This is a genomic window from Janthinobacterium sp. TND4EL3 (assembly GCF_900156175.1).
GTDB lineage: Bacteria > Pseudomonadota > Gammaproteobacteria > Burkholderiales > Burkholderiaceae_D > Janthinobacterium.
The window spans coordinates 512926-626612 of record NZ_FTMV01000001.1 but is presented as its reverse complement, the minus strand read 5'-3'; the positions used below and the strand labels follow the sequence as shown (position 1 = coordinate 626612).

The 113687-nt window shown below is 61.5% G+C and carries 108 protein-coding genes, 1 tRNA gene and 1 pseudogene (2 of these 110 only partly in view); 20 read left to right on the top strand and 90 right to left on the bottom strand.

Translation table 11 applies throughout. The features are described from left to right. From BXA07_RS02835 to BXA07_RS02810, 6 genes are all read right to left on the bottom strand, one after another. A protein-coding gene (locus tag BXA07_RS02835; protein WP_076565370.1) for an RNA polymerase sigma factor crosses the window boundary here: on the bottom strand, nucleotides 1–279 show its beginning. 963 nt of this gene lie to the left of the window's left edge; 279 of the gene's 1242 nt are visible here — the first part of the coding sequence; its start codon is at nucleotides 277–279; its stop codon lies off the left edge, out of view. A 2-nt stretch (nucleotides 280–281) separates the two neighbouring features. After that, on the bottom strand, nucleotides 282–626 hold the full coding sequence (locus BXA07_RS02830) for a YciI family protein (RefSeq protein WP_076565368.1): 345 nt from the start codon (nucleotides 624–626) through the stop codon (nucleotides 282–284). A gap of 96 nt (nucleotides 627–722) precedes the next feature. Then, on the bottom strand, nucleotides 723–1175 hold the full coding sequence (locus tag BXA07_RS02825) for a gamma-butyrobetaine hydroxylase family protein (RefSeq protein ID WP_076565367.1): 453 nt from the start codon (nucleotides 1173–1175) through the stop codon (nucleotides 723–725). A gap of 9 nt (nucleotides 1176–1184) precedes the next feature. Next, nucleotides 1185–1628, bottom strand: a complete 444-nt coding sequence (locus BXA07_RS02820; RefSeq protein WP_076565365.1) for an HIT family protein — start codon at nucleotides 1626–1628, stop codon at nucleotides 1185–1187. Further along, nucleotides 1625–5665 carry a DUF3683 domain-containing protein gene (locus tag BXA07_RS02815; RefSeq protein WP_076565364.1) on the bottom strand — a complete coding sequence of 1347 codons (4041 nt, stop codon included), beginning with the start codon at nucleotides 5663–5665 and terminating at the stop codon, nucleotides 1625–1627. Before BXA07_RS02815 ends, BXA07_RS02820 begins: the two co-directional genes overlap by 4 nt. Before the next feature lie 259 nt (nucleotides 5666–5924). Beyond that, nucleotides 5925–6416: a YqaA family protein gene (locus BXA07_RS02810; protein ID WP_076565362.1), complete on the bottom strand. Its 492-nt coding sequence runs from the start codon at nucleotides 6414–6416 to the stop codon at nucleotides 5925–5927. 200 nt (nucleotides 6417–6616) lie between these two features. Between BXA07_RS02810 and ilvA the strand changes: the two genes are divergently transcribed. The 5 genes from ilvA to rapZ all read left to right on the top strand — a co-directional run bounded on the left by ilvA (nucleotide 6617) and on the right by rapZ (nucleotide 11894). Then, on the top strand, nucleotides 6617–8152 hold the full coding sequence (gene ilvA / locus BXA07_RS02805) for a threonine ammonia-lyase, biosynthetic (protein WP_076565361.1): 1536 nt from the start codon (nucleotides 6617–6619) through the stop codon (nucleotides 8150–8152). A gap of 79 nt (nucleotides 8153–8231) precedes the next feature. Continuing rightward, nucleotides 8232–9074 (top strand): NADPH-dependent 7-cyano-7-deazaguanine reductase QueF, encoded by an 843-nt coding sequence (queF, locus tag BXA07_RS02800; RefSeq protein WP_076565359.1) that lies wholly within the window; start codon nucleotides 8232–8234, stop codon nucleotides 9072–9074. A gap of 335 nt (nucleotides 9075–9409) precedes the next feature. Beyond that, nucleotides 9410–9892, top strand: coding sequence for a PTS sugar transporter subunit IIA (locus tag BXA07_RS02795; RefSeq protein ID WP_071079718.1), 483 nt, complete (start codon nucleotides 9410–9412; stop codon nucleotides 9890–9892). A 36-nt stretch (nucleotides 9893–9928) separates the two neighbouring features. After that, nucleotides 9929–10864 (top strand): HPr(Ser) kinase/phosphatase, encoded by a 936-nt coding sequence (gene hprK, locus BXA07_RS02790; protein ID WP_034753337.1) that lies wholly within the window; start codon nucleotides 9929–9931, stop codon nucleotides 10862–10864. Between the two features lie 166 nt (nucleotides 10865–11030). Continuing rightward, complete coding sequence (gene rapZ, locus BXA07_RS02785) at nucleotides 11031–11894, top strand: RNase adapter RapZ (RefSeq protein WP_076565357.1); 864 nt, start codon at nucleotides 11031–11033, stop codon at nucleotides 11892–11894. Here the strand turns inward: rapZ and BXA07_RS02780 are convergent, their stop codons facing one another. The 8 genes from BXA07_RS02780 to BXA07_RS02745 all read right to left on the bottom strand — a co-directional run bounded on the left by BXA07_RS02780 (nucleotide 11895) and on the right by BXA07_RS02745 (nucleotide 18586). Continuing rightward, the gene (locus BXA07_RS02780; protein ID WP_076565356.1) at nucleotides 11895–12980 is read right to left on the bottom strand and encodes an enoyl-CoA hydratase/isomerase family protein; all 1086 of its coding nucleotides are present in this window, start codon (nucleotides 12978–12980) and stop codon (nucleotides 11895–11897) included. Between the two features lie 127 nt (nucleotides 12981–13107). After that, on the bottom strand, nucleotides 13108–13470 hold the full coding sequence (raiA, locus tag BXA07_RS02775; RefSeq protein ID WP_035824124.1) for a ribosome hibernation-promoting factor, HPF/YfiA family: 363 nt from the start codon (nucleotides 13468–13470) through the stop codon (nucleotides 13108–13110). Between the two features lie 70 nt (nucleotides 13471–13540). Continuing rightward, nucleotides 13541–15019 (bottom strand): RNA polymerase factor sigma-54, encoded by a 1479-nt coding sequence (locus BXA07_RS02770; protein WP_076565354.1) that lies wholly within the window; start codon nucleotides 15017–15019, stop codon nucleotides 13541–13543. A 4-nt stretch (nucleotides 15020–15023) separates the two neighbouring features. Further along, entirely contained in the window at nucleotides 15024–15779 is a 756-nt protein-coding gene (gene lptB / locus BXA07_RS02765) for an LPS export ABC transporter ATP-binding protein (protein WP_076565353.1), read from the bottom strand. Continuing rightward, on the bottom strand, nucleotides 15779–16360 hold the full coding sequence (lptA, locus tag BXA07_RS02760; protein WP_076565351.1) for a lipopolysaccharide transport periplasmic protein LptA: 582 nt from the start codon (nucleotides 16358–16360) through the stop codon (nucleotides 15779–15781). Before lptA ends, lptB begins: the two co-directional genes overlap by 1 nt. Before the next feature lie 25 nt (nucleotides 16361–16385). Continuing rightward, the gene (gene lptC, locus BXA07_RS02755) at nucleotides 16386–16997 is read right to left on the bottom strand and encodes an LPS export ABC transporter periplasmic protein LptC (RefSeq protein WP_076565350.1); all 612 of its coding nucleotides are present in this window, start codon (nucleotides 16995–16997) and stop codon (nucleotides 16386–16388) included. A 45-nt stretch (nucleotides 16998–17042) separates the two neighbouring features. Beyond that, nucleotides 17043–17576, bottom strand: coding sequence for a KdsC family phosphatase (locus BXA07_RS02750; protein WP_076565348.1), 534 nt, complete (start codon nucleotides 17574–17576; stop codon nucleotides 17043–17045). Then, nucleotides 17576–18586, bottom strand: a complete 1011-nt coding sequence (locus BXA07_RS02745) for a KpsF/GutQ family sugar-phosphate isomerase (protein ID WP_139335408.1) — start codon at nucleotides 18584–18586, stop codon at nucleotides 17576–17578. The genes BXA07_RS02750 and BXA07_RS02745 overlap by 1 nt, the downstream gene beginning before the upstream one ends. A gap of 108 nt (nucleotides 18587–18694) precedes the next feature. On the opposite strand from BXA07_RS02745, the gene BXA07_RS02740 reads away from it, so the two are divergent. Continuing rightward, on the top strand, nucleotides 18695–20674 hold the full coding sequence (locus tag BXA07_RS02740; RefSeq protein ID WP_076565346.1) for a monovalent cation:proton antiporter family protein: 1980 nt from the start codon (nucleotides 18695–18697) through the stop codon (nucleotides 20672–20674). Here the strand turns inward: BXA07_RS02740 and BXA07_RS02735 are convergent, their stop codons facing one another. From BXA07_RS02735 to BXA07_RS02725, 3 genes are all read right to left on the bottom strand, one after another. Continuing rightward, nucleotides 20675–21763: a GGDEF domain-containing protein gene (locus tag BXA07_RS02735; RefSeq protein WP_244556164.1), complete on the bottom strand. Its 1089-nt coding sequence runs from the start codon at nucleotides 21761–21763 to the stop codon at nucleotides 20675–20677. Nucleotides 21764–21905: 142 nt separating this feature from the next. After that, on the bottom strand, nucleotides 21906–22757 hold the full coding sequence (locus BXA07_RS02730; RefSeq protein WP_076565343.1) for an MOSC domain-containing protein: 852 nt from the start codon (nucleotides 22755–22757) through the stop codon (nucleotides 21906–21908). A gap of 120 nt (nucleotides 22758–22877) precedes the next feature. After that, on the bottom strand, nucleotides 22878–23972 hold the full coding sequence (locus BXA07_RS02725; RefSeq protein ID WP_076565341.1) for a type II asparaginase: 1095 nt from the start codon (nucleotides 23970–23972) through the stop codon (nucleotides 22878–22880). A 132-nt stretch (nucleotides 23973–24104) separates the two neighbouring features. Between BXA07_RS02725 and BXA07_RS02720 the strand changes: the two genes are divergently transcribed. Further along, entirely contained in the window at nucleotides 24105–24599 is a 495-nt protein-coding gene (locus BXA07_RS02720) for a hypothetical protein (RefSeq protein ID WP_076565339.1), read from the top strand. A 93-nt stretch (nucleotides 24600–24692) separates the two neighbouring features. After that, nucleotides 24693–25130, top strand: a complete 438-nt coding sequence (locus BXA07_RS02715; RefSeq protein ID WP_139335407.1) for a DUF2057 domain-containing protein — start codon at nucleotides 24693–24695, stop codon at nucleotides 25128–25130. On the opposite strand, the gene BXA07_RS02710 is transcribed toward BXA07_RS02715, so the two are convergent. The 9 genes from BXA07_RS02710 to BXA07_RS02670 form a co-directional block, all read right to left on the bottom strand. Then, a complete protein-coding gene (locus BXA07_RS02710; RefSeq protein ID WP_076565336.1) occupies nucleotides 25127–27574 on the bottom strand; it encodes a TonB-dependent receptor in 2448 nt (815 codons plus the stop codon). The genes BXA07_RS02715 and BXA07_RS02710 overlap by 4 nt on opposite strands. A gap of 104 nt (nucleotides 27575–27678) precedes the next feature. Next, nucleotides 27679–28662 (bottom strand): siderophore ABC transporter substrate-binding protein, encoded by a 984-nt coding sequence (locus tag BXA07_RS02705; protein WP_076565334.1) that lies wholly within the window; start codon nucleotides 28660–28662, stop codon nucleotides 27679–27681. A 1-nt stretch (nucleotide 28663) separates the two neighbouring features. Beyond that, a complete protein-coding gene (locus BXA07_RS02700) occupies nucleotides 28664–29434 on the bottom strand; it encodes an iron ABC transporter ATP-binding protein (protein WP_076565333.1) in 771 nt (256 codons plus the stop codon). Next, nucleotides 29431–30381, bottom strand: a complete 951-nt coding sequence (locus tag BXA07_RS02695) for an iron chelate uptake ABC transporter family permease subunit (RefSeq protein ID WP_076565331.1) — start codon at nucleotides 30379–30381, stop codon at nucleotides 29431–29433. Before BXA07_RS02695 ends, BXA07_RS02700 begins: the two co-directional genes overlap by 4 nt. Continuing rightward, nucleotides 30378–31343, bottom strand: a complete 966-nt coding sequence (locus BXA07_RS02690; RefSeq protein WP_076565329.1) for an ABC transporter permease — start codon at nucleotides 31341–31343, stop codon at nucleotides 30378–30380. Before BXA07_RS02690 ends, BXA07_RS02695 begins: the two co-directional genes overlap by 4 nt. A 13-nt stretch (nucleotides 31344–31356) precedes the next feature. Then, a complete protein-coding gene (locus tag BXA07_RS02685; protein WP_076565327.1) occupies nucleotides 31357–33123 on the bottom strand; it encodes an ABC transporter ATP-binding protein in 1767 nt (588 codons plus the stop codon). Next, entirely contained in the window at nucleotides 33117–34901 is a 1785-nt protein-coding gene (locus tag BXA07_RS02680) for an ABC transporter ATP-binding protein (RefSeq protein WP_076565325.1), read from the bottom strand. Before BXA07_RS02680 ends, BXA07_RS02685 begins: the two co-directional genes overlap by 7 nt. A 95-nt stretch (nucleotides 34902–34996) precedes the next feature. Further along, a complete protein-coding gene (locus tag BXA07_RS02675) occupies nucleotides 34997–35959 on the bottom strand; it encodes a FecR domain-containing protein (RefSeq protein ID WP_076565324.1) in 963 nt (320 codons plus the stop codon). 3 nt (nucleotides 35960–35962) lie between these two features. Continuing rightward, on the bottom strand, nucleotides 35963–36481 hold the full coding sequence (locus tag BXA07_RS02670; protein WP_076565322.1) for a sigma-70 family RNA polymerase sigma factor: 519 nt from the start codon (nucleotides 36479–36481) through the stop codon (nucleotides 35963–35965). A gap of 277 nt (nucleotides 36482–36758) precedes the next feature. Between BXA07_RS02670 and BXA07_RS02665 the strand changes: the two genes are divergently transcribed. Beyond that, nucleotides 36759–37394: a hypothetical protein gene (locus BXA07_RS02665; protein WP_139335406.1), complete on the top strand. Its 636-nt coding sequence runs from the start codon at nucleotides 36759–36761 to the stop codon at nucleotides 37392–37394. A 315-nt stretch (nucleotides 37395–37709) separates the two neighbouring features. Here the strand turns inward: BXA07_RS02665 and BXA07_RS02655 are convergent, their stop codons facing one another. The 8 genes from BXA07_RS02655 to BXA07_RS31045 all read right to left on the bottom strand — a co-directional run bounded on the left by BXA07_RS02655 (nucleotide 37710) and on the right by BXA07_RS31045 (nucleotide 41995). Next, on the bottom strand, nucleotides 37710–38066 hold the full coding sequence (locus tag BXA07_RS02655) for a hypothetical protein (RefSeq protein WP_076565312.1): 357 nt from the start codon (nucleotides 38064–38066) through the stop codon (nucleotides 37710–37712). A 290-nt stretch (nucleotides 38067–38356) separates the two neighbouring features. Further along, nucleotides 38357–39538, bottom strand: a complete 1182-nt coding sequence (locus BXA07_RS02650) for an AAA family ATPase (protein ID WP_244556151.1) — start codon at nucleotides 39536–39538, stop codon at nucleotides 38357–38359. Next, nucleotides 39535–39852, bottom strand: coding sequence for a hypothetical protein (locus BXA07_RS02645; RefSeq protein ID WP_076565309.1), 318 nt, complete (start codon nucleotides 39850–39852; stop codon nucleotides 39535–39537). Before BXA07_RS02645 ends, BXA07_RS02650 begins: the two co-directional genes overlap by 4 nt. Next, the gene (locus BXA07_RS02640) at nucleotides 39849–40304 is read right to left on the bottom strand and encodes a hypothetical protein (protein ID WP_076565306.1); all 456 of its coding nucleotides are present in this window, start codon (nucleotides 40302–40304) and stop codon (nucleotides 39849–39851) included. Before BXA07_RS02640 ends, BXA07_RS02645 begins: the two co-directional genes overlap by 4 nt. Then, the gene (locus tag BXA07_RS02635) at nucleotides 40301–40567 is read right to left on the bottom strand and encodes a hypothetical protein (RefSeq protein ID WP_076565303.1); all 267 of its coding nucleotides are present in this window, start codon (nucleotides 40565–40567) and stop codon (nucleotides 40301–40303) included. Before BXA07_RS02635 ends, BXA07_RS02640 begins: the two co-directional genes overlap by 4 nt. Next, nucleotides 40564–40941 (bottom strand): hypothetical protein, encoded by a 378-nt coding sequence (locus BXA07_RS02630; RefSeq protein ID WP_076565301.1) that lies wholly within the window; start codon nucleotides 40939–40941, stop codon nucleotides 40564–40566. Before BXA07_RS02630 ends, BXA07_RS02635 begins: the two co-directional genes overlap by 4 nt. Then, nucleotides 40938–41435 (bottom strand): hypothetical protein, encoded by a 498-nt coding sequence (locus BXA07_RS02625; protein WP_139335405.1) that lies wholly within the window; start codon nucleotides 41433–41435, stop codon nucleotides 40938–40940. Before BXA07_RS02625 ends, BXA07_RS02630 begins: the two co-directional genes overlap by 4 nt. A 5-nt stretch (nucleotides 41436–41440) precedes the next feature. Further along, a complete protein-coding gene (locus BXA07_RS31045) occupies nucleotides 41441–41995 on the bottom strand; it encodes a hypothetical protein (protein WP_212592258.1) in 555 nt (184 codons plus the stop codon). A 170-nt stretch (nucleotides 41996–42165) separates the two neighbouring features. Between BXA07_RS31045 and BXA07_RS29925 the strand changes: the two genes are divergently transcribed. Both BXA07_RS29925 and BXA07_RS29920 read left to right on the top strand, forming a co-directional pair. Then, complete coding sequence (locus BXA07_RS29925) at nucleotides 42166–43125, top strand: hypothetical protein (protein WP_139335404.1); 960 nt, start codon at nucleotides 42166–42168, stop codon at nucleotides 43123–43125. Nucleotides 43126–43134: 9 nt separating this feature from the next. Continuing rightward, on the top strand, nucleotides 43135–43737 hold the full coding sequence (locus BXA07_RS29920) for a hypothetical protein (RefSeq protein ID WP_139335403.1): 603 nt from the start codon (nucleotides 43135–43137) through the stop codon (nucleotides 43735–43737). Between the two features lie 742 nt (nucleotides 43738–44479). Here BXA07_RS29920 and BXA07_RS02610 read toward each other — a convergent pair. The 17 genes from BXA07_RS02610 to BXA07_RS02535 form a co-directional block, all read right to left on the bottom strand. Continuing rightward, a complete protein-coding gene (locus BXA07_RS02610; protein ID WP_076565293.1) occupies nucleotides 44480–44677 on the bottom strand; it encodes a hypothetical protein in 198 nt (65 codons plus the stop codon). A gap of 1986 nt (nucleotides 44678–46663) precedes the next feature. Beyond that, nucleotides 46664–46870 (bottom strand): hypothetical protein, encoded by a 207-nt coding sequence (locus BXA07_RS29915; protein WP_139335402.1) that lies wholly within the window; start codon nucleotides 46868–46870, stop codon nucleotides 46664–46666. Nucleotides 46871–46948: 78 nt separating this feature from the next. Continuing rightward, nucleotides 46949–47443, bottom strand: coding sequence for a hypothetical protein (locus BXA07_RS02605; RefSeq protein WP_139335401.1), 495 nt, complete (start codon nucleotides 47441–47443; stop codon nucleotides 46949–46951). A 2277-nt stretch (nucleotides 47444–49720) separates the two neighbouring features. After that, nucleotides 49721–52777 carry a plasmid recombination protein gene (locus BXA07_RS02600; protein WP_076565288.1) on the bottom strand — a complete coding sequence of 1019 codons (3057 nt, stop codon included), beginning with the start codon at nucleotides 52775–52777 and terminating at the stop codon, nucleotides 49721–49723. Nucleotides 52778–52886: 109 nt separating this feature from the next. Next, on the bottom strand, nucleotides 52887–53276 hold the full coding sequence (locus tag BXA07_RS02595) for a hypothetical protein (RefSeq protein WP_076565285.1): 390 nt from the start codon (nucleotides 53274–53276) through the stop codon (nucleotides 52887–52889). Next, nucleotides 53276–53494, bottom strand: a complete 219-nt coding sequence (locus BXA07_RS02590) for a helix-turn-helix transcriptional regulator (RefSeq protein ID WP_076565283.1) — start codon at nucleotides 53492–53494, stop codon at nucleotides 53276–53278. Before BXA07_RS02590 ends, BXA07_RS02595 begins: the two co-directional genes overlap by 1 nt. Continuing rightward, nucleotides 53491–53745, bottom strand: coding sequence for a hypothetical protein (locus BXA07_RS02585; protein ID WP_076565280.1), 255 nt, complete (start codon nucleotides 53743–53745; stop codon nucleotides 53491–53493). Before BXA07_RS02585 ends, BXA07_RS02590 begins: the two co-directional genes overlap by 4 nt. 73 nt (nucleotides 53746–53818) lie before the next feature. Continuing rightward, nucleotides 53819–54556 carry a hypothetical protein gene (locus BXA07_RS02580; protein WP_076565277.1) on the bottom strand — a complete coding sequence of 246 codons (738 nt, stop codon included), beginning with the start codon at nucleotides 54554–54556 and terminating at the stop codon, nucleotides 53819–53821. 109 nt (nucleotides 54557–54665) lie between these two features. Then, nucleotides 54666–55931, bottom strand: coding sequence for a tyrosine-type recombinase/integrase (locus BXA07_RS02575; protein WP_076565274.1), 1266 nt, complete (start codon nucleotides 55929–55931; stop codon nucleotides 54666–54668). A 191-nt stretch (nucleotides 55932–56122) separates the two neighbouring features. Next, nucleotides 56123–57214, bottom strand: a complete 1092-nt coding sequence (gene ychF, locus BXA07_RS02570; RefSeq protein WP_076565271.1) for a redox-regulated ATPase YchF — start codon at nucleotides 57212–57214, stop codon at nucleotides 56123–56125. Between the two features lie 202 nt (nucleotides 57215–57416). Beyond that, nucleotides 57417–58001, bottom strand: coding sequence for an aminoacyl-tRNA hydrolase (gene pth / locus BXA07_RS02565; protein ID WP_076565268.1), 585 nt, complete (start codon nucleotides 57999–58001; stop codon nucleotides 57417–57419). A gap of 115 nt (nucleotides 58002–58116) precedes the next feature. Then, entirely contained in the window at nucleotides 58117–58725 is a 609-nt protein-coding gene (locus BXA07_RS02560) for a 50S ribosomal protein L25/general stress protein Ctc (RefSeq protein WP_076565265.1), read from the bottom strand. A gap of 167 nt (nucleotides 58726–58892) precedes the next feature. Further along, on the bottom strand, nucleotides 58893–59843 hold the full coding sequence (locus BXA07_RS02555; protein ID WP_034753270.1) for a ribose-phosphate pyrophosphokinase: 951 nt from the start codon (nucleotides 59841–59843) through the stop codon (nucleotides 58893–58895). Nucleotides 59844–59992: 149 nt separating this feature from the next. Then, a tRNA-Gln gene (locus BXA07_RS02550) sits at nucleotides 59993–60069 on the bottom strand. Between the two features lie 78 nt (nucleotides 60070–60147). Further along, the gene (ispE, locus tag BXA07_RS02545) at nucleotides 60148–61032 is read right to left on the bottom strand and encodes a 4-(cytidine 5'-diphospho)-2-C-methyl-D-erythritol kinase (RefSeq protein WP_076565262.1); all 885 of its coding nucleotides are present in this window, start codon (nucleotides 61030–61032) and stop codon (nucleotides 60148–60150) included. Further along, nucleotides 61029–61667: an outer membrane lipoprotein LolB gene (locus BXA07_RS02540; RefSeq protein ID WP_076565678.1), complete on the bottom strand. Its 639-nt coding sequence runs from the start codon at nucleotides 61665–61667 to the stop codon at nucleotides 61029–61031. The genes ispE and BXA07_RS02540 overlap by 4 nt, the downstream gene beginning before the upstream one ends. Nucleotides 61668–61728: 61 nt before the next feature. Next, entirely contained in the window at nucleotides 61729–63519 is a 1791-nt protein-coding gene (locus BXA07_RS02535) for a tetratricopeptide repeat protein (RefSeq protein ID WP_076565259.1), read from the bottom strand. Between the two features lie 167 nt (nucleotides 63520–63686). On the opposite strand from BXA07_RS02535, the gene mutM reads away from it, so the two are divergent. Genes mutM through BXA07_RS02510 form a run of 5 tightly spaced genes read left to right on the top strand, consistent with a single transcriptional unit; the run spans nucleotide 63687 to nucleotide 70057 of the window. After that, nucleotides 63687–64523, top strand: a complete 837-nt coding sequence (mutM, locus tag BXA07_RS02530; RefSeq protein WP_076565256.1) for a bifunctional DNA-formamidopyrimidine glycosylase/DNA-(apurinic or apyrimidinic site) lyase — start codon at nucleotides 63687–63689, stop codon at nucleotides 64521–64523. 22 nt (nucleotides 64524–64545) lie between these two features. Continuing rightward, the gene (locus BXA07_RS02525) at nucleotides 64546–66447 is read left to right on the top strand and encodes a dynamin family protein (protein WP_076565254.1); all 1902 of its coding nucleotides are present in this window, start codon (nucleotides 64546–64548) and stop codon (nucleotides 66445–66447) included. A 33-nt stretch (nucleotides 66448–66480) separates the two neighbouring features. Next, nucleotides 66481–67644: an A/G-specific adenine glycosylase gene (mutY, locus tag BXA07_RS02520; protein ID WP_076565251.1), complete on the top strand. Its 1164-nt coding sequence runs from the start codon at nucleotides 66481–66483 to the stop codon at nucleotides 67642–67644. Further along, nucleotides 67644–69446 (top strand): sensor histidine kinase, encoded by a 1803-nt coding sequence (locus tag BXA07_RS02515; protein ID WP_083708000.1) that lies wholly within the window; start codon nucleotides 67644–67646, stop codon nucleotides 69444–69446. Before mutY ends, BXA07_RS02515 begins: the two co-directional genes overlap by 1 nt. Further along, the gene (locus tag BXA07_RS02510; RefSeq protein ID WP_076565249.1) at nucleotides 69443–70057 is read left to right on the top strand and encodes a response regulator transcription factor; all 615 of its coding nucleotides are present in this window, start codon (nucleotides 69443–69445) and stop codon (nucleotides 70055–70057) included. Before BXA07_RS02515 ends, BXA07_RS02510 begins: the two co-directional genes overlap by 4 nt. Here the strand turns inward: BXA07_RS02510 and BXA07_RS02505 are convergent. From BXA07_RS02505 to pilM, 10 genes and pseudogenes are all read right to left on the bottom strand, one after another. Beyond that, nucleotides 70054–73275, bottom strand: coding sequence for a molybdopterin dinucleotide binding domain-containing protein (locus BXA07_RS02505; protein ID WP_076565247.1), 3222 nt, complete (start codon nucleotides 73273–73275; stop codon nucleotides 70054–70056). The two genes, BXA07_RS02510 and BXA07_RS02505, sit on opposite strands and share 4 nt — an antisense overlap. A 10-nt stretch (nucleotides 73276–73285) precedes the next feature. Then, nucleotides 73286–74398, bottom strand: a complete 1113-nt coding sequence (nrfD, locus tag BXA07_RS02500; RefSeq protein ID WP_076565244.1) for an NrfD/PsrC family molybdoenzyme membrane anchor subunit — start codon at nucleotides 74396–74398, stop codon at nucleotides 73286–73288. Nucleotides 74399–74401: 3 nt separating this feature from the next. Next, nucleotides 74402–75112, bottom strand: a complete 711-nt coding sequence (dsrO, locus tag BXA07_RS02495; RefSeq protein ID WP_076565241.1) for a sulfate reduction electron transfer complex DsrMKJOP subunit DsrO — start codon at nucleotides 75110–75112, stop codon at nucleotides 74402–74404. Nucleotides 75113–75490: 378 nt separating this feature from the next. Further along, nucleotides 75491–76642 (bottom strand): deoxyguanosinetriphosphate triphosphohydrolase, encoded by a 1152-nt coding sequence (locus BXA07_RS02490; RefSeq protein WP_076565239.1) that lies wholly within the window; start codon nucleotides 76640–76642, stop codon nucleotides 75491–75493. Nucleotides 76643–76644: 2 nt separating this feature from the next. Continuing rightward, nucleotides 76645–78315, bottom strand: a complete 1671-nt coding sequence (gene aroKB, locus BXA07_RS02485) for a bifunctional shikimate kinase/3-dehydroquinate synthase AroKB (RefSeq protein ID WP_076565237.1) — start codon at nucleotides 78313–78315, stop codon at nucleotides 76645–76647. 48 nt (nucleotides 78316–78363) lie between these two features. Then, nucleotides 78364–80541 carry an Ig-like domain-containing protein gene (locus BXA07_RS02480; protein ID WP_139335400.1) on the bottom strand — a complete coding sequence of 726 codons (2178 nt, stop codon included), beginning with the start codon at nucleotides 80539–80541 and terminating at the stop codon, nucleotides 78364–78366. A 121-nt stretch (nucleotides 80542–80662) separates the two neighbouring features. After that, nucleotides 80663–81994: pseudogene (locus BXA07_RS02475) on the bottom strand (type IV pilus secretin PilQ family protein); the annotation flags it as partial. An 86-nt stretch (nucleotides 81995–82080) separates the two neighbouring features. Continuing rightward, nucleotides 82081–83109, bottom strand: a complete 1029-nt coding sequence (locus BXA07_RS02470; protein WP_076565229.1) for a pilus assembly protein PilP — start codon at nucleotides 83107–83109, stop codon at nucleotides 82081–82083. A gap of 2 nt (nucleotides 83110–83111) precedes the next feature. After that, nucleotides 83112–83696 (bottom strand): PilN domain-containing protein, encoded by a 585-nt coding sequence (locus tag BXA07_RS02465; protein WP_076565227.1) that lies wholly within the window; start codon nucleotides 83694–83696, stop codon nucleotides 83112–83114. After that, nucleotides 83693–84295: a pilus assembly protein PilM gene (gene pilM, locus BXA07_RS02460; protein ID WP_076565224.1), complete on the bottom strand. Its 603-nt coding sequence runs from the start codon at nucleotides 84293–84295 to the stop codon at nucleotides 83693–83695. Before pilM ends, BXA07_RS02465 begins: the two co-directional genes overlap by 4 nt. Before the next feature lie 331 nt (nucleotides 84296–84626). On the opposite strand from pilM, the gene BXA07_RS02455 reads away from it, so the two are divergent. Continuing rightward, nucleotides 84627–86972 carry a penicillin-binding protein 1A gene (locus BXA07_RS02455; protein ID WP_076565223.1) on the top strand — a complete coding sequence of 782 codons (2346 nt, stop codon included), beginning with the start codon at nucleotides 84627–84629 and terminating at the stop codon, nucleotides 86970–86972. Nucleotides 86973–87110: 138 nt separating this feature from the next. On the opposite strand, the gene cyaY is transcribed toward BXA07_RS02455, so the two are convergent. Next, nucleotides 87111–87440 carry an iron donor protein CyaY gene (gene cyaY, locus BXA07_RS02450; protein ID WP_076565221.1) on the bottom strand — a complete coding sequence of 110 codons (330 nt, stop codon included), beginning with the start codon at nucleotides 87438–87440 and terminating at the stop codon, nucleotides 87111–87113. Nucleotides 87441–87480: 40 nt separating this feature from the next. Here cyaY and BXA07_RS02445 point away from each other — a divergent pair, with 40 nt between their 5' ends. Then, the gene (locus BXA07_RS02445) at nucleotides 87481–87663 is read left to right on the top strand and encodes an LPS translocon maturation chaperone LptM (protein ID WP_034778304.1); all 183 of its coding nucleotides are present in this window, start codon (nucleotides 87481–87483) and stop codon (nucleotides 87661–87663) included. Here the strand turns inward: BXA07_RS02445 and BXA07_RS02440 are convergent. From BXA07_RS02440 to BXA07_RS02420, 5 genes are all read right to left on the bottom strand, one after another. Continuing rightward, nucleotides 87660–88313 carry a protein-methionine-sulfoxide reductase heme-binding subunit MsrQ gene (locus BXA07_RS02440; RefSeq protein WP_076565219.1) on the bottom strand — a complete coding sequence of 218 codons (654 nt, stop codon included), beginning with the start codon at nucleotides 88311–88313 and terminating at the stop codon, nucleotides 87660–87662. The genes BXA07_RS02445 and BXA07_RS02440 overlap by 4 nt on opposite strands. A gap of 9 nt (nucleotides 88314–88322) precedes the next feature. Further along, nucleotides 88323–89300, bottom strand: coding sequence for a protein-methionine-sulfoxide reductase catalytic subunit MsrP (msrP, locus tag BXA07_RS02435; protein WP_076565217.1), 978 nt, complete (start codon nucleotides 89298–89300; stop codon nucleotides 88323–88325). Nucleotides 89301–89481: 181 nt separating this feature from the next. Next, a complete protein-coding gene (gene ccsB, locus BXA07_RS02430; RefSeq protein WP_076565674.1) occupies nucleotides 89482–90633 on the bottom strand; it encodes a c-type cytochrome biogenesis protein CcsB in 1152 nt (383 codons plus the stop codon). Nucleotides 90634–90682: 49 nt separating this feature from the next. Further along, nucleotides 90683–92779 (bottom strand): cytochrome c biogenesis protein ResB, encoded by a 2097-nt coding sequence (locus BXA07_RS02425; RefSeq protein ID WP_076565215.1) that lies wholly within the window; start codon nucleotides 92777–92779, stop codon nucleotides 90683–90685. Between the two features lie 184 nt (nucleotides 92780–92963). Continuing rightward, nucleotides 92964–93653: a c-type cytochrome gene (locus tag BXA07_RS02420; RefSeq protein ID WP_076565214.1), complete on the bottom strand. Its 690-nt coding sequence runs from the start codon at nucleotides 93651–93653 to the stop codon at nucleotides 92964–92966. A gap of 186 nt (nucleotides 93654–93839) precedes the next feature. Here BXA07_RS02420 and yihA point away from each other — a divergent pair, with 186 nt between their 5' ends. Next, nucleotides 93840–94577: a ribosome biogenesis GTP-binding protein YihA/YsxC gene (yihA, locus tag BXA07_RS02415; RefSeq protein ID WP_076565212.1), complete on the top strand. Its 738-nt coding sequence runs from the start codon at nucleotides 93840–93842 to the stop codon at nucleotides 94575–94577. A gap of 76 nt (nucleotides 94578–94653) precedes the next feature. Here the strand turns inward: yihA and BXA07_RS02410 are convergent, their stop codons facing one another. The 5 genes from BXA07_RS02410 to BXA07_RS02390 all read right to left on the bottom strand — a co-directional run bounded on the left by BXA07_RS02410 (nucleotide 94654) and on the right by BXA07_RS02390 (nucleotide 102263). After that, nucleotides 94654–95541 (bottom strand): hypothetical protein, encoded by an 888-nt coding sequence (locus BXA07_RS02410; RefSeq protein WP_244556150.1) that lies wholly within the window; start codon nucleotides 95539–95541, stop codon nucleotides 94654–94656. Nucleotides 95542–95813: 272 nt separating this feature from the next. Continuing rightward, a complete protein-coding gene (locus BXA07_RS02405) occupies nucleotides 95814–98924 on the bottom strand; it encodes an efflux RND transporter permease subunit (RefSeq protein ID WP_076565209.1) in 3111 nt (1036 codons plus the stop codon). Beyond that, entirely contained in the window at nucleotides 98921–100093 is a 1173-nt protein-coding gene (locus BXA07_RS02400; RefSeq protein ID WP_076565207.1) for an efflux RND transporter periplasmic adaptor subunit, read from the bottom strand. Before BXA07_RS02400 ends, BXA07_RS02405 begins: the two co-directional genes overlap by 4 nt. Before the next feature lie 86 nt (nucleotides 100094–100179). After that, nucleotides 100180–101538 carry an ATP-binding protein gene (locus BXA07_RS02395; protein WP_076565205.1) on the bottom strand — a complete coding sequence of 453 codons (1359 nt, stop codon included), beginning with the start codon at nucleotides 101536–101538 and terminating at the stop codon, nucleotides 100180–100182. Further along, nucleotides 101535–102263, bottom strand: a complete 729-nt coding sequence (locus tag BXA07_RS02390; protein ID WP_034753223.1) for a response regulator — start codon at nucleotides 102261–102263, stop codon at nucleotides 101535–101537. The genes BXA07_RS02395 and BXA07_RS02390 overlap by 4 nt, the downstream gene beginning before the upstream one ends. Nucleotides 102264–102450: 187 nt before the next feature. Here BXA07_RS02390 and BXA07_RS02385 point away from each other — a divergent pair, with 187 nt between their 5' ends. Continuing rightward, a complete protein-coding gene (locus tag BXA07_RS02385) occupies nucleotides 102451–102984 on the top strand; it encodes a Spy/CpxP family protein refolding chaperone (protein WP_244556149.1) in 534 nt (177 codons plus the stop codon). A 70-nt stretch (nucleotides 102985–103054) separates the two neighbouring features. Here the strand turns inward: BXA07_RS02385 and dsbD are convergent, their stop codons facing one another. The 18 genes from dsbD to rplX form a co-directional block, all read right to left on the bottom strand. After that, nucleotides 103055–105004 carry a protein-disulfide reductase DsbD gene (gene dsbD / locus BXA07_RS02380; RefSeq protein WP_083707997.1) on the bottom strand — a complete coding sequence of 650 codons (1950 nt, stop codon included), beginning with the start codon at nucleotides 105002–105004 and terminating at the stop codon, nucleotides 103055–103057. A 158-nt stretch (nucleotides 105005–105162) separates the two neighbouring features. Beyond that, nucleotides 105163–105555: a 50S ribosomal protein L17 gene (gene rplQ / locus BXA07_RS02375; RefSeq protein WP_034753219.1), complete on the bottom strand. Its 393-nt coding sequence runs from the start codon at nucleotides 105553–105555 to the stop codon at nucleotides 105163–105165. 138 nt (nucleotides 105556–105693) lie between these two features. Further along, nucleotides 105694–106671: a DNA-directed RNA polymerase subunit alpha gene (rpoA, locus tag BXA07_RS02370; RefSeq protein ID WP_008444343.1), complete on the bottom strand. Its 978-nt coding sequence runs from the start codon at nucleotides 106669–106671 to the stop codon at nucleotides 105694–105696. A gap of 102 nt (nucleotides 106672–106773) precedes the next feature. Then, the gene (rpsD, locus tag BXA07_RS02365; RefSeq protein WP_038496998.1) at nucleotides 106774–107397 is read right to left on the bottom strand and encodes a 30S ribosomal protein S4; all 624 of its coding nucleotides are present in this window, start codon (nucleotides 107395–107397) and stop codon (nucleotides 106774–106776) included. Nucleotides 107398–107655: 258 nt separating this feature from the next. After that, nucleotides 107656–108060 carry a 30S ribosomal protein S11 gene (gene rpsK, locus BXA07_RS02360; RefSeq protein WP_010394475.1) on the bottom strand — a complete coding sequence of 135 codons (405 nt, stop codon included), beginning with the start codon at nucleotides 108058–108060 and terminating at the stop codon, nucleotides 107656–107658. Nucleotides 108061–108077: 17 nt separating this feature from the next. Continuing rightward, nucleotides 108078–108443 carry a 30S ribosomal protein S13 gene (rpsM, locus tag BXA07_RS02355; protein WP_046681666.1) on the bottom strand — a complete coding sequence of 122 codons (366 nt, stop codon included), beginning with the start codon at nucleotides 108441–108443 and terminating at the stop codon, nucleotides 108078–108080. A 14-nt stretch (nucleotides 108444–108457) separates the two neighbouring features. Continuing rightward, nucleotides 108458–108571, bottom strand: coding sequence for a 50S ribosomal protein L36 (rpmJ, locus tag BXA07_RS02350; protein ID WP_010394471.1), 114 nt, complete (start codon nucleotides 108569–108571; stop codon nucleotides 108458–108460). A 42-nt stretch (nucleotides 108572–108613) separates the two neighbouring features. Then, nucleotides 108614–108832, bottom strand: coding sequence for a translation initiation factor IF-1 (infA, locus tag BXA07_RS02345; protein WP_005663428.1), 219 nt, complete (start codon nucleotides 108830–108832; stop codon nucleotides 108614–108616). A gap of 18 nt (nucleotides 108833–108850) precedes the next feature. After that, the gene (gene secY / locus BXA07_RS02340) at nucleotides 108851–110185 is read right to left on the bottom strand and encodes a preprotein translocase subunit SecY (protein WP_071325660.1); all 1335 of its coding nucleotides are present in this window, start codon (nucleotides 110183–110185) and stop codon (nucleotides 108851–108853) included. A gap of 32 nt (nucleotides 110186–110217) precedes the next feature. Continuing rightward, nucleotides 110218–110649: a 50S ribosomal protein L15 gene (gene rplO / locus BXA07_RS02335; protein ID WP_034753211.1), complete on the bottom strand. Its 432-nt coding sequence runs from the start codon at nucleotides 110647–110649 to the stop codon at nucleotides 110218–110220. 30 nt (nucleotides 110650–110679) lie between these two features. Further along, nucleotides 110680–110859, bottom strand: coding sequence for a 50S ribosomal protein L30 (gene rpmD, locus BXA07_RS02330; RefSeq protein WP_010394435.1), 180 nt, complete (start codon nucleotides 110857–110859; stop codon nucleotides 110680–110682). A 10-nt stretch (nucleotides 110860–110869) separates the two neighbouring features. Beyond that, nucleotides 110870–111388: a 30S ribosomal protein S5 gene (gene rpsE, locus BXA07_RS02325; RefSeq protein ID WP_010394433.1), complete on the bottom strand. Its 519-nt coding sequence runs from the start codon at nucleotides 111386–111388 to the stop codon at nucleotides 110870–110872. Between the two features lie 9 nt (nucleotides 111389–111397). Further along, nucleotides 111398–111760, bottom strand: a complete 363-nt coding sequence (rplR, locus tag BXA07_RS02320; RefSeq protein ID WP_010394431.1) for a 50S ribosomal protein L18 — start codon at nucleotides 111758–111760, stop codon at nucleotides 111398–111400. A 13-nt stretch (nucleotides 111761–111773) separates the two neighbouring features. Next, a complete protein-coding gene (rplF, locus tag BXA07_RS02315) occupies nucleotides 111774–112307 on the bottom strand; it encodes a 50S ribosomal protein L6 (RefSeq protein ID WP_076565202.1) in 534 nt (177 codons plus the stop codon). A gap of 10 nt (nucleotides 112308–112317) precedes the next feature. Then, the gene (gene rpsH / locus BXA07_RS02310; RefSeq protein WP_071325662.1) at nucleotides 112318–112713 is read right to left on the bottom strand and encodes a 30S ribosomal protein S8; all 396 of its coding nucleotides are present in this window, start codon (nucleotides 112711–112713) and stop codon (nucleotides 112318–112320) included. Nucleotides 112714–112727: 14 nt separating this feature from the next. After that, nucleotides 112728–113033: a 30S ribosomal protein S14 gene (gene rpsN, locus BXA07_RS02305; RefSeq protein ID WP_010394423.1), complete on the bottom strand. Its 306-nt coding sequence runs from the start codon at nucleotides 113031–113033 to the stop codon at nucleotides 112728–112730. A 2-nt stretch (nucleotides 113034–113035) separates the two neighbouring features. Continuing rightward, nucleotides 113036–113575 (bottom strand): 50S ribosomal protein L5, encoded by a 540-nt coding sequence (gene rplE / locus BXA07_RS02300; protein ID WP_010394421.1) that lies wholly within the window; start codon nucleotides 113573–113575, stop codon nucleotides 113036–113038. Between the two features lie 6 nt (nucleotides 113576–113581). Then, nucleotides 113582–113687, bottom strand: partial view of a 50S ribosomal protein L24 gene (gene rplX / locus BXA07_RS02295; protein ID WP_034753204.1) — the final stretch only. The gene runs 209 nt beyond the window's last position; only the last 106 of its 315 coding nucleotides appear in the window; its start codon lies beyond the right edge, outside the window; its stop codon occupies nucleotides 113582–113584.

The window sequence follows — 113687 nt, the reverse complement described above, 5'->3', positions numbered from 1 at the left end:
CGCAGTCAGGCAGGATAACTGGGCCTCGGCATCGCCGACGCTCCTGCCCGCCCGGCGCACGTGGTCGAGGCCCGCGTTACGCGCCACGGCACTGAGCCAGGCGGCAGGATTGTCGGGGATGCCCGCCTGCGGCCACAGTTCCAGTGCCTTGCGGCACGCTTCCTGCAGCACATCTTCCGCCAGGCCCAGGTCGCCGAAGCGCCGCATCAGGCCGGCCAGCACCCTGCCCTTTTCCTGGCGAAAGACGTATTCGACGGCCGCGATGGCGTCGCCGGCCATGGTTATGCCGTGACAGGCCGCACTTCGATGGTGCCCAGCAAGGCCGCCGGACAACGCCCGGCCCAGGCCAGCGCCTCGTCCAGGTTGGCGCAATCGAGCAGATAGTAGCCGCCCAGCTGCTCCTTGGTTTCCGCGAACGGCCCGTCCGTGATGACAGGCTTGCCATTGCGCACGCGCACGCAGGTGGCGCTGCCCACGGGCGCCAGCTCGGCCCCGCCGCGCAGCACGCCGGCCGCTTCCAGCGCCTGCGTGTAGCTGGCAAAGTCGGCCATCAGGCTGGCCATCTGGCCCTCTGTCATGGCTTCGTAGTGCGCCTCGTCGGCGTAGATCAGGATCAGGTATTCCATAGTCTCTTCTCCAAAAGAAAAATGCCCGCAAGCGCGGGCATTCATACGACGAATGGATATGCGGCAATCCGACAAGCTTAGCGCATTATTTTTAACTCAATGTTTATGTCCGCAGCTGGGTCCATGGACGTGGCCACCGGACGATTGCTTGACCGTCATGTCGGCCTTGGCGTCGCGGCCGCTGTCGCCGGGGTAGCCGGCTGCCGCCAGCTGGTCCAGGTAGGCTTGCCACAGTTTGTCCTTTTCCACGCCCAGCTTGTACAGATAAGCCCAGGTGTACAGGCCGGAGTTGTGGCCATCGCTGAAGGTCGGCTGCACGGCGTAGTTGCCGACGGGCTCGATGCCCGTGATGCCGACCAGGCGCTTTCCTAATTGCAAAGTTTCCTGGCCCTTGCCATGGCCCTGCACTTCGGCCGACGGCGAATACACGCGCAGGTATTCGAACGGCAACGCAAATGTGCTGCCATCATCGAAAGCCACGTCGAGCACGCGCGACTGGTTGTGCACGGTCAAGCCGGTGGGTTGGGGTGTTGCTGCTTTTTCAGTCATGACAATACTTTATGCGGATAAACGTTGAATGATGGCGTCACGCAAGGCCGGCAACAGGGCGCGGCGCGCGGCCAGCACCTCGGACGCCGTCTCGCGCTGCACGACAGCCCAGCTGGGGTTCGGGAAATGCGCGTCGTCGCGGTAGCGGGGAATCACGTGCCAGTGCACGTGCGGCGTCATGTTGCCGAAACTGGCCACGTTGACCTTTTCCGGCTGCATCACTTCACGCACGGCCAGCTCGACTTGCCACACGACTTCCATCACGTAATTGCGCTCGCCTGGCGTCAAATCCGTCATTTCCTTCACGTGTTTGTTCCAGATCACGCGGCAAAAGCCGGGATATGCAGGGTCGTCGACGGCCACCACGGACAGGCGTTCGCTGCGCCACAGCAAGGTCTCCAGACCCTGCTTGTGGGCGTAGCCGTCCAGCAAGCTGCACAGATCGCAGGTCACACGAGCACCCGTTCGATGCCGCCGTCATTGGCGCGTTTCACGTAATCCGGCATCCAGTTTTCTCCCAGCAAGTGTTTGGCGATCTCGACGACGATGTAGTCGGCCGTCGTGCCCGAATCGTCATTGTAGCGCGACAAGCCTTGCAGGCACGACGGGCAGCTGGTGAGGATTTTGACGTCGCCCGTAAAACCGTCGCCGCGCAGCTTGTCGGCGCCCTTGACCATCTCTTCTTCCTTACGGAAACGCACTTGCGTGGAAATGTCGGGACGCGTGACGGCCAAGGAACCCGATTCGCCGCAGCAACGGTCATTCTTCTCGATCTTCACGTTGTCTACCGTGCTGATCAGGGAATTGATGGTCTTGCCCGATTCCTGCAGCTTCATCGGATTGTGGCATGGCTCGTGGTACATATAGCGCGTGCCGTTGACGCCTTCCAGCTTGACGTTTTTCTCCAGCAAATACTCATGGATATCCATGATGCGGCAGCCGGGGAAAATCTTCTCGAACTGATACGTTGCCAGCTGGTCATAGCAGGTGCCGCAGGACACCAGCACCGTCTTGATGTCCAGGTAATTGAGCGTGTTGGCCATGCGGTGGAACAGGACGCGGTTGTCCGTCATCATCTTCTCGGCCTTGTCGAACTCGCCCGCGCCCCGCTGCGGATAACCGCAGCACAGGTAGCCAGGCGGCAAGACCGTCTGCACGCCTACTTCCCACAGCATCGCCTGCGTGGCCAGACCCACTTGCGAGAACAAACGCTCCGAGCCGCAGCCGGGGAAGTAGAACACGGCTTCCGTATCGGCCGTGGTCGTCTTCGGATTGCGGATGATCGGAATGACCTTGTCGTCTTCGATATCGAGCAGCGCGCGCGCCGATTTCTTCGGCAGGTTGCCCGGCATCTTCTTGTTGATGAAGTGGATCACCTGCGCCTTGACGGGCGGCTTGCCCGTCGATGGTGGCGGCGCCTTGGTTTGCTTTTTCGCAAACTTCTTCAGCAGATCGTGACCCAGGCGCTGCGCCTTGTAACCCCAGCCGATCATGACCTTGCGCGTGGCGTTGATGGTCACGGGATCGGTGGCGTTGAGGAACATCATCGTGGCCTTGGTGCCCGGATTAAAGCTCTTCTTGTCCATCTTGCGCAGCAAATTGCGCATGTTCATCGACACGTCGCCGAAGTCGATGTTCACGGGGCAAGGCGTGACGCATTTATGGCAGACCGTGCAGTGGTCGGCCACGTCCTCGAACTCTTCCCAATGCTTAATGGAAATACCGCGGCGCGTCTGTTCTTCGTACAGGAAGGCTTCGATCAGGGACGAGGTCGCCAGGATCTTGTCGCGCGGCGAATACAGCAAGTTGGCGCGCGGCACGTGAGTCGAGCACACGGGTTTGCACTTGCCGCAACGCAAGCAATCCTTGACGCTGTCGGCGATGGCGCCGATGTCGCTTTGCTGCATGATCAGCGATTCGTGGCCCATCAGGCCGAACGATGGCGTGTAGGCATTGCGCAAGTCGGCGCCCATGCCCGGCAGGTTCAGCAGCTTGCCCTTGTTGAAACGGCCTTCCGGATCGATGCGCTGCTTGTAGCTGCGGAAGTCGCCGATCTCTTCTTCCGTCAAAAATTCCAGCTTGGTGATGCCGATACCGTGTTCGCCGGAAATGACGCCATTGAGCGAACGGGCCAAAATCATGATGCGGCCCACGGCTTCGTGGGCGTCCTGCAGCATTTCGTAGTTGTCCGAGTTGACGGGCAAGTTCGTGTGCACGTTGCCGTCGCCCGCATGCATGTGCAGGGCGACAAACACGCGGCTACGCAAAATGCGCGCGTGAATGGCGGTGGCCTCGTCGAGGATCAGCTTGAAGGCGGCACCATTGAAGATCTGGCGCAGCTGGGCGCGAATCTCTTGCTTCCAGGTAATACGCACGGTACGGTCCTGCACCACGTCGAACAGGGTGGCGTGCGGCTGCGTTTCCAGGCGCGCATCGAAGACGGGCAACAGGCGCTCCATGCCCAGTTCGGCCAGTTCGCCCTGCACGTCCGCCAGCGGACGGTCCAGCTGGGCCAGCAGATAGGTCCAGCGTGCCGTCACTTGCGCCAGCAACTGCTGCGCCTGCTCGGCGCGGTCGCCCAGCATTTCCGCATCGTCCACGCGGTCGTCCGATGCATCGTCGCTCTTGCCTACTGGCAAATTACCCTTGGCAAAGAATTCGCTGAGGGCGTCCGCCAGTTGCAGTTTATTCTTGATCGACAGTTCGATATTGATGCGTTCGATGCCATCCGTGTATTCGCCCATGCGGTTGAGCGGGATCACGACGTCTTCATTGATTTTAAAGGCGTTGGTGTGCTTGGCGATCGCCGCCGTGCGGGCGCGGTCCAGCCAGAATTTCTTGCGCGCTTCCGGGCTGACGGCGACAAAGCCTTCGCCCACGCGGGTGTTGGCGATGCGCACCACTTCCGACGCCGCTTGCGCGACGGCGTTTTCATCGTCGCCGACGATGTCGCCGAACAGGGCCATCTTGGGCAGCACGCCACGCTTCGACTTGGTGGCGTAGCCGACGGCGCGCAAATAGCGCTCGTCCAGGTGTTCCAGGCCCGCCAGGCGGATGCTCGTGTATTGCTCGCCCTTGGCCGGCAAACCATCGAGGTAATCCTTGATTTCCACGATAGACGGAATCGCGTCGCGCGCCTGGCCAAAGAATTCCAGGCAGACGGTACGGGCGAATTTCGGCATCTTGTGCAGGATCCAGCGCGCCGACGTGATCAGGCCGTCGCAGCCTTCTTTCTGGATGCCCGGCAAGCCGGCGAGGAATTTATCGGTGACGTCCTTGCCCAGGCCTTCCTTGCGGAACTTGCGGCCAGGAATTTCCAGGATTTCCGTCTTGAATGGCGCATTCGGTTTTGTCGCGTCGCGCGTGCTCGGGTGGCGCCATTCCAGCTGGAAACGTGCCAGCGCGATATCGTGGATCTTGCCCAGGTTATGGTCGAGGCGCGTGACGTCGAGCCAGTCGCCATTCGGGTCGACCATGCGCCACGACGCCAGGTTGTCGAGCGCCGTGCCCCACAGCACGGCTTTCTTGCCGCCCGCATTCATGGCGACGTTGCCGCCGATGCAAGAAGCATGCGCCGAGGTCGGGTCGACGGCAAACACGAACCCGGCCTTCTCCGCCGCTTCCGACACCTTGTTCGTGATCACGCCCGCGCCCGAATGGATGGTCGCGTATTCGTGCGTGAGGCCCGGCAAGACCGTCATTTCGACGGCGCCCAGGGTGATGAGTTTTTCCGTGTTGATGACGGCCGACATCGGCGTCAATGGAATCGCGCCACCCGTGTAACCGGTGCCGCCGCCGCGCGGGATGATGGTCAGCCCCAGTTCGATACAGCCCTTGACCAGGCCGGCCATTTCCTCTTCCGTGTCGGGCGTGAGCACGACGAACGGGTATTCCACGCGCCAGTCGGTGGCGTCCGTCACGTGCGACACGCGCGTCATGCCGTCGAAGCGCACATTGTGCTTTTCCGTGTAGCGGCCCAGCACCTTGACCGTGCGCTTGCGCAAATCATAGGTCTTGCGGAATTCGTCGCCAAAATCGGCCACGGCCTTGCTGGCTGCCTTGAGCAGCAGTTCGACGTTATGGCTGCGCGCCTGCGCCACTTCCGGTGCTTCGCCACTGGCGGCAACGTCGCCGCCGGCCGCATCGATGGACAGGCGGCGCTTGTCGACTTCGGCCAGGCGGTGATGCAGGGCATCGATCAAGCCCTGGCGGCGCTTCGGATTGTCGAGCAGGTCATCCTGCAGATACGGATTGCGGCGCACGACCCAGATATCGCCCAGCACCTCGTACAGCATGCGGGCGGAACGGCCCGTCTGGCGGGCGCCGCGCAGCTCGTCGAGCAGGCGCCAGGAGTCCTCCCCCAACAGGCGTATGACGATCTCGCGATCGGAAAACGACGTGTAGTTATACGGGATTTCACGCAGGCGGCTTGCTGCGGGACCATTCGGCGTTTCTGCCAGTAAAGCTTGGATTTGTGCGGGAGCGTTCATGGAGTGTGGTGACGATGTGGACTGGACCCTAAAGAGCCATTTTATCTTATTGCGCCGCACCATGCGGGAACAGCCTTATGCCGGCCAAGGTTTAAGCGGGGTGATCTCTGCCATAGCAAATATGGCCCACTCGCATTTTTCATGAATAAAAAATCAGCGCATCTGCATTTTTTACATAAAAATGCCAAGAATCGGACCCGTCTGCAAACTATCAGCCTGCCTGAAAATGCGGCAAACAGGCGTTGCAGGCAGCCCCCATTCAGGACAGCATCTGGCCGATCCGGTGCCAGAAACCGTCGGGCACGTACAGCAGCAGGGTCGTCATGGTCAGATAGCGCGCGCACTTGCCGACGGCCATGTAGGCCACGCTGGGCCAGAACGGCAGTTTGAGCCAGCCGGCCAGCGTGCACAGCGGGTCGCCCACGACGGGCAGCCAGGCCAGCAGCATGGTCTTGGCGCCATAGCGGGCCAGCCAGCGGAACCAGCGCGTGTCGCGTTCCTTGGCGAACGCCTGCTTGGCGCGGTAGCCAAGCCAGTAATCGACGACGCCGCCCAGGGTGTTGCCCAGGGTGGCAACAAAAATAACGGACCAGAACAGGGCGGGATTGGCCTTGATGACGGCAAACACGGCCGGCTCCGAGCCCAGCGGCAAGAGGGTGGCGGAAATAAAGCTGATCAGAAAGACCGATGTCAGCCCGACTTCCGGCGCTGCGATCAGCTGCAGCAGCCAGGCGATTGCGGATTCGATCATGGAACACTTCGCGATGCGGTAAGGCTCTCCATTATAATGAAGAGCAGCCTGGGCGCCACACACATCGCGCCAACCGGCAAGGGCCCACCGGCCCATAGTTCCACAGAGCATTATTGTTGCCTGGCTATCCGCCCCACGCAGCCGCTATCGACCGACACGCTCCAGACCCTTTCTGGCCCAGAATCACTTGCTTGCAGACTATGAACATCGACTACCTCAAGAAAATCCTGACCGCCCGCGTCTATGACGTTGCTTCCGAAACGCCGCTGGAACTGGCCCCTGCCCTGTCGCAGCGCCTGAACAACCAGATTTATTTCAAGCGCGAAGACATGCAAAGCGTGTTCAGCTTCAAGATTCGCGGCGCCTACAACAAGATGGCCCAGCTCAGCGATGCGGAACGCAAGCGCGGCGTGATTTGCGCCTCGGCCGGCAACCATGCCCAGGGCGTGGCCCTGTCGGCCGCCCGCATGGGCTGCCGCGCCGTCATCGTCATGCCGACCACCACGCCTCCCGTCAAGATCGACGCCGTCAAGGCGCGCGGCGGCGTACATGTGGAAATCGTGCTGCACGGCGAGTCGTACACGGATGCCTACAACCATGCGCTGACCTTGGAAAAGCAGCAGAAGCTGACCTTCGTGCACCCGTTCGACGACCCGGACGTCATCGCCGGCCAGGGCACGATCGGCATGGAAATCCTGCGCCAGCACGCCGGCCCCATCCACGCCATCTTCGTGGCCATCGGTGGCGGCGGCCTGATCGCCGGCGTGGCCGCCTATGTGAAGCAGATTCGCCCCGACATCAAGATCATCGGCGTGCAAACCGTCGATTCGGACGCCATGGCCCGCTCGCTGAAGGCCGGCGAACGCGTGACCCTGCCCGACGTGGGCCTGTTTTCGGACGGCACGGCCGTGCGCCTGGTGGGCGAGGAAACCTTCCGTCTGGCGCAGCAATATGTCGATGAAGTCATCATCGTCGACACGGATGCCATCTGCGCCGCCATCAAGGATGTGTTTACGGATACGCGCAGCATCCTGGAGCCGGCCGGCGCGCTGGCCATTGCCGGCGCCAAGGCCTATGTGGAGCGGGCCAGCCTGAGCAAGCACCCGGTCGTCAATCAGACGCTGGTGACCATCGCCTGCGGCGCGAACATGAATTTCGACCGTTTGCGTTTTGTGGCGGAACGGGCCGAGCTGGGCGAATTCCGCGAAGCCGTGTTTGCCGTCACGATGCGCGAACAGCGCGGCAGCTTCAAGCGCTTCTGTTCGCTCATCGGCGCGCGCAACGTGACGGAATTCAATTACCGCATCAGCGATGAAAAAGCGGCGCACGTGTTCGTCGGCATTCAAATTGCCGACCGGCATGAATCCAGCGTGCTGGCGAAAACCTTCGAGGAACACGAATTCAAGACCCTGGACCTGACCCACGACGAACTGGCCAAGTCGCACATCCGCCACCTGGTGGGCGGCAAGAGCCGTCTGGCCCAGGACGAGCTGCTGTACCGCTTCGAATTCCCCGAACGCCCGGGTGCACTGATGCGCTTCCTCGACAGCATGGCGCCGAACTGGAATATTTCCTTGTGTCATTACCGCAGCCAGGGCGGCGACGTGGGCCGCATCCTGATCGGCCTGCAAGTGCCGCCCGATGAGATGGGAGAATTCGCCCGCTTCCTCGATACCCTGGGGTATCGTTACTGGGACGAGAGCAGCAATCCCGTCTATAAACTGTTCCTGGGTTAAATGACGAATTCACCCCGGTATTGGCACCGGGGTGAAATAGGCTACCATGCGTGCTTGACTGAATTCACGCCACACGACCATGACCACCACCAACGACCTCGCCGAACAATCTCCCCTGGGCAAAAGCTCCGCCTACCGCACCGATTACGCGCCGGAACTGCTGTTCCCCATCCCGCGCCAGGGCAAGCGCGACGAACTGGAACTGCACGGTACATTACCGTTCTTCGGCCTCGACATTTGGAACGCCTATGAACTGTCGTGGCTGAACCAGCGCGGCAAGCCGCAGGTGGCCATCGCCAGGGTCAGCGCACCGGCCGATTCGCCCAACATCATCGAATCGAAATCGTTCAAGCTGTACCTGAACTCCTTCAACCAGACCAAGCTGGACAGCCCGGAAGCCCTGTTGACCTTGCTCAAGCAGGATTTGTCGAACGGCTTTGGCGCCCCCGTGCAGGTGGAACTGACCTTGCAGGAAGACTTCGGCAAGCTGAAAATGGGCGAGTTCGACGGCGTGCTGCTGGACCGCCTGGACCTGGAAATCACGCAATACACGCCCTCGCCCCTGCTGTTGAAGGCGGCGCTCGATGAAGCGCCCGTGGAAGAAAAACTCGTTTCGCACCTGTTGAAATCGAATTGCCTGGTGACGGGCCAGCCCGACTGGGGCAGCGTGCAGATCGAGTACGCGGGACCGCAAATCGACCAGGAAAGCCTGCTGCGCTACCTGATCGGTTTCCGCGAGCACAATGAATTCCACGAACAATGCGTGGAGCGCATCTTTGTCGACATCTTGCGTCAGTGCAAACCACAGAAGCTGTCCGTGTATGCGCGCTATACGCGCCGCGGCGGACTCGACATCAACCCGTGGCGCAGCAACTACAGCACGGGCGTGAAACCGGGCAACCTGCGCAATGCGCGCCAGTAAACCCCGCGCAGTTGCAAAAAAACGATGCCGATGAGCATGGTCACTGTGTTTTAAAACAACATTACCATCATGCTTTGCAGCATCATGAAAGCGCTGAAAAGTCGGAAAATCGGCATTTTGCGACGGAAAAACCGGCGCACGCCGCCTTTTTAATCACGAAATAGCCGACATACGCCAGTGTTGGTTTTTTGTTAAAATGAGGATGACGCGGGGCGTAGCGCGCACGGCGTTCGCAGCGGGCGTATACTGTTGAGAATTGGCGTTACAGGCCGCGAAAACAGGCCTATAATTCGGCTCGCAAGCCCTCTGCGCATTGCACCATCTCATTGAGTGTCATGACTAATCTTAGCAAAATTTTATCCCTCGAAAACGTCCTTCTGGACCTGGAAGTCTCCAGCAAGAAGCGCGCTTTCGAGCAAGCCGGCCTGATCTTCGAAAACAACTACGGCATCGCCCGCTCCACCGTTTCGGACAATCTGTTTGCCCGCGAACGCCTGGGTTCGACTGGCCTGGGCCATGGCGTGGCCGTGCCGCATGGCAGGGTCAAGGGCAGCAAGACCCTGAAAGCGCCGCTGGGCGCCTTCGTGCGCCTGGCCGAGCCGATCCCGTTCGAGTCGCCCGACGGCAAGCCCGTCAACCTGCTGTTTTTCCTGCTGATTCCAGATCATGTCACACAGCAACATCTGGAAATCCTGTCGGAAATCGCCGAAATGTTTTCCGATGACGCCTTCCGCACGGCCCTGGCCACGGATCCGGAACCGAAATCCGTGCATTCGCGCATCGTCAATTGGCAACCCAGTCTGCAAGCGGCGGGTTAAACTTCAGGTATTCCTCCACTCCTGAAGAAGACTGCCATGTTGCAAACGCCGCTGACGATACAACGCCTGTACGACGATAATCGTGAAAGTCTGCAACTGGGCTGGTTCGCCGGCTTCCCCGGCGGCGAACGCCTGATCTCGGGCGACGTCTCTTCGGCCGCCGACCAGGTGGGCCACTTGAACCTGATCCATCCGGGCCGCATCCAGGTCTTCGGCCACCAGGAAATCAATTACTACCAGCGCCTGAAGGTCAATACGCGCACCCACGTGATCGGCGAACTGATCGCCGGCGGTCCGCCCGCGCTGATCATCGCGCAAGGGCTGGAAACGCCGCCCGACATCCTCGCCATCTGCGACGAGCAAAACATTCCCCTGTTCTCCACCCCGCTGCCGGCCGCGCAGGTGATCGACTTCCTGCGCGTCTACCTGTCGAAAAAGCTGGCGCAGCGCATTATCATGCATGGCGTGTTCATGGACGTGCTGGGCGTCGGCGTGCTGATCACGGGCGACTCTGGCCTGGGCAAGAGCGAGCTGGGACTGGAATTGATTTCGCGCAGCCACGGCCTGGTGGCCGATGACGCCGTCGAATTCTCGCGCATCGCGCCCAACATGATCGAAGGCCGCTGCCCGCCCCTGCTGCAAAACCTGCTGGAAGTGCGGGGCCTGGGTTTGCTCGATATCAAGGCCATCTTTGGCGAAACGGCCGTGCGCCGCAAGATGCGCTTGAAACTGATCGTCCACCTGGTGCGCCGCAACGCACTGGAAGAGGAAGTCGAGCGCCTGCCCTTCCTGTTCCCCACGGAAGATGTGCTGGGCTTGCCCGTGCGCAAAGTCGTCATCCCCGTCGCCGCCGGCCGCAATATCGCCGTGCTGCTGGAAGCGGCCGTGCGCAATACCATTTTGCAACTGCGCGGCATCGATACCTTGCAGGAATTCATGGAGCGGCAACGACTCGCCATGAGTGGCGATTAACAACGTAGGTCGGATTAGCGGGGCCGCCGAGGTGGGGCAAGGCCCCGCGTAATCCGACAGCATTGTTGGCGCGTGCAGCAAAGAAATACCACGGTCCAAATTGCATTAATTTGTAAAGACAATTCCCTCGGGAGCGCAGTGCCGGTCTTTATTGTATGATCGGGCTATGCATATCGTCCTTATCACCGGAATATCCGGCTCCGGCAAATCCGTCGCGCTCAATGTGCTGGAAGATACCGGTTACTACTGTGTCGACAACCTGCCGCCGGCCTTGCTGCCCAGCCTGGTGCAAACCCTGCTTGACGAAGGCACGCCGCAACTGGCCGTGGCCGTCGATGCGCGCAGCGCCGAGTCGCTCGTCAGCTTGCCGCACAATGTCACGCTGCTGCGCGACCAGGGACATGACGTCAAGGTCATGTTCTTGACGGCGACCACGCACTCGCTGGTGGCGCGCTTCTCGGAAACGCGGCGCAGCCACCCCTTGTCGCACGAATTACGTCCCAACCACAATCCAGCCAGCCGCCGCACCCTGATCGAATGCATTACGGAAGAACGCGAACGCCTGTCGGCCATCGAGCAGCTGGGCCATGTAATCGATACGTCGGAGCTGAGCGCCAACAAGCTGCGCGCCTGGATCAAGGATATCGTCGCCTCCGAACGCGCGCCGCTGACCCTGTTCTTCGAATCGTTCGCCTTCAAGCTGGGCGTGCCGCTGGACGCCGATTTCGTCTTCGACGTGCGGGCCCTGCCGAATCCGTACTACGACCTGGCCCTGCGTCCGCTCGATGGACGCGACGCGCCCGTGATCGCCTTCCTCGATGCGCAGCCGAGCGCGCTGGAGCTGCTGGCCGACATCCGCGCCTTCATCGAGAAATGGTTGCCGTCATTCAAGTCCGACAACCGCAGCTACCTGACGGTTGCCCTGGGCTGCACGGGCGGCCAGCACCGCTCCGTGTACATGGCGGAACGGCTGGCGCAATACTTCGGCCCCAACGAAAGAGTCGTGCTGCGCCACCGCGAACGCTCCTAATCAGTCGAGGTGGCGCAGCGGGTGCGCCAGCGCCGGCCAGGCGGGGGCAAAGAAGCGCGCCACCATGGCCGCATCGACCTCGTCCAGGCTGGATGGGTTCCAGCGCGGCGCATTGTCCTTGTCGACCACCAGCGCGCGCACGCCTTCGAGCACCTCGCCATGCGTAAAATTGTGGCGCACCACGGTGCGTTCCATGCGCAGGCAGTCGGCCACGCCCAGGTGGGCGCCCCGCTGCAGCAATTCCAGCGTTACCGACATCATCAGCGGCGAGCGCAGGCGCATGGCCGCCAGGGCCTTGGCCGCGAACGCGCTGTCGTCCTGCGCCAGCGAGGCCATGATGGCGGCCACGGAGCCGGCGCTGAAGTGGCGGTCCAGCGCTGCGCGCGCCGTGGCAAGTGCGGATGTGCCCGCCTGGCCCTGGAAGGGCGCCGCCAGCGCCTTGACGGCCACCGGCAAGGCTTCGCCCGGCGTCGATTCGAACAGGGCCAGCAATGCTCCCATTTCCGCTTCCGGCAGGTAGACATCGGCCAGGCCCGTGTACAGGGCGTCGGCCGCGCCGATGGTCAGCCCCGTCAGCCCCAGGTACAGGCCCAGCCGGCCCGCCAGGCGCGACAGGAAATAACTGCCGCCCACGTCCGGGAACAGGCCGATATTGACTTCCGGCATGGCCATGCGCGTGCGGCCCGTGACGATGCGCAACTGGTTGCCGGGCCCCGCTTGCGCCACGCCCATGCCGCCGCCCATCACCACGCCATCCATCACGGCGATATACGGTTTTGGATAGAAGTGAATGAGATGATTTAAGGCATATTCTTCTGTAAAGAAATCTTCCAGCAATGCACTGCCACCCTGGGGCGTGGTCAGGCCCGCATCGTAAAAGAAACGGATGTCGCCACCGGCGCACAGGGCTTTTTCGCTGCTGGAGCGGATGACGACGGCATCGACCTGCGGGTCGTCGCGCCAGGCCAGCAGGGCCGCGCTCAGGGCGCGCACCATCTCCAGCGACAGGGAATTCAAGGCTTTCGGGCGGTCGAGCACGATGTGGCCCGTGCGGTGGCGGATGGTGGTCTGGACGAAATCGCTCATGGCAGGATGGAAAGAAGTGAGGATGGCGCATTCTAGCGCTTTCACCACGGATATTGCGTTCCGCAGGACGCAAAAAAGGGCGCAATGTGCGCCCTTAGTTGATCACAACTGGGGGAAGCCGGTGGCCTTAGACGGCGACGACGGCGTCTTCCTCTGAGTTGTCTGGCAGATGCTTGATCGCCTCTTTACCGTGCCCTTGCACTTTGGTTTTGTACTTCATCACTTGCCTGTCGAGCTTGTCGATCAGGGTATCGATCGCGGCATACAGGTCGTGCGCCAGGCTTTCCACATAGACGGTCTTGCCACTCAGGCGCAAGTTGACTTCGGCCTTTTGACGTTTTTCTTTCTCTTTGAGGTTGTCCACGGTCAGAATCACGGCGATATCGATGACTTGATCGAAATGACGTTTCACGCGTTCCAGCTTCGTTTGTACGTATTCACGGATGGCTGGTGTCACTTCGAGATGATGTCCGCTGATGGTGAGATTCATACACACTCCTAAAGATGATTCGGGTTCGTGCGGTCCATCGTATCCGGCCCGCAGAGGAACCGAAAAAAACTTACAAACACTTACGCAGGCTCACTGGCGGAATTTTCAATGCTTCCCGGTATTTGGCAACAGTACGTCGCGCAATCACCATGCCTTGTTCCCCCAGCATGTCCGCAATCTTACTGTCGGATAAAGGATTTTTAGGGTCTTCTGCTCCTGTCAGTTGCACGATCAATGCCCGTATCGCCGTCGATGACGCTTCGCCCCCCGCTTCGGTGGCGACGTGGCTACCAAAGAAATATTTCAACTCGAACATGCCGTGCGGGGTCAGCATGTACTTTTGAGTTGTTACCCGCGAGATAGTACTCTCGTGTAAACCCAGTGTATCAGCTATTTCACGGAGCACAAGGGGGCGCATGGCAACGGCCCCATGCGAGAAAAAGTTCTTTTGTCTTTCTACTATCGCCTGCGCCACGCGCAAGATGGTATCGAAGCGCTGGCGCATGTTCTTGATCAGCCACTTGGCTTCCTGCAACTGGGCACCCATGGCGCCCTCACCCTTGCCCTGCTTCAACAAGTTGGCGTACATGGCGTTGACGCGCAGGCGCGGCATGACGTCGTTGTTCAACGTCACCTGCCAGCCATTGCGCGCGCGCTTGACAACCACGTCGGGCACCACGTAATCGGACACGTCGGAGGCGAACACGGCGCCCGGGTGCGGGTTGCACAGGCGGATTACCGTCTGCGCCTCGCGCAAGTCTTCATCATCGCAATCGAGGGCTTTTTTCAGCTTGTTGAAATCGCGCTGGGCAAACCAGGCCAGGTGCTTTTCCACGATGACGAGGGCCATGCGCCGCGTCACCAGGGCGATGTGCGGCAAGCGCTTGATCTGCAGCGCCAGGCATTCGGACGCATTGCGCGCGCCCACGCCGGGCGGATCGAAACTTTGCAGCAGGGACAAGGCCGTGCGCAGCTCGTCGGCGTCGATTTCCAACTCTTCCGGCAGGCGCGCCAGGATGTCGTCGAGCGACTCTTCCAGGTAGCCATTATCGTCGAGGGCGTCAATGATCAGCTCGACCAGCGCGCGGTCGCGCAATTCGAGCACCGTCACGCGCATCTGCTCCATCAGGTGCTCGCGCAGGGTGCAGTGGTGGGCTTCAAGTTGTGGGCGGGAATCTTCGTCGTCGGGCGCCTTGCCGCGGCTCGCCTCGCTCCAGTCGCTGTCGCCGCCGTCCGCGGCGGCCGGGCTGTCGCCCGCCTCGCCGTCAAAGCCGTCCGCTTCGGCCGGCGCGGCGGGCACCTCCTGGCCAGGCGGCTGGGGCGGCGCTTCGGCCGGCGCGGCCGTGGAACTCAAGGCGCCGTCGGACAACAGGCGCAGCGAACGGTCGAGCGGGTCGTCGAGGCGTTCGAGCAAAGGATTGTCCGTCAGCAACTGCTCCAGTTCCTGATGCAGTTCCAGGGTCGATAACTGCAGCAGGCGTATCGATTGCTGCAACTGCGGCGTCAGTGCCAGGTGCTGCGACGTGCGCAGCTGCAATGATTGTTTCATTGGCTCACATGCGGAAGTGTTCGCCCAGATAGACCCGGCGTACCGACTCGTTCGCGATGATGTCGTCGGGGCGTCCCGACGCCAGCACCGAGCCCTGGTTGATGATGTAGGCACGGTCGCAAATACCGAGCGTCTCGCGTACATTATGATCGGTAATCAGCACGCCGATATTGCGCTCCTTCAAGAAACGCACGATGCGCTGGATTTCGATCACGGCGATCGGGTCGACACCGGCGAACGGCTCGTCGAGCAGCACGAAACGGGGGTCGGTGGCCAGCGCGCGGGCGATCTCCACGCGGCGGCGCTCGCCGCCCGACAGGGACAGGGCCTGGTTCTCGCGCAGCTTTTCGATCTGCAGGTCGGCCAGCAATTTATCCAGGCGCTCCTCGATCTCGACCTTCTTCAGCGGGCGGCCTTCGACGGTCTGGATTTCCAGCACGGCGCGGATATTGTCTTCCACCGTCAGCTTGCGGAACACGGATGCTTCCTGCGGCAGGTAGGACAGGCCCATCTGCGCCCGCCGGTGGATGGGCAGGCTGGAAATATCCACGCCGCTGATATCGATGCTGCCGCCGTCGGAGGGCACCAGGCCAACGATCATGTAGAACGAGGTGGTCTTGCCGGCGCCGTTCGGGCCCAGCAGGCCCACTACTTCGCCGCATTCGACTTGCAGCGACACGTCATGCACGACTTGCCGCTTGCCATAGGTTTTCTGCAGCCCGCGAACGATCAGGGTACTGCCGCAACGTGTATTGTCCATTATTTCTTTCCTGGCGCGGGCGTCGCCGGCGCTTTCTCCGCCGCAGGCGCCTTGGTCTTCGGCTGGATCACCATGCGCACGCTGCCGCCGCCGGGGGCGTTGGTGCCGCTGTCGGAGTTTTCCATCGTAAACACTTCATTGCGGCTGTCATACGAGATGAAGGCGCCGTTGGCCACGTCCGTCGGCTTCGTGCCTTCCAGACGCGTCAGCTTGGCCTTGGAAAACAGCTTCACGACTTCCGTCTTGTTGTTGTATTCCACGCGCTCCGCTTCGCCTTCCACCCACAGGTCGCCCGCGCCGTCGCGCTTCTGGCGGAAAGTGGCCAGCTTGCCGGGATCGGCCCAGAACGTGATGAACTGGTAGCCCTGCGGATCTTCCGTGATCAGGGCGCGGCCCGCCTTCATGGTCAGCGTGCCTTTCACCAGCACCACGTCGCCCGTCAGCGTGCGCGTCTGCTTGACGTCGTCGACCAGCCCGCGCTGGGCCGTGATGACGGCTTCCTTCTCGGAATCGGCCTTCTCGGCATGCGCCGTGCCCATCACGGCCAGCGAAAATAAGGTCAACAGCAGGATGTTCTTCATAGTATGGTTTCCTTGTTTCATTCTGTCATTTTGCCGCCGCGGCCGGGCGCGGTTTCGGCGGGAGGACGATGCGCAGCGCCTGCTGCACTTCCACTACGCCGGTGGCGTTATTGGCTTTCATGCCCACGCCGTTGATGCGCGAGGTGCCCATCAGGATATCGACAGGCACGTCCGTTTCCATCCTTTCCTCATCCGGAAACACCGTCAGCGCCTCCGTCTTCACCGTCAGGTTCTGCGCCTTCGGGCTGGCCACGCGGTCGACCACCACCTTGCGATGCAGTTGCAGCCGGGTATTGTCCTGGTCGATATGCGCCAGTTCCGCATTCATGTTCATCGGCGGCATGTCGGGCGTGAGCTTGCGCACGAAAGGCTGGTCGATATCGGACGAATCGTCGGCCGGGTAATGCGTGAGCTTGGTGCCGGACACGATATAGCTGGGTTTGCCCGTCAAATCCATGCGCACCAGGCTGAAATTGGTGATGAAGTAGTCGGGTTCATTCAAATGCTTGCTGGCGGTAATGTCCTGGGCATTCTTGTTCATCACTTCGAGCAGCCAGAAACTGCCCAGCGCGACGACGACCGCCCCCAGCACGGTAAAACTCATGCGCCAGCGATGGGCGCCTCCTGGCTTACGCATATTGCTTCACTCTTTCAAATGTCACTGGCGGCGAGGCACGGCACCTCACTCCAGGAACGGCGCCATGACGCGCGCATAGTTATCCTGTGCACGCAACAGGAATTCGCAGATCTCGCGCACCGCGCCGCGGCCGCCGCCGGCCTGCGTCACATGGTGCGCCAGGCCCTGCGCTTCCGCACGCCCGCCCGGCACGCTGACGGCAAAGCCCACGCGGCGCAGAAGGGGCGCATCGATGACGTCGTCGCCGATATAGCCGCATTGCTCTTCCGTCAAGCCCGTCAGCGCCAGCAATTCGAGGAACGGCGTCAGTTTGTCGTGACCGCCCTGGTGCACATGGGTAATACCCAGGTCTTGCGCGCGGCGCGCCGTGATGGCCGAGCGGCGCGCGCTGATGATGGCCGTCTGCACGCCCGATTCCTGCAGCAGCTTGATGCCCAGGCCATCATACACATTAAACGTTTTCATCATTTCGCCATCGGGGCCGAAATGCAGGCTGCCGTCGGTGAGCACGCCATCGACGTCAAAGATCATCAGTTTGACCTTGGCCGCGCGCGCCAGGTTGTCCGCTACGCTGTCCATCAGATCACCTTCGCTTGCGTCAGATCATGGATATGCAGCGCGCCCACCAGCTTGCCGTCGGCATCGACGACCAGCATCTGGTTGATGCGGAACTGCTCCATCACGGCCACGGCATCGACGGCCAGGCGTTCGGGCGCGATGCTGCGCGGCTGCGCATGCATGACGTCGCGGATGGCCACTTGCGTGAAATCCTGCACGCGCTCGAACATGCGGCGCAAGTCGCCATCGGTAAACACGCCTACGGGACGGTTCTCCGCATCGACGACGGCCGTCATGCCCATGCCCTTCTTCGTCATTTCTTCCAGCGCCTGCAGCAGCGAGGCTTCCACGGGCACCTTGGGCACCCGTTCGCCGCTGCGCATGACGTCATGCACGTGCGTGAGCAGGCGGCGGCCCAGGGCGCCGCCCGGATGCGAGCGGGCAAAATCTTCTTCCTTGAAGCCGCGCAAGTCGAGCAAGGCCACGGCAAGGGCGTCGCCCAGGGCCAGGGTAACGGTGGTGCTGGCCGTCGGGGCCAGGTTCAGCGGACAGGCTTCTTTCTCAACAGAAATATCCAGATGCACGTCGGCCAGCTGGGCCAGGCTGGAGTTCGGCTTGCCCGTCATGGAAATGAGCACGCCGCCCATGCGCTTGACGACAGGCATGATGGCCATCAGTTCGGACGACTCGCCCGAATACGATATGGCAATAAAAGCATCGTCCGACGTGACCATGCCCAGGTCGCCATGGGCCGCTTCGGCCGGATGCACGAACATGGCCGGCGTGCCGGTGGACGCGAGGGTGGCGGCGATCTTGCGCGCGATGTGGCCGGACTTGCCGATGCCGGAGACGACGACACGCCCCTTGCACTGCAGCAACAGCGCCACGGCGCGGCCGACACTGTCGTCCGTGGCCAGGCGCGCATGCAGGGCGTTGATGGCGTCGGACTCGATCTGCAGGGTGGTGCGGGCCAGCGCGACGGCGCGCTCGGTGGTCGCTTGCATGTCAATTCGATCAAAAGCTTTCAGCATTGTTTTTTCATGGGTTACACTCATGCCCAAAGTATAAACGAATTAGGAAAGCAAAAAACTTGCCAGTCACAACAAACAACGATTTCCACTGAGCTCCCCGGGCAACCCATGTTTTCCTCGCTTGAACTGACCCTGATGTTACTCGGCAGCGCCGTGCTGGGCGTGGTCGCTTTCAGAATGCTGCACTTGCCGCCCATGCTAGGCTACCTGGCCGTCGGCATCGTCATCGGCCCCCATGCGCTGGGCCTGGCGGCCGAAAACGAAGCGAGCCATACCCTGGCCGAATTCGGCGTCGTCTTCCTGATGTTTTCCATCGGACTCGAATTCTCGCTTCCCAAGTTTCTTGCCATGCGGCGCATCGTCTTCGGGCTGGGCATGGCGCAGGTGGTTACCACCATCGTCGCCACCGTCGTCTTCGGCTGGTTCGTCGCCCGCTACCTGTCCGCCTACATCCACCTGAGCTGGCAAGCCGCGTTCGCCCTCGGCGGCGCACTGGCCATGTCGTCGACGGCCATCGTCTCGAAAATGCTCACGGAGCGGCTGGAGCTCGAAAGCGAGCACGGCCGCAAGATCATCGGCATCCTGCTGTTCCAGGACCTGGCCGTGGTGCCCCTGCTGATCCTCATTCCCGCCCTCACCCGCGATTCGGACAACCTGGCCGAAACCCTCGCCTGGGCCGGCGGCAAGGCCCTGGTCGTCCTCATTTTGCTCTTGTTCATCGGCCAGAAGATGGTGCGCGGCTGGCTGACCATCGTCGCCAAGCGCCGTTCGCAGGAGTTGTTCATGCTCAACCTGCTGCTGATCACCCTGGGCGCGGCGTGGATCACGGAGCGGGCCGGGCTGTCGCTGGCCCTGGGGGCGTTTGTTGCCGGCATGCTCATTTCCGAGACGGAATTCAAGCACCAGGTGGAGGAAGACATCAAGCCGTTCCGCGACGTGCTGCTGGGCCTGTTCTTCATCACCGTCGGCATGCTGCTCAATATCCGCGTCGTGCTCGACAACTGGTGGCTCGTCCTGCTCTTGCTGTGCGGCCCCGTGCTGCTGAAATTCGCCCTGATCGCGGGCCTGGCCCGGCTGTTCGGCTCGTCGACGGGCGTGTCATTGCGCACGGGCCTGGCGCTGGCGCAGGCCGGCGAATTCGGCTTCGTGCTGCTGAACCTGGCCGGCGGCATCAAGCTGATGGACCCCTTCGTCGTGCAAGTGGTGCTGGCCTCGATGGTGCTGTCGATGCTGGTGGCGCCCTTCCTCATCGCCAAGTCGGACGCTATCGTCATGAAACTGGCCGCCAACGACTGGATGATGCAGTCGCTGGCCCTGACGAAGATCGCCACGCGCACCATGGCCGCGCAAAAACACGTGCTGATCGCCGGCTTTGGCCGCAGCGGGCAAAGCCTGGCCACCCTGCTGGCGGAAGAAAAGATCGAATACCACGCGCTGGACCTGGACCCGGAACGGGTGCAGGAAGCGCAGCTGGCGGGCGCCCACGTCTCGTATGGCGACGCGGGCCGGCGCGAAAGCCTGGTCGCGGCCGGCATCTACAGGGCCAGCGCCGTCGTGATCACGTATGCGAATACCGCGTCGGCACTGAAGTTATTGCATTTACTCAAAGAAATGGCGCCGACACTGCCCGTCATCGTGCGCAGCCACGACGATAGCGACCTCGACCAGCTTAAGAAGGCGGGCGCGGCCGAAGTGGTGCCGGAATTGATGGAAGGCAGCCTGATGCTCGCTTCGCACGCGCTGATCATGATGGGCGTGCCCCTGCGCCGCGTGGTGCACCGCGTGCAGGCGGCGCGCGAAGAACGCTATGCCTCGCTGCGCGGCTATTTCCACGGCAGCAGCGATGCGGGCGACGATGCCGAGCTGGAACGCCTGCATACGGTCACCGTCAGCGAGGATGCGCACTGCGTGGACTTGCCCTTGAGTGCGATCGACGTGGCCGGCTGCGGCGCCTTTGTCACGGCCATCCGCCGCGGCCGCGGCAGCCTCGATGTCAGCCCCGAGACGCAGCTGGCCAGCGGCGACGTGGTGGTGCTGCGCGGCACGGCCGACGCCGTAGCCAAGGCGGAAACATTGCTATTGAAATAATTATTCGATCTGCGCCTGCCAGCTGACGACCTTGTTGCGCCCGCCCGCCTTGGCCTGGTACAGGGCCTGGTCGGCGTGCGCCACCAGCTGTTGCGCCACGGCTTCGATCGGCAGCAGCGCCGCGTCCGCGCCCAGGCTGGCCACGCCGATCGACACGCTGACCCACGTCTGCGTACTGCCCGGCAAGTCGAACATGGTATCGGCAATGCTGGCGCGGATGCGTTCGGCCACGAACGTGGCGCTGTCGAGGTCCGCATCGATCAGCAGGACGACAAATTCCTCGCCGCCGAAGCGCCCCAGCGCATCGGAACGGCGCAATTCCGTGCGGATGCGCGTGGCCACTTCGCGCAGCACTTCATCGCCGCCCTGGTGGCCATGCGTGTCATTGACCGACTTGAAATGGTCGATGTCGATATACATGCATGAAATGCAATAATTCTGGCGCCGCGCGCGCGCGATTTCTTCCAGCAGGCGGCGGTCGATATAGCGCCGGTTGTAGACGCCCGTCAGGGAGTCGGTCAAGCCGATGTATTTCAACATTTCATTGCTGATCACGTTTTCCAGGCAAATGGCGATGATGGAGGCCATATGCTTGATGAAATCCGTGCCCAGCACGGGCGTAAAACGGGTCACGTCGCTGCTGGCCAGGTTCAGGCTGCCAATCAGGCGCTTGTTGCGCAGCAAGGGCACCAGGGCGACGCTGCGCAGGGGCGCGTCGATGCCCGGAAAACGGGGGCCATGCACGGCCGCATCGAACGGCCCCAGCAGCGGCAGCGGCGGCATGCACGCCTCCCTTTCCGTCACGGGCGCTTGCGGCGCAAAGCCTAGTTGCTCCACGGCATGCACGAACAGCAGCTGCGGAAAAGCGCTGAAATCGACGCCCAGCTTTTCCATCACGAGCACGATATCGTCATCCTCGTCGAGCAGGCTCAGGGTGACGCCGTCGAGGTCGGAAATCACGGGCAAGGTACGGAAGATGGTGCCGATCAGCTCGGGAAAGGTGGACGCACCGACGATTTCCAGGTCAAACGCCTGGTGGCGGCACATGATGTCATGGTTGCGCTCGACCTGTTCCAGCAGAAAGGCCATGCGCGCGCGCAAGGCCTGATTCTCGGCTTCGAGGCTGGCAATGCGCTGGGCCGGTGCGGCGGCATCGCTCCCCGGCTGGCCCGGCTCTGGCGGTATTGCTTGATTCATAGAAACCTTAAACCCTTCTGTGCGGGCGCCGCGCTTAAAATGCCAGTTCGAAACCGATTTCCTGCCCCACCACAATACGCTCATCGCCGCCATCCGTGACAATCGCATTCATGCCGAAGCAGATGGCGCCGTCGAGCTCGGGCTTGGCGCGGTAAGCTTGCATGACGTCGAGCGGGTCCGGTCCCGGCACGCCCGTGGCCTGGTCCACCGACGGAATCGGGCAGCGCGAGCACGGCTTGACGGGTTTCAAGGTCGTCGCGCCCAATTGCAGGAACTCCGCATAGTCTTCCTCAAAGGCGCCGATCTCGCCGATGACGAGGTTCGGACGGAAACGGTTCATCGGCAACGCTTCGCGGCCGGCTGCGCGCAGCTTGTCATTGACGTCGGCCAGCGAGGCGCTGCCGGCGATCAGCACCGGGTAGCCATCGGCAAACATGGTCGATGCGGCAATTCCTGCCGTCCACTTGCTGCTGGTGGCGCGCACCACGTCCGGATGAAAGCGCACCAGGCGGCATGGCACGCCGATGGCCTGACTGAACCAGGTCGCCGTGACCTCGTCGCAGTCGTAGGCGCGCACGGTATCGTCCCACACTTGCACGTCCAGCAGGGGCGCATGCTGCGGATGCGGCAAGCCCAGCTCGATTTCCAGGCGCAGCATGCCCGGTGCGCGCAATTCCAGCGTGGTGGCCTTGATACGCGGCACGATCAGCGCCATGCGCGGATGTTCGCGCTGGGTCAGGAAGCGGCCTTGTTCGTCCACCACCATCCATTCGCGGTCGAATACGTGCTCGCTCATCAGCCCTGAACGCGTCAGGACCGCCTCGCGCAGGTGGATGCCGGCGCAGGATTTGATGGGATACAGAATGATGTCGGACAGGATAGCCATGGGCCGGGGCAGTATTGCTACTTCTGCCAGGAAGTTATTCAGAAACGAAGTATGGCAGCAAAGCGGGCAAGCGTAAATCCGCCAAGCCCAGCCGCAGTGGCCGGGCCGGCGTGGCGACGATCAATACGTGTAGAAAATACGCTGGATTTCTTGCGTGCTATTGGTTTTGGTCAAGGCCAGCATCAGCAGGATGCGGGCTTTTTGCGGGTTCAGGGTGTCGGACACGACACTGTCGAGCTCATCGTCGTTGGCTTCGCCATTGCGCGCCACGATGCCCTGGCCCACGCGGCTCGAACGCACGATCAGCACGCCCTTCTGGCGCGCTTCGACCAGGGCCGGCTTCATTTGCGCGGCCACGCTGCCGTCGCCCACGCCCGCGTGGATGATGCCCTTCGCGCCAGCGGCGATGAAGGCGTCCATGCCGACACGGTTCATGTTGGCATAACCATAGACGATGTCCACTTGTGGCAAGGCGTCGAGCTTGCTGATGTCAAATTCCGACTCCAGCGTGTGCTTGCGCGTCGACTGGCGGTAGAAGAAGGGCTTGCTGCCCTGGATGTAGCCGAGCATGCCCAGTTCCGGCGACTTGAAGGTGTCCGTGGTCGAGGTGTTCGTCTTGGTGACTTCGCGCGCCGCGTTGATCTGGTCGTTCAAGGCCACCAGCACGCCCTTGCCGACGGCTTCCTTGCTGCCAGCCAACAACACGGCGTTGTACAGGTTGATGGGGCCGTCGGCGGAGATGGCCGTCGACGGGCGCATGGCGCCCACCACCACGACCGGCTTGTGGCTTTTCACGGTGAGGTTCAGGAAATACGCCGTTTCCTCGATGGTGTCGGTGCCGTGCGTGATGACCACGCCGTCGACGTCGGCGGAGGCCAGCAGCACGTTGATGCGCTTGGCCAGGGTCAGCCAGTGGCTGTTGCCCATGCTTTCGCTGGCGATCTGGAATACTTGCTCGCCTTTCACGTTGGCCACTTTCTTGAGTTCCGGCACGGCGGCGATCAGGCGCTCGACGCCCACGGTGGCCGAGGTGTAGCCGACGGTGGTCGTGCTGTCGGCGCCGCTGCCGGCGATGGTGCCGCCCGTGGCCAGGATCACCACATTCGGCAGTTTGACGGCCGCGTCCTGCGCGCGCGCCGGGGAGGCGGCGACAAAGCCCATCAGCAAGGTGGCCAGCATCAGCTGTGCACAGGAATGGAATTTACGTGAAAACATGGTGCTCCTGTCGGTGATATGTCAAAGATAACAAAGTCGTGTACAAATTATATGTCATCAGTGCCGCACCAATCCCCCAATTCATGTGTCCAGCGCAAACGTGCGCGCCCTTCTCTGCGCTACAGTGGCGCCATGTCCACACTGCTGCCCTTGCGCTCCTGCCTCGCCCTGCCGCTGATCTTGATCGCGCTCAATGCCTGCTCCACGCAAATCGAACTGCGCACGGCGGCGCAGCAGGAGCAATTCGCGCGCGAAGCGGCCAGCCAGGGCAACTGGGCGCGGGCCATGCGCAACTACGCGGCCGCGGCCGCGAATGTCGAACTGGGCCATGGCGATATCGCCTGGCAAGCCAGGCTGCAGCACCAGGCGGGACGCGCCGCCAGCGCCGCCTGCCGTTACGATGCTGCCGAATTCCATTTCCGCGAAGCCATCGCCCTCGCGCAGCGCAGCGGGCAATCGAGCGCCCTCGGCTGCATGGCACTGATAGACCTGTATCGACGCCAGGGCAGGCAGGCGGAAGCGCTGGCCGTGCGCAATGAACTTGACCGGCATCTATCGCGCGCGCCCGCTGCGCTCGCCGATACCGAGCCGCTGCCGGTTGGCAAACCCTGTCAGGCATCACCGTGATCCGGCACAAAAACAATTGCATCAAGGAAAAAGTTATAGATAATGGCAAGCTTGGCCAGTGCGGCACCCGCCGCACGCCAGCACACCGATTCTATGCCTGCCCGCAAACTCATACCCATCATCCTGCTCGCCGCGCTGTTGCCAGCCTGCCGCAGCATGCCGCCCTACGCGGGGCCGCGCGGCCCCGGCACGCCCGCCGTCATCGAAGCCTATGCGTCGCCGCTGAGTTTTTGCGGCTTGCTCACGCCGGGCGTCTGCCATGCCGATATCTTGCTGATCGATAAAAGCAAACTGGCCAGCGACGCGCCCGAAATCGCGCTCGACGGCGGCTCCCACCGCCTCGTCGTGCGCTGCCTGAGCAATATGACCCTGGCCACGGGCGGCAATGAAACGTCGATCCACACTTTCCGCATGGATTTCCAGCCCGGCGCCCGCTACCGCTTCGACGCCAGGGTCGTCGACAACCGCTGCCAGCTGGCCATCGCCGACAAGGCCAGCGGCCAGCGCAGCGAAGCGGTGGAAACCTATTAAAACTCCGTCGTGGCCGACAGCATGACCGTGCGCGGCGCGCCCAGGCCCAGGCTGGTCCATTGCGGCAACGCCCAATACGCCTTGTTGCCCACGTTGCTCACGCTGGCGCGTACGGTCAAGGGACGGCCGGCGGCGCGGGTGGCGTAGCGCGCGCCCAGGTCAAACACGGTGCGCCCCGGCACGGACAGGGAGTTGTCCTCGTTGATGTATTGCTTCGATGCCGCCGTCACGTTTGCCGTCAGGCTCAGGCCCGGCAGCTGCGGCGCATCCCACTCCCCGCCCAGCTTGGCCTGCAGTCTGGGCACGCCCGCCGCCTGCTTGCCCTGGTTGACGCCGTTCTTCGTCCTGGCCAGGGTCGGGTCCACATAGGCGATGCCCCCCATCAGGCGCACGTCGCGCACGGGCGAGCCAAAGAAGCCCCAGTCGACGCCGCGGTTGCGCTGCTCGCCGCCAAAGGAAAAGACATTGCTGACAGGATCGACATAGCTGCTGGGCCGCTTGATTTCGTACACGCTGACCGTATGGGCGAATTCGCCCAGGTCAACCTTGACGCCAGCCTCCATCTGCTTCGATTTATACGGGGCAAAGACCTCTCCCGCGTTGGCCGCCGTCATGGGCGCCGTCGCGCCCTGGCTCAGGCCTTCGATGTAATTGGCGTACAGCGCAACGTTCCTGGCTGCCTTGACCAGCAGGGCGACGGCCGGCGTCGTGGCAGCGGCGTCGTAGCGGGAACTGCGCGCGCCCGTCCTGACGTTGAAGCTGTCGCTGAGCACTTCCTGGTGCCGCAAGCCCACCGTCAGCTGCACTTGATCCTGCGCAAACGACACGGTATCGACCAGGCCATAGCTGGCCAGGCGCAGTGCCGTCTTCGAAATTTGCGGCGCCTCGAAGCGCGTGGCCGGTCCCCAGACGGGATTGTAGATATTCGTGATCCAGTCTTGCGCCAAGGTATTCCTGCGGCCGAATTGCTGGTCCGTATGGTGGTAGTACGTGGCGTTGGCCGCCCACTGGTGGCCGACGTCGGCCGTGCGGAACTTGCCCTTCACGCCCACTTCCGCCGACTGTTTTTCAAGGTTAAAGCCGAGGTCGGCCAGGTTGGTGCGGTAGTCGCCGGCTGTATTGAACACCTGGATCAGGTAGGCGCCCGTCGACTGGTAATCGGCCTTGCCGGCGCCAATGGCGGCATACGCCATCAGCTGTGCGTTCACGTCATATTCGCCGCGCAGCAGCGCGCCCTTGTCCTGCGTGTCATAGAAGGCCCAGCTTGGGTTGAGCAGGGTTTCCGGTTTCGGCGGACGCGGCACGGGCAGGCCGGCGGCCAGGTTGACGCCCCGGTTCAAGCCCCGCGCGCGGTCTTCGCTGCTGTACAGGTCGGCGGACAGGCGCGCGCCTGCGCCGCGCCAGTCCAGTCCCACGGACGCGAGCCGGGTCTTCTTTTCCTGGTGGTTAATGGCGCCGTCGCCATCGCGGTAGACGCCGTTGATGCGGATGCCGAACTGCTTGTTTTCGCCAAAACGCTGACCCAGATCAATATGCCCACCCCATTGCGCATCGGACATATACGACGCCGTCACGCGCGCCAGCGGCGTCTCGGCCGCGCGCTTGGGCACGAGGTTGATGCTGCCGCCCACCGAGCCGCCCGGCGGCATGCCGTTGAGCAAGGCCGACGGCCCCTTCAGCACTTCGATGCGCTCGAACATTTCGGGCGAGGTGCGGTACACGGGCGAAACGCCGAACAGTCCGCCGAACGCGACGTCGCTGGTGGCGGAGCTGAAACCCCGTATCGAATAGTTTTCGCCGATGATGCCCGTCATGCCGCTGCTGAAGACGGTGGGATCGGTGGCCGAGATCACATCGGTGATGTCGCGCGCCTGCCGGTCTTCGATGAATGTATCCGTATAGCTGATGGTGTTGAACGGGGTTTCCATGAAATCCTTGTCGCCAAGAAATCCAACACGGCCGCCGGCAGCCACCTGGCCGCCCGCGTAGACCGCCGTCACGGTATCGCCTTTACCCCAGACCGTCACGGCTGGCATGGTTGCGGCCGCTTCTGCCGCAGCGCTGTGCGCCGGTTCGCGGCGCAGCGTATAGCTGCCATTGCCCTCGCGCACGGCCTGCAAGCCGTGGCCGCGCAGCAATTCATAAAAACCTTCGGGCACGCTGTAGCTGCCGGACAACCCAGCGCTGTGCTTGCCTTGCAGCAGGCTGGCCTCGGCCGTCAGCTCGATGCCGGCCGCCGCCGCGAAGCTGTTGAGCGCCAGGCCCAGTGCACCGGCCGGCACGCTGAACGCCTGACGCACCTGCGCCGCTTGCGCATACGCTGACGGGGCCGCAACGCCCAGCGCCCCGACGGTCAAGCCCGTGATGAGCGCCAATTGCACGGCGGTGGTGATACGGCTCAGGTTCAAGGCGGGAAGGTGGCGCGTCGCCATGCGTTTTGTCATAAAAAATCCTTTTCAGATGGGAAGATTGCTTGTTCTCACCCTATCTCCCGAACGAAAAGGCAAAATCCTCAATGCAAATACGAATCATTACAAAATAAGCTATCTTATTGATAGCCCTTGAGCACGTCGTCGATCACCCGTTTCAGCGACGTCACGCTGGCCGCCGTGATGTACCAGGCATCGGCATCGACGAAGACAAGGCGGCCGTTCTTCCAGGCATTGGTCTGGCGCAACAGCGGATTGCCCATCTGCTCGGCCGTCATGACGGGACGGTGTTCCATCACGGCCGTGCGGTCGATGACGTAGATGATGTCGGGATTGGCTTGCTGGATGAACTCGCTGGAGATGGGCTGGCCGTGCAAGCCCGCCTCGACGGCCGTGCTGGCCGGTTTCACGCCCAGCGCATCGAAAACAAAACCGTAGCGCGACTGCACGCCGAATGCACTGAAGGCGCCGTTGTTGTGCAGCACGATCAGCGCCTTCTCGGGACGCTCCTGCGTCACCTTGCGGGCCTCCGCCACCTTGTCGTCCAGTTCCTGCGCTTTCTGACGAGCAATATCCTCCTTGCCGAAGATGCGCCCCAGGGTCAGCAAGTGCTGCTTCACTACGTCGATGTGCTTGCTCTCGCTGTTCTGGTAGTCCACGTCGAAATGCACCGTGGGCGCGATCTGGCTCAAGTCCTTGTAATGGCTGGCCTGGATCGACGTCATCAGCACCAGGTCGGGCTGGAGCGCGTGGATGTGCTCGAGATTGGGCTGCACGATGGCGCCCAGGTCGCGGATGCCCTGATCGTCCCTGTAGCGCGCGAGAAAGTGCGGCACGTAATCCTTCACCATGCCGGCCACGGGCACCCCCAACTGGTCGAGAAAATCGACTTCGTTCATGTCGAGCACGGCCACCCTCTGCGGACGCTGCGCAATCACCGTCGTGCCCAGTTTATGGACGATGGTGACGGGCGCAAACGCCGGCTGCGAGGCGGCAGCGGCAGGGGCCGGCGGCATTGTCGCTGTCTTGTCGCTGCAGCCTTGCAGGGTGGCCGCGGCGGCAAGCAGCATGGCCAGCGCCAGGCGGGGTTGGTTGCAGATCATGTCAAGCTCCTGTGGGGGTGAAGTAATTGCAGACACAGCCGCGTTCGTCGCGCACGATGTGAAAATCGATGTCGTACAGGGCGCGCAAGCGTTCCTCGGTGACGACCTCGTGCGCGGGGCCGGAAAAGCGCACGGCGCCGCCCTGCATGGCGACGATATGGTCCGAATAGTTGGCGGCGAAATTGATATCGTGGATCACCAGGATCACGGTGCGCCCCTGCTCGTCGCACAGGCGGCGCAGCGCGCGCATGATCTGCACGGCGTGCTTCATGTCGAGGTTGTTGAGTGGCTCGTCGAGCAGCAAGATGTCCGTCTGCTGGGCAATCGTCATGGCCAGGAAGGCCATCTGGCGCTGGCCGCCGCTCAGCTCGTCGACGTAGGCGGTGCGCAGAGATTCCAGCGATAAGAAGGCGATGGCGTCATCGATCGCCTGCCGGTCCTGCGGCGTCAGGTTACCTCGGCTGTAGGGAAAGCGGCCGAAGGCGACCAGTTCCTCCACCGTCAGGCGCAAATGAAAATCGGGCGCCTGGCGCAGCGTAGCCACCTGCCGCGCATAGTCGCCGATGCGGATATCGGCGATGCGGCGCCCGTCTATCGTCATCTCGCCGCCATTCGCATCCTGCAGGCGCGCGATGAGCATCAGCAAGGTCGTCTTGCCAGCACCGTTGGGGCCGATCAAGGACGTCACTTTGCCCTTCGGAAACTGCACGCTGACGTTGTCGAGCACGCGCTTGCTGCCGTAGCTTTTTTCAATCTGTTTGACGTGGATCATGCGGTGCCCCGGGTGCGGACCATGAGCACGAGGAAATACGCGCCACACACCAGATTGACGAGGATGCCGACGGTGGTCCGGTAATTGAAAACGTGCTCGACCAGCAACTGGGCGGCAAGGAAGATGGCGATGGCGATGGCGCAGCCCAGCGGCAAGGTGACGCGGTGGCGCGCCGTGCGGGCCAGGGCATATGTCGTGTTCGCCACAAAGATGCCCATGAAGGCAGTGGGGCCCAGCAAGCTCGTCGACACCGCCACCAGCACGGCGATCAGCGCCAGCTGCAGCCGCACCATGCGTCGGTAGTCGACACCGAGCGAGATCGCCTGTTCGCGCCCCAGCGCCAGCACGTCGAGCGCCGGCAAGGTTGTCAGCACGGCCATGCAGGCGGCGCCCGCCAGCAGGGCCGCGTACAGCAACTGCCCGGGCTGCGCCTTGTTGAACGAGGCCTGGCTGAAACCTTGCAAAATGGCAAATTCGCCGGGACTGATGCGCAGCTGGATGAATTGGGTGAACGTGCCGATCACCATCGTCAGCACGAATCCCAGCAGCAAGAGGAAATACACGTTGTTCTTGCCATCACGAAACAGCCAGTAATGGATGGCCCAGGAATACGCGAGCATCAGCGCAATCGACACGGCGAAATTGCCGTCCTGCCCCAGCAGCACGACGCTGTGCACGCCCATGACGAGGACCAGCAGCGACTGCAGCAGCAGGTACACGGCTTCGTAACCCATGACGGCCGGCGTCAATATCCGGTTGCCGGCGATGGTCTGGAAAACAATCGAAGACACGGCCACGCAGACGCCGCCGATGGCGATGGCGGCCAGCCGCGCCAGGCGCTTGGGGAGGATGTAATCGACATCGAAGTTTGCGCCAGCGCAAAGAAAAATCAGCGCCAGGATGGCGACGGCCAGCCACAGCGTCCGCAGATTAAATAGCCGCCTCATCGCCGCCCCCGAACGATCAACACGAGGAACAGCAGGCCGCCCACGCCGCCCGCCGTCAGGCCGATGGGCACTTCAAATGGATAGATCAGCAGGCGCCCGGCGATGTCGCAGGCCAGCAGCAGCGAAGCGCCGCCCAGCGCGACGAGGGGCAGGGTGCGGCCCAGGTTGTCGCCGTAGCGCAAGGCCACCAGGTTCGGGATGGCCAGCCCGACAAACGGAATCGCTCCCACCGTGATCACCGTGGCGGCCACGGTGACGGCCACCAGCATCAGGCCCAGCGCCACCGTAGCGCCATAATTGAGTCCCAGGCTGGTGGCCATGCCCTCCCCCATGCCCAGCACCGTAAAACGCTGCGCGTACAGATACGTGAGGGCAACGATGGGCAGGATCAGATAAATGATTTCATAGTTGCCCTGGACGATTTTCGAAAAATCGCCGAGCAGCCAGCCCTGCATGCTTTGCAGGATGTTGTTGCGGTAGGCATAGAATTCGGCCACGGCGCTGAGCACGCCGCCATACACGAGACCGATGACGGGCACCAGAATCGTGTTCTTGAAACGGATGCGGCGGATCAGGGCCACATACACGAAGCTGGCGGCAAGGCAGAAGGCCAGCGCGAACGCCATCTTGCCCGCCGTGCCCGCTGCGGGAAATACCGTCAGCGACACGAGAATGCCCAGCTTGGCCGCGTCGAGGCCGCCCGAAGTGGCCGGTTCGACGAATTTGTTGCGCACGATGTGTTGCAGGATGACGCCGCAGACGGACAGGCCCACCCCCGTCAGCACCAGCGCCGCCAGGCGGGGCAGCCGGCTGGCCGTCAGGGTCAGCCACGTGTCATCTGACAGCGCGCCGGAAGACAACGATGGCGACAGCAGCTGTGCCCACTCCATCTGCCTGGCGCCGACCAGCAGCGAGGCGCCGCACAGCAGGAAGAACAGGCAAAACAGATATGCGCGGGTCAAATCGTCATCCCGTTCATTTCTGCGCCGCCGCGGAGGCGATGCGCCAGCCCTTGGCCGCCTGGCGCTGGGCCAGGAAATGCGCATACAGGCCGTCCTGTGCGCGCAAGGTGGCTGGCGCGCCATGCTCGCGCACTACGCCGCCATCGAGCACGACGATCCGGTCGGCCATGGCCACCGTCGACAGCTGGTGGGCGATGACGATCACCGTGCGCTTGCCGCGCAGCCGCGCCAGCGCCTCGGCGATGGCGGCCTGGTTTTCCGCGTCGAGCGCGGCCGTCGCTTCATCGACCAGCAAAATCGCTGCATCCTTGACCAGCGCGCGGGCAATCGCGATGCGCTGGCGTTCGCCGCCGGACAGGCGCGCGCCGCCCTCGCCCACGGGCGTGTCGAGGCCCTGCGGCAGACGGGCGATGATCTCGGCCACGCCCGCCTGGCGCGCCGCGTCCAGCACCTCGGCATCGGTGGCGCCGGGCTTGCCGAGGCGGATGTTGTCTGCGATGCTGCCCTGGAACAGATAGCTGTCCTGGAAGATCTGGCTGATCTGACCCGCCAATTGTTCGCTGGACATGTGCCGCACGTCGACGCCGCCCACCAGCACGCTACCCTGGCTGGCGTCGAAGAAGCGCGCGATCAGCCGTACTAACGTCGTCTTGCCGGAACCGGAAGCGCCGATCAGCGCCGTCATGCTGCCGGGCGCAATCTGCAGATTGATATCCGTCAATACGTCAGGCTGATCCTGTGCATAGCGGAAATGTACGCCACGCAGCTCGACCGCGCCATCGCGCGGCGCTTGCGGCTCGCGTGTTTCCGGCAGGGGCTGCACGGCGAAAATATCGCGCGCGGCGTCGAGCGGCCCCCGTGCGCCGCGCAGCACTTCGCCGTAGCTGGCCACTTCCTGCAGCGGATCGACGAAACGCACCACCAGCAGCAAGGCCACGATGACGGCGATGGCTTCTGCCGTTTCAAGCGCACCGCCAAGGCGGCTATCGAGCCACAGCGCGGCGGCGGCCAGCAAGGCGGCGAAGATGGCTTGCACGGCCCAGGCGTTGAGCACCGACGACAGGGCCGACAGGTAAATGAGCCGCGTGCCCGCGTGGCGCTGCCCGTCGATGGCTTGCTGCAGGAAACGCGTGCCGTCGCCGCCGCCGTCACCACTGAAGGCGCGCAAGACGGATTGCGCTTGCGCAAACTCAACCAGCCGCTGGCTGGTCCGGGCAAAATGGTGGTGATAAACGTCGTCGGTGCGCTGGCCCAGGTGCGCCGTGAGCCGCAAGGCGCCCGCCAGGAGGGGCAGCGCCAGCAGCGCCATCACGCCCAGCTGCCAGTGCAGCGCAAACAGCGCGGCGAGCAGCACCACGGGCGTGACGGCGCCGCAGATCACGGGCGTGAGCACGTGGGCGGGCAGTTGCGCCACGTTCATCATGCCCTGCGTGATGAGGTGGCCCAGTTTCGCCGTGTTGTCCGGCGTAAACCAGCCGACGGGCAGGCGCGCCACGTGGTCGCCCAGGCGCTGGCGCGCCCCTTGCAGCACCGTCACGCCCACGCGCACACCGGCTTTTTCCACCCGGCGCCGCCAAGCCCAGCAAGCGACCAGCCCGGCCAGCAGCACCAGCAGCCACAGGGCCGCGCCGCCTGCGTCGCCGCCCAGCAAGCGGCCCAGGGCCAGCACCAGCGCCGTGATCGTCAAGCCGCTCAGCACGCCGTACGCGAGCGCCATGGCACAGTAGCGGCGGAACACGGGCGCATCGTCGCCCAGCAGTTGAATGAATGTCTTCAGCATGGCAGCACCGTTTCTTCCGGGGAATCCTGATAGCCGCCCAGCGCCCACAGTCGCGCATAGCGGCCCTTGTCGGCGAGCAAGCCGGCATGGCTGCCCTGCTCGGCGATAGCGCCGTTGTCAAATACGACGATGTGGTCGGCGTGCATGATGGTGTCGAGCCGGTGCGCGATCACCAGCAGGGTGCGGCCGCGGGCAAAGCGCGACAGCGCGTCCTGGATCGCCACTTCGTTTTCCGCATCGGCCGCCGCCGTCGCTTCGTCGAGCACCAGCACCGCCGGGTCGAGCAGTACGGCGCGGGCGATGCTCACGCGCTGCAGCTCGCCGCCGGACAGCTGCGCATCCTCGCCGATGATGGAATCGTAGCCACGTGGCAAGGCCAGGATGCGCTCGTGGATGTTCGCCAGGCGCGCCGCCTCTTCAATTTCCTGCAAGCTGGCCGATGGCCGGCCCAGCCCGATGTTTTCGCGCACGCTGGCGTGGATCAGCCGCACTTCCTGCAGCACGAAGCCGATACGGCGGTACAGCTCGGGCGTGGCGATATGCCGCAAATCGACGCCGCCGAGCGTGATGCGCCCTTCGGTCGGATCGAAAAAGCGCAGCAGCAGCCGCGCCAGCGTCGACTTGCCGGAGCCGGAAGCGCCGACGATGGCCGTCACCGTGCCGGGGCGCAAGGTCAAATTAATGCCGGACAACACCTTGTTCTGTCCATCGTAGGCATAGCCCACGCCTTCCATGCGGATCTCCGTGCCGTTGGGCAACTGCTGCTGGCCGGACGCCGGCTGCGCCAGCACGGGCGTATCGAGCAAGGCCAGCACGCGCTGGGCCGCGCCGGTGGCGTTGTTGAGGTCGTGCGTCAGATAATGGAGCAGCAGCATGGGTGCGGAAATGCCGGGCGCCACGAGGGCGAACGGCAACACGTCCACGGGCGCCATCGCTCCCAGCGCAACGAACACGGTACCGGCAAGCACCACCACGCCCAACACGGCGACGGGCGCGATCAGCGCATTGGCATTGGCCATCGAACCGACCAGCGGGCGCGTAAACGCGGAAAACGCGTCGGCAAACGCATCGACAGCCGCGCGGTAGCTGCCGTGCGCGCGTCCCGTGGCGCCGAAGGCCTTGACCACGGGAATGCCGTTGACGAACTCCACCACGGCATTGTTGATGCGTCCCATGCCGGCGACGAATTGCGCCATATTGCCGCTGCTGGCCTTCATGGCGCGGCCGAAGAACAGGAAAAAGCCGGGAAACGGCAAGATCGCGATGAGGGCCAGGCGCCAGTCCATGGCGAACAGGTAAATCACGGAAATGGCGATGGCGCCCACGGCGCGCCCCGTCGTCGTATAAAAATGCGCGGTGAGGCTGTGCAGGGTGTTGATATCGTCCTGCATCGCCTGCTTGACTTCGCCCGAGGCCCGGCTGGTGAACCAGCCCAGCGGCACTTGCCCCAGGCGCTGCATGGCTTGCAGGCGCAATTGATGGGTGAGGCGGTTGTCGGCCAGGTGCGCGGCCAGCTCGCCCAGCGACATCAGCGCCATGCCGAGGAACAGGCAAGCGACGCTGGCGATGATGGTGGGCCAGAGATCACCTTGCGCCAGCGCAGGGTCCAGCGCGATGCTGGCGACGTGCGCGATGCCCGCCAACGGCACCAGCGTCAGCATGGAACCGGTGCCGGCCAGCACGGCGGCGGCGATCAGGCGCCCGCGGATGGGCTGCAGTATCCGGCTGATGGGGCCAGGCTGTTTGGTTTCGGCCGGGGCCGCGTCATGGGTGCTCATGAAAAAAGGACAGGCATGGTGTCAGAAGAAAAGAGTGGCTCTCACCCTATATCCCGAACGAGATGACAAAACCCTCAATCGGGCCCGCAATATTGTCAGGCAGCCGCTTGCACCGTGACCCAAAAGCGCGTGCGCGCAACGATTTGCACGGGCAAGGCCAGCGCCAGGTTGTGCAGCGCGCGGTCCGTGTCGCGCAGCGAAAACACCCCGTTGACGCTCAAGCCGGCCACGGCCGGATCGCAGCGCAGCAGGCCGGGCCGGTAGCGGCCCAGTTCCGCGACCAGGGCATCGAGGCGCATGTTATCGGCCACCAGCACGCCCTTGCTCCAGGCCGCCGCGCTGGCCGGCACGGGTGCGGCAGACTGCACGATGTCGGCCGAAAAGACGGCGCCGTAGCCCGTGGCGACGCGCACGGGCCGCTCGGGCGCATGCGCGAGGCGCACTTCGACGGCACCCTCGAACACGGCCACGCGCGACGTGTGTTCGTCTTGCCGCAAAGTAAAACGCGTACCGAGCGCCCGCACCGTGCCGTGGCGGCCCTGGACGCGGAACGGCCGCTGCGCCGGATCGTGCGCCGTGGTGACGAGGATTTCGCCGCTGCGCAGGATCAGCAGGCGCGAGCTGGCGTCGAAGCGCACGTCGATGGCGGAGGCCGAGGCCAGCATCACCCGCGTGCCGTCAGGCAAGGTCATCTCGCGGACCTCGCCCGTGGCTGTGCCATGGCCGGCCGTGGCGACTTGCCAGGCGTCCGTGCCGCGCGCCGCATACAGCATGCCGCCCACGGGCAGCAGCACGGCCAGCAGTTTCAGGGCGCGGCGGCGGTGCAGGTAGGCGGCGGGCGCCGGTTCGCGCAGCGCGTGGCGGGCCACGTCGCGCGGCACGCTGTGCAGCTTGCCTTCGAACGCCTGCAGGCGCTGCCAGGCGAGGTCGTGGTGCGGATGGGCCGCGCGCCAGCGGGCGCAATCGGCCCGGTCTTCGTCGCTGGCGTCATCGGACCACAGGCGCGCCATCCACCGGGCCGCCTGCTGGACGATGGCGGGCGCAATCACCACTTCCACGGTTCAGGCACCCTGCCCGTGCAGGGCCTGGTAGCAGGCCAGCAAGCCGGCGGCGATGTATTTTTCCACGGAAGAAACAGATACTTGCAGTTCGGCGGCGATGTCGCGGTAGCTGAGGCCATCCAGCTTGCACAGTAGCAAGGCGGTGCGCGCCTTGGCGGGCAGCCGCTGCAGCACGGCGTCGATTTCCGTCAGCGCCTCGATGACCAGCGCGCGCTCTTCCTCGGACGGCGCCAGCGCTTCGGGCACCAGGGCCAGCACTTCGAGGTAGGCCATCTCGATCTGGCGGCGGCGGTACAGGTCGATGACCATGCCGTTGGCAATCTGCGTCAGGTGGCGCCGCGACTCCCCGGCCGGCGGCACGCGCCCCGTCTTCATCAGGTGCAGGTATACGTCGTGTGCCATGTCGGCCGCATCGAAGGCATTGCCCAGCTTGCGGCGCAGCAAACCCCGCAGCCAGCCATGGTGGTCGGTGTACAGACTGCTGACTTGCTGCTGAAGCGCTGACTCGGCGGTGCTCACGATACCCTTCCTGTGGCCGATGGCCAGCCAGGCGGCGGGCGCATCAATATAAATGAGAATTATTCTCATTGTATAGGAAAAAGCAAGACAGGCGCAACCATCCCGGCCGGAACGCGCGGCATGAGCAGGCGACGGGATCAAATAACTGGGCAATAAAAAACCCTGCAAATCAATGACTTGCAGGGTTCATGCTGGCCCCGAACGGGGCCGGACGGGAATTTAGACGTTGAACAGGAAGTACCACCATCCAAGCCTCACAGCTACGTCGGAATGCGCATTGAAATCTATTTTTATACCCGGTTTCATACCCGGTTTTGCTCATCTCTGCGGTTTTACTGGCCAAAAGCACTACCGCATGATGGGTGGCGCCTCAAGCTGCCTCACCGGCGCCTACTTACGTTACACTTACAAAGTTGCCAACAGCCAACCTCACACCGCCACCATGAATGTCCATCGCAAACTACTTATCTTGGGAATCAATCAACTCTTAGAAAAAGGGCTGATACGCTTTGAATATACCGAAGAGGAATCGCGTGGCGCAGGCGGCTACATCACCACAGTGATTGCCGGCGAAACTTCCATAGTCAACTGGGACCCTGTAGGTTCAGGGGAACTGCGCATTTCCGTTTGGTGGAAGTTCAATATAGACAACCATCCGCAGGCCAATCTCAACGGCGCTCAACAAGAAAAATTCCTCACCTCCAGTCCTTTAGCGAAATCGCAGCACTATCCTAAATTTGTAGGGGCAACCGCTAGTGGCTGGCTTGAGCGAGAAAGAGGTCGTTATCTTATGGGGAAAGGCTCCGAGAGCATTTTCGAGAAATATTTGCGGAAGGGTGAGAAGCAGGTATTGGAGATGGTTCCGACACCAGCGCCCAACGGCTATAAGGCCGAAGGCAAATTTATCTTCTAAGAACTGTGACATCAGCGCCGCACTTGACATCCGCTCAAGCCATTGATACTTAGCTTTCTCCATCAACATTCAGGAGAAATCATGTCCTCTTCAAATTACAAGTATCGTAGTCTTCAGATTGAGGTGAGTCTTAGCTCCTACGGCAGGGGCTGGCTGGCTGAGTACTCGATTGGTGGCGGCCCGTTCCAGCGGTGCGATGGTCGACCGCACAGGAACCAAGAACTTGCGATGAACGAGGGGAAGTCGGCGGCGCAGGCGCGTGTCGATTCCATGCTGGCGCTAACTCCCCCGCTGTCCGTATAATCAAATGTTGCGTCAGTCGTCGTGCATCTTTTGGGCGTCATACCGGCACTGCTGGCACTTGAAGTCGTCATCGATGTATGACAACAGCAGACTCTCATCGTCGATAATCGAGTCGTTCATACAGGAATCGTTACCGTCTTCCACCAGGCCAATCACTCCCTCGCAACGCACATTTTCGATTAGCGGCCGAACTGCGGTGTTAAAAAGGAATGCCTGCTTTATCGACAAGATGGTCATATCGCCTTTCTGTGCAGAAACAAGTTTCGCAATTCCCACCGAGGCGGCCGCATCAACCTTTTTATAGGCAGCGAGCGCCTCTATACGCTCTACATCGTTGTGGATAAGATGATTCAGAACTTCAAGGTTCATTTTTGTCTCCGGCGCGTTACGGGAAGGAAATTATATGCCGGAATTACAACCATCCATAAATGTTTACGGCTTTCCTGCGGGTGAATGCAAAAGCAAGCTTGGAGCGCCTCATTCTCAGTAAGGAGCGCACGAAGGGAGCGAAGGGAGCGCAGAAAAAACAGTGCTCCCTTCGCTCCCTTCGGCGTCCCCTTCATGTCATGGCATCCAGTCCAGGCGCTCGAAGAAACCATGAAGAAACCGAAGAAACCGCACTAATTTCTGTGGTTTCTTCGGTTTCTTCGGCGGTTTCTTCAAGGTGCGGGCGTGGGTAGATACCAAGTCCAGCCGCCTTTCGTAGTCCCCTTTTCCTTCGCCGACTCTATTCCCGCCCGCTCCTTCGCGCGATTGGCTGCCGTCCACGAATAGCCAGCGTCGCTCACCTCGGCCTTGACCTGCTTCGCTGGCATGGTTCCGCCATTCTCCGTCAACAGGTCAATCAGCAGGCGCTGCAGGTCGGCCGGCGCAGTGCTATCCCCGCCGCTCTCGTCATGCTCCACCTCGCCCAGAATCTCCCGGGCAGTGCCCTCAATGACGCCTTCCCATACCGCATGCGTCGCCTCGATGCCGCCGGCAATGGTCACCAAGTCGAGAGAGTAGGCCACGCCGCCATCGTCCGGCGCAATATTCGATTTCGCCCGTGCCATCACCCGGCGGTTGCTGCCTTCCTCCTTTGCCGTCACCAGCACCATGCGCGCCAGGGCGCCGAATGCCTGCGAACCGATAACCCGGTCCTGCGGGGCTTTCCCTGCGCCGCCCTTGGCGAAGTGCGTGATGCCGATGACAGCGCAGCCGTGGGCGTCGGCGAAGTCCACCACCGCCTGCAGGCTGCGGCGCACGTCGTTGGCCCGGTGCATGTCGCCGGCGACGGCCGACACAATCGGGTCTATCAGCAGCAGGCTCACGCCGCCGATGGCGTCGACCGCGCGGCGAAGGTCGGCAATATCCTGTGAAGGGTCGAACGGCACGCTTTCCCCGTCCTGCGCGATACCCTCAATGAAGTGGCAGCGCGCCAGGTCGGCGCCGGAGGCAATCAGCCGCGGCACTAGCGTGTCGTCGGCGACATCCTCGCTCGACCATATCAGCACGTTTCCCATCTGCTTGCACTCGCTACCGTCTGGCCAGCGTCCGCCGGCTGTCAGCACGGCGGCCAGCGCCAGGGCGAGCGTGGTCTTGCCGGTACCGGCGGCGCCGGCCAGGATGGTCAACTTCCCGGCCGGCACCCAGCCAGGCCACAGCCAGGTGATGGGCAATGGCTTGATGTCGGCACCGCACCGGATTTTTACCACCCGTTCGCCGCGCTGCATGGAACGGTCGAACGGGCGCGCTGTCTCGCCGGCCTGCGCCAGCTGGATGCGCGCCAAGCGTGCCGCTTCGTCTTCCTTGCTCAAGGTAAAGCCGCCCATCTGGTCCCCGATATGATTGTCCGCCATCATGCTTTCGCCAACTTCAAAAACGCCGTGCGATTATGGTCACTGTCGACCAGGAGCAAGCGCTGGGGCCGTGCTTGATACAGCCGGTCGGCCAGCGTGCGCAGCGCGCCGTACCTGGTCAACGTGCCAGGAAACAGCAGCACTACGTCCAGGCCGGCCACCGCGCGACATTCCAGCGGCGTCGGCAAGTTGGCCGGGTCGATTTCGATGGCGTTGCGCTTGGGCGGCAACATACCCATGCCCAGCCACAGGACGCCGCCCACCGGCGCCAGGCCATACTCGGCGCGGATGCGCGCCAGTTCCGCCAAGGTGCTCATGCTGCACCGCCGGGCATGTCAAAGTGATAGGGCAGCACCAGCAGGATGCGACTACGGCCGGGCTCGGCAAAGTGGTCGATGTAGCGCAGCGCCTGCTCTAGCGTCAGGCTCACTAGGCCAGCAGGCGCGCGCGCTTGAATCGTCACCTTGCTGGCGTCCTCAAGGCCAAGAGTTCCACCGCCATAAACAAGCGCCGGCGGCGGCCCGACTTCCGGCGGCTCGGGGAGCTGGTACCGGCTGGCTGCTTGCCGCTCGCTCTGGTGGCGAATACGCACCGAGCGGATGGATATCTCGCGGTAGGCGGGGCAATCCGCCGAGGCCCGATGCTCGCCGGCCAGCTGGTGCGCGGCATCAAGCGTCAGGTCCATGGCCAGGACTTCGCCGCTTTCGGTGAGAACGTCGTACAGTGGTTCTGCGGTATCGCCGTTTGGCGGCATGTATGCGGCGCTCATTTTGGTCCCCGGTCTTCGTTGTCAGCAACCAGGCGGATGCTGGCCGGCGCGGTGGTTGGCTTTTCCAGCGGGTACATTTTGGCGACCATGTTGGCAAAGTCCACAATATCGTCGCGCCACTTCGGGGCCGTCGCGCGGTAGCGGTCAATCATCAGTTGCTCTTCGCGGCTGAGCGTCGCCGGCACCAGCGTGACCGGCGGCCGCAACAGCACGGGCCTGGCGACCTTGCGGGTCCTTGGTGGTTTCGGTGGCGTGGCGCTCATGCTGCACCTCCTTCCGATGCGTTGACGGTCGCTCTGTGCTCATTGAGCCACTCAATGTGCTTCTCGGCATGGGTGGCCAGCAGATGCGCCGCTGCTGCGGCCGGGCGCATGATGCGGTCAGTGTCGGTTACATCGAGCAGCGGCAAGTCTTCCTCGCCGGCGTCCGCGTCCAGATTCATCGCTCGGGCGAGTGTGCTGCTATTCGCCATTTCCAAGCAAACCTTGACGCCTTGGGCGATGTCCATGGCAACAGCGACAAACTGCGCGCCTGGGTCGTACTGCAGGCTGCTATGCAAAAACGAGAACGGCTGATGTGCGGCGGAGGTCGGTGGCAACTTGGCAAGCACTGCAGGGCGTTGAATAGGCGAGCTCATGCTGCACCGCCTTCCGCGACCAGGGCGGCAATGTTGGCTTGGCCCTCACGGATGAGGGCGGCATTGCGCAGTGCACAGGTGGCGAAGCAGTTGATGGCGGCGACGGCATCAGCGGCGGCCGGCGCCAGGTCGGCCAGCGCGTCCAGCTTGTCGAACAGGGCCGCCAGCAGTATCTCGATATCACCGGCTTGCGCCTCGATGTCGCCGGCGAGCTGGCCGATGATACGCAGGCCGCCCACATAGTCGCCGTCCGCTGTCACCGGCTGGCCGCTGGCGCGGCGCCAGATGGCGTGCCCCTCTGCGATGCCAGATGCGAAGGCGTCAGCCGCTGCGGTGCCGACCTGGTAGGGCTGGCCGATGCGCGCGCCCTCGATGCGGTAGGCAAGCGCTGCCCGGGCGCCGTCCATGTATTCGCCTGAGCGCGGGTCGCGGCTGGCGTTGAACGCTGCAGAGAAGAGCCGGTCGACGGTGATGGCCACTGCCTGGCTGTTCACGGCGCTCATGCTGCACCGCCAATCTTTGCTGCAGCAGTGCGCCAGATGGTTTTGCCTTCCTCGATGCCGGCAAAGAAAGCATCGGCGGCGGCCGTGCCTACCTGGTAGGGCATGTCGAAGTCTTTGCGCTCGATGCGATGCTCAAGTGCCATGCGGGCGCCGGCCTTGTATTCCTGGCTACGTGGGGTGCGGCCGTTATAGAACGCGGTTTGGTAGAGCTGGTCGACGGACAGAGCACCGGCGAATGATGGGGATTGTTGGGGTTGGGACGTACGGGCAGAATTAGCCATGGTGTGCTCCTTGTGATTGATTTGAAAATCAACCATCCCGACGCCAATCGGGGTGGAAGACCGTGCAAGGTTGGCGTGCTGGCCACAAGTAACCAGTGGGCATTGCTGCCCCCTCACACGGCCCTCCATAGGAGAAAAGCCAATGCGTTGCGCGAAAAAAAAGCCATCAATGTTTGAAGGCTTCGCGCCTTGTAGTTGCAGGACGCCAATCCCGGTTCCCTCTTTTTCGGGAACGTTTTTAGGATAGACGGTCGAATGGCAAGGCGTCAAGGCTTTTCGTCGGCCGCCATTTTAGCATCCATTAGATAAAATTGCATTATTGATATTTTTACCTCATTCTGTCTTGGCACTTGGGATGTGTGACAATTGGAGTGTTTTGTCGAGGGCAACATGTTTATAATCTGACATACATATAACTATTTTGTCCAAGACACGAATACATGAAATCGAATACTCGTACAGTGAAATATTTTGATTGCCAAGTCAGCGCCCATGCTAATGACAAAAATTTAGGCGCAATCGATTTGCCGCCGCGCTCTATGGCGGATTTGCTGGCTAATATGAAGGCGCACCTCATAGTAGACCCATGCCACCGTAGAAATAGGACAAAAACAGAAACTTTTCACATTGCAGATATTCAAATAGATACAACTAGGAATAAAGCTATTATTCTTATAAATCGTTCGGATACGCTTGCTGCGGACCAAGCAATATCAGACCCAAGCTCGGCACACTTTAATGTTTCGCCAAAACAAGGCAATGAAGGGAATGCCTCATCCGCGCACGTAGCGATTAATTTAATTCCGGTTCGCGGAAATACATACGTTACCCTGATTGAAGATTCAATTGGAATAAGCAGTAAAGATGTTTGCATGCTGATAGGAATGGTTTTGCGAAGCTCAGCAATCGCGAATAGGACGTTTTTTTATGTCAATGATGCGAGTGGAGACCCTGCACTAAGAAGATTTGCAAAATATAAATTCTTATTCCGAGGACACTTATCCGCAAGCTTTGAAAAAGAATTAAATGCTGGCGTTTTAAGCGGGTTGGAAATATCTGACTTTACTAAAGCTGCTGTCGCTTTTGATGCAGCCGCAACTGCGATAGAACAAAAGAAAGTCATTTACTTAAAACCAAGAGACAAAAAGCATCCGGTATGGGACACTGTTAAATCTGTCTGTAAAACTGCTGATGCAAATCAGTTTACTAGCGTACGAGTGGTCTACACTGATGATGCTAACTTCGCCAGAAAAGTCGAGCTCGATGCAAGAACTTTACAACTTGTAAATGAAGACCGATTTGTAAAGAAAGCTCGGTTGGAAAATTTTACCGTTCGCCTGGATACCGGCTTTGAGACCGTGCAGGGCGAGATTTCCGGGAAGATGTATGCCCTTCTATGATTGAATAAAATGCTCTGGTATCAACTACTAAGACCTTTCAGTTATATATTAATCCAACACCCTGTAATAAAGAGGGTAAATTGGCTCGTCCCTGCTGTACTAACTTTTGCTGCACTATTTTTGATACTTCCATTTAGACAATCTATAAATATTTGGGCTGCGGATGGGCTTATTTCATCCGCACAGGGTTTTGTGCAAGGGTTGCCTGGATTCTACATTGCTGCTCTTGCCGCAATTGCTACTTTTGGACAACAAACAACACTTGATAAAGTTATACCTTCTCCTACGCCGACATTGCATACAAGTTATTCAGGTACGTGGGTAGAAATGAAACTTACGCGAAGAAGGTTTTTATGTTTGATGTTCGCCTATTTGACAGCAGTAAGTATCGTCCTGAGTCTCTTGGCTTACTATTGCCGCGCAGTCGCAGCGCCAGCTCGTAACCTATTTACTCCCATGTTCGTTGACGCTTTATCGCTACTGGCATTAGGTATATATCTGCTTTTTTTATTTCAACTTGTTGTAGTGACTTTATGGGGTCTTTATTATTTAGGGGATAGGATGCATCAGCCTGACCCTTATGACCCACCTGCCTCGCCGCCAAGTCCTTAATTCTCCGCCGTGTTGCCAAGACTGTCGATGGTAGTGTTTGCCGCTCGACTGCATGCACGTCGCCGTTTGCCACCTGAGCCTGCTCGCGAAAGCAACCGTACGCACCGCTCGGATAGGGGGAAATAGCCACTGCATGAACAAGGCCGTCAAATCTGCCGGCACCTCATTTACCCGCCAGCGGCCTGGCTCGGCCACGGCCGTTCAACGTTCGCTCAACGGCTGTTGCCATCCGCCGGCGTACCGTCTGGCTTAGGACGAGGACGGCTCACTTTTGAGCCATCGTCGCGCGGCGGCGTGCGGCCGGCGAGGTACGCAACGTCAGCTAAATATTCAGCCCACGTCGGCCGGACGCGCTGCACGCCATTGAGCCCGGCATGTCGTGGGCGCCAGCTAGTCCCGATTCGGGACAGGTGTCCTGTTTCGGGACGTGTCCCGATTCGGGACAGGGGGTGTCCTCAGATTTGAGGAGACCCCGCCGCCGGAGTGGCTGGTTGTTTCCGGTGCTGGAAAAAGCCTGGCTGGGGTTCTCCCCCGTTCCGGGGAAAAGGTCGGCGCTCGACCGGCGCCAGTGCTGTGCACGACCTCCAAAAATTTCTGGCCGTCTGGCCGCCGGGGGGTATCCATAAATTTTCGAACACCCCCATGCGGCGCCGGTAAGGGGCTGCACAGTACGCAGACCCTTTGACCTGGTGCACGCCCTGATGGGCACTGAGCGAAGAATTCCGCTGAGTGAAGGGCGGCCTTATATCTCGCGCTCCGGCGGCGGCACCACTGGCCGCCGGCGCCATGCGTCTGACATCACACGGGCAGCAACCTGCTCATCGATGCCGCAATATTTCAGCCACCTTGCGACAAAGGGCAAACCGCGAATCGCGCGCATCTCGATAATCTGGTCAATGATGCTGGCCAGCCCTGCATCCCGCCGACGCTCGTTAGGCATATCTCCTCCCCTAAGAAGCTTCAGGATAAGCCTTCAACGCACAGCCCGATTGATTCGCCCCAAATATTCGGGCCGTTGACCTCCTGGCGAATTGGCCGGAGCTGGTCGGCAATGGGCTGAAAATTTAGCCGATTGCGCAGAGCGATGTCGGGCGCGCGGCCGGGTGCACCCATCTGACCCGTACGGGTCGGGGTTTGTATCTCTTCACCGTGAAGAGATGCGCCATTTGCAGGGCATCGACTCCCCTGAGCGCACTGGGCCGCAACCTCTTGAAAATTTAGGGGATTGGTGCGGCCCTGGTGGTGCCGGATGGCGCTGGGCGCGCCGGCGGTAACGGAGGGGTAACGTTACAGTTACGCTACCGTAGCGGAACCGTTTCGAAAGGGTTTCTGAACCGATGCGCCGGCGCCGGTGTCAAACTGTCGCCGGGAGCGCATCAGCAGCAGATTGCGCAGCGCCGCCCCTTGCATCTTCGGAAATCCGGAGATACCGGCTACGGGCGGGGCTATCTTGTGACCGGTCACAATATCAGCCAACGTGGCCCCGTGCTGGCAGCACGGCTCAAGATGGCCGATGCGTCCAAATCTGGACGCATCTCGCCAGTAACCGGGGCTTTGCATGTGGCACGTATCTCTGCATTTGCGGAGATGGCAGGCGCTCGGCCGCCATCTTCGTTTAAACGAAGATGATAGGCCCAGCCTGCATCTGTGTTCCGAACACAGATAGCCGGGCCCAAGTTGCCAGGGCGCTGTCCGCGTTCCAAAATTCTCTGGAGCGTCGGCGTCGAGGGTGTCCAGCCTTTGGACGCCCTGCTGGTGCTGTTGGTGGTCGCCGCGCCCGCGCCTTTGTGCCGACGAAATTCGTATGCACACCTAAAGCCAGCGAGCCGGCTGGAACATGCGTGGCCTATAGGGCGGCCCAGCATCCAGGCGCTCCAGCGCAAATACCAGAAAATCCGGTATTTAGAATCGAGCCGGGCACGCGATACGCGGCGAAGTCCGTTTTGTGGACTTCGGACGTCCGCTTGGCTTCCGCGCTTGGGGGGTGGGGGCCTTCAATGTCTGGCCGGTGCCTTGGTCTAGACCGCCTGTACCTCACGCGCAGATTTTATTTCCCGATAACGCATTTTGTTAAAGGCTGTGCAGCAGATTAACCGATGTCCACCATAGGAGAAAACCTCATATTCAGGTGCACGAGGATGTTAAACACGGCGACGTTTTGTTAATCGTGCCGCGCGCCACAACGAGGTGCGCCGCCACCGCATCATTGGTGGCCGGGCACGGCGGCGGCAAGGGCATAACGATTCGTGACCCCCTTCGGATTTGCGACCTTCTTTAAGAGGGTTGCAAATTTGCGGGGTACTTTAAGTCCCTTGCAAACCAGCGGACGCTTGGTCCGATTTGAAATCGCGGCAAGACCTGGCGCTGCAGCGCATCGAAGGAAGAAAAACCGGCACATTGCCGGTATTGGCCGGCCAGCAGCTCGGCGCCTGGGTAAAGCCTACTCAGCGTAGGTTTTGGCCCAGCAGCTGGCGCCGGGCGCGCGGCTGCGGTTTTAATCTGCTCACGTGAAGAGTTTGTTCCGGGCTGGCTGCACAGGTTGATGCCGCTCCCCAAAACGGGGGGAGCGGGAAAAGGGGGTGCAGGAATAGCGCCCCCTTGCGACGGTTCCTTGCTCGCATTTGAAATGCGGGCAAGCCTGGCCGGCGCCGGGCCAGCCAAGGGGGCAGCGAAACGCGATGCCCTTGCGACCAACTTTAAGTGGGTCGCAAATCGCGGCGGCCTGCACTGGTAGCGGGAAGATTTTCCGGCTACTCGCCGCAGCACCAGCTGAGTGGTACATACGGGATATTCCCGGATGTAACGTCCATGACGAGGGCGCGCCGCTGTGAAGTCAGATTTCAAATCCGGCTTGGCAGGTGCCGAACAAAGCCGGACGTGCCGCGCGGCATCGGTCAAATACCGTTTTGGCCGGTATTTGAGACTGCTATCTCGGCTTGCCGTTGCTTCGGCCGCCGCCGGACGTACCGCCGGTGGTGCTCGGCCAGCCGCCCGCATTGCCCGGGCCTTTGCCGCTGCCCGCACCTGGTCGAGCACTGTCGCCGCTGGAATTGCCGCCGCCCGCGCTCTGGCGCGTGCCGGTACCGACGCCGCCGCTCTTACCTGCACTTCCGCTCGTTCCGCTTTTACCCATGATTAACTCCTCAAAATGGCGGCCATATGGCCGTGGCGCCATCGTATGCCATCGGCCTTGTTGAGGGCGCGAGGGAGACTAGTCGGGCCGGGAAACAAGTTCCAAGGTTTTCAGCCGGTTTTTGAACCACTGATGGCAAGCCCAACCAACCCCGATTATGGCGCCGAGCTCCACGCCCATGCGGGCGTAGGAAGCGAATACACCGAAGAAAGGACGGAATGCCAAATGTGTAAGAACAGAAACGAACATTAGTATCGTAAGGGCAATGAACCAAGCGAAAAACGAGTAAAAACCTTTTTGGGTGAAGCCAGCATCCCAGCGCATGGCATATGCAGCTTGCCCTGCCCATAGTCCGATGATGAATGCAAAAGCACCGCTCGTGTAACCAAAAAAGGTCATGAACGATGTGACTTCTTCATCATAGCTATAGCGGCCACTGCCGTTCGTGATTATTGTAGGGCCATCCAAATCAACTGCCCCTGGAACGCCTACAGCATCGCCAAAGTATGTAAGTCCAAGCCCTATCAAAAGGAAGATGATAACTCCCACTATCCAACCCATTGCAGTACGCATAGCTCATTCTCAAAGATAAAAAGATGACGTGGAACTCTTCACTGACACGCAGGGCGCGCCGGCGGCGCTCATTCCGACATCTTATCGCAAGGGCAATTGATAGAGTCCATCACCGGGCACGGAGCTGTCAAAATATTGACGGCGCTGCGCCCGTTTCCTCTCGACCCTGATGATGTGTATCTCGGTGGAATTCCGACTCTTCGCGCCCTCCGTCTGGCTGCTTGCACTGGCCGGTACCGGCGTCGCCGGCAGATTTCAAATCGCACCGTTGCGCCAGGCTGATGGCGAACACTGGCCCGAGAATTTGGGCCAGCGGCATTTGAATACGCGCATCAGGTTGCAATCACTCACCAACGACATGCGACATAAAGGGGGGGGGGGGGTGATTCACCAGCCCCTTTGGTCTCGGCGCTGCTGCGAAGACGCCGGGAATTTTTCCGGCGTCGGGCCACCCCGGCTAATTCTATCCGGCGTCGCGGCGGCCGGCATGACTGCCCACTGGCGACGGTCCTAAAAAATTAGGAGCGCGAGCGTGGTCACCTGCAGGCGGGCAGCGGCGACGAACGAAAATTTTCGCTGGTCGGCGTGCAGGCCTGCAACCCTGAAAGCGATGAAACATGGGGTTTCAAATATCAGGACGGTGCTGGCCAGCTATTCCAGGCGCTGGGCCGTACATGCCAGCCTAGACAGGATGTAGAACGGGCTGCGGCGCATGGGCTTCGATGCACCTTTGAACGGGCTTGCAAGGGGCTTCACTGCGTACGAAATTCGTTCGTAGTCGGCGCCGGAAATAATTGCTGGTGCTAGGCAGTGGCAGGGCATTTTCTTTTTGCTTCGCCTAGCGTTTTCACTCCCCCAAATCCGCCGGCCAGAGATTCAACGATGTAAATACATTATGTACTCGAATCCCGATGCTTTCTAAGCAAAGCAAATATCGTCGCAAGAAAAAACGCAAACACAAAAATACGAGTCCAGTGATAGTCGCTTAGGTCCCCGAGAGTGTGGACATAAAGCAAATTTCCAAAAATCGCACCGACGGTCGTGAAGACGTAAATACTAAAAATCTTTTTCATTTGTACCCTTGGTTAAGCGACACCTGAATTATGACGATATTGGTTACCCTGGCTGATAGATTCCTTTCCAAGAAGCATCGTCGTGACAGCATCATATGTCAAGCACGAGTGACTCATTTACAACTTACCTCCATTCTCCATCAGTGTCTAAAATAATGACCGGCATTTGATTTCGCAGCAGCGCAAAGCCAGCATTGGCGCGGCCTGCAAGCTTATTGGGCAAGCATGCCATTTGAATTCCGTTTGAATTGGGGGAAATTTTCTGCGCGTGAGGAAGCAGGTGGTCTAGGCCGGAAAGGCTCCAGAGATTCGACCCCGCCCCGCCTATGGGGTCTGTCGGACCCGCTGGCGCGCACCAGGCGGCCCGCCATGCCTTCGCCGCGCGTCACGCCTTGGCCTGGCCCATCAGGGTGCAGTCCGATGCCACAGCGCCGCAATCGCCCTCGCTTCCGACAGTCTTCCACCGGCATTCCAGCGGAAACAGGCAACTTTCCAGCGGAAAAGAGCGATTTTCCAGCGGAACGAAGCGCCGACAATGGCAGACCGGCCAAGCTGGCAAAGCCTACAGCCCGTCGGTTTTGACGCGGCGCTACAGTGCTTGGCGCTGCGACCGATGCCGTCCAGCATTTGGACGCCATCCGTTTTACCTTTTTTTGTCCACGTTTATGACAGCTGAGGGATGTAACGGTCCTGCACATATGGTCTTCCAGAGATTGAACAGCCCCTAGCCCTCTAGGCTGTACGGCGGGCCCCACTAGTCCAGTCGGTAGAAAATCCAAGTTATCCGCAGAACGCAGTTACATTCCGTGGCGAGGTGGCATTCCGTCGCCTATACCTAATGAGGACAGTTATGAACATTGCAATGACTTGGGACGCTCACCCATCCGCAAGCGAGGTGGAAACACTGGAGGAAATACTCAGGACCGACGCCGAGCTTCATCCATTCTTCCGTCCATGCCACGATGGGCCGGTCGCTTATCACCTGGCCCGCACCGGATATTTGCTTGACCGCGTAAAAGGTGTGGTGGCCTGCAGGTGCGGCGCGCGGATTGGGCGATTGGGCGGAAGCATCAGCGGGTCACCCATATTTTGCTGGCGCTCTATACCGTGGGCTGCTTACGGATGGCACACCAAAGGGGGGCTTTGGTGTGCCGCTGGGTTACGGCTGACAGTGCATCGCCGCCCGCCTGCTGCCCGCTACGCCTCAGTGCTGGCCATGCACTGCCCTGATTGAGTCGAGCGCTGCCTCGATTGCCGCCGGCTTGGCATCGAACCAGACGGCGGCTAGGTCGGCGGCATACGGTTCCTCAGCGCGGCCCCTGGCGCTGACGCGCTTGGCAGACCTGGCCAGCGCGGTGACGAACTCGCCGCGGTCACTGTCCCACAGCTCGGCTGCATGCTCGTCGTCGCGCAGGCGCTGGTAGCTATCGACGTGGTGCCGTACCTGTTCCCCCTCAAGGGGGCGCAGCTGGGCGACTGTCGAAGCTCCCCTTTGAGGGTGAGCTTTCTCGATGGTCAGTGCCGGTGACCGATACGGGGCGTGTTCGGCAATCCCTGCTGGCGCTGGCTGGCTGGCAGTGGCGCTGTCGTTGATGCGTGGCGCTGGCATCGGTAGCCAGTCAAGTGCTGGCGCGCCGTGGTGGTCGTCCTCGCCGGCGCGCTGGCTCACTTGCTGGTAGACCTGCAGCTGGCCAGAATATTCCGGTGAGTGCTGCTGCCCTGAAAATTTAGGCCAGCTGCACTGCGCTGAGATTTCAGCCGAGTAACTGGTGCTGCCAGGTGCTGGCGAGATAGGCTCAAGTTTCAGCGCATCTCTTGTTGTTGGCGCAGTGCTGGCGTTGCTCATGCTGCTGCATGTTGCCAGGCCAAGCGTACGAATTTCGTTCGGCTGTCTGCCGCGCCTGTGATTCTGGGAGTTTCCCTGCTTCACGCCAACTGGCGCCGCACTGCTGGTCGACCGCGCGCATCGCGCAGCAGCCTGCTCGTCATCGGCAAGGCGACGAATTTCGTCGGGCTGGTCAGCACCGGCATCGTACTGACCTTTCCCCAAGGCGGGCTTGCTGCTGGTGGCCTGGCGCACGGTGGCATAGGCGGGCGTGTCGCTGGCCTGCCTGCTGGTGGCCCTGCGCTTGGTCGGCGTGGCCGGTACCGGCGCAGCTTTGCCGGGCAAGGTGTCCTGCGCCGGCGTGCCGCTGGCCTGCTGCAGCGTCGCGGTGCGCTTGGGCTTTGGCGTGCTGGTGCTGGGCGCGGCCGTGCTGCTGCTCGACCTGGTGCTGGTGCTGGGCGTCGATGGAGTCGCGGCCGGCCTGCTGGCGGTCGAGCTGCGCTTACCGGTGCGCGGTGCTGCTGGTGTGCTGGCGGGCATGGCGGTCGATGCCTTGGCGTTACGTGGCGTTACATGCTCGATGCTGGGCACGTGCTGGCGAGTGCGCGCCACAGCGTCGACGACTTGCCGTACCGCTCGGGTGCCGTCGGCAGGAACGATATCCCCGATGGCCGAGCGCGTGGCCGGGGTGTCGACGGTAGGCTCGATACCAGAATCACCAGTCTGCGGGCGGCCACCTGGCGCCGCCTGTTCCTCGATGGCGTGCACGCTGTGCTTTTGGCCCAGCTGGTGGCCGACCTGCTGCAGTGCAGGCTTTGCCGTCTGCGTGTCGGCCTGGTCAGCAGCTGGCGCAATACCGGCGGCGCTCGTGCGTGGTGATGGGCTGGTGCTGGCGGCTACCCTGCTGGTGCGCTTCCGCGTCTTGGCGGTAGCCACCTGGCTGGCCGGGCTGGCGGCGCTCTGGTCGATGCTGGCGGCCTGGTGGTGAGCGGTCGCCGGTGTGCTGGTGGTCGACGTCGTGCTGGCCACCTTCCCGGCGGCGCGCTTGCGCTTCGGCGTGGTGCTGACCAGCGCAGCCGAGGCGGTCGCCGTGGCCTGGCCGGCATTGCCGTGCTGGTCCTGGCAGGCCTGCGAGTAGGCGGCCGCATCCTGATGGCGCAGCTGCCCGGTCTGGTGGTGCGCATCCTGCTGGCCAGCTTGGCCGGTGCCGGGGTTCGTGTTGGCCACGAGCGGGGTATGCAAAATATTTTGCACACTGGTCGATGGCTGGCGCTGGCCGGCACCTGCTACCGACGCGCCGACCATGCCCGGAGCACCCGCTGGTGGGATGTCCTCAAAACTGAGGGCATCATCGGCTGTGCAGTGGCTGGCCATCTCGTCGCTACCCTGCCGGCCTGGTGGTGGAACGGCTGCGCCGGTGGTGCTGCGCTCCCGCTGCTGGTCGGTGGTCGATTGCGGAGCCGCTGGGCTGGAGCTGGCTTGCTGGCCGGGGGCGGAATTGCTGGCGCTCGATGGGTTGGCCGATGGTGGGAAATTTGGCGCGGAAATTGGAAGTCCTAACAGAGCATAGGAGTTTTCATTTTCAGGCAAAAAAACACCTCCCGTTTGCGCGCGCAAATGTCCTATAGGAGATTTTTTGTAAATCCTGTCGGGGCTTTCCGGCCGCACCTTGCGGGTCATCGTCGCAACGAACGAACCCTTGACCACCGGCGCCGGCATGGCCAGGCCCAGCGCCACGAGCAGAGGCTCCGGGTTCTTGGCGTGCGGGACCAGCAGCGCATCGATGGCGCACTCGGTCAGTCCACTGTTCGCCTGCAGGGTCTCACGCAGCAGCGCAATGCCGGCGGCGCGCTGGGCGGCACTGTGGCGCTTCTTCGCCGCTGGCATGCGCAAACCGTATTGCTTGGCGACCTGTTCGTGGAAATCCTTCTGCATCGCCTTCATGGTGGCGCGGTTGCCCAGCAGCTCGGAGCCCACCAGCTTGCCGTCGCGGACCGGGAGCAGTACCAGGTGCAGATGTGGGCTGCTTTCGTCGTTGTGCACGATGGCGCTGAGCAGCGGCACGCGGTAGTGCTGCTGCGCCCAGGCCGCCGTGTCACGGAAGTACGCCAGATGGTCGATGAGCAGGCCGGCCGGCAGACTGGCGACAATCTCGATGCCCAGCGTGGCATTTTTGCGTGGCGCCACAATGCCGTGCTCGCGCATCGCGTCGCGCGCGGCGCTGGCCACGCCGTCAGCGGTAGCTGGGCCATGCAAGGTCACATTCAGGTGGATGCGGCTTGCGTCTATCCCGCTGTCGGCGCCAACACCGATTTCCGCCTGCAGTTCGCGCGCGTTGTGCCGCATCACGTTCAGGATGACGGCATCGGCGCAGCTCGCGCGCGTGGTCTTCACGCTCAGCGGCTTGACGGCCAGAAAGTGCGCGCCCTCTGTCATGCACATCCTCGTGCCGCGCCGGCCAGCAGCAGGGCCACGGCCAAGACGACCGGCGGCGGGAACGATGGCAGCAGCACCAGCGCGCGGCGCAGCGCGATGCGGGCGTGGCTCACGTCTTGCCTCGCAGGTTGCGCAGGCGCAGCCAGGCGTTGACGGCGCGACGGTCAGCCTCATCCAGCGAGTAGACGCCGAATTTAATAGGCTTGCCATCACGGTCTATCCCTGGAGTGCTTTGGGCTTTTTTCGTAATTCCAAGTTCGCGCAAGTCAGCCATTAATGCCGGGCCGTTACTGGCGCCAGCGATTCGGTCAATCTCTTCCCGCTTGCGCGGCCGAATCATCAGCGCATGAATCACGCGCAGGTGACGCAGGTTCTCAGTGCCAGAAAAACGTGCAGTTGATGTAGAATGCTCGACAGGTTCTGCTGTTTTGAAGAGGTCCGGTTCTGCTTGGTCGCGGCCGGACTTTTTCTTTGGGGCTTTCTTTGGTGGCGACGCCATCACACACCTCCCGCTGCCATACGCGACTGCATCCAGGCATGTACATCTTCGCAGCGCCATGCAGTAACCCGCGCCGACAGTTTCACTGGTGCAGGGAATTCGCCGGACTTCACACGGCGCCACAGCGTTGCGGCAGAAAACGGAATAACGTTTGGAATCAAGTTAGCCTGCCGGACAAATCCAGTTGCGGGCAATTCAATATTGGCACTTGGGCTCATGATGCGCCCTCCCCATTTAGCACCTTGGCAATGGCGGCCACTGGCCAAAGCAGGAACTTTCCCTGCTTGACGGGACGGATGCCAAAGCACTCTCCGGTGAGGCAATGATTTTTGAGGATAGTCTGCTTTGCACGGCACATCGCATGTGCAAATTCAGCGGTTTTGATATGGTCGCGGCTTTGTGCCACGGCGGCTAGCGCCGGTGGGATTGCCGCAGGAACGGGGCACAATTTTGAGTTAGTTTGCATCATCTTCCCTTTCTTGGGGTGGAGTAGATGATGCGATTTTCATTGCCGGGAACGGTGCTGCGGGGCTCCCGGGAACTTAGGATACTCCCGGGACACTCTCGGGAACTTTACCGGGAATCAGCCCCTCATCACGAAACAGAATCAGAAGGTTTCTTACTGTCTTTATCGTTGGCTGCTTCGCATCCTTTTCGATTTTTAAGAAGCGAAGCACCTGCGTTGCGTCGGGACCGGCGCCATACAGTGACTCAATGGCATTCCAATTTTCCAGAATCCGACGTCTGGCTCCGCGCTCTTTTGTTAAGTCCAGTTTTTTTCGCCGGATACCCGCATCTTCTGCAGTGTCCACTGCGCGCGCTGGCGACGTCGACGTCGATTCCAACGTGATGACCGATGGGCCAACTCCTCGCTGAGAAACTTGCCACTCGTTGAGAATATCTAACAGGGCCGGATGTTTGATGCGGATGTTGGGTACGCTTATCGGGACTGGTTCTACGAAATAGACAGTTCCATCCACCTCGGGCGGTGGCTCGTAGTGGGCCCAAGTTGTGCTGGTTACCCCAGTCATCCACAAATCCCTGATGTTTTCTTCACTAAGCTCGGCGGCCAGATGAGCATCAGGATTTTGATAAGGCCGGTCTTCAAAATATCCACCTATGTATTCAATAATGAATGTTGCAGTCGTGGCCGGTACGGTTGCGTGCAGAGTGATTCTGCTTTTTAGGGCCACAGCGAGAAAATGGCTTTCGTTCCATATCGCACCGGTGCTGCGGTCTAAAAAAGAGATGGCCTCTTGTATCGTCAAGAAATTTGGCATTCGCACCTCCTTCAAGGTGTCATCCTCATGAAATGGGGCGCCAGTCAGGCCGGTGAAGAGCCGGCTTTTCGGGAGCTAACCTATGCTGGCGCTTTAAACCTTTGCATCGTTATACGGTCTTCCGCAACGGTAAGACATTAGCACCTTGCTGCCACGCATCCAGCATATTGGCCCAGGCTTGCATCATTTCAGCCCGGTTAGCCATATAGTCTGCGTGGTTGTAAGTGCGCCGCACAGCGTTCGGCTCGGCGTGTGCAAGTTGACGTTCTATCCAGTCCGAGCGATAGCCCAGCTCGTTTAACCTGGTGCTGCCTGTGGTTCTGGTGGCATGAGGGCTGTATTTTCCGGCCCAATCCAGCGCATACAGCATTTGTCGGAAGGAGGCGACGGCCATAGGCCCGTCCCTGTTGTCCCGCCCTGGGAATACGTGCACACGATGGCCAGTAATGGCGTGAAGCGCCTGCAGCGCGGCAACGGCTTGGGCTGGCAGGGGAATAGCGTGGGCCTCTCGCTTTTTCATCCGCTCGGCCGGTATCCGCCAGACGGCAGCCGCCAGGTCAACCTCATCCCAACGTGCTTCTGCGGCCTCGCTGGGCCGGCACAGCGTCCACCACATCAGCCGGAATGCGGTAAGTGTTTCATGCCGGCCGCCGTGCCCGTCAACTGCGCGCAGCAAAGCGCCAATCTCGTTTGTTGTCAAAGCGCGCTTGTGTTGCGTCTTGTTGGGCGGCAGCGCCTTGCGGACCGGATGCACCGGGTCGAACGTAGCACGCAGGGTCGATATTGCCAGCTCGAACACACCTGACATGCTGCGTTTCGCCTCGGCGGCCACCGTCGGCCCGTTCTGTTTCGCCGAGGTTGTCAGCACATCGAGCACATGCGCGGACGTCACCGCCGCCACAGGTAGTGTCCCAATTTTAGGGAATACGACGCGCGTAAGCATATCGAGCCGGCGCTTCTTCGTCACGTCCTCCCAGTCTTTCAGCGACAGCCACTCCTTAGCGACCGCTTCAAACGTCGTGGCGTTCGCCTGCTCACGCTTGATGCGGTCTAGTTGGCGGCTATGAGCTGGATTGATGCCCTGCTTGACCAGCGCGCGCGCCTTCGTGCGCTCGTCCCTGGCTTCGGCCAGCGTGAACACACCGCCAGCGCGCCTGGCCGCCGCCTGCTCGGCCGACTCGGCTGAGGGCGGCGATGCATAGGTGCCGATGGCGAACACGCTTTCCTTGGCAACACCATCCTGACGCAGTTCGAAACGGTAGCGCCAGGCCTTGACCCCGTTGGGCTTGACCTCCAGATACAGCCCGTTCCCATCGGGCAGCTTATACGGCTTTTCCTGGCGTTTGGCGTTCTTGCACTCACGGTCATTCAGCATGCTTTCTCCTATGAGGGGGCGTACCCGGTAATTTTTGGCACGCCTCCGACTTCATACCCGGCATCGTACCCGGTTTTAGATGAGATGCAAAGACATTGAGTGAGACGAGCAGACATGAAAAAGCCCCGCATCTACGGGGCTTTTTAGCATTTCTGACATCCGGTGAAATGCGGTGATTCGATGCTTCGCGCTTAGACGTTGAACAGGAAGTTCAGCACGTCGCCATCCTTGACCACGTATTCCTTGCCTTCGGCGCGCATCTTGCCCGCTTCCTTGGCGCCCGCCTCGCCCTTGTAGGCGATGAAGTCGTCATAGGCGATGGTTTGCGCGCGGATGAAGCCGCGTTCGAAGTCGGTGTGGATCACGCCGGCCGCCTGTGGCGCCGTGTCGCCCACATGGATGGTCCAGGCGCGCACTTCCTTCACGCCAGCCGTGAAGTAGGTTTGCAGACCCAGCAGCTTGTAGGCACCGCGGATCAGACGGTCCAGGCCAGGCTCTTCCATGCCCATGTCGGCCAGGAAAGCGCCCTTGTCGGCGTCGTCCAGGTCGGCGATTTCCGCTTCCAGCGCGGCGCAGATGGCGACGATGGGGGCGTTTTGCGATTGCGCATACGCCGTCAGCTGGTCCAGCAGCGGGTTATTCGTAAAGCCCGAGTCGGAGACGTTGGCCACGAACATGGCCGGCTTGGCCGTGATCAGGCACAAAGGCTTGATCAGTTCCATTTCGTCGGCGTCCAGGCCCATGGCGCGCACGGGTTTGGCGTCGTTCAGGTAAGGCATCATGCGTTCCATGATGGCCAGCAGCTTGGCCGCGTCCTTGTCGCCCGAGCGGGCCTTCTTGTTTTCGCGATGAATCGCTTTTTCCACGGTGCCCATGTCGGCCAGCGCCAGTTCGGTCTGGATGACTTCGATATCGTCGAGCGGGTTGATCTTGCCAGCCACGTGGATGACGTTGTCATCTTCGAAGCAGCGCACGACGTTGACGATGGCGTCCGTTTCGCGGATGTGCGACAGGAACTGGTTGCCCAGGCCCTCGCCCTTCGATGCACCGGCCACCAGGCCGGCGATGTCGACGAATTCCACGATGGCGTTGACCATGCGTTCCGGCTTGACGATCTCGGCCAGCGCGGCCATGCGCGGATCCGGCACTTCGACGACGCCGACGTTCGGCTCGATGGTGCAGAACGGATAGTTTTCAGCCGGGATGCCGGCTTTCGTCAGTGCATTGAACAGGGTGGACTTGCCGACGTTCGGCAAGCCGACGATACCGCATTGGAGACTCATGGAAAACCTTTAATAATCAAAGCACATGGCGCCGTCTATCGGCGTGCTTGCCGTGCTGTTAGGGAAAAACGGGGCAATTGTTCACCATTTTCCGGGGATAGTGCGTGTGCTGCATTTCAAGGGGTCAATTGTACCCCTGACAGGCGCGCTTCAAAAGCCTTTGCTTGCCAAGCAGCGGCAAAGCGTGCGCATCATGCCGCCATCAGGCCGTATGCAGCTTCATCGTCGCCGCCTCGAACTTGCCTTCGACGATCTGCGGCATGACCTGCAGGGATTTTTCTATCGCTTGCTCGATCAGCTCCTGGTCTTCGCGGCGCGGGCGGTGCAGCACGAAGTCGGCCACCTGCTGCTGCAGGCTCAGGGTGCGCGGGTGGCCGATGCCCAGGCGCAAGCGCCAGTAATCCTGCGTGCCCAGCGCGGCCGTGATGTCTTTCAAGCCATTGTGGCCGCCGGCCGAGCCGCCCTTTTTCAGGCGCGCGATGCCGGGCATCAGATCGAGTTCGTCGTGCACGACGAGCACTTCATCGGCAGCAATCTTGAAAAAGCGCGCCAGCGCGCCCACGGACTGGCCCGAGCGGTTCATGAAGGTCAGCGGTTCGAGCAGCCAGACTTCCTTGCCACCGATCGAGGTTTTTGCCAGCATGGCGTTATAGCGCGAATCGCGCTGCAGGCGCGTGCCGGGCAAGCTGTTGGCAAGATTGTCCACCAGCCAGAAGCCGGCATTGTGGCGGGTTTGTTCGTATTCGGGTCCCGGGTTGCCGAGGCCGACGATCAGGCGTATGGGCATGGCTGTGTCTGCAAGGTAAAAGAAAGCATTATCGGTGAAAACAGGCAGAAAAAAACCCGCGCGGCGAACCTGGCGGGTTTTTCCTTGCAACTACCGCATTGCTGCGGCGGCAAAATTACTTCTTGTCGGCTTCAGCAGCAGCAGCTTCGGCTTCAGCAGCAACGTGGCCAGCCGGTACCGAAGCGGTAGCGATGGTCAAGTTGGCGCCGTGGGTGACAGCGGTCACGCCAGCTGGCAGGACCAGGTCGCCTACGTGCAGCGAGTGGCCGACGTCGATGTTCGACAGGTCAACGTTGATGAATTCTGGCAGTTGGCCTGGCAGGCACGAAACTTCGATTTCGTTGGCTACGTGGCTGATGGTCGCGCCGTGCAGTTTGACTGCTGGGGAAACGTCAGCGTTCGTGAAGTGCAGGGCAACTTTCACGTGGATAGCTTGCTTAGCGTCAACGCGTTGGAAGTCAGCGTGCAGAACCAGTTGTTTGTATGCGTGGACTTGGAAGTCGCGCAACAGAACTTGCTGGGAAACGCCGTCGATTTCCAGGTCCAGGATCGACGAGTGGAATACTTCTTTTTTCAACGCGTGGTACAGGGCGTTGTGATCCAGCGAGATCAATACAGGGGCTTCAGCGCCGCCGTAAACGATACCAGGGGTTTGGCCGGAAGTGCGCAGGCGGCGGCTCGCTCCGGAACCTTGCAATTCGCGTTTGAATGCGATAACTTTCATGTGAAACTCCAAGAAGAACAAGGCTTGCACCTTGTGTTATGAGTACTCCCGCGACCAGGAATCCTCGAAAATGGGTAAAAAACACCCCGAAAACTAAAACACTGCGGCGCAACAGGCAAAAAGCCGGTCGCGCCGCAGGCATTACGTCTGTTGCTGCTCTTGCCGAATTAATCGATGAACAGCGAGATGACGGAGTCACCCTTGATGATGCGCTTGAACGTCTCGGCCAGCAGCGGCGCGCACGTCAATTGACGGATCTTGCCGCAGGCCAGGGCCGCTTCGGACAGGGGAATCGTATCGGTCACGACCAGCTCATCGAGTGGCGAAGCCGAAATACGGTCGATCGCCGGGCCGGACAGCACCGCGTGCGTGCAATACGCCACGACTTTTTTCGCGCCGCGCTCTTTCAGCACTTCGGCTGCCTTGGTCAGGGTGCCTGCCGTATCGACCATGTCATCCATGATCACGCAGTTGCGGCCTTCGACTTCACCGATGATGTTCATCACTTCGGACACGTTCGCTTTGGGACGACGCTTGTCGATGATGGCCAGGTCGCAGCCCAGGCGTTTTGCCAGGGCGCGCGCACGTACCACACCGCCGACGTCCGGCGACACGACCAGCAGATCCTGGTAGTTTTTCTTTTGCAGGTCACCCAGCAAAATTGGCGAAGCGTAGATATTGTCGACTGGGATATCGAAGAAACCTTGAATCTGGTCAGCGTGCAAGTCCATGATCAGGACGCGCTCGACACCGGCTTCTTCCAGCATGTTCGCCACCACCTTGGCCGAAATCGCCACACGCGCGGAGCGTGGACGACGGTCTTGGCGGGCGTAGCCGAAGTAGGGAATCGCTGCAGTGATGCGGCCAGCGGAAGCACGTTTCAAGGCATCAACCATCAGCATGATTTCCATCAAGCTGTCATTGGTTGGAGCACAGGTGGATTGCAAAACAAAAACATCCTTGCCGCGCACGTTTTCGTTAATCTCGACCATTACTTCGCCGTCGGAGAATTTCGAAACGTTTGCTTTACCGAGAGGGATGCCGAGGTTTTTTGCGACCCCCTCTGCCAACGCTGGATTCGCGTTGCCGGTAAAAACCATCAGGTTTTCGTAAGCCATGGGAGTCCCAAGAGGTGATATAGTAGTCTTGAAAGCACTAACCGGGCATAAGCCCGGTCAGTCACTGTTTAGAATATGCCGCGTGGCGACATATCTGCTTTTTCCCGCACTGGACGCCAACTTCGCATCGACAGACTACGGTGAAATGGTGGCAGGGGAAGAAGGATTCGAACCTTCGCATGCTGGAATCAAAATCCAGTGCCTTAACCAGCTTGGCGATTCCCCTACGTTACTGACTGCTTGCCGTCATGTTGGCCAGTATTATACCGACTTTTTGACGCTAAGCAAAATCTTTTTTTGCTCTCTACAACATGGTGAGCATCGGATGGCGATTCAGCGCTTTTGCCTTCCAGGCGATCCAGACTGGTGGCACATTGCTGAGCACCTTATCCGCTTCTTCCTGACTGCCAAGCGCACAAAATACACAAGCACCGGAACCAGTCATCCTGGCCTCACCGTAAGCACTCAGCCATTCTACCGCATCTGCTACCGGCTTGAAAAGGCTGGATGCCACTTGCTGTAAATCATTTTTACCAAACCCGCCCGCACTGCTTCTTTCTGCGAGGTGCCTGGAAAAGTCCGCTATTGTGACGGGTTCGGTATTTCTCGTCAAGCCTTCCGCGCAAAAAATTGCAGCGGTGGGCACTTGCACGCCCGGCTCGATCACCACATACCAGCATTCCGGCGTGGCGACGGGCTGCAAGGCCTCGCCCACGCCTTCGGCAAAGGCATTTTCACCAAAGATGAAAAACGGGATATCGGCGCCCAGCGGCAGACCCAGCGCCATCAATTCCTCGCGCGTCAAGCCGGCCTGCCACAGGCGGTTCAGCGCCATCAGGGCCGTGGCCGCATCGGACGAGCCGCCACCGAGACCGCCTCCCATGGGCAGCACCTTGTCGATGGCGATATCGACGCCGCGCGGCAAGGCGCCCGTGCGGCGCAGTACTTCCGCCTGCAGCAATTTGGCGGCGCGGATGATCAGGTCCTGTTCTTGCGGCACGCCGGCCAGCTCCGTCACGCGGACAATCGCCGTGTCATCGCGCAACGCGAAATGCAAGGTGTCGCCATGGTCGAGCAACTGGAACACCGTCTGCAGCAGATGATAGCCATCGGCGCGGCGGCCGTTGACGTGCAAAAAGAGGTTCAGCTTGGCCGGTGCGGGGCAGTTATTCAGGATCGTCAATGTCATGGTGCAGGTGCGGATGGGGCGGGATCGAGCACGATGCGCAGCGAGACGGCATCGGCCTGCGCGCTGGCATTGCGTTCGGCATCGATACGCCGCGGTTGGGGCAAGGCGCCCGGGGTAGTCTCGGACGCATCTTGCCACGACACATAGCGCAAGCGCCAGCCGTCTTTGGTCGTCACGCTGTCGTTGGCCGGCGAAGCGACGAAGCGCTTGCCATCGGCGCCCACGGCGTAGCCCTGCAGCCAGTCGCGCAAGCCCGACACGGGCAAGGACCAGCCCAGCAGCTGCGCGCTCAGGGTATCGACGTCGGGCGCGCTGCGCGGCGCCTTGCCGCTCTGTGTCAGCACGGCCTCGCGCGGCGTGACGGCGATCGTCGCCAGGGTGCTGCCGACGGGCGTATACAGGGTCACGTCCGTGCGCTGCGCCGTCTGCTGCCAGTTGAAATTGACGGTGGCCGATTCAGGCTTGTCATCCTTCTGGTAGACGACGTTCAGGCGGCCCGTCAGCTCGACCTGTTCGCGGTAGGGCGCGACGGCGTTAGCGGATGGCGCGGCGCCGGACGAGAATGGGGAAGTCAGGGTCGAACAGGCCGAGAGGGCCAGGCAGACGAGAGTCAGGGGAAGGAGTTTTTTTGACATGGGCACAAGGAAAAACCAGCGCCATGGCGCTGGTTTTTTATAGTTGAGTTAATCGATTCAATCACAAACTGACATTCAGACGCGCCAGCGTGCTTTTCAGCGCCTCGTTTTTCGGGTCCTTGCCTTGCGCCTCGCGCCACAGTTTTTGCGCTGCGGCCTTGTCGCCCTTCTGCCACAGCACTTCGCCCAGGTGGACGGCGATTTCCGGGTCGCTGCGCACGGCATAGGCGCGGCGCAGCGCGTCTTCCGCTGCGGCCAGGTTGCCCATGCGGAACTGCACCCAGCCCATGCTGTCCATGATGAAGGGGTCGCCGGGCGCCATCTGCAAGGCTTTTTCGATCAAGGCATGGGCTTCCTGCAAGCGAATGCCGCGTTCGGCCAGCGAGTAGCCCAGGGCGTTATATGCATGCTGGTTGTCGGGCGCCAGCGCCATCACGCGGCGCAGGCTGGCCTCCATCAAATCGAGTTTATCGAGGCGTTCGGCCAGCAAGGCGTAGTCGTACAGCAGTTCCGGATTGTCAGGGAAACGCAGCAGCGCGTTTTCCAGCACCGTGTAGGCGCTTTGCACGTAGCCGGCGTCACGCAGGAATTGCGCGTCGACCAGCAGCACCTGCGCCTTGTTGGCCGGATCGTCCGTGTCGATTTCCGTCAGGGCCTTGCGCGCCGCATCGAGATCACCGCCACGGGCGATCAACTGCGCGCGGCGCAGGCGGGCATCGAAATAACCGCTTGATTCACGGTTGTCGATCTTGTCCAGCCAGGCGATGGCGCCGGCCGTGTCGCCACGCGTTTCGGCGATCTGCGACAAGATCATCAGGGCCTTGAACGGGTCGCGCGCGTCACCGGGCGATTTTTCCAGCACGGCCAGGAAACGCTTGAAATACTGTTCGGCGCCCTTGGTGTCTTCCAGCTGCAGCGCCACGATGCCGAGCGCATACAGGGCGCCCACGTTATCGGGCGCGCTTTTCAGCAGCAGCAGGAACTGGTCGCGCGCCGCTTCCAGCTGCTTCTGTTCGACCAGCAGGCGCGCATACGCGCCCCGCACTTCGACGGCGTCCGGATTCTTCTGCAGGAAGGCGGCCAGCACCTTGCCTGCCGCTTCGGGCTCGCCCGTCACCTGCGCCAGGGTCAGCGCGGCCAGTTCGGAATTGGGCTTGATGGCCAGCGCCTTGTTCGCTTCGCCGATGGCGCGGTCACGCTCGCCGATCGACAGGGCGCCCTGCGCCAGCACCAGGTGCGCCTCGAACATGTCCAGGTAAGGCTGTACCAGACGCGTGAGCATCGAATAGGCATACAGCTTGTCGTTCGCCCGCGACAGGATCTGCTGCATCTGGAACAGGGCCACGCCGCGCGCGCCTGCGGGCGCATTGGCCAGGCGTTCGGCAAAAATCGGCTCTGCTTCCTCGATCTTGTCCGTCAGGACGACGAAACCGAGGAAGAACTGCGTCGCCTCGTCGGAGGCGGGCGCCAGCTCGCGCCACAGGCGGATGGCCGCCAGCGCCTCGCCGCCCTGCTTGGCGGCCAGCGCCATTTCGGAGGCGCGGCGCGCCAGGCGCGGATCGCGCGTCTGCTGCGCCGCCACCATCATGGTCACGTACGGCCCCTGCCACTGGCCGCTCTTGAATTCCATTTCAGCCTTCGTCAGCTTGTACAGCAGGTCGCTGCTCAATTCGACCTTGGGCAGACCGTCGTCCTTGGCGTCCGCCTGCGCGTCGGCATCCGACGCCTGCGGCGCGGCGGGCGCGGACGCAGAGGGGCTGGCTGCGGCATCGGCAGGGGCGGCAGGCGTCTGCGCCATGGCATGCGTGGCCATCAGGGCGGACAAGGTTACAATGGCGAAAGCGTTTTTCAAAGGCTGATCCTGGCTAAACGGCAAAGTTTGATTCTACGCCCAACGCGGCTATCGCGTACTTCACGTATGTAACGAAATATATACGTCGTGGCGGGGTGGCTTGCCAGAGCCAGCCATCGGCCGGCAAGCCGCCTGTTTTTTACCCGGTTTTCAACCATTCGAGCCCTATGCCAGAATTGCCAGAAGTCGAAGTCACACGGCGCGGTGTCGCGCCCCACCTCGAAGGACGCGCCGTGCGCTCCGTCGTGCTGCGCCGCGACGGCCTGCGCTGGCCCTTCCCCCCCGCCCTGGGCGAACAATTGTCGGGGCAAACCATCGGCCTGACGGGGCGGCGCGGCAAATACCTGCTGATTCACTTCCGCCACGGCACCCTGATCATCCACCTGGGCATGTCCGGCCATTTGCGCGTGCTGCCGACGGAAACGGAGGCGCAAAAGCACGACCATTTTGACCTCGTCGTGGAAGACGCGGACGGCAGCAGCCAGGTGCTGCGCATGACGGACCCGCGCCGCTTCGGGGCCGTGTTGTGGCACGACGATGCCGACGGCCCGCTGGACGGCCACGCGCTGCTGCGCGGCCTGGGCACGGAGCCGCTCGAAGGCGGCTTCACGGGCCAACTGCTGTTCGAGAAAACGCGCAACAAGGGCACCAACATCAAGCAGGTGCTGATGGCGGGCGACATCGTCGTCGGCGTGGGCAATATCTATTGCTCCGAAAGCTTGTTCCGCGCGGGGATCAACCCCAAGACGCCGGCCCGGCGCATCGGCCTGGCCCGCTACGAGAAACTGGCGCAGGCGATCCGCGACGTGCTGGCCGAAGCCATCGTGCAAGGCGGCAGCACCCTGCGCGACTTCATCGGCGTAAACGGCCAGTCCGGCTACTTCCAGCAGACGTATTTCACGTACAACCGCGCGGGCAAGCCCTGCCGCGTCTGCGGCGCGCCGATCCGGCAAATCGTGCAGGGACAGCGTTCCACGTTCTATTGTGTGAATTGTCAAAAGTAAGCACACTCACAGAGGGAACCAGATGGTCAGAGACCTGGAACAATACAGCGCATGGCGGCAGGACGTGCAAGCCGCCTTGCAGGCATACCGGCAAGCCGCAAGCGCGGCGGGCCTGGTCGACGGCGCCTCCGCGCTGCGCCTGGCGCGCTGTGGCTCCCGCCTGCTCGATGACCGTTTATCCGTCGCCTTCGTGGCGGAATTCTCGCGCGGCAAATCCGAGCTGATCAACGCCATCTTCTTTGCCGGCTATGGCCAGCGCATCCTGCCCTCGGGCGCGGGCCGTACCACCATGTGCCCCACCGAGCTGCTGTACGACGCGGCCTGGCCGCCTTCGATCCGCCTGCTGCCCATCGAGACGCGCGCGCAGAACCTGTCGACGAGCGACTACCGCGAGCTGCCTGCCGCCTGGACCGTTCTGCCCCTGAATATCGAGGCGGGCGGCGACATGCAGGAAGCCATCCGCCAGGTCAGCCTGACGAAGAAAGTCAGCGCGGAAGAAGCGGCGCGCTACGGCCTGTACGACGCCGGCGACGCGGACGCTCCCGCCATGCTCGACGAGGACGGGCAGGTGGAAATTTCCATGTGGCGCCACGCCATCATCAACTTCCCCCATCCTCTGCTGAAACAGGGCCTGGTCATCCTCGACACGCCGGGCCTGAACGCCATCGGCACGGAGCCGGAACTGACCCTGAACCTGATCCCGAACGCGCATGCGGTCCTGTTCATCCTGGCGGCCGACACGGGCGTCACGCGCAGCGACATCGAGGTCTGGCGCAACCATATCGGCGCCGGTGCGGGACGCCTGGTGGTGCTCAACAAGATCGACAGCATGTGGGATGAATTGCGCGGCGACGCCGAGGTGGCGCAGGCGATCGAACGCCAGCAGGCCAGCGTGGCGCACCTCCTGGCGCTGGACGCGGGCCAGGTGTTCCCCGTCTCGGCGCAAAAGGCCCTGGTGGGCAAGATCAACCACGATGCGGCGCTGCTGGAAAAAAGCCGCCTGCAGGCGCTGGAGACGGCCCTGTTCGACGAGCTGATCCCCGCGCGCAAGGACATCATCCGGCGCCAGCTGGCGTTCGACCTGGACGCCATCGAAGCGGCGCAACAGGTGCAGGCGGCGGCACGCGCGCGCGGCATCGCCGAGCAGCTGCACGAACTGCACAGCCTGCGGGGCAAGAACCAGAGCGTGATCGCGCACATGATGCGGCGCGTCGATATCGAGAAGAAGGAATTCGACAGCAGCCTGTTCAAGCTGCAGGCCACGCGCGCCGTGTTTACCCGCCTGTCGACGGAACTGTACACAAGCCTGGGCATGGACATCGTGCGCGACGATATCGACAACGTGCGCGCCGCCATGCAGCGCAGCCGCTTTTTCACGGGTCTGCGCGAAGCCGTGCGCCAGTATTTCGAGCGCATCGGCCAGAACCTCGACCGTTCGGAAGGCAAGACGGCCGAGATCACCGAGATGATGAATGTGATGTACCGCAAATTCGCCTCCGAACATGGCCTGGCGCTGGCCTTGCCGATGCCGTTTTCGCTGGCCCGCTACCGCCAGGAGATCGCCGACATCGAGGCCGTCTACCACAAGCAGTTCGGCACGGCGACCCTGCTCACCACCAGCCGGGTCGTGCTGATGGAAAAATTCTTCGACACCATCGCCTCGCGCGTGCGCCGCAGTTTCACCAACGCCAACGACGATGCCAGCGCCTGGCTGAAAGTCATCATGGCGCCGCTCGAAGCGCAGATCGTCGAATACAAGGAACAGCTGAAACTGCGCTTTGCGTCGATCCAGCGCATCCACGACGCCACGGGCAGCCTGGAACAGAAAATCGCCGGCTTCGAAGCAAGCCTGGCGGCGCTCGAACGCGACAAGGCGCAGCTGGCGCACTTGCTGGCCGCCTTGCGCGCCGCCAGTGCAAGCTGAGCCACATCAAACAACAGAACACTGGAACCCTGCATGAAACGTCTGCTGCATCCGCTCTCGCCCGCCACGGGCGCGGCACCTTTGGAACATTACGTCGACCCGACTTTTTCCGCCACCGTCATCGCCTGGCAAAAGCAGCATGGCCGCCATGCGCTGCCCTGGCAAAACACGCGCGACGCCTACCTGATCTGGCTGTCCGAAATCATGCTGCAGCAAACGCAGGTCACCGCCGTACTCGCTTACTACGCGCGCTTCCTCGAACGCTTCCCCACCCTGCGGGATCTCGCTAACGCGCCCGTCGAAGACGTGATGGCGCAGTGGAGCGGCCTCGGTTACTACACGCGGGCACGCAACCTGCACAAGTGCGCGCAGCGCGTGGTAGCCGAATATGACGGCGTCTTCCCCAGCGACCCGCTGCTACTGGCCGACCTGCCCGGTATCGGCCGTTCGACGGCCGCCGCGATCTCCGCGTTTTCCAGCGGCACGCGCGCGGCCATCATGGATGGCAACGTCAAGCGCGTCTTCGCACGCACCTTCGGCATAGACGCCTATCCCGGCGAAAAAAGGGTCGAGGAAGCCATGTGGCGCCGCGCCGTGGCGCTGCTGCCTGAAACAGGTATCGAAGCCTACACGCAGGGCCTGATGGACTTCGGCGCCACCCTGTGCACGCGCAGCAGCCCCGATTGCGGCCGCTGCCCGCTGCAACCGCGCTGCGTGGCCTACGCCACCGGCCGCACCAAGGATCTGCCGGTGCGCAAGCCGAAGAAAACCAGCCCGGAAAAACACGCCGTCATGCTGGCCATCGTCGACGACGGCCAGGTGCTGCTGGAGCAGCGCCCCGGCTCGGGCATCTGGGGCGGCCTGCTGTCGCTGCCCGAACTCGATGGCCACGTGCTGGCCGATGAGGACACACCGCGAGAAATAGACCAGCAGGCGCTGTCGCGCGCCGTGGCGCCGTTCGGCGAAATCGAGTCCCAGGAACGGCTGCTGCCCATCGTGCACGTGTTTACCCACTACAAGCTGCACATCGTCCCCTGCCGCATCACCCTGGCGCGCCGTTTGGCGTCGGCAGGAGAAGCCACGCACGTCTGGTACGACGGCGCGAAAATCGCCGACGCGCCGCTGCCCGCACCGATCAAGAAACTGCTGCTGGATCTGTTCGGCGATGCGCGTTCGGCGCAGCGCAGCATGTTCTAGTGCGGCGTTTTTTACTGTTCGCGCTGACGGCGCTGTGTCTGCTCGGCGCTCAAGCGGCTGACGAACTGCCGGAAGTACCAGAGGTGAGAATAGGTGTGCTCGCCTACAAGGGCGCCGACGCCGTGCAGCAGGACTGGTCCTACGTGACGCGCCACCTGCAGGCCAGCATCCCCGGCATCCGCTTTATATTGGCCGACTACGACCAGGCGGGCCTGACACGGGCCGTGCAGTCGCAGGCCATCGCCTTTGCCATCACCAGCAGCGGCCATTACGTGGCGCTCGAACACAGCGACGGCGCCAGCCGCATCGCCACGCTGGAGTCGCCTTGGACGGACTCGCCGCGCCAGGCCATCGGCTCGGCCATCGTCGTGCGCAGCGCGTCGCCGCTGCACGACCTGGCCGACCTGGCGGGCAAGAACGTGATGGCGGTGGCGCCCGACGCGTTTGGCGGCTACCAGATCGCCGCGCGCGAACTGCTGGAAGCGGGCATCGACCCCACGCACGATTTTGCCAGCCTGCGCTACAGCGGTTTTCCTTCGCAGCAGATCGTCGAAGCCGTGCGCGCGGGCCGCATGGATGCCGGCATCGTGCGCACCTGTTTGCTGGAACAGATGGTGGCACGCGGCGAAGTACGGGCCGATGAACTGCGCGTGATCACCACGCGTCCGATTCCCGGTTTTCGCTGCGCCAGCTCGTCGCGGCTGTATCCGGACTGGCCCTTCGTGGCCCTGCGCCAGACGCCGCCTGCCCTGGCAAAGAAGGTGGCGCAAGCGCTGCTGGCCATGCCGCGCACCGGCGAAGGGTACAGCTGGACGGTACCCAGCGATTACCAGATCGTCGATGAACTGTTCCGCGAACTGCGCATCGGCCCCTACGCCTATTTGAACAAGCTGACGTTCGAGACGGCCCTGCGCCGCTACTGGGGCTGGATGCTGCTGGTGCTGGCCTTGCTGGTCGCCTGGGCCGTGCATACGGTGCGCGTGGAGTACCTGGTCAGCCGGCGCACGGAGCAATTGCGCGCGGCCCAGCACCAGCAGCGCGCGCTGGAGGAACAGGCGCGCCAGCGCCAGGCCACGCTCGACCACACGGCGCGCCTGGCGATTTTGGGCGAGATGGCCAGCGCCATCGCCCACGAATTGAACCAGCCGCTGGCGGCCATCGGCAATTTCGCGCGCGGCATGGCGCGCCGCATCGCGGCGGGCCGGCTGGACGCGGAGCCGCTGCTCGACGGCGCGCAGGAAATCGCCACGCAAAGCGAGCGCGCGGGCGCCATCATCCGGCACATCCGCGCGATGGCGCAAAAGCGTCCCGCGCACAGCACGGCCTTCGCGCTGGCCGACGCCGCCGAACAAGCGGTATCGCTGTTCCGCGCGGCCCATCCGCAAGCCAATATCAGCTGGCGCCACGAGGCGGTCAGCGCTGCACCGCGCGTGCTGGCCGACCCGCAGCAAGTGCAGCAGGTGCTGCTCAATTTATTGAAAAATGCGCTCGACGCGCAGGTGGAAAACGACCATCCGCAACACCCGATCGGCGTGCTGCTGCACCGGGAGAACGGCGCCTGCACGGTGGCCGTGCGCGACGCCGGTTGCGGCCTCGATGAAGCGCAGATGGCGCGCCTGTTCGAACCCTTCTTTACCACCAAGGCCGAAGGCCTGGGGCTGGGCATGTCGCTCAGCAAAAGCATCATCGAGTCGTTCGGCGGCAGCCTGTCGGCCCATGCCAACGCCGATGCGCCAGGCTTGACGGTCTGGTTCCGCCTGCCCGAAGATACGCATATGGAAGCAGATAAGGAAACACCATGAACGAAAGCGATGCGATCATCTTTGTCGTCGACGACGACGCCGCCATGCGCCGCTCGCTGGCCTATCTGTTCGACTCGGCCGGCTGGCAAGTGGAGACGTTTGAATCGGCGCGCGATTTCCTGCACCGCTATGCAGGCCATACGCCCGGCTGCCTGCTGCTCGACGTGCGCATGCCCCTGATGAGCGGGCTGGAACTGCAACAGGAGCTGTCGCGCCATGCGATCTCCCTGCCCGTGATTTTCCTCAGCGGCCACGGCGACCTGGCCATGGCCGTGCAGACGATGAAGGCAGGCGCCTGCGATTTCCTGGAAAAGCCGTGCAAGGACCAGGTGCTGCTGGACGCCGTCTCGCGTGCCGTGGCCCGCAGCGTGGAAGCAAGCCGCAGCGCCGCCAGCGCGAGTACGGCGCAGGCGGCGCTGGCGGCGCTGACAGCGCGCGAGCGCGAAGTGGCGCTGCTGATGGCCGAAGGCAAAGCCTCGAAAGTCATCGCCCGCGAGCTCGGCATCAGCGACAAGACGGTGCAGGTGCACCGTCATAACACGATGGAAAAACTGGGCCTGCACTCAGCAGCCGAGGTGGCCCGGCTGCTGATGGCCTGCGGAGAGCTTTAAGCCCGCACGATGCGCGCCGGCAGCCCCTGCCGCACCGACGTGCCCGAGACAGGATCGACAAATACGTTCTTGTCGCCGCGGCTCGGGTCCGTCAGCCCCAGGTCGTTCAGGTTGATGCCCGCGCCGATGGCCGGTTCATCGGGCTGGCGCAGCTTGCCGATGCGGTGGGCGCGCGCGCCGTGCTCCTTGTGGCCGAAACCATGTTCGACGGCGATCACGCCCCGTTGCACGCCGTGGCGCAGCATCACCGTGGCCCTGGCCCTGCCGCCCGGCGTCTCCAGATAAATCTGGTCGCCATTTTCCAGCTTCAAGCGCGCCGCATCGTCGGGATGCACGGCGACGGGGTTGTCCGGATGGATGCCGCGCAAGCGCCGCGCACCGATGCTGTACGAGTTCTGCAGCGCCGACTTAAAGCTGATTAACTCGAACGGCCATTCGCTGGCCGGATAGGTTTTGCGCACGGGCGTGCCGTCGGCAAACGCCGCCACCCTCCACGCGGGCGTGCCGGGAAAACGCTTGCCGCTCAGGCTATTCTTGCTCACGCCCAGCCCCTCGTTGTACAGCATCATCGGTTTCAGGTAGCGGTGCGTGGACCAGTCCTGCGGGTACGGCGTCTCGTCGACGGCCGGCGCAGGTGCAGCGGGCGCCTTGGTGTTGGCGGGCGGCGGCAGGCGCAGGCCGAACATCTCGCCATAGCTCTGGTAGCGCCCTCCCCGCGCCAGCATGAAGGCCACCTTGCGCCACTCTTCCGGCTTCAGTGTGCGCTCCAGTTCGGGGCGGATGCGCGCCACGCCGGACAGCACGATGTCGTCGTCGCTCGCCTCCGGCACGGCCGTCTTGCCCTGCCAGGCGATGTTGGCGCCGCCGCGCAGATACCAGTCTTCCGCGCGCTGCAATGGGAAGCGCTGGCCATCCATGTCCTGCAGGGCTTCCGGGCCGAAGCCGGGCAAGGCCATCGTTTTGGCCAGCGCGAGGAAGAACGATTCCATGCAGATGGTCTGGCCGTCCGGCGTCTTTTGCACGCGCGGCTCGACCACGGGCCAGCGCGCCGTGCTCATTTTGACGGGCATGCCGCCCCAGGCGCCGGCCCAGCCCCAGCTTTCATACAGCAAGGTGTCGGGCAGCAGGTAGTCGGCAAACGCCGAACTTTCATTGATGAATGGGTCGATGGCGACGATCAGGGGAATTTTCTTCGGATCGGCCAGCTCCTTGCCGATCTGCGCGCGCAGCCCCGTGATGCCGTACACGGGATTGCAGCTCCACAGGATCAGCGCCTTCAAGGTGTAAGGATAGCCATTCATGGCGCTGGTGAGCCATTCGGTGGCCAGCGCGGGCGCGTTCGGATACCACGGCGCCTTCGCCGGATACGCCTTGCCCGCTTCCTTCTTCAGCTTGAATTCCGAGGTTTTTTCATACGGCACATTGCGCCCGATCGGCATGCCCGTCGCCTTGATCTCGCCGTCGAAACTTTCGAGGTTGTAGCGCGGACCGGGTCCCGCATCCTTGAAGCTGCCGCCGTTGACCAGGGTGCCGCCCTTGCGGTTCAAGTTGCCGATCAGGGTATTGAGCATGACCAGCGCGTACGCGTTGTAAAAGCCGGCGCCCGACATCATGCCGCCATGCGCATTGACGGCGGCGCGCTTGCCATGGCTGGTCAGTTCATGCGCCAGGCCTTCGATAACGTCGCGGGGGATGCCGCAGGCCGCTGAGTACTCATCCATGCTGTGGCGCTGCGCCTCTTCGTTCAGCATCGTCATGGCCGTCTTCAGGTGCAGCGGCGCGCCGGCCACCTCCAGCGGGGCGTCGAAGAACAGGCGCGCCTCGCCCTTGGCTGCATTGTGCGGCACGATGGCTTGCGTGGCCGCGTCGATCACGCAAAATGCGTCGCCATCCTTGTAGCGCTCCTCTTCCGCCAGTTCCACCGCGCCGATGTCCGACGCGCGCAGGTAGCGGCCGTCGCGCGGATGGCCCTTTTCGCTGATGATCAGATGCGTGGCGTTGCACCAGGCGGCCTCGCCCGCCGCTTCCGCCACTTTGAGGTTCGGCTGCACGAGGAAATTGCGGTCATAGCGTTCGTGCTCGATGATCCAGCGGATCATGGCCATGGCCAGCGCGCCATCCGTGCCCGGCTTGATCGGTACCCAGCGGCTGCGGTCGCCCGCTGCCAGGCTGTCCGCATTCGTCAGCACGGGATCGACGACGACGTAGCTGAATGCGCGCTTGCCCGAGCGCGCCTTCGCGATCAGCGTGCCCTGCCGCTTGAACGGGTTGCCCGCATTGCCCGGCGCCGTGCCGACGAAAATGCAAAATTCCGTGTTTTCCAGGTCCACTTTCGCATGCGGCATTTTCTTCATGTCGCCGAACATGGCGCCCGAGCCGCTGCGGTAGGCGCCGCCGCAATACGAGCCGTGATTGACCAGGTTCAAACTGCCGTACGACTGCTTGAAAAAGCGCGTGCCGAACGCCAGGCGGCCATCGTCGGTGCTGCACATCAGGCCCACCTGATTGACTTGCGGGCCCAGCTCCGGCTGCGCCGGGTCGATCGGTTTCTCCAGCTCGCGCAAGGCGCGCAAGCCCTGCACGTGGCCCTCGCCAAACAGGTCGCCGCCTTCCGTCACTTCCTTCACCAATTGGTCGAAGGCGATCGGCTCCCACTGGCCGCCGCCGCGCGGTCCCACGCGCTTCATGGGCGCCAGCACGCGGAAAGGCGACTCCATCTGTTCCAGCACGCCGTTGCCGCGGCCACAAGCGGTGGAACGGCCCTTCAAGCCCTTTTCCTGGAAGCGCGACAGCGATACAAAACTGTCGCGTATCGGGGTCTGGTAGGGCAGCGCCGGGTCGGCCGACATGGGGCTGTACGGATTGCCCGCCACGCGCAATACCTTGCCGCTTTTTTTATCCAGGCGCACGCGCACGCCGCAAAACGTGGTGCAGCCCATGCACATGGTGTAGCTGACCTGCTGGTCCGGATTGACCGTCAGCTTGCCGGTAGCCGTGTCGACGGAAAACTCGGGCGCCAGCGAATTGCCGTGCAAGCGCTGTACGGGTTTGTCCTTGCCCAGCGCGTGGTCAACCATGCGGCCGGCCGTGGTGGAAAAGCTGGCGGCAAAGGCGGCCAGCCCGCCGCCGATGGCGCCGTAGCGCAGCAGCTTGCGGCGCTTTTCGTTTTCATCGTCAGGGACGTCGTTGTGTGCGTTGTCGTGTATTTGATCGTTCATTGTTGACTCCTCAGTGCGTGGCCATGGCGGGACGGCTGCGTGCAGCGACGACGCGTCCGGCCCATGGCAAAAATTCCAGCATCAGCAACAGCAGCGCGATCCACAGGCCGGCCGTGCCGATAATCCCCATCAAGCCGTCGTTCCCCATCGGCAGGTGGTAGTCGTACAGTCCCGCGCCCGTCTTCGGGATGTTCTGGCCGCCGATGAAGATCGTCCAGCGCATCATCCAGGCGCTGTGCAGCGCGATCAGGCCATTGGCCAGGCCACTCGTGGCCGGGCGCGAGATGGCCAGGGCCATCGGCACGATGGACGACAGCACCGCCCACACTGCCGTGAACTGCCATTGCGGCATGCCGGCCACCTGGGTAAAGGCCATGCTGTGGCTGGCGCTCACGCCCGAAAGGCTGACGAACAGCCAGCCGCCTCCCAGGGCCAGCACCAGCGCCAGCGACAGGGCCAGCGCGCGGTTCAAGGACACTTCCAGCGCCTGGTCGCGGCCCGGCAGGAAGCGGTTGAACAGCAGCGCCAGGCCCACCGCCCCGACAAAGGCCGTGGCGGCAAACTGCGCCGGCAGGAAGGGCGTGAACCACAGGGGACGCGCGCGCACCACCATCACTTCCATGCCCGTGTACAGGCCAACGACAAAGGCGGCGAGCAGGGTGAAGGCGGCGGCGGTGACGATGGCCTTGCGCGATGCGGCGCCGCCACGTCCCAGCAGGCGGTAGGCAAAGGCCAGGCGGTCCTGGCCCTGTCCCCGCGCGGCGAAGTCCACGCGCAGCGCCAGCCACGCGTACAGCACCAGACAGCCCAGATACAGGGGAATGAAAAACGAGCCCCACGACATCCACGACTGCGGCTGGAAATAAAGATAGAAGTGATAGAAACGGCCCGGCCCGTGCAAGTCGGCCAGCAGCGCCACGGGCGCCGTCATGCCGCAGACGAGGGACGCCAGCAGTGCGATGCGCCCCAGGCGCTCATACGCCTTGCGGCCGAAGACGAAGTACGGCAAGGTCAGCATGAAGCTGCCGTAACTGAGGCCGATGAGGAAAAAATACTGCACCGCCCACGGCAGCCATGCCGCTTCGCGCGTGACGTTGACAATTTCGGTGATGTGGCTGTCCATGGTTTATTTCCCGTGTTTGCTCGGTTGCCAAAGTGTCGCTTCGCCTTCGACGTGGCCGGCGAAGCGCGTATCCAGTCCCAGGTAGAACACGTGGGGCTGGGTGCCCTGCTCGGGTTTGAGCACCTTCACCTTGTTCTCGGTGAGCAGCTGGTGCACCACGCTTTCCGGATCATTGAGGTCGCCGAAGATGCGCGCGCCGCCCACGCAGGTTTCCACGCAGGCCGGCAGCAAGCCTTCGTCGACCCGGTGCGCGCAGAACGTGCACTTGTCGGCCTTGCCCGTCTCGTGGTTGATGAAGCGCGCGTCGTACGGGCAGGCCTGCACGCAGTAGGCGCAGCCCACGCAGCGGTCGCCATCGACGACGACGACGCCATCCTTGCGCTGGAAGGTGGCGCCCACGGGACAGACGGGAATGCAGGGGGGATTGGCGCAGTGGTTGCACAGGCGCGGCAACATGTAGGTGCCGCAGCGGTTCTCTTCCTTGACTTCATAGGTCGAGACGACGGTGCGGAAGCTGTTTTCCGGCGCGGCGTTTTCCATGATGCAGGACACGGTGCACGCCTGGCAGCCGATGCACTTCTGCACATCGACCACCATCGCCCAGCGCTGCCCGCCCTCGCCCCTGGTGGCGGCCTTGCCGGGCAGCGGCGCAATGGCCGCCCCGACGGTAATGGCGGGCAAGGCGCGCAAGAAACTGCGGCGCGATTCGATCATGGCACTCTCCTTGACTATGGGCGGCAAGCCCTTGTTGACTTGCTGCCATGATAGAAAAGAAGGCGCTGCGAGGGTATTGGGGTGATCGTGCGGTGGCCTAGATGATCATGCCGATTGACAGGATCAACAATGCGGAGTAAGCCGGACCGGCGGGCCGCCAACGATGCTGTCGGATTACGGCCTGCGGCCTAATCCGACCTACAATGCATCCGGAAAATACAAGCGGCGGTGCTCGCGACCGCGTAGCGGTCCGTCATGCCGGCGATGCAGGGGTAGGTCGGATTAGCGGGGCCGCCGAGGCGCGCCAGCGCGTAATCCGACAACTTTGTTGGCAGGGATGGTGGTGATGTCGGGTTACGCCGTTCCGGCTAACCCGACCTACAACTCATCCAAAGAATACAGACGACGGTGCTCGCGGATCGCGTAGCGGTCCGTCATGCCGGCGATGTAGTCGGCGATCTTGCGCGCCTGCTTTGTCACATCATCGCCGTTGACCTGATAATCTGGCGGCAGCAGCGCCGGTTCGGCCATGAAGCTGTCGTACAGTTCGCGCACGATGCGGCTCGCTTTCACCCGCATGCGGTTGACCTGGTAGTGGCGGTACAGGTTCGCGCGCAGGAAGCGTTTCAGCTCCGTCGCGTCCGTGCGCATGGTGTCCGAAAAACGGATCAGGGGCGGACTGGCGCGCACTTCGCTGACGTCGCGGGGAGCAGCGTCCGCAATCAGGGCGGTCGAGGTGACGATCAGATCGTCGGCCAGGGCCGTGATCAGGCGGCGCAGGGTTTCGTAGATGGCGCGCCGGCCTGACAGGCCGGGAAACGCCTGCTGCACGTCGCGCCACAGGCGGCCGAAGAATTCCACCTCTTCCAGCTGGGCGATGGTGATCAGGCCCGAGCGCAGGCCATCGTCGATATCGTGGCTGTTGTAGGCGATTTCATCGGCCAGGTTGGTCAGCTGCGCTTCCAGTGTCGGTTGCGTGCGGTCGATGAAGCGCTGGGCCACGGGACCGAGTTCGCGCGCATGCGCGAGCGAGCAGTGTTTTAATATGCCTTCGCGCGTCTCGAACATCAGGTTCAGGCCATCGAAGGCGCCGTAATGCTCTTCCAGCGTGTCGACCACGCGCAGGCTTTGCAGGTTGTGTTCGAAGCCGCCGTGCGCCTGCATGCACTCGTTGAGCACGTCCTGCCCCACGTGGCCGAACGGCGTGTGGCCCAGGTCATGCGCGAGTGCGATGGCTTCCACCAGGTCTTCGTTCAGGCGCAGGTTGCGCGCGATGGAGCGGCCCACTTGCGCCACTTCCAGGCTGTGCGTGAGGCGCGTGCGGAACAGGTCTCCCTCGTGGTTGAGGAAAACCTGGGTCTTGTATTCGAGGCGGCGGAAAGCCGAGGAATGGATGATGCGGTCGCGGTCGCGCTGGAACTGGCTGCGCGAGGCGTGCGCCGCCTCGGCAAAGCGACGCCCCTGCCCCTGTGCCGAATGGGCGGCATAGGGGGCTAGCCATCCTTGGGCGAGGGCGTCTTCAGGCGTCATGGCTATTGCACTCCGGCAGCCAGGGTTGCCAGCACCAGTTCGTGCGGCGCGGACGTGATGCACGGGCTGCCCAGCGGTTTCAGCAGGATGAACTTGATGGCGCCACCCTCGTTCTTCTTGTCCACTTCCATCAATTCCAGCCAGCGCTCGACACCGAGGTCGGGCGCCTTCACCGGCAGGCCGGCGGCGGCGACGAGTTTGCGCACGCGCTCCACGGCCGCCTGGTCGATATAGCCCATGCGGCACGACAGGTCGGCCGCCATCACCATGCCGCAGCCGACGGCTTCACCGTGCAGCCAGTGGCCGTAGCCCAGGCCCGCCTCGATGGCATGGCCGAAGGTGTGGCCGAAATTCAGGATGGCGCGCAAGCCGCCTTCGCGTTCATCCTGGCGCACGACGTCGGCCTTGATTTCGCACGAACGGGCGATCGCATACGCGAGGGCGCCCTTGTCGCGCGCCATCAGCTTGGCCATGTTCGCCTCGATCCAGTCAAAGAAGGCCGCATCGATGATGGCGCCATGCTTGATCACTTCGGCCAGGCCGGCCGACAGTTCGCGCGCGGGCAGGGTTTCCAGGGTCGAGGTGTCGGCGATCACGGCGCGCGGCTGGTAGAAGGCGCCGATCATGTTCTTGCCAAGCGGGTGGTTGATGCCCGTCTTGCCGCCGACGGAGGAATCGACCTGCGCAAGCAGGGTGGTGGGCACCTGCACGAAGCCGATGCCGCGCATGTAGCTGGCGGCCGCATAGCCGGTCAGGTCGCCGATCACGCCGCCGCCCAGCGCCACCAGGGTGGTCTTGCGGTCGCATTTATTGGCCAGCAGCGCGTCGAAGATCTGCATCAGGCTGGCCCAGTTCTTATATTCTTCGCCGTCCGGCAGGACGATGCTGATCACTTCGCGGCCATCGCTCGCCAGCGCTGCCTGCAGGCGGCCCAGGTACAGCGGCGCGACGGTGGTATTGGTGACGATGGCCACCTTGTGGCCGCTGATATGGCGCAGCAGCGCGTCGGCGTCGGCCAGCAGGCCGGGACCGATGGCGATCGGATAACTGCGTTCGTCGAGGTCTACGCTCAACAACATTTTGGATTGCTCGTTCATCGAAGGCTCTGCATGAATGACGCAGTTGGGCGAGGCCTCGCATTCGAGGCTGGCCAGCTGCATCAGGATGGTCTGAACCATCGATTGTACGTTAGGACGGCCCGTGTCGATGACAATGTCGGCCACTTCCATGTAATGGGGCTCGCGCTGCGCGGTCAATTCCTCGAGCTTCTTACGCGGGTCGGCCGTCTGCAGCAGGGGGCGGTTCTTGTCGTGGCTGGTGCGCGCGAGGATGTTGCTGACGCTGGCGCGCAGGTACACGACCGTGCCCCGTTCCTTCAGGTAGGCGCGGCTGTCGGCGTTGAGGATAGCCCCGCCGCCGGTCGCCATGACGATGCCTTCCTGGGCGCTCAGGTCGCGGATGACTTCGGCCTCGCGCCGGCGAAAGCTCGCCTCGCCCTCGATTTCAAAGATCCACGGGATGGTCGCCCCCGTGCGTGCCTCGATTTCGTGGTCGGAATCGACAAAGCGCAAGCCCAGCTTGCGGGCCAGGATGCGCCCGATCGTGGTTTTGCCTGCGCCCATGAGGCCGACAAGGAAAATATTACTGTTAGAGATTTCGGACACTATTTGCATTTCACTCAGGCGATAACCCTGTCTTTCCGTTATCGCCCTGTGACTCCATTATTGGCATGTGAACGTCAGTTTAAACGGATAGCTGGTAGTTAGTAAATGTGGCGTGGTGATATTGACATTGAATGTCGCCACCCCAGGAGTGCAGGGCAGGCCTGCCGGGCTGGCGATGGTGACGAGATGGCTCGTGCCCTGATACTGCGGTGGCAGGCTGGAAACGCTGGGGAACGTCTTTTGCACGCTCGATGGCGAAACGCCGCCACTGGCCGCGCGCACGATATTGGCCACTTCCACCGTGGTGCCGCTAGGCATGGGATTATTGTTGACGTCATTGATCTGCAAGGTAAACACCTTGGGTACGTTCCAGCTCACGTTGCCCAGGTCGTTGACATCATTTCCCATCGTCAGAGTCTTGTTGCCGTCCAGGATGATCGTCGCCGGGCGGCTGCCACTGATGAAGAAATTGACTTTCGCAAAAATGGGGATGGCGCTGCCGTCGCTGGTGCTGGCGCAGATGGTGCCCACACCAGCGCGGGTGCTGTCACTGCTGCCCAGTGGGCCATTGCAGATGGTGGCTGGCGTATTCGGCGTCGGCACGCGTGGTTGCTGCGCGCGGAAATCGACCGTGCACGCGCCGTTGATGGAATTGCAGCCGCCCTTGCTTGCACTGCCCACCACGCCCACGTTGGTCTGGAAGGCAACGGGCGTGCCATCGGCAACGGGATTGCCGAACTTGTCGCCCATGGCCACCGTCACGGATGCCGAGGCAGCGCTGCCGTTGGCGTCGACGTCCAGGCCTTCGACGTTGCTGTCGCTGATAGATAGCGAAAACGCCTTCTGCACCGGCGTTCCCGTCGAGACAACGATGGAGTCCGATAGGGTCGATACGCCCTTGCCGTCGAGCGTGGCACGAATGCGGAAGGACAAAGGGGTAGAGCGTGAACTGACGCTGGTCGTCACTTCGCCATTGGCATCGGTGGTGCCTGAAACGGGATTGAGATCGACTTCCGCATTCGGATCGGCCTTCGAGAAAGAGACTCTCAAGCCCGGCAAGGGATTATTGAAGGTATCGAAAACACGGAATTTCAAGGTGGCCGTTTCACTGCGCAAGAGGCCACCCTCGCCCTTGATGACGATGGACTTGTCGGCAGGAACGGCAGAATAGAACTGGATCGAGGCTGCTTGTGGCGCAGCGATGGCCAGCACCGCGCTGCGGCTGCCTGAAACGCCGCTGGCGGTGGCGGAAATCACATCGTTGACGCCACAACCGAGATCGCGGTAGACGGCGCGCGCACTGCCGTTGGCTGTTTGTACCACGGGCGCAAAGGTGGCCTTGCCGGCCGTGACACAGGACGAAGTGAAGTTCACGGTCAGGCTCTGGTCTGTGTACTTTCCGCTGCCAGACAACACGTCCAGCGATACCTGGGTCGAGCCATAGGCCTCCAGTGACGGCGTTTCAAAGACAATGTTGCCAAAGATCAGGGTTGTTGCGCCCACAACGTAGTTGATGGCACTGGTGGAAGTGGTGCCATTCATGACCACGGCCGCCGTCAGGGTGCCCGCGCCGCCCACTGCCAGGCTGACGGGCCGCAGGATCACGCGCGCCTCGCCCTTGGCATCGCTCAGGGTCGTGCCTGCAGAAGGCGACAGCGTGGCCAAGGCACTATCCGTTGCAAACACCACCAGGGCGTCCGGCAGCGGATTGCCATCCTGGTCCTTGATGAGGGCCACCGCCGTCAAAGGTGCGGAACTTGACAATGCGTTGCTGGCACTGCCCGAGGCAGTCAGCAAGGCGACACCGATGCTCGCCTTCGAGGCCACGCTGGACGAAATCTGATAATTGGCTTCACCACTGACGGTGACTGCGGCAGTCGTCACGCTGGCGGTCAGTTTTCCCGCGCCGCTGGCCGCGTTACTGGCGGGGCGCATAGTCACGCTGGCGATACCCTTGGCATCGGTCAAGGCGGTAGCGGGCGCCAGCACGGCCAGCGAACTATCCACCGCGAACGTCACCAAGGCATTTGCCACGCCCGCACCATTTTTGTCGAGCACTTGTGCCCGAGCGGTCAGGGGTGCGTTGACGCTCACGGTATTGCTGGCCTGGCCATTCGCATTGAGCAAGCTGACGTTCACTGTCGCAGCTACCCCGCCCGTCGTGCCGCCGCTGCTGCCGCCATCGAGGGTCGGATCGCCGCCACCACCGCCACACGCGGCCAGTACAGCGCTCATGACCAGCAAAACCAGCCAATTCGATACTCCAATCCAAGAAGTATTGCCAAAAGAAAAATTCCGCATAGTCGCCATCAGTCCGCTTTCGTCTGCATTGTTACTTAAACGTAAAGATGTGACATTAACGTGTTGCTGGCCGATCTGCCACTATTTTCGGCGTAATAAACACCATCAGTTCCGTTTTTTCTTGACTGCGGCCCGTGCTGCGGAAAAAAACACCGAGTACGGGGATGTCGCCCAGCAGCGGCACCTTGCTGTCCGTGCCCCGTTCCGATTGCTGATAAATGCCGCCCAGCACCACGGTGCCGCCGTCCTCCACCATCACTTGCGTGCGCACGTGCTTGGTGTCGATGGCAAAACCGGAACGGGTTTCCTGGCCCACGCTGTCCTTGTTGACGTCCACTTCCAGCACCACATTGCCGTCCGGCGTGATCTGCGGCGTCACTTCCAGACGCAAATTCGCCTTGCGGAACGTGATCGACGTGGCGCCGCTGCTGGTGGCCACCTGGTATGGCAGTTCGATACCCTGCTCGATCAGCGCCAGCACCTTGTCGGCCGTCACCACGCGGGGGCTGGAAATGATCTTGCCCCTGCCGTCCGCTTCCAGCGCGGACAGTTCCAGATTCAGAAAGCGGTTGGCAGCCGCCGAAAACAGGCTCAGGGCGAAGCTGGCCGGCTGCAAGCCGTTGATGCTGGCGGCCGGCAAGTTGACGAATTGCGTGTTCGGCACGAAGGCGCCGCTGCCTGCCACCGTTTGCCCCGTTGCCTCGCCCACGCCCTGGTAGCTGCCGCCGACGGCCGCGCGGCGTCCGCTGCCGCCCAGCGAAAAACCTGGCAGCTGGCCCGCCGCCAGGCGCTGGTCCGTAAAACCGAGGCGCGCGCCCAGGTTGCGGCTGAAGCTGTCGTTCGCCTCCACGATGCGCGCCTCGATCATGACTTGTCGGGTTGGAATATCCGTCTTGTCGATCAGCTGGCGGATCTGTTCCAGGCGCGCCGGCACGTCGGTGACGAACAGCTGATTCGTGCGCGGCTCGATCAGCACGCTGCCACGGCGCGACAGCAGCCGGCTGCGCCCTTCCCCCGCGTCCAGGCCGAACACGGTGCGGAACGCTTCAGCCTTCTGGTAATTGAGCTGGAAGATGGCCGATTGCAAGGGTTCCAGTTCCGCGATCTGCGCGCGCGTTTCGAGCTCCAGCTTTTCGCGCGCGAGCATTTCCTCGCGCGGCGCGATCCACAGCACGTTGCCATTGCGCCGCATGTCCAGGCCCTTGGCCTGCAGCAGCACGTCGAGCGCCTGGTCCCACGGCAAGTCGCGCAGGCGCAACGTCACATTGCCCGCCACGCTGTCGCTGGCGACGATGTTTTGCCCGGACGCGTCGGCCAGAATGTGCAGGGCCGCGCGCACGCCCACGTTCTGGAAGTCAACGGAAATTTTCTCGCCCGCATACAGGCGCGGTGCCGTCACCTGCACCACGGCCTCCTGGGCCAGGCCGCTGGCATGCAGGCACAGCAGTGTGGCAACGAGCATGCGGCGCGGCGTCATGGCGCCGCCTCGGTCAGGCTGGCCTTCGTCCCCGCCCCCGCCGCCTGCAAGGCCAGGCTGCCGCGCCGTTCGCGCCAGATACCATCCGCCTCGCGCAGCAATTCACGGTACTGCACGGCCTGTTCACTGATGCCCGTCACCACGCCGTGGTCTTGCCCCAGATGCTGGCCCACCGCCACCCGGTGCACATGCTGCCCCGCCAGCACCAGCGCGCTCAGGCGGCCGGCGTGGCGCACGCTGCCCACCATGGCCAGGGCTGGCATGGCCACGCTTTCCAGCGGCTCGCGGGAACGACGCAGGTCCGGACCTGCCACGCCGGCCGATGCTGGCGGCGGTCCCGCAAGCGGCTTGCCGAACGGATCGGGCAAGGCGGCGCCTTCATATGCACGCGGCACGAAGACGGGCGCCGCGTGCCAGGCCGGTGACACCGGTCTGGCAGGCGGCGGCAACCTGGCTTGCGCGGCCCTCTCCTGCGCATCGGGCAAGCGGTACGCGTGCAGCATCGCGTCGAGGGTCAGCATGCCGTCCTTGCCAGCAGTCAACGCCAACTCGTGCACAGTCACGATGCGCGGCAGGCGCGCCAGATCCGCCATCAGCGCGCCCATGGCGTGATAGCCGCCCCGCAGCTGGACGGCAATCGGCAGCGCCACGTAATGCGCCTGCGGCTGGGGTGCACCGGGTTTGAACAGCGCGAACTGCACGCCGCGCGCCCGGCCGGCCTCATTGATATCGGACAACAACGCCGCCATCTGCTGGCTGTTCGGCAGTTGCTGTTCCAGCTTGGCGAGTTCTGCACTGGCCAGGCGCTGCTGCTCGCGCCAGCGCGGCAAGTGACCCGCCTGGGCCCTGGCCAGAAAATAGGCGCTGCGCAAGCGCGTCTCCTCCCCTTGCGCAACCTGTACGGCGGACAGCAATCCGTCGAGCCAGGCCAGGTGCAGCAGCGCGGCCGCCAGTGCTGCGCTCACGGCAGCGCTGGCAAGGCGCGTCGGCAGCGGCCACTGCGACGCTTTTTTCAGGCTCAGCATGATCAGCCTCCTCTGTCCACGATGGCAGCAGGCGCCGCCGGTGCTGGCCATGCCAGTCGTATCGTCCATTCCACGGCACCGTCGGCCGCGCCGCGCACTTCCAGCAGTTCCGGCCGCGACGCCGGCGCCGCCTCGGCCAGTGCCAGCAACAACACCGCAACCTGGTCCTGCGCAAGCGCATGCCCTTGCAGACGCAGCATTGCCGCTTCCTGGCGCACGCTGCGCAGGGCCACGCCGGCCGGCATGGCGCGCGCCAGAACTTCCAGCATGTGCACCCAGGCATTACGTTGCTCTTGCAATCCGACAATTGCCTGACGGCGCGCCAGTAACCCAGCCGTCTCGCCCTGTACCCGCGTGCCTGTGGCAAGGACTGCCGCCGCCTGCTGCGTGGCGCGACGCCAGCCCTCCTGGCGCCGAACCGATTCTCCAAGACAGGCCTGCAGCCAGAACGCGGCGGCCAGCGCCAGCAGCATCCCCAGCACCGCGCCGCCGGTCAGCAGCCCCAGCAGTTCCTGGACACGCCGCCGCCGCGCCGCCTGACGGTGCGGCAAGAGGTTGATGCGCGGCACATGCGCCACGGCCGTCATCGGGCATACCGGTGCAAGGCCAGGCCCCAGGCCAATTGGTACGCCACGCCGCCATCGGGCAAGGCTTGCCAGCCACCCTGCGCGAGCGCCGCCTGCAAGGCCAGCGCCTCGCTATCCATGATGACGGCCTGCAAGCCCGCCGCCCTGGCCGCATCGAGACGGCACTGCACGCCGGCGCGCCGCGCCGCCACCAGCAGCACGTCGACCTCCTTGCCTGTCGTGCCGGCCAGCGGCGGTGCAGGGCCAAGAATACAAAAATCCAGACTGGCGTCTTCCAGCGCAAACGGCATGTATTGCGCCGCTTCCAGTTCCACGAGGATTTCCAGTTGCTCCTCCGGCAAACCGGCGGGCAGGCGGATCGCATGCGTGATCAGGGCCGTGGCCGGCATGGCCAGCGCTATGCGCGTGCAAGCGCTGCCACTGTCGCGGCGGGCCTGGCGCAAGGCGTCCGTCAGGCTTGCCGCGTCCATGACGTTACCCTCCAGAATCACGCCGGGCGCCAGCGCGGCGGCGCCGCAATGGCGGCACGACAGCATGCCCCGCCAGCGCACCAGTTCGACCACGCGCACGGCGTCTTGCCCTATATCAACGCCGAGCAAGCCCCTGCCAAGAAGACTGCTGAAGGATATGTTTTTCATCGCGAAACGTCGCCACGGGAGAGCCGCTGTCAGCAGAAATCCTAGTCCCGGCTGCGATCGCTTGTAAATGGATTTCACGCCGAAGTCTGCGGCGTGCGGCGCCTATCTGGTCCGCCCCTGATCTGGCGCAGAATAATTGTTACCAAATCCTGGTTGCCAGCGGACCAATACACGCTTATATAGAGTATCGGCAAGTGTCGACACTGCCCCCAGGCAAGCGCCACGGCGCGCTGCCAGCCCGGCAAGCTCGCTTATAATTGACCGGCATAATTAACCGAAAGACATAAGACGCATGACATCTTCATCCTCCGCTGGCAACGCCGGCTCGAAACCGCCCCAGAAGGGCAGCAAACCCAAACGCTTCCTGCTGATGGCCCTGGTCTCATTCCTGGGCCTGGGCGTGGTCGGCGTGCTGCTGGTGGTCTTCGGCCTGGCCATGGCTTATCCGAACCTGCCCGCGCTCGACACCCTGACCGATTACAAGCCCAAGATGCCGCTGCGGATTTTCACGTCCGACAGCGTGTTGATCGGCGAGTTCGGCGAAGAGCGCCGTAACATGGTCCACATCAAGGATATTCCCGATGTCATGAAGAAAGCCGTGCTGGCCATCGAAGATGACCGCTTCTATGAGCATGGCGGCGTCGATTACCTGGGCATCACGCGCGCGGCCCTGCACAACCTGACGGGCGGCGCCAAGCAAGGCGCCTCAACCATCACGCAGCAAGTGGCGCGCAACTTCTTCCTGTCCAGCGAACAGACCTTGAAACGCAAGGCATATGAAGTCTTGCTGGCGTGGAAGATCGAAAAGAACCTCAGCAAGGACCAGATCCTCGAAGTGTATATGAACCAGATTTATCTGGGACAGCGTGCCTACGGCTTCGCCTCGGCCGCACAAATTTATTTCGGCAAGAGCATCCAGGACCTCACCGTGGCCGAAGCGGCCATGCTGGCCGGCTTGCCGAAAGCGCCGTCGGCCTACAACCCCGTCGTCAATCCGAAACGCGCGCGCATGCGCCAGCAATACATCCTGCAGCGCATGGCGCAACTGGGCTACATCACGCCGGCGCAGTATGAAGAAGCGAAAAACGAAGAGCTGAAAGTAAAAACCGACAGCAGCGCCTTCGGCGTGCATGCGGAATACGTGTCGGAAATGGCGCGCCAGCTCGTCTACGAGCAATTCAAGGAAGATACCTACACGCGCGGCCTGAACGTCTACACCACCATCACCAAGGCCGACCAGGACGCCGCCTACATCGCCCTGCGCAAGGGCGTGATGGATTACGAGAAACGCCACGGCTACCGCGGCCCGGAAGCGTATATCGAGATTCCGAAAACCAAGGCCGAAGCGGATGACGCCATCGAGACGGAACTGGCCGACCACCCGGACAGCGATGACATCATCGCCGCCATGGTGCTGCAAGCGTCGCCCAAGTCCATCCAGGCCGTCACCTCGGCTGGCGAGGAAATCACCATTACCGGCCCCGGCCTGACCTTCGGTTCGGCCTGGCTATCGGAAAAAGCGGCGCCTAACCGCCGCATCAAGCGCGGCGCCGTCATCCGCGTCATGTTGGAAGGCAACACCTGGGTCTTGACGCAGATGCCGGAAGTACAATCGGCCTTCGTCTCGGCCAGCACCACCGACGGCGCCATCCGCGCCATGGTCGGCGGCTTCGATTACAACCGCAACAAGTTCAACCACGTCACGCAGGCGTGGCGCCAGCCCGGTTCGGCCTTCAAGCCCTTCATCTATTCCGCTTCGCTGGAACGGGGCCTGTCGCCAGCCACCATCATCAACGACGCGCCCATCTCGTTCGATGCGGGCCAGACGGGTGGCCAGGCGTGGGAACCGAAGAACTACGACAGCAAGTACGACGGTCCGATGACCATGCGCAAGGGCTTGATGAAATCGAAGAACATGATTTCCATCCGCATCCTGCACAAGATCGGCGCCAAATACGGCCAGGAATACGCCACGCGCTTCGGCTTTGACGCGGACAAGAATCCCCCCTACCTGACCCTGGCCCTCGGCGCCGGCAACGTGACGCCGCTGCAGATGGCGGGCGCCTACGCCGTGTTCGCCAACGGCGGCTACAAGATCAACCCGTACCTGATCGCCAAGGTGACCGACAGCGACGGCACGGTCTTGTCGCAAGCCAAGCCGGACCTGGCGGGCGAGGAAGCCAACAGAGTCATCGACGAGCGCAATGCCTTCATGATGAACAGCATGCTCAACGACGTGGTGCGCTTCGGCACGGCGAACAAGGCCATGGCATTGAAGCGCCCTGACCTGGCCGGCAAGACGGGCACGACCAACGACTCCATCGACGCGTGGTTCGCCGGCTACCAGGCCAAGCTGGTCGGCATCGCCTGGATCGGCTACGACCAGCCGCGCAACCTGGGCAACCGGGAAACGGGCGGTGGCCTGGCCTTGCCGATCTGGATCAACTACATGGCGAAAGCCCTGAAGAGCATCCCCGTCGAGGAACGCGCCGTGCCGGAAGGCCTGATCCACGTGGGTGACGAGTATTACTATGCTGAAAATCCACCGGGCACGGGCGTCGGCAGCCTGGAAGGGGCGGCACGCGGCACGCCGGAGGAAGAAAAGGCGAAAGAAGCCGTGAAGAACGAGTTGTTCTGACGGCAGCGCATGGAGTAGGTCGGGTTAGGCCGCAGGCCGTAACCCGACACCACGCCGGCGCCAAATGTTGTCGGATTACGCAAGCAAAAAGGGCAGCCTGAAGAGGCTGCCCTTTTTTATTGCGCGCGGCTAAAACAATTACTTCAGCACCACGGGCGCACCCGCCTGCTCGCTGGCCATGCTGGACAAGGCCGCAAACAATTCAGAGCCGTCGCGCGTGTTGATCCATTCGTCACCCACGCGCTTGTAGTGGAAACCGCCGGAACGGGCGGCCACCCACATTTCGCGCATGGGGGCCTGGCTGTTGACGATGATTTTCGTGCCGTTGTCGATGAATTCGATTTCCAGCACATTGCCGCTGCGGCTGCATTCGACGTCGAGCACGTCCGCATCGTTCAGCCGGTCCAGCGCCGCCTCGATGTCCGTCAGGGTGGCTTCGGCCAGGGCCAGGAATTCCGATTCGCTCATGCTACACTCCAAAGATCTTAATCAAACCGTGATTCTAATCGTGAAGTCATCCTCAGCGTTTTATATCGGCACCGCCATTGTGGTTTCTAGCGTCCTGGCCGGCTGCGGCCAGCCCGGCCCCCTGTACCTGCCCAAGCCGCCAGCGGCCAAGGGCGCGCCAGCCAAAGGCCCCGTCGAACCGGCGCCCGTGCCGCCGCCACCGGTCATCGTGCCGGCCACCTAAACGGAACGCACCGGGGTGGCGGCATGCGCCGCCCTGGCAGTTTTGACACGCTTATTCCAGGCAAAAACCACGCGCATTAACAGCAGTAGCGCGACGATGCTGCCGAACAGGATCGGTTGCGCGAAATTATGCTTGCCTGCCTTCATCCACCAGAAATGCAGGATGCCCAGCGGCGCGATGATATAGATCAATCGGTGCAGCCACTGCCAGCGCTTGCCGCCCAGGCGCTTGACCATGCTATTCGTACTCGTCACGGCCAGCGGAATGAGCAGCACAAAGGCGATGAAGCCTACCGTGATGAATGGCCGCTTGAGCACATCCTTCCACATCTCCTGCAGATCGAAAAAGTGATCGAACCATAAAAACGTGGTGAAGTGCAGCGCCGCGTAAAAAAACGCGAACAGGCCCAGCATGCGCCGCAGCTTGATCAGCCAATTCCATTGCGTGAAGCGCCGCAAGGGCGTCACCGCCAGGCTGATGCACAGAAAATACAGGGTCCAGTCGCCCGTCCCCCGCGTGATGAACTCCAGCGGCTCCACCAGTTGGCCCGTGTAGGTCAGCCAGACCATGCGCACAAAGGGAATCAGCGCCAGCAGGAAAACCAGGCTTTTGACTAGCGACAACTGTTTCGGCGTGGGATTCAGGGCCATGGTCTTTCCTTAAAAGAACTTCTTCAGATCCATGCCCGCATACAGCGAAGCGACATCGTTGTAGCCATTGAACATCAGGGTCTTGCGCTTGCGCGTCAAAAAGCCGTCTTCACCGATCCGCCGCTCGGACGCCTGCGACCAGCGTGGATGATCGACGTTCGGGTTCACGTTCGAATAAAAGCCGTATTCGGACGGTGCCGACAGGTTCCAGGACGTGCGCGGCTGTTCCTTGACGAAACGGATCTTGACGATGGACTTGGCGGACTTAAAGCCATATTTCCATGGCAAGACCATGCGCACGGGCGCGCCGTTCTGGTTTGGCAAGGTTTCCCCATACATGCCCAGGGTCAGCAGCGCCAGCGGATGATTGGCTTCATCGATGCGCAAGCCTTCCGTATAGGGCCACTGCAGCACTCTGCTGCCCACACCCGGCATCTGCTTCTTGTCGGCCAGGGTGATGAATTCCACGTACTTGGCATTGCCCGTCGGCTCGACCTTCTTGATAATTTCCGAGAAGGAATAACCGACCCACGGGATCACCATCGACCAGCCTTCCACGCAGCGCAGGCGGTAGACGCGCTCTTCCAGCGGCGCCAGCTTCAGCAGCGCATCGAGATCGAGGGTCATCGGCTTCTTGACTTCGCCTTCGATGCTGACCGTCCACGGCCGCGTGCGCAAGGTGCCCGCGTTTTGCGCCGGGTCGCTCTTGTCCGTGCCGAACTCGTAGAAATTGTTGTAGCTGGTGGCGTCCTTATAGGCCGTCTGCTTTTCCAGCGCCGAATAGGCGGGATTCAATTTGGCTGCCAGCTTGGGATTGGTGCCTTGCGCGAACGCTTCGCGGCTGGCCATTTCCAGCAAGGCCGCGCTGGAGATCGAGCCCAGCGCCACTTGCTTGATGAAGCTGCGGCGCGATTCAAACACGGCGCGCGGCGTGATTTCGGAAGAATACGGCAAGTCGATGCCGTTGGGACTGCGCTTGATCAACATGGCGGCTCCGGAAAAAGGTGATGATTTGTACCTTACACCAGTTTTCCCGGGCCGTTCATGACGCTTCTGTCATGCAAAAAAGTGCCCTAAAAAAGTGCAGGGCAAGGCGCCTTGCCGCAGGCAGTACACATAGTACGGCTAGGCAAGGCAACGCCGCCATGGGCTTTTTCTCGAGTACTTTTTAAAGCTTGCCGTAGGAATGCAGGCCAGAGAGGAACATATTGACGCCCAAAAACGCGAAAGTCGTCACCAGCAAGCCCACCAGCGCCCACCACGAGGCGACGCGGCCGCGCAAGCCCGTCATCAATCGCATGTGCAGCCAGGCCGCATAGTTGAGCCAGACGATCAGCGCCCACGTTTCCTTCGGGTCCCACGACCAGTAGCCGCCCCACGCTTCGGCCGCCCACAGGGCGCCCAGGATGGTGGCGACCGTAAAGAAGGCGAAGCCGACGGAAATGGCCTTGTACATCACGTCATCGAGCACTTCCAGCGAAGGCAGGCGGTCGACCAGGTAGCCGCTCGATTTGAGCAGATACGCCGAGGCCACCATGGCCGACAGGGCGAACGTGCCGTAGCCGATGAAGTTGGCCGGCACGTGGATCTTCATCCACCAGCTTTGCAGGGCCGGCACCAGCGGCTGGATGTCGGCCGCGTCGCGCGTGACCGTGTACCACATCAGGAAGACGACGGCCGCCGAAATGACCAGCATGACGAAGGCGCCCAGCTGGCGCGTCGCGTAATGCTGCTCGTAATACAAGTAGAACATGGCCGTGATCAGGGAGAACAGGATGAACACTTCATACAGGTTCGACACGGGAATGTGGCCCACATCGGCGCCGATCAGGTAAGACTCGTACCAGCGCACCAGCATGCCCGTCAGGCCCAGCACGACGCCAGCCCAGCACAGCAGGGAGCCGACGGAGGAGCCGAATTCCGAGCGGGCCACCAGGCCGATCCAGTAGAACAGGGTCGACAGCACGAACAGGGTGCCCATCCACAGGATGGCCGATTGGCTGGACAAGATGTATTTCAGGAAAAATTTCTGGTTCGCCATGTCCAGGTGGCCCGCGTACAGTTCGATGGCGAACAGCGACAGCACGGCTGCCACGGGAATCAGCCAGCGCACGGGCTTCCAGTACCAGCCCAGCCACGCAAAGGTGGGCGCGGCCGCCAGCAGGATGGCTTTTTCATAGATATCCATGAAGGCGCCAAAGCGCATGAGGCCGAACAGGGATGCCGCCAGCAAGCCGGCGCCGTACAGCCAGTCGACCAGGCTCAGGCGCTTGAAAAAGCCCGGTTCCTGCGTATAAATTTGTTTATTTGCCAATTCCATCATTTTCTCCATTCCCGGTCACGCTGCAGCGTTCCAGACACAGCGCAGCTTACGCCGATTGCGGCAGCTTTGCCTTCAAGTTCTCAAATTCTTTTTCAAAATCCAGGGTCTTGCGCTGCGTGCTCATGGCCATCAGGGCGTCGCTGCCGCCTTCGCCATCCTTGATCCACACCCACAGGCGGCGCTCGCGGATATAGAACATGGAAAATACGCCGATCACGAGGAACAGGCAACCGAGGTAAACCACGCTCTTGCCCGGTGAGCGCGTCACCTGCAGCACGGAGGCCTTGATTTCCGTGAAGTCATCGAGTTGCAGGTACACGGGCGCGCCATAGAAGAAGCTGTCGGACAGCGCATTCGTGGCCAGTTGCAGGAAGCGGCCGTGCTTGTCATCGGCGTCGATGGGCTTCAGGCCATCCTTGCTGCGCGCCGCCTGCCACAGGTCCCACAGGCTGCCATTGAGGATCTTCATGAAAATATCGGCTGCCTTTTCCTGCTCGGCCGTCGGAACTTTTTCCAGGAAGCGCGAGATGGCGAGGAAACCGCCCTCCTGTCCATTGCCGGCAAAGATACCCAGGCTCTTCGCCGCCGATTCCTGCAACTGGCCGCGCAAGGCTTCCGCGCCCGTCTGCGGCATGGCCCGCGCCGCATAGCGGGCGGCTGCCTGCTGGCGCAACTCCGGATCTTGCAGTGCGGCACGCAAACGCATCCATTCCGTCACGCTGTAATTGTCATCGGCGGGAATGCGCAGGTAACTGAACGGGTCGCTGGGGTTGACACGCATGCCGGCCAGAAACACCGTCGCGCCATCAACCGTGACGGGCTGCATGTAATTCTGGTATTCGCGCGCCTGGCCCGTCTTGTCGCGCAATTTGTATTGCACCGAGGGGCCGACATTCTTCAAGTCCTTGTTATGCGCATTCTTCCCGGCCGACCCCAGGCGTTTGTCCAGGCCCACGGCAAACTTCTCGTTAAAGCTTTCCGTCTTGTTGACGGCGCGCACATCCTGGCCCGCACTGAGGTTTTCCACGTTAAACGGACGGAAAGCCGACCATTCCACCGTATAGGAATTGCCATCGCTGCGCTCGAGCGGCGTGCTGCCGCCCACTTCGCCGCCGATATCGAAGCGTTTCGTCGTCTTGCCCGTCATCGGATAGCCCGTCAACTTGAGCTTGCTGCCACCATCCTCAAAGCTCGACTGGTACAGGGCCAGGCCCTTGTACAGCAGCGGCTGGTTGACTTTGATGGTCGCAGGGAACGTCTCGCCCGTTGCATGGTCGGTGATGACGACATCGCTGGCGAACAGCTTGGGCATGCCCGTGCTATAGAAATCGATGTGGAATTTCTTCAACAAAATCGTGATGGGCAGATCCTGGATCAGCACGCCATCGGCCTGGGGAATGATGGCCGTGTTGCTCGATGAACCTTCCGGGATCATGGTGTTGCCGCGGAAAGTGGGATTTGACAGGCTCAGGCGGTGCTGGGCGGGAATGTCGGCGATCACGCCGCTGCCGGAAAACGGCGTCTTGCCAAAAAACCATTGCTGTACGCGGATCGGCATTTCCGAGTCGAGCAAGCCGCCCACGCAGATGATGACGATGGCGCCGTGGGCGAAGATATAGCCCCATTTATTGGCGGCGCCCCGCTTGGCGGCCACCAGGGTGGCATTGTCCTTCTCGACCACCTTGGCCCCGTAGCCGGCGTCTTTCAGGCGCATCACCATCTGCTGTGCCAGCACGGCGCGCGGCAGCGGCGCCTGCCATTCCAGCTTGTGGTGGAAATTGCGCAAGGATTGCTCGCGCACATTGTCGCGCCAGCTGCGCATGTCCTTAAGCATTTTCGGCGCATTGCGCACGATGCACAGCGACGTCGAGGCGACGAGGAAGCCCATGATCACGAGGAACCACCAGGCCGAATACACGGAATACAGGCTCAGCTTGTCAAAGACGGCAAACCAGAACGGACCGAACTGGTTCACATAATTGGGCATGGGCTCGTTCTGCTTGAGCACGGTGCCGATGATGGACGCAACGGCGATCAGGGTCAGCAGGCTGATGGCAAAGCGCATCGACGAGACCAGCTCGACGAATTCAGCCAGGCTGCGGCGTTGGGTTTTTAACTCGATTCCGGTCGTGCCAGTGCTCATACGTGGATACTCATACGGGATATGCAATCTTCAAGAAAATGTAGGCATGGAGCAGAGTGTTTCTCCGCGCTAGGCGGCAGCATACTCCTGTTTGGCCCTTGCCATGAAAAAGGGCAGCCTGTGGAAACGGCCGCCCTCTTCATGCGCGCTGGTGCGCCTGGCAATCTCTTGCCACTATGAAAACTTACTTCAAGCCGGCGATATAGTCGGCCACGGCGGCAATCTCGTCATCCGACATGCGGGCGGCAATGGTGTGCATTTGCGCGCTGTTCTTGCGGGCATCGGCCTTGGTGCTGCGGAACATGGTCAGCTGGGCCACCGTGTAATCCTGGTGCTGGCCGGCAATGCGCGGATACTGGACGGGAATGCCATTGCCCGTCGCGCCATGACAGCTGGCGCAGGCGGCAACTTGCTTCGAAGCAATGCCGCCACGGTAGATTTTCTTGCCCAAGTCAATCGTATCCTTGTTTTTCGCGGCGCCCGGCTTGGACACCTGCGCGCCCAGGTAGGCGGCGATATTCTTCTTGTCGGCGTCGCTGAGCATCTTCGCGTACGTCGTCATGACGGGCTGGTTGCGTTCCGGCGTAGTGAAGTCGACCAATTGCTTGTAGATATAGCTTTCATGCTGGCCGGCCAGCTTGGGATTGACCGTGATGGTCGAATTGCCGGCCGCGCCATGGCAGGATACGCAGGCAGGCAAGCCGCGCGCCGCATCGCCATCGGCGTACAGGGTAGCGCCCTTGGCGGGGTCAGCCTTGACGGCGACGGCTGGCGCGTGGGCCGGTTTCGGTTCTTCGACCGCGTAAGCAGTTGCCGATACAGCCAGCAAAGCGAGCAGCATGGATTGGACAAACGGTGAAAACGCACGATTCATTCAGGCACCCTGAGACAGTGAGAAATTAGTGGTGGACATTGCCGCGCCCTGGGGATTTTTGCTTTATTTTCAGGGCCGCAAGCCGCATCGCTGCTACGCCGGCAACAATAAACAACCCCTTATTGTACAATAGCTTCTTGGCGTTATCGCTCCCTTATCGCTCCCTTTTGTTGCTTTACTACTCCCATGTCAAAACTCTGGCAAGCCCGCTTCTTTACGACCGTCAACCAATTGCGTGACCTGCCCGATACCACGGTGCCGGAAATCGCCTTTGCCGGCCGCTCCAATGCCGGTAAATCGACCGCCATCAACATCTTGTGTAATCAGAAAGGCTTGGCGTTCGCCTCCAAGACACCTGGCCGTACCCAGCACATCAACTACTTCTCCATCGGCGGCGCCCACGTGGCGCAGCATCGCAAGGATGCCACCATCGTCGAAGAGATCGAATGCCTGCTGGTCGACTTGCCGGGCTACGGCTACGCGGAAGTATCGGGCTCGGCGAAATTGCACTGGCAGCGCCTGCTGGGCGACTACGTGCAGCGCCGCGAACAATTGGCGGGCTTGATCCTGATCATGGATTCGCGCCGCCCCTTCACCGACCTGGACATCCAGATGCTGGAATGGTTCGCCCCGACAGGCAAGCCGATCCACTGCATCCTGACGAAAGTCGATAAGCTGAACCGCAATGAATCCGTGAATGCCTTGCGCCAGGCGAAAGCCAAGCTCGACAGCTACGTGGATGAAGACGGCGTCGGCTTCCCGTTCACCGTGCAGCTGTTCTCGGCCCTGAAGCGCGTCGGCATCGACGAAGCCAACGACAAGATCATGGAACTGGCCGGCATCAGCGAAGACGGCGCGGCCCAGATGGTCGAACTGATCGAAATGGAAGACGACGTCGAGCCGGAGTCGGACAAACCGGCTTGATCGAGATCAACGCTGCATAAAAAAGGCTGCCCGTTCACACGGCGCAGCCTTTTTTTATTGCAGCGGATTCTGGCGCCTAGCGCCGTCCCGGCCCCGAGCGCTTCTCGGAAAAGAATTCCTGGCGCAGGAAAGCCATCAGCTCGGCCGTATCCTCGACGCGGGCGCTGAGGTTGACGTTGCGCCCCAGGCGCCGCGACTCCCACACGAAGTCGCCGGGCTTTTCAGCACGGATCAGCTGGATCATCTTCTTGATGATGGCCGTTTCGATGTCAGGCTCATTGCCCAGTTCCACTTTTTCCTGCTTCAGCCAGTTGCGCTTGAAGTTGCCATTCCAGCCCTTGAACTTGACTTCCGCACTGAACGAGGTCTGGTTGACGATGGAAAACACGCCGCCCGAATCTTCGCGGTCGCTGCCGGAATTGCGTCCTTGCGCACCGGCGATATTGGCCTTCGCCACGCGCATGGCGCGGTCGTTTTCGCTCTCCTCGGCCGGCGGCGCGGGATTTTGCGCCTCGCGCTGCTTGCGGCGCTGCTCGATCATCGAGCTCATGTCTTCAGCGGGCGGCGGCGGCAACGGCACTTTCGACACCAGCGGCGGCGTGTACGTTTCCAGTTTCGGCTTGTCGCGCGGCACATCTTTTGTGACCACGCGCTTGCTCGGGGCCGGCGGTGGTTTCACCTTGGCAACTTTTTCATCCTTCGGCTTCGGCGTGGGTTTCGGCTGCGGCTTCGGTTGCGGCTTGTCCTTCAGCGGCGCAATGTAGACCATCGCGCTTTCTTTCTTCGGCGGCGGAATCTTTTCGATCTTGTCGCTACGCAACAGCACATAGGCCGCCAGCAGCACGTGCAGCAAGACGGACACGCCCAGGGCAACCTTGCGCGTGGTGCTGGTCCTGGACCCGTAGGCCGGTGGTGGCTGGATCACTTGCCCGCAGGTGGGACAAACGCCGGAATCGGCAGCCATCAAATGGGTCGTGTCATGCAAAATGAATCATGCTTTCTGTGTAGCGAAGAAATAACATTACAGGGCAGCCATAGTGCCAGAGTCCCTTGCTTTTGGGAACACTTCTGCGGCCTTTCCAACCCGAAGCGTACAGGATAGCGACATTCCTTGCAGCGGTAACCAGAGTACCCGAGCCGTCCCTTGACGGTTGTTACCGTATGTATCACCGACCATACAAAACCGGCGCCGCGTTCACGCTGGAACGGGGCGCCGGTCACGGAGCAGGCCGGCACTCAAGCCTTGTTGTCGAGTGCCACCAGTTGCTCGTCCGTCACCGGCCCCGTGCCGCTGTATTTGTCCAGGAACAAATAGATGACAGGGGTAATGAACAGGGTAATCACTTGCGAAAACAGCAAGCCACCCACCACGGCCAGGCCCAGCGGCTGGCGCAGCTCGGCACCGGCGCCCAGGCCCAGGGCGATGGGCAAGGCGCCCATCAGGGCCGCCGCCGACGTCATCATGATGGGACGGAAGCGCAGGATACACGCCTGGCGGATGGCTTCAGGCGGGCTCATGCCTTCATTGCGCTGCGCGTGCAGGGCGAAGTCGATCATCATGATGGCGTTCTTCTTGACGATACCGATCAGCATCAAAATACCGATGATGGCGATCATGGTCAGATCCATGCCGAACAGGCGCAAGGTCAGCAGCGCCCCCACAGCCGCCGACGGCAAACCGGCCAGGATGGTCAGCGGGTGGATGTAGCTTTCATACAGCACGCCGAGCAGCACATAAATCACGGCCAGCGCGGCGATGATGAGGATGATCTGGCTAGCCTGCGAATCCTGGAACACGGCCGCATCGCCGCCGTAGCGCGTGATGATGGAGGCCGGCAAGCTCATTTCCTTGCCCATCACGTCGATCTTGCCCGTGGCCACGCCCAGCGGCACGTCCGGCGCCAGGTTGAAGGCGATGGTGACGGCCTGCAGCTGCCCCTGGTGATTCACGGCAGTGGGGCCGATCGTGCGTTCCACGTAGGCAATACTTGACAGTTTCACCAGTTCGCCCGACTTGCTGCGCACGGATACGCGCGTGAGCGCATCGTCATACTGGCGGTCCGGCGTGGCCGCCTCCAGGATCACGTAATAGCTGGCGGCCGAGGAATAGATGGTCGACACTTGCCGCTCGCCAAAGGCGCTGTACAGTGCCGTGCGGATATCGGACATTTGCACGCCCAGCAGATTGGCCTTGTCGCGGTCAATCCGGAGCGATGCCTGCAAGCCCTTGATCTGCGAATCGCTGGTGACGTCGCGGAAGGCCGGATCGGCGCGCATGCCTGCGATAAACTTCTCCGCCCAGTCATTCAAGGCGTCGGGGCTGACGCTTTGCAAGGTGTACTGGTAGCGGCTCTTGCTCTGGCGCCCGCCCAGTTGCAAGTTTTGCACGGGGCGGAAATACACGGCCATGCCGGGCACGGCGCTCGTCGCGCGGCGCAGGTTTTCCAGCACCACGGGCATTTTCGGCCGTTCGCTGCGCGGCTTCAGCACCATGAACATGCGGCCCGTGTTGCCGCCGCCGACGAAGGACGTCACGTCCTGCACGCTGGGGTCCGCCTTGAGCACGGCCGCCACGCGGGCTTGCAAGTCCTGCAATGCCGCCGAGGAAATATCTTCCGACGCTTCCGTATTCACCTGGATCTGGCCCAGGTCTTCCTCGGGGAAGAATCCTTTCGGAATGGTCGCGTACAAGAGCACCGTCAGCGCAAAGGTACACACAGCAACGAACAGCACCACATTGCGGTGCGCCAGGGCCTTGTCGAGCAGATGCACGTAGCCGTTGCGCACTTTCGTAAAACCCGCTTCGAAATGGCGGCCGATAAAGGTTTTCTCGCCATGGCTGGGGTCGCTGTCATTGTGCTCGCGCGAGTCGGCCGGCAGGAAGCGGCTGGCCAGCATCGGCACCAGGGTCAGCGACACGACGGCGGACACCAGCACGGCCAGCGAGACGACGACGGCAAACTCGTGGAACAGCAAGCCGATCACGCCCGGCATGAAGAAGATGGGGATGAACACGGCCACCAGCGAGACGGAAATCGAGATGATGGTAAAGCCCATCTCCTTCGCTCCTTCCAGCGCAGCGCGTATCGGCTTCTTGCCCATCTCGATGTGGCGCACGATGTTTTCCAGCACCACGATGGCATCGTCGACGACGAGGCCCACGGCCAGGGTGATGCCCAGCAGGGACACGTTGTCGAGGCTGTAGCCGAGCCAGTACAGCAGGGCCAGCGCACCGAGCAGCGAGATCGGCATGGTGACGGCCGGAATGAAGGTCGCGGCCGCGCGGTGCAGGAACAAAAAGATCACCAGCACCACCAGCACCACCGTCAGGGCCAGGGTCAAATTGACGTCATGGATGGCTTCGCGGATCGACAGCGAACGGTCGTTGACCAGGCTGATCTGTATCGACTGCGGCAATTGCTCCTTGAAGCCCGGCAGCAAACGGCGCACGCCATCGACCACTTGCACGGTATTGGCATCCGGCTGGCGCTGTACCATCAGGCTGATCGAGCGCTCGCCATTGAAACTGCCGACGGCCTTGATCGATTGAAAGCTGTCTTCCACCTCAGCAACGTCTTTCAGGCGCACGGGCTGGCCGTTGCGGCTGGCGACGATCAGTTCGGCAAAGTCGGCCGCTTTCATCATTTGCGGATTGCCCTGGATGGTCAGGGTCTGGCTCGGGCCGTCAAGGATGCCCAGCGGGGAATTCGTGTTCGAGGCGCGCAGGGCCTGGGCCAGTTCGTCCATCGTCAGGTTACGCGCGTTCATCAGGTCGGCGCGGGCGCGCACGCGCACGGCAAAGCGTTTCTGGCCATTGACGATGACCTGGGCGACACCAGGCAAGGTCGACAGGCTGGGCGCGATCAGGTTTTCCGCATAATCATTGAGATCCGACAAGTTCAGCGAGGGCGACGTCATCTGGATGAACAGCACCGGCGCATCGGCCGGATTGACCTTGCGGTAGGACGGCAAGTCCGTCATTTCCGTCGGCAACTGGCGCTGTGCGCGCAGCAGGGCGGCCTGCACGTCGACGGCCGCCTCGTTGACATTGATGCTGGCATCAAATTCCAGGGTCAGCGAGGTATTGCCCAGCGTACTCGTGGAGGTGATCAGGCTGAGGCCGGAAATGGTGGAAAACTGTTTTTCCAGCGGCAAAGCCACCGACGAGGCCATGGTTTCCGGGCTGGCGCCGGCCAGGTCGGCGCTCACGTTGATGACGGGCGTGTTGTAGCTCGGCAAGGCCGCCACGGGAATTTTCAGGTAGGCCAGCACGCCGGCCAGGATGATGGAGAGGGACAGCAACACCACCATGACGGGGCGGCGGATGCTCAGTTCGGACAGATTCATGCTGGCTTGCCCTGCGGTGCGGCGGCGCCATCGGCAGCCTTGTGTTTTTCCGCCAGGCGTACCTTGCTGCCTGGGCGCAAGTTCTGCTTGCCATCGACGATGACTTTTTCATCACCCGCCAGGCCGGTGACGACGGCACTCGGTCCGAATGCATACACGCGGGCAATCTTGCGCATCTTTGCCGTGTTGTCCGCTTCCATCGAGTACACGAAGGTGCCGGCGGTACTCGTGATGATGGCGTTTTGCGGGATCACCAGCGCATCCTTGAGGGTACGCACGGTCAGCTGCGTATTCACGTACTGGCCAGGCCACAAGTCAGTGCCACCATTATTGAAGCGGGCCTTGATCTTGATCACACCGGTCGCCGGATCGACGGCATTGTCGATAAAGTTCAGTTTGCCCTCGAGCTGCTTGCCGCCCGCGTCCGACAACAGCGCCGTGACAGGCACCTCGCCCGCCTTTTGTGCCGCCAGCAAGCCTGACAGGCTGCTTTCCGGCAAGGTGAACGACACATCGATGGGGTCGAGCTGGGTGATGCTGGTCAGCGAAGTGACCGGCTGCACCAGGCTGCCCGCGTAGACATTGATGGCGCCCACGCGGCCGCTCTGCGGCGCGCGCAAGACCGTGTAGCTGGAGTCGACCTGGGCGGCGCGCAAGGCGGCCTGGTCGGCGGCCAGCAAGGCGCGTGCCGCGTCGAGCTGGCTTTGCAGGGTATCCACGGCGCCCTGGGCGATGAAATTCTTGCTCAGCAAATCCTGATTGCGCTTGAGCTGGCGTTCGAGATCCTGCACCGAGGCGCGGTCGCGCAAGACCTGCGCTTGCGCCTTGTCAACATTCGCGTGCTCGCTGCGCGCATCGAGCGTAAACATCAGCTCGCCCTGCTTGACGAACTGGCCTTCGCGGATATGCACCTTGCTAATCGTGCTGGTCGTCTGCGGATGCAGGTCAACGCTGCTGATCGGCATCACGCTGCCATTGGCTTGCAGCACCATCGGCACGTCCTGGCGCACGGGTGCGACCACGCTGACGGTGGTGGGCGACTGCGCCCCTCCCTTGCCGCCCTTGCCTCCTGCACCGCTCTGGCTGGCGGACTGATGATTGAAATACCAGATGCCGCCACCGATACACAGGGCCGCACCCACCACGATTGCCAGGCTAGTCTTTTTCATTTTCTGTCACGCTGTTGCAGCGCCAGGCTGCAGGTTGAATGTAATTGCGAGGGAGCATAAAGCGCAATATTGTCGCACGGAAATGCTCATTTTCCCGCGTAATATTCGGGCACGATGAGGGTCACTTCCAGTCCGCCGTCCACATGATTGGACAGCAAGACCGTGGCGCCATGCTGCTCGGCGATGTTGCGGGCGATGGTCAGGCCCAGGCCCGTGCCGCCCGATTCGCGCGAGCGCGAGGTTTCTATCCGATAAAACGGTTCGAACACCTTGGCCAGTTGATCTGGCGCAATGCCTGGCCCGCCGTCGCGGATGCGGATGCGCGCCGCGCCCGCGATGCGCTCGACGGTCACATGCGCGTACTGGCCATATTTGACGGCATTGTCGATCAGATTCACCAGGCAGCGCCGCATGGCGATGGGCCGCGCCATCAAGGCCATGCCCGCATGGCCGCTGAGGGTCACTTTCTGGCCCGCATCGGCTGCGTCGGAACAGACGCTATCTAGCAGCGAGTCGAGGTCGAGCGCCTGCATCGCTTCCGTGCTGTCCATCGAACGGGCCAGGTCCAGCCCTTCCTTGACCATGCTTTGCATGGCCGACAGGTCACCCACGAGCCGATCATACAATTCCGTATCGGCCACTTTTTCCAGACGCAGACGCAGACGCGTGAGCGGCGTCTGCAAGTCATGCGTGATGGCGGCCAGCATTTGTGTCCGCTGGGAAATATGCTGGCGGATGCGCGCCTGCATGGCATTGAAAGCGGCGCTGGCCTGGCGGATTTCGCTGGCGCCCGACAGGGTCAGCGGCGGATGGTTGATGTCGTTACCCAGGTCTTTTGCCGCCTGCGCCAGCTGTTTCAGCGGGCGCATGGTCATGCGCGTGACGAGGTAGGCGAGGATGGCGATGCTGATCAAAAATGGCAGCAAGGTAACCCAGTCGCTATGCTCGCCGAATGGCGGCTGCTGGCGCGGTGGCAACACCATCAGGCGCAGCACGTGGCCGTCCTGCATGCGCACATCAAGGTTTTCGCACGTGCCGCCCCAGGGCTTGGGACCGAACAGGCCAGTCGACTTGCGCGGCTGCGTGCAGGCGGCCGGACGTTCGGCCAGCGCGCTGACCTTGAAGCCTTCGCCCAGCTTCGCCTGCAGGGCGGTGGAGAACTCCGTCGGCGTGCCCGGGACGTGCTCGGCGTCGGGACGCAGTTCCAGGCGCACGCTGCCCTTGTTGGCCACCTTCAGGTAGGCCGCGCGCGAGGCCAGCGGCACGATGTCGGCCGCCATCACCAGCTGCTCGGCCCGTTCTACGGCATGGTAGTCGCGATACTGCTCCAGCGCGCGCTGGCGTTCGCCCACGGCCAGCCACTGTGTCAGCGCGGCCGAAGCGACGATACCGATCAGCAAGAACATGAAGACGCGGCCCGTCATCGACCCCAGGAAGGCCTTCACGCGTGCGGCTCCACATTAACCTGGCCGGCCAGCACGTAGCCGCCGTTGCGCACGGTCTTGATGATCTGCGGCAAGCGGGCATCCTCGCCCAGCTTTTGCCGCAGGCGGCTGATCTGAATATCGATCGAGCGGTCGAACGGGTCGGCGTCGCGGCCCTGCGTCAGGTTCAGCAACTGGTCGCGGTTGAGCACGCGGTTCGGATGTTCGAGGAATACGCGCAACAAGCGGAACTCAGCACCCGACAGCATGATCACCAGGCCGCTGGGATTGAGCAGGTGGCGCGCCGTCAGATCCAGCGTCCAGCCGGAAAAGCGGATTTGCTGCGCCTTGTCCGATGGTACGTTCGACGGCATGGCGTGGCTGCGGCGCAAGACGCTGCGTATGCGCGCCAGCAATTCACGCGGTTCGAACGGCTTCGGCAAATAATCGTCGGCGCCCATTTCCAGGCCCAGGATGCGGTCCAGCGGCTCATTGCGCGCCGTCAACATGATCACCGGCACCGTCGATTGCGCACGCAGCTTGCGGCACAGGGTCAGGCCGTCGTCGCCCGGCAGGTTCAGGTCGAGCACGATCAGGTCGGGCCGCGTTTCATCGAGGATTTTCCACATGGCCGTGCCGTCCGCCGCGCCCAGGGTGCGGTAGGCGTTCGTTTCCAGGTAATCCGCCAGCAGGCTGCGGATATCGCGGTCGTCGTCGACGATGAGGATTGTAGAAGTGGGTTCCATGGTACGAATTATCCCCACTTCGCCAAGCCTTGCACAGCGCATTTGTATCGTCTTGTATATAGAGGACCCGAAGAAACATATAGATACAAACTGTCTGGCAGCGGACACTTCGGGGAAACATGGAGAGTCCAACATGGATTCATGTGCAGCAGCATGTACATTTCTCATCACTTATAAAGGAATCCAGATGAACGCCTCAATGAAAACCTTACGCAAGACGATGGTCATCGCCATGAGCGTGCTCGGCATGGGTGCGGCATCGCTGACCGTCCACGCCCAGGAAGCGGCCGCCAGCGCGCCTGCCGCCGGCACGAGGATGCAACATGAAGGCCACCGCGGTGGCAATCCCGGCGAACGCATGGCCAAGTACCAGGCCCGCCTGCATGACAAGCTGAAGCTGACGGCCGCGCAGGAGCCTGCCTGGGCTACTTTCACGGCCGCCAACGCGCCGAAAAAGCCGATGGGCGACTGGAAAGCCAAGCGCGAAGCAATGGCCAAGCTGTCCGCGCCTGAACGCATGGAGCAATGGATCGCCATGTCGAAGGAACGCATCGCCAGCCAGGAAAGCCGCCTGGCTTCCCTGAAGACGTTCTATGCCGTGCTGACGCCGGAACAAAAGAAAGTCTTTGACGACAGCGTGCCTGGCGGCAAACATGGTGGCATGCGTGGCCGCCATCACGGCGAACACCATGGCATGCAGGAGCATCCCAAAGCCGGCTGAGTGTTAGCTGTGCAGAAATAGAAAAAGCCCGCGATGCGGGCTTTTTCTGATTGCAAACACAAGTAAATACTTACTGCCCGTCAAGTTTGCGCAAGGAGGTCAGGAAAGTCGATGCATTCTGGAAGCCGATCACGCGCGACTGGGCAATTTCCTGTCCCTGCGGGTTGAACATGATGATGCCCGGCGGACCGAACAATTGAAACCGTTTCAGCATGGCCTTGTCGTCCGCATCATTGGCCGTCACGTCCACCTGCAGCAGCACGGCTTGTCCCATCTTCTCGCGCACGGCGGGATCGACGAAGGTCAATTTTTCCATTTCGATACAGGACACGCACCAGTCGGCATAAAAGTCCAGCAAGGCTGGCTTGCCATTGAGCTGAGTCAATGCCGCATCAAGCTGCGCCACGGTTTTTACGCGCGTAAACGCTTGCGCGTGGACCTGGCCGCCGCCGAGGTGCGCCAGCGGCGCGAGCGGGTCGCGGCCACCGCTGGCCACGCCAACCAGTTGCACCACGCCCAGCACGGCAAACACGAGACCGAAGGCCTTGCCGACCCAGGCGTTCTGCGTGCCGCTCTTGCCCACCAGCAAATACATGCCATAGCCGACGAGCAGGACCGTCCAGCCCAGCATCTGCACGGCACCCGGCAGGACAGGCGAGACCAGCCACCAGGCCACGCCCAGCTGCAGCACGCCGAAGAAGCGCTTGACGGCATCCATCCACGCGCCGGCGCGCGGCAGCAAGGTGCCAGCCGAGACGCCCACCAGCAGCAGCGGCACGCTCATGCCCACTGCCATGGCGAACAGCGCGCTGCCGCCGATGACGACGTCGCGCGTCTGGCTGATGTACAGCAAGGCGCCTGCCAGGGGCGCAGCCACGCAGGGCCCCACGATCAGGGCGGAAATGGCGCCCATGACGAACACGCCCGCCAGGCGGCCGGACGATTGCTGGTTCGATACGGATGTCAGTTTTCCTTGCAGGAAGGCAGGCACTTGCAGCTCATAAAAACCGAACATCGACAAGGCCAGGCCCGCCATCAGCAAGGCAAAAAAGCCCAGCACCCACGGATTTTGCAGTTGGGCAGCCAGGCCTTCACCCGCAAGCCCGGCCGCCACGCCCAGCGCCGTATAGACGATGGCCATGCCCAGCGCGTACGTGAGCGACAGCAGCAAGCCGCGCGAGCGGCTGACCTTGGCGCCATCGCCGATGATGATCGACGACAAAATCGGCACCATCGGCAGCACGCACGGCGTAAATGCCAGCCCCAGGCCCAGCAGCATGAACAGGGGCACGATGACAAGCAGCTTGCCGCCCTTCAACGCCGCTTCGATCTTGCCCATCTCGTCTTGCGCCGGCGCGGGGCTCGCCGCCGCGGGCGCCGCCGCGACCGGCTCGGGCGTGCTGGTGATATCGGCCTGGGGGATGCTCAGCACGGACACGCCGGGCGAGGCCTGCGCCTGCGGACCGTTGACGGCCGCCGTGTCGACTGCCGGCGCTGCCGGCAAGGCGAACTTCGATGGCAAGCCACCGGGCGCCATGCTCTGGCCGCCGCCACTGCCCACCAGCTGCGCGGTGGCATCCTGCGGCGCGTAGCACAGGCCCTTGTCGGAGCAACCCTGTCCCGTCGCCTTCAGGGTGAACGCACCGGCCGCTTCGACGGGAATGGTGATGGTCAGGGTCTTGCGGAAGGTTTCCACATTCTTCTGGAAGGTGTCGTCGAACTTGACCTTGCCGGGTGGATACACCGGCGTGCCCAGCCTGGCGCCCACGGCCTCGAACTTGAAGCGCTCGTGGTACATATAGTAGCCATCGGCAATCACATAGGTGACGGCGATGGTGGACGGGTCCTGCATGCGGGCGGAAAATTTAAAAGCCAGCTCGGGATCGAGGAATTCATCGTCGGCGCGGGCGTGACTGGCGCCAAAGACGGCCATGGCCAGCAGCAAACAGGCGGCAAACCAGATCAGCAGTTGATGTAGTGGAGCGGCGCGCGCGGTGGCGCTGGAGGGGAATCGGGACATGAACTACCTTTTCGACCATTCGACAGAGGACGCGCGGAGCAGGCAGCGCATGTGCCGGGCCGGCGCGAAAGAAGAATAGTACACCGCAGCAAGGATAGCTGCAGCAGAAAACAAAAAAGCCAGGCTAGGCCTGGCTTTCTCAGATGCAATTACTGGGATTACTCGCCAGCAACTTCAACTGCTTCGGTCGTATCTGGACGATCCATCAGTTCAACGAACGCCATAGGAGCGTTATCGCCGACGCGGAAACCCATTTTCAGGATACGCACATAACCACCGTTACGGTTGGCGAAACGTGGGCCCAGTTCAGCGAACAGCTTGACGACCATTTCACGGTCGCGCAGGCGGTTGAAGGCCAGACGCTTGTTTGCCAGGGAGTCGGTTTTGCCCAGGGTCAGAATTGGCTCGACAACGCGGCGCAGTTCTTTTGCTTTTGGCAGGGTGGTTTTGATCGCTTCGTGACGCAGCAGCGATACTGTCATGTTGCGCAGCATTGCCAGACGGTGGGACGAGGTACGATTCAGTTTACGGAGGCCGTGACCGTGACGCATGATAAATCCTTTCGGTGAGTGTTTAAATCCAGTTCTTCGATCGGCTGGGCGGGAAACCCCGACTGGCCGCGGACCGGTTTGGTACTACAAAATAAAAGCCTGGGACACCTGTCCCAGGCAGTTTGCTACAACTACGAATTACTTTTCCAGGCCGGCAGGCGGCCAGTTTTCCAGCTTCATGCCCAAGGTCAAGCCGCGCGATGCCAGCACTTCCTTGATTTCATTCAGGGACTTGCGGCCCAGGTTTGGCGTTTTCAGCAGCTCGTTTTCCGAACGTTGGATCAGGTCGCCGATGTAGTAGATGTTTTCCGCTTTCAGGCAGTTCGCCGAACGCACGGTCAACTCCAGGTCGTCGACTGGACGCAACAGGATAGGATCGACCAGCGGAGCGCGCGATGGCGCTTCGGCGGCGGCTTCCGTGCCTTCCAGGGCAGCGAACACATTCAACTGGTCCACCAGGACGCGGGCCGACTGGCGGATCGCTTCTTCCGGCGAGATCACGCCGTTGGTTTCGATGTTGATGATCAGCTTGTCCAGGTCGGTACGCTGTTCAACGCGAGCCGATTCAACGAAGTACGATACACGGCGCACTGGCGAAAACGACGCATCCAGGATGATGCGGCCGATGGTCTTGTTCGTGTCTTCCGACAGGCGACGCACGTTACCAGGAACGTAGCCGCGGCCTTTTTCAACCTTGATCTGCATGTCCAGCTTGCCACCGGCGGTCAGGTGGGCGATCACGTGGTCAGGGTTGATCAGTTCGACGTCATGCGGCAGGTCGATGTCGGAGGCCAGGATGGCGCCTTCGCCTTCTTTTTTCAGGGTCAGGGTTACCGAATCGCGGTTGTGGACTTTGAAAACCACACCCTTCAAGTTCAGCAACAGATCGACGACGTCTTCTTGCACGCCATCGAGGGAAGAATATTCGTGGACGACGCCAGCGATCGTCACTTCGGTCGGCGCGTAGCCCACCATCGACGACAGCAGAACGCGGCGCAACGCGTTACCCAATGTGTGGCCATAGCCGCGCTCGAACGGTTCCATCACGACCTTGGCGTGACCTGCACCGAGAGCTTCAACATCGATAATACGTGGCTTCAACAAACTGTTTTGCATGAAATGTCCTTTTCAATACCCTCGGCTCATTACACCGATAAGGCTGATGGCATTAGTAAAACGCCCACTCGATCGAGTGGGCGGAGGTGGTGCTAACTGCTATTAACGCGAGTACAGTTCGACGATCAGCGATTCGTTGACGTCGTTAGCGATTTCGTTACGCTCTGGCAGGGACTTGAAAGTACCTTCCATTTTCTTGGCATCAACCGAAACCCAGCTAGGCATGCCAACTTGTTCGGCCAGCGACAGTGCTTCAACGATACGCACTTGCTTTTTCGATTTTTCACGAACAGCGATGATGTCGCCAACTTTGACCGAGTACGAAGCGATGTTCACAACGATACCGTTCACGGTGAACGCTTTGTGGCTGACCAATTGACGCGCTTCAGCGCGGGTCGAGCCAAAGCCCATGCGGTAGCAAACGTTGTCCAGACGCGTTTCCAGCAACTTCAACAGCGTTTCGCCGGTGTTGCCTTTACGACGGTCTGCTTCAGCGAAGTAGCGGCGGAATTGACGTTCCAGCACGCCGTACATGCGCTTGACTTTTTGCTTTTCGCGCAGTTGGTTACCGTAGTCCGAGGTGCGGGCGCCGGATTTGACACCGTGCTGGCCTGGCTTGACGTCCAGTTTGCACTTGCTGTCCAGCGAGCGACGGGCGCTCTTCAGGAACAGGTCTGTACCTTCACGGCGGGAAAGTTTTGCTTTAGGTCCGATATAACGTGCCACGATACTTCCTTTTTTTAAATGATAACGCCCCAGCCACATGCATGATCAAACACACTGATGCGGTTAGGCGCTAGTCTGATTTGGTTTCAATCAGACGGTGGCTGAAAACGAAAAACCCGTCAAACAGGATTTGACAGGCAAGAACAGCCGGGCAGTATAACCGTTTCCGGCTCCCTGCTCCAGCGTTTTCACACAACTGTACTGAGTTACAACAGACAGCAAAGCAGCTGGCGCCGAAGCGCCCTCTGCAACACTATCTTAGATACGACGACGTTTCGGTGGACGGCAACCGTTGTGCGGTACCGGCGTCACGTCCTGGATCTCGGTGATCTTGATGCCCAGGTTGTTCAGCGCGCGAACGGCGGATTCACGACCAGGACCTGGGCCCTTGATACGTACTTCCAGGTTCTTGACGCCACACTCAACTGCCACTTTACCAGCGGCTTCCGCGGCGACCTGCGCTGCGAATGGGGTCGATTTACGCGAACCCTTGAAGCCTGCACCGCCGGAGGTAGCCCACGACAAGGCATTGCCTTGACGATCGGTGATGGTAATGATGGTGTTATTGAACGATGCGTGGACATGTGCGATGCCTTCAGCGACGTTCTTTTTAACTTTTTTACGCACGCGTGCTGATGCGGCGTTATTTTGCGACTTAGCCATAATTATTCCCTAGCGGATTATTTTTTCAGCGATTGAGCGGCTTTACGCGGTCCCTTGCGGGTACGTGCGTTCGTACGCGTACGCTGGCCACGGCAAGGCAGACCCTTACGATGACGCATGCCGCGGTAGCAACCCAGATCCATCAAACGCTTGATGTTCATGGACAGTTCACGACGCAGATCGCCTTCGACGATGAATTTACCTACTTCATCGCGCAGTTTTTCCAGTTCGCTGTCATCCAGATCTTTGATCTTTTTGTTGGTTGCTACACCGGTCGATGCACAGATTTTCTCTGCGCGTGGACGGCCCACACCGTAGATGGCTGTCAGGCCGATAACGGTATGCTGATGATTTGGGATATTAACCCCTGCAATACGTGCCATTTGTTATTCCTCGATTAACCTTGACGCTGCTTGTGACGTGGTTCCACGCAGATAACGCGGACTACGCCTTTGCGCTTGATGATCTTGCAGTTGCGGCAGATCCGCTTGACTGATGCGAGAACTTTCATTTTTGGGCTCTTTCTTTCGCTTCTTTGGTTTGATTCAGTGTGTTACTTGGTACGGAACACAATGCGGGCTCGGCTCAGGTCGTACGGCGTCAACTCCACCGTCACCTTGTCTCCAGGGAGAATGCGAATATAATTCATCCGCATTTTACCTGAAATATGCCCGAGCACCACGTGTCCGTTCTCCAGCTTCACTCGAAATGTTGCATTTGGGAGATTCTCAAGAATCTCGCCCTGCATCTGTATGACGTCGTCTTTTGCCATTCGGTATGTTTACCGCGCTTAACGCGTCGGAATTCCGCCCTTGAAATTTGCTTTGCGCAGCAGCGAATCATATTGCTGCGACATCACGTAGTTCTGTACTTGCGCCATGAAATCCATGGTGACAACTACAATAATCAATAAAGAAGTACCGCCGAAATAGAATGGTACCTTCCACTGGGCTTGCATAAATTCCGGCAATAAACACACCAGGGTGATGTAGACTGCGCCGGCAAGTGTCAAGCGTGTCAGGATCTTGTCGATGTAACGGGCTGTCTGCTCGCCTGGACGGATCCCGGGAATGAACGCACCGCTTTTCTTCAAGTTATCCGCTGTTTCCTTGCTGTTAAAGACCAGCGCTGTATAGAAGAAACAGAAAAACACGATCGCCACTGCGTACAACAGCGCATGGATAGGCTCACCAGGCCCCATCGATGCTGCCAAATCTTTCAAGAACCGCACCGCAGGGTTAGCGTTGTCGGCGCCCTTTGAAAACCAGTCCACGATAGTGGCCGGAAACAAGATGATCGAAGAAGCAAAGATCGGCGGGATCACGCCGGCCATGTTCAGCTTCAACGGCAAATGGCTGGTTTGACCGCCATAAATCTTGTTGCCTACCTGGCGCTTCGCGTAGTTGACCAATATTTTGCGCTGACCACGTTCGACGAATACAACGAAGTACGTTACCAGTGCTACCAGGATCACGATGAAAATCGCGCTGAAGCTGCTGATCGAACCATTCGACACCTGAGTGAACAAGCCACCCAACGCCGACGGCAGACCGGCTGCAATCCCGGCAAAAATGATGATCGAGATGCCATTCCCCAAGCCACGCTCGGTAATTTGCTCACCCAACCACATCAAAAACATTGTTCCGGTCAACAAAGTGACGACCGTCACGAAGCGGAATGCAAGACCAGGTTCCAACACCAGACCAGCTTGCGACTCCAGTGCGACTGCAATGCCCAACGCTTGGAACAGTGCCAGCGCAACCGTGAAATACCGGGTGTACTGGGTGATCTTGCGACGACCTGCTTCGCCTTCTTTTTTCAACGCTTCCATCTGCGGTGACACGATCGACAGCAATTGCATGATGATCGAGGCCGAGATATAAGGCATGATACCCAGCGCAAACACTGTAAAACGAGACAAGGCACCGCCCGAGAACATGTTGAACATGCCCAGGACGCCGCCTTCGTGCTCCTTGAACAGCGAGGCTAATTGTGTCGGGTCAATCCCGGGAACCGGGACGTGAGCACCGATACGATAAACCACCAATGCGCCAAGCAAAAACCAGAGCCGTCCCCAAGGGAAACCGGCCGCTGCACTTTTAGCAAGTTGTGGATTAGTCGCCAATTTTCGCTCCGATCAAGCTGTTAGCGGTCAACTCAGGCTACCGAGCCGCCGGCTGCTTCGATGGCGGCTTTCGCGCCAGCGGACACTTTCAAGCCCTTCAAATTCACCGCTTTGGTGATTTCGCCGGACAAGATCACGCGCACGTCACGGGCCAACACGCCCAGAACGCCAGCTTGCTTCAAGACCAGAATGTCGACATCGCCAACAGCCAGGTTGTTCAGATCGGACAGGCGCACTTCAGCTTTGAAGGTTGCGTGCATCGATTTGAAACCGCGCTTAGGCAGACGGCGTTGCAGAGGCATCTGACCGCCTTCGAAACCGACTTTATGAAAGCCGCCCGAACGCGATTTCTGACCTTTGTGACCACGACCCGAGGTTTTACCCAGGCCGGAGCCGATACCGCGACCGACGCGACGCTTGTAGTGCTTAGCGCCTTCGGCTGGTGCAATAGTATTCAATTCCATGATTTGCTCCGTTCGTGTAAGCCCGAAGGCTTACCCGACAACTTTAACGAGATACGATACTTTATTGATCATGCCGCGTACGGATGGGGTGTCTTGCAATTCGGAAACCGAATTTACACGACGCAGACCCAGACCGCGCACGGTAGCGCGATGCGATTCGCGCGTACCGATCAAGCCCTTGACCAATTGCACTTTGACTGTGTTTGTCATTTTGTCCACCTTAAGCCAGAATGTCTTCGACCGACTTGCCGCGCTTGGCAGCGATATCGGAAGCAGTGCTCATTTTCGACAGGCCGTCCAGCGTAGCGCGTACCAGGTTGTATGGGTTGTTCGAACCGGTGGATTTCGCCACCACGTCCGTCACGCCCATCACTTCGAAGATAGCGCGCATTGCGCCACCAGCGATAACGCCAGTACCAGGCTTAGCTGGGTTCATCAGGACCTTGGAGGCGCCGTGACGACCAACAACCGTGTGATGCAAGGTGCCGTTTTTGAGCGGTACTTTGATCAGGTTGCGACGGGCTTCTTCCATTGCCTTCTGCACGCCAACTGGCACTTCTTTCGATTTGCCCTTGCCCATGCCGACGCGGCCATCGCCATCACCAACTACGGTCAGCGCGGCGAAACCCATGATACGACCACCCTTGACCACTTTGGTCACGCGGTTGATCGCGATCATTTTTTCGCGCATGCCATCATCCGGCTTGTCGCTTTGCATTTTTGCTTGCATTTTTGCCATGATTGATCCTTAGAACTTCAGACCGGCTTCGCGTGCGGCTTCTGCCAACGCTTTCACACGGCCGTGGTAACGGAAACCGGAGCGGTCGAACGCAACTTCGGTGATTCCTGCTTTCAACGCTTTTTCAGCGACGCGCTTGCCGATCAAGGCTGCAGCAGCGGCATTGCCGCCTTTGCCGGATTGGCCTGCCAGTTCAGCGCGAACTTCCGCTTCAGCCGTCGAGGCCGAAACCAGGACTTTAGCGTCCGGGCTGATCAGGTTGGCGTAAATGTGCAGGTTGGTGCGGTGCACCGACAAGCGATTTACTTTCAATTCCGCAATCTTGATGCGGGTTTGGCGTCCGCGGCGAAGCCGTGATTCTTTCTTATCCATCGTCAGCCCCTAATTACTTCTTCTTGGTTTCTTTAAGCTTAACCACTTCGTCCGCATAGCGAACGCCCTTGCCCTTATAAGGCTCAGGAGCGCGGTAAGCACGAACTTCAGCGGCTACCTGGCCAACCTGTTGACGGTCGATACCTTTAATCAGGATCTCGGTCGGGGTTGGTGTTGCGCAGGTAACGCCGGCTGGCATGTCATGCACTACAGGGTGCGAGAAACCCAGGGACAGATTCAGCTTGTCGCCTTGGGCTTGCGCCTTGTAACCCACGCCTACCAGGTTCAGCTTTTTCTCGAAACCCTTGGTGACGCCAACAACCATGTTGTTGACCAGTGCGCGCAGCGTGCCGGACATGGCATTGGCTTCGCGGCTGTCGTTCGCCACGTCGAAAGTCAGGGTTCCTGCATTGTTTTCTACTTTGACCAGGCCGGTGAGGACTTGGGAAAGTACGCCCAGCGGGCCTTTTACGGTGATCGCTTGTGCGGAGATGGCGACTTCGGCGCCAGCTGGCACTACGATAGGCATTTTAGCTACTCGAGACATGTGTAACTCCTTAAGCCACGTAGCAAATAACTTCGCCGCCGACACCGGTAGCGCGTGCTTTGCGGTCAGTCATGACGCCTTGCGGAGTCGACACGATCGCCACACCCAAGCCATTCATCACAACAGGGATCTCGTCTTTACCCTTGTAGACGCGCAGACCCGGACGGGACACGCGCTCCAAGCGCTCAATAACGGGACGGCCAACATAATACTTCAAACCGATCTTCAGTTCCGCCTTGCCACCAGCTTCGGCAACAGCGAAATCTTCAATGTAACCCTCGTCCTTCAGGACGTTGGCAATCGCAATTTTGACTTTCGACGATGGCATGGCCACGGTCGTTTTTTGCACGCCTTGTGCGTTGCGAATGCGGGTCAGCATATCGGCGATAGGATCGCTCATACTCATTGCATATTCTCCTATTACCAGCTTGCTTTTGTCATACCCGGAATTTCACCACGCATGGCGAATTCACGGAGCTTGATACGACCCAGACCGAATTTACGGAATGTGCCGCGCGGACGACCGGTGATGGCGCAACGGTTACGTTGACGCGTCGGGTTCGAGTTACGTGGCAGCGCCTGCAGTTTCAGGCGAGCTTCGTAGCGCTCTTCTTCCGATTTCGATTGGTCATCGACGATGGCCTTGAGAGCTTCGCGCTTAGGGGCGAATTTCGCCACCAGGTCAGCACGCTTGATCTCACGATTAATCAGTGACAGTTTGGCCATGATCAGTTCCTGAAAGGGAATTTAAAGGCGGCGAGCAAAGCTTTGGCTTCGTCATCGGTCTTAGCGGTTGTCGTGATGCTGATATTCATACCGCGCAACGCGTCAATCTTGTCGTATTCGATTTCAGGGAAAATGATCTGTTCCTTGACACCGATGTTGTAGTTACCACGACCATCAAATGCACGGCCGTTCACACCACGGAAATCGCGTACGCGCGGCAGAGCCACGGTAATGAAGCGATCCAGGAACTCGTACATGCGAGCGCCGCGCAGGGTGACCATCGTACCGATCGGATAACCTTCACGGATTTTGAAGCCTGCGATCGCTTTGCGGGACTTGGTGGTCACTGGCTTCTGGCCGGCGATCTTGGTCAAGTCAGCAACTGCGTGCTCGAGAACTTTTTTATCCGCGATAGCCTCACCAACACCCATGTTCAGGGTGATCTTGGTCAGGCGTGGAACTTCCATTACCGACTTGTAACCAAACTTGCTGGTCAGGTCGGCAACGACTTTTTCTTTATAGAATTCTTGGAGACGTGCCATGATTTCTTAAGCCTTCACTACTTCGCCGGAGGATTTAAAGATGCGAACTTTCTTGCCGTCCACTTCTTTGAAACCCACGCGATCTGCCTTGCCAGTCGCCGCATTAAACAAT

Excerpts from the sequence above, each read along its gene's own strand:
- BXA07_RS02830 (WP_076565368.1), bottom strand. The coding sequence starts at position 626 with ATGGAATACCTGATCCTGATCTACGCCGACGAGGCGCACTACGAAGCC.
- BXA07_RS02825 (WP_076565367.1), bottom strand. The coding sequence starts at position 1,175 with ATGACTGAAAAAGCAGCAACACCCCAACCCACCGGCTTGACCGTGCAC.
- BXA07_RS02815 (WP_076565364.1), bottom strand. The coding sequence starts at position 5,665 with ATGAACGCTCCCGCACAAATCCAAGCTTTACTGGCAGAAACGCCGAAT.
- BXA07_RS02810 (WP_076565362.1), bottom strand. The coding sequence starts at position 6,416 with ATGATCGAATCCGCAATCGCCTGGCTGCTGCAGCTGATCGCAGCGCCG.
- ilvA (WP_076565361.1), top strand. The coding sequence starts at position 6,617 with ATGAACATCGACTACCTCAAGAAAATCCTGACCGCCCGCGTCTATGAC.
- queF (WP_076565359.1), top strand. The coding sequence starts at position 8,232 with ATGACCACCACCAACGACCTCGCCGAACAATCTCCCCTGGGCAAAAGC.
- BXA07_RS02795 (WP_071079718.1), top strand. The coding sequence starts at position 9,410 with ATGACTAATCTTAGCAAAATTTTATCCCTCGAAAACGTCCTTCTGGAC.
- hprK (WP_034753337.1), top strand. The coding sequence starts at position 9,929 with ATGTTGCAAACGCCGCTGACGATACAACGCCTGTACGACGATAATCGT.
- rapZ (WP_076565357.1), top strand. The coding sequence starts at position 11,031 with ATGCATATCGTCCTTATCACCGGAATATCCGGCTCCGGCAAATCCGTC.
- BXA07_RS02780 (WP_076565356.1), bottom strand. The coding sequence starts at position 12,980 with ATGAGCGATTTCGTCCAGACCACCATCCGCCACCGCACGGGCCACATC.
- raiA (WP_035824124.1), bottom strand. The coding sequence starts at position 13,470 with ATGAATCTCACCATCAGCGGACATCATCTCGAAGTGACACCAGCCATC.
- BXA07_RS02770 (WP_076565354.1), bottom strand. The coding sequence starts at position 15,019 with ATGAAACAATCATTGCAGCTGCGCACGTCGCAGCACCTGGCACTGACG.
- lptB (WP_076565353.1), bottom strand. The coding sequence starts at position 15,779 with ATGGACAATACACGTTGCGGCAGTACCCTGATCGTTCGCGGGCTGCAG.
- lptA (WP_076565351.1), bottom strand. The coding sequence starts at position 16,360 with ATGAAGAACATCCTGCTGTTGACCTTATTTTCGCTGGCCGTGATGGGC.
- lptC (WP_076565350.1), bottom strand. The coding sequence starts at position 16,997 with ATGCGTAAGCCAGGAGGCGCCCATCGCTGGCGCATGAGTTTTACCGTG.
- BXA07_RS02750 (WP_076565348.1), bottom strand. The coding sequence starts at position 17,576 with ATGGACAGCGTAGCGGACAACCTGGCGCGCGCGGCCAAGGTCAAACTG.
- BXA07_RS02745 (WP_139335408.1), bottom strand. The coding sequence starts at position 18,586 with ATGCTGAAAGCTTTTGATCGAATTGACATGCAAGCGACCACCGAGCGC.
- BXA07_RS02740 (WP_076565346.1), top strand. The coding sequence starts at position 18,695 with ATGTTTTCCTCGCTTGAACTGACCCTGATGTTACTCGGCAGCGCCGTG.
- BXA07_RS02735 (WP_244556164.1), bottom strand. The coding sequence starts at position 21,763 with ATGGCCTTTCTGCTGGAACAGGTCGAGCGCAACCATGACATCATGTGC.
- BXA07_RS02730 (WP_076565343.1), bottom strand. The coding sequence starts at position 22,757 with ATGGCTATCCTGTCCGACATCATTCTGTATCCCATCAAATCCTGCGCC.
- BXA07_RS02725 (WP_076565341.1), bottom strand. The coding sequence starts at position 23,972 with ATGTTTTCACGTAAATTCCATTCCTGTGCACAGCTGATGCTGGCCACC.
- BXA07_RS02720 (WP_076565339.1), top strand. The coding sequence starts at position 24,105 with ATGTCCACACTGCTGCCCTTGCGCTCCTGCCTCGCCCTGCCGCTGATC.
- BXA07_RS02715 (WP_139335407.1), top strand. The coding sequence starts at position 24,693 with ATGCCTGCCCGCAAACTCATACCCATCATCCTGCTCGCCGCGCTGTTG.
- BXA07_RS02710 (WP_076565336.1), bottom strand. The coding sequence starts at position 27,574 with ATGACAAAACGCATGGCGACGCGCCACCTTCCCGCCTTGAACCTGAGC.
- BXA07_RS02705 (WP_076565334.1), bottom strand. The coding sequence starts at position 28,662 with ATGATCTGCAACCAACCCCGCCTGGCGCTGGCCATGCTGCTTGCCGCC.
- BXA07_RS02700 (WP_076565333.1), bottom strand. The coding sequence starts at position 29,434 with ATGATCCACGTCAAACAGATTGAAAAAAGCTACGGCAGCAAGCGCGTG.
- BXA07_RS02695 (WP_076565331.1), bottom strand. The coding sequence starts at position 30,381 with ATGAGGCGGCTATTTAATCTGCGGACGCTGTGGCTGGCCGTCGCCATC.
- BXA07_RS02685 (WP_076565327.1), bottom strand. The coding sequence starts at position 33,123 with ATGCTGAAGACATTCATTCAACTGCTGGGCGACGATGCGCCCGTGTTC.
- BXA07_RS02680 (WP_076565325.1), bottom strand. The coding sequence starts at position 34,901 with ATGAGCACCCATGACGCGGCCCCGGCCGAAACCAAACAGCCTGGCCCC.
- BXA07_RS02655 (WP_076565312.1), bottom strand. The coding sequence starts at position 38,066 with ATGAACCTTGAAGTTCTGAATCATCTTATCCACAACGATGTAGAGCGT.
- BXA07_RS02650 (WP_244556151.1), bottom strand. The coding sequence starts at position 39,538 with ATGATGGCGGACAATCATATCGGGGACCAGATGGGCGGCTTTACCTTG.
- BXA07_RS02645 (WP_076565309.1), bottom strand. The coding sequence starts at position 39,852 with ATGAGCACCTTGGCGGAACTGGCGCGCATCCGCGCCGAGTATGGCCTG.
- BXA07_RS02640 (WP_076565306.1), bottom strand. The coding sequence starts at position 40,304 with ATGAGCGCCGCATACATGCCGCCAAACGGCGATACCGCAGAACCACTG.
- BXA07_RS02635 (WP_076565303.1), bottom strand. The coding sequence starts at position 40,567 with ATGAGCGCCACGCCACCGAAACCACCAAGGACCCGCAAGGTCGCCAGG.
- BXA07_RS02630 (WP_076565301.1), bottom strand. The coding sequence starts at position 40,941 with ATGAGCTCGCCTATTCAACGCCCTGCAGTGCTTGCCAAGTTGCCACCG.
- BXA07_RS29925 (WP_139335404.1), top strand. The coding sequence starts at position 42,166 with ATGAAATCGAATACTCGTACAGTGAAATATTTTGATTGCCAAGTCAGC.
- BXA07_RS29920 (WP_139335403.1), top strand. The coding sequence starts at position 43,135 with ATGCTCTGGTATCAACTACTAAGACCTTTCAGTTATATATTAATCCAA.
- BXA07_RS02610 (WP_076565293.1), bottom strand. The coding sequence starts at position 44,677 with ATGCCTAACGAGCGTCGGCGGGATGCAGGGCTGGCCAGCATCATTGAC.
- BXA07_RS29915 (WP_139335402.1), bottom strand. The coding sequence starts at position 46,870 with ATGGGTAAAAGCGGAACGAGCGGAAGTGCAGGTAAGAGCGGCGGCGTC.
- BXA07_RS02605 (WP_139335401.1), bottom strand. The coding sequence starts at position 47,443 with ATGCGTACTGCAATGGGTTGGATAGTGGGAGTTATCATCTTCCTTTTG.
- BXA07_RS02600 (WP_076565288.1), bottom strand. The coding sequence starts at position 52,777 with ATGACAGAGGGCGCGCACTTTCTGGCCGTCAAGCCGCTGAGCGTGAAG.
- BXA07_RS02595 (WP_076565285.1), bottom strand. The coding sequence starts at position 53,276 with ATGGCGTCGCCACCAAAGAAAGCCCCAAAGAAAAAGTCCGGCCGCGAC.
- BXA07_RS02590 (WP_076565283.1), bottom strand. The coding sequence starts at position 53,494 with ATGAGCCCAAGTGCCAATATTGAATTGCCCGCAACTGGATTTGTCCGG.
- BXA07_RS02585 (WP_076565280.1), bottom strand. The coding sequence starts at position 53,745 with ATGATGCAAACTAACTCAAAATTGTGCCCCGTTCCTGCGGCAATCCCA.
- BXA07_RS02580 (WP_076565277.1), bottom strand. The coding sequence starts at position 54,556 with ATGCCAAATTTCTTGACGATACAAGAGGCCATCTCTTTTTTAGACCGC.
- BXA07_RS02575 (WP_076565274.1), bottom strand. The coding sequence starts at position 55,931 with ATGCTGAATGACCGTGAGTGCAAGAACGCCAAACGCCAGGAAAAGCCG.
- ychF (WP_076565271.1), bottom strand. The coding sequence starts at position 57,214 with ATGAGTCTCCAATGCGGTATCGTCGGCTTGCCGAACGTCGGCAAGTCC.
- pth (WP_076565268.1), bottom strand. The coding sequence starts at position 58,001 with ATGCCCATACGCCTGATCGTCGGCCTCGGCAACCCGGGACCCGAATAC.
- BXA07_RS02560 (WP_076565265.1), bottom strand. The coding sequence starts at position 58,725 with ATGAAAGTTATCGCATTCAAACGCGAATTGCAAGGTTCCGGAGCGAGC.
- BXA07_RS02555 (WP_034753270.1), bottom strand. The coding sequence starts at position 59,843 with ATGGCTTACGAAAACCTGATGGTTTTTACCGGCAACGCGAATCCAGCG.
- ispE (WP_076565262.1), bottom strand. The coding sequence starts at position 61,032 with ATGACATTGACGATCCTGAATAACTGCCCCGCACCGGCCAAGCTGAAC.
- BXA07_RS02540 (WP_076565678.1), bottom strand. The coding sequence starts at position 61,667 with ATGTCAAAAAAACTCCTTCCCCTGACTCTCGTCTGCCTGGCCCTCTCG.
- mutM (WP_076565256.1), top strand. The coding sequence starts at position 63,687 with ATGCCAGAATTGCCAGAAGTCGAAGTCACACGGCGCGGTGTCGCGCCC.
- BXA07_RS02525 (WP_076565254.1), top strand. The coding sequence starts at position 64,546 with ATGGTCAGAGACCTGGAACAATACAGCGCATGGCGGCAGGACGTGCAA.
- mutY (WP_076565251.1), top strand. The coding sequence starts at position 66,481 with ATGAAACGTCTGCTGCATCCGCTCTCGCCCGCCACGGGCGCGGCACCT.
- BXA07_RS02510 (WP_076565249.1), top strand. The coding sequence starts at position 69,443 with ATGAACGAAAGCGATGCGATCATCTTTGTCGTCGACGACGACGCCGCC.
- BXA07_RS02505 (WP_076565247.1), bottom strand. The coding sequence starts at position 73,275 with ATGAACGATCAAATACACGACAACGCACACAACGACGTCCCTGACGAT.
- nrfD (WP_076565244.1), bottom strand. The coding sequence starts at position 74,398 with ATGGACAGCCACATCACCGAAATTGTCAACGTCACGCGCGAAGCGGCA.
- dsrO (WP_076565241.1), bottom strand. The coding sequence starts at position 75,112 with ATGATCGAATCGCGCCGCAGTTTCTTGCGCGCCTTGCCCGCCATTACC.
- BXA07_RS02490 (WP_076565239.1), bottom strand. The coding sequence starts at position 76,642 with ATGACGCCTGAAGACGCCCTCGCCCAAGGATGGCTAGCCCCCTATGCC.
- aroKB (WP_076565237.1), bottom strand. The coding sequence starts at position 78,315 with ATGCAAATAGTGTCCGAAATCTCTAACAGTAATATTTTCCTTGTCGGC.
- BXA07_RS02480 (WP_139335400.1), bottom strand. The coding sequence starts at position 80,541 with ATGAGCGCTGTACTGGCCGCGTGTGGCGGTGGTGGCGGCGATCCGACC.
- BXA07_RS02470 (WP_076565229.1), bottom strand. The coding sequence starts at position 83,109 with ATGCTGAGCCTGAAAAAAGCGTCGCAGTGGCCGCTGCCGACGCGCCTT.
- BXA07_RS02465 (WP_076565227.1), bottom strand. The coding sequence starts at position 83,696 with ATGACGGCCGTGGCGCATGTGCCGCGCATCAACCTCTTGCCGCACCGT.
- BXA07_RS02455 (WP_076565223.1), top strand. The coding sequence starts at position 84,627 with ATGACATCTTCATCCTCCGCTGGCAACGCCGGCTCGAAACCGCCCCAG.
- cyaY (WP_076565221.1), bottom strand. The coding sequence starts at position 87,440 with ATGAGCGAATCGGAATTCCTGGCCCTGGCCGAAGCCACCCTGACGGAC.
- BXA07_RS02440 (WP_076565219.1), bottom strand. The coding sequence starts at position 88,313 with ATGGCCCTGAATCCCACGCCGAAACAGTTGTCGCTAGTCAAAAGCCTG.
- msrP (WP_076565217.1), bottom strand. The coding sequence starts at position 89,300 with ATGTTGATCAAGCGCAGTCCCAACGGCATCGACTTGCCGTATTCTTCC.
- ccsB (WP_076565674.1), bottom strand. The coding sequence starts at position 90,633 with ATGGAATTGGCAAATAAACAAATTTATACGCAGGAACCGGGCTTTTTC.
- BXA07_RS02425 (WP_076565215.1), bottom strand. The coding sequence starts at position 92,779 with ATGAGCACTGGCACGACCGGAATCGAGTTAAAAACCCAACGCCGCAGC.
- BXA07_RS02420 (WP_076565214.1), bottom strand. The coding sequence starts at position 93,653 with ATGAATCGTGCGTTTTCACCGTTTGTCCAATCCATGCTGCTCGCTTTG.
- yihA (WP_076565212.1), top strand. The coding sequence starts at position 93,840 with ATGTCAAAACTCTGGCAAGCCCGCTTCTTTACGACCGTCAACCAATTG.
- BXA07_RS02410 (WP_244556150.1), bottom strand. The coding sequence starts at position 95,541 with ATGGCTGCCGATTCCGGCGTTTGTCCCACCTGCGGGCAAGTGATCCAG.
- BXA07_RS02405 (WP_076565209.1), bottom strand. The coding sequence starts at position 98,924 with ATGAATCTGTCCGAACTGAGCATCCGCCGCCCCGTCATGGTGGTGTTG.
- BXA07_RS02400 (WP_076565207.1), bottom strand. The coding sequence starts at position 100,093 with ATGAAAAAGACTAGCCTGGCAATCGTGGTGGGTGCGGCCCTGTGTATC.
- BXA07_RS02390 (WP_034753223.1), bottom strand. The coding sequence starts at position 102,263 with ATGGAACCCACTTCTACAATCCTCATCGTCGACGACGACCGCGATATC.
- BXA07_RS02385 (WP_244556149.1), top strand. The coding sequence starts at position 102,451 with ATGAACGCCTCAATGAAAACCTTACGCAAGACGATGGTCATCGCCATG.
- dsbD (WP_083707997.1), bottom strand. The coding sequence starts at position 105,004 with ATGTCCCGATTCCCCTCCAGCGCCACCGCGCGCGCCGCTCCACTACAT.
- rplQ (WP_034753219.1), bottom strand. The coding sequence starts at position 105,555 with ATGCGTCACGGTCACGGCCTCCGTAAACTGAATCGTACCTCGTCCCAC.
- rpoA (WP_008444343.1), bottom strand. The coding sequence starts at position 106,671 with ATGCAAAACAGTTTGTTGAAGCCACGTATTATCGATGTTGAAGCTCTC.
- rpsK (WP_010394475.1), bottom strand. The coding sequence starts at position 108,060 with ATGGCTAAGTCGCAAAATAACGCCGCATCAGCACGCGTGCGTAAAAAA.
- rpsM (WP_046681666.1), bottom strand. The coding sequence starts at position 108,443 with ATGGCACGTATTGCAGGGGTTAATATCCCAAATCATCAGCATACCGTT.
- rpmJ (WP_010394471.1), bottom strand. The coding sequence starts at position 108,571 with ATGAAAGTTCTCGCATCAGTCAAGCGGATCTGCCGCAACTGCAAGATC.
- infA (WP_005663428.1), bottom strand. The coding sequence starts at position 108,832 with ATGGCAAAAGACGACGTCATACAGATGCAGGGCGAGATTCTTGAGAAT.
- rplO (WP_034753211.1), bottom strand. The coding sequence starts at position 110,649 with ATGGAATTGAATACTATTGCACCAGCCGAAGGCGCTAAGCACTACAAG.
- rpmD (WP_010394435.1), bottom strand. The coding sequence starts at position 110,859 with ATGACAAACACAGTCAAAGTGCAATTGGTCAAGGGCTTGATCGGTACG.
- rpsE (WP_010394433.1), bottom strand. The coding sequence starts at position 111,388 with ATGGCAAAAATGCAAGCAAAAATGCAAAGCGACAAGCCGGATGATGGC.
- rplR (WP_010394431.1), bottom strand. The coding sequence starts at position 111,760 with ATGGATAAGAAAGAATCACGGCTTCGCCGCGGACGCCAAACCCGCATC.
- rplF (WP_076565202.1), bottom strand. The coding sequence starts at position 112,307 with ATGTCTCGAGTAGCTAAAATGCCTATCGTAGTGCCAGCTGGCGCCGAA.
- rpsH (WP_071325662.1), bottom strand. The coding sequence starts at position 112,713 with ATGAGTATGAGCGATCCTATCGCCGATATGCTGACCCGCATTCGCAAC.
- rpsN (WP_010394423.1), bottom strand. The coding sequence starts at position 113,033 with ATGGCCAAACTGTCACTGATTAATCGTGAGATCAAGCGTGCTGACCTG.
- rplE (WP_010394421.1), bottom strand. The coding sequence starts at position 113,575 with ATGGCACGTCTCCAAGAATTCTATAAAGAAAAAGTCGTTGCCGACCTG.